The following is a 115343-nucleotide window of genomic DNA, read 5'->3' on the forward strand; positions in this document are numbered from 1 at the left end:
GACGCCGCTGCTTTCGGAGCGCTGCCTGCTCTGGTCGGTCGGCAGAGGATACCGGCGGCCAACAGCGCGCTGTGGACGTCCAGCACGCTGATCGATGTTGTCTTTCCGGCGATAGCCGGCGTGCTTGTGGCCTCGATCGGCCCGGCCTACGCATTGGGTGCTGATGCACTGGCTTACGTACTGGCCGGGCTGGCCATGGCCTCGATCGGAGCCTCGTTTTCGATTACTCCTGCGGCGCCGAAGAAGTCGGGAACCGGAATTGCGCGTGACATACGCGAGGGCCTCAGCTTCCTCTGGCGGTCGCCGCTTCTGCGGGCCTTGACCGGCGTCGGCTTCGTCAATTCCCTGACGCAGGGTGCGGTTACGGCGCTCCTGGTGGTGTACGCATCCGAGAGGCTTGGGATTTCGACGTCGAGTCCGATGATCGGCGCCGTGTGGACGGCCGTCTCCGTGGGTGGAGTGGTCGGGGCGCTCGTGCTTCCACGCCTACCGGCGCAGTGGCCGGTCGGGGCGATCACTGTCGGGGCGCTGACCATCGCCCCGGTGGTGCTGTTCGTCGTTGCGACAACCGGCAACACCGGCGCCGCGATCACGGCGCTCGTCGTCTACTCCGGCTGTGCGACCGTCACCATCCTCAATGGCATCGGTGCACGTCAGCGCCTGACTCCGGATCGTCTGCAGGGGCGCGTGAACACCACGGCGAGGATGGTCGCCTGGGGTGGTTCGCCGGTCGGCGCCTTGATTGCCGGGGCAATCGCAGGACGCTGGGACATCGGCACCGCCTACCTCGTTGCGTGCATCTTTGCGCTGGTCGGGGCGCTCTTCGCGTGGGCGAGCGCGCTGCGGACCGACCCTTATCCGCACAAATGAGCATGTGACTATTAATGAAAACGACTGTCGTTATGGTTAGATCCACCTGTTCATGACTGCGAACCCCACCGACTCAGGAGTGCGATGACGCTGACCAGCGAGGCAGCACCACGAGTGCCGTCGCGTCCACATCCCGTCGGCGAGCGCGGGTACGTCCCGTTTCTGTTGGCCACGGCGGTTGTGCTTGTCGCGGTCTCCACCGTCGCGGTGTGGTCGGGTGCCGCGTCGGTGTCCTTTGCCGACGTGTTCGCGGTGTTGTACGCACACGTCGGCGGTCCGCCGGTCGACCCGTTGCTCGATCGGATCGTGTGGGGATTGCGGGTACCGCGCATTCTGATTGCGGCATTGGCGGGCGCCGGGCTGTCGCTGGCCGGCGCCGTGCTGCAAGCGTTGGTGCGCAACCCGATTGCCGATCCGTACATTCTGGGCGTGGGTTCCGGAGCATCCTTCGGTGCAGTACTGATCATGACGACCGGCATCGGCACCGGCCTGTCGATCGGTGTTCCGGTGGCAGCCTTCCTGGGGGCCATGGTTTCCCTGATCGCGGTTCTCGTACTGGGTCGGCGAGAGGGAATGCTCGTCCCGCTGCGCATGGTCCTGGCCGGAGTTGCCATCGGCTATCTGCTCTCGGCTGCAACAAGTTTTGTGCAGTTGCGCGCCGATCCGAGTCAGCTTTCGGGAGTGCTCTTCTGGTTGCTGGGCTCGGTGAGCGGGGCCAGTTGGTCGGATCTCGGTGTGCCCGCCGCGGTGATCACCGTCTGCGCGGCAATTCTGTTGACACAATCGCGCCAACTCAACGCGTTGGCCATGGGAGACGAGAGCGCGCAATCGGTCGGCGTGGACGTGCGCCGTACCAGGTTGCTACTACTGGTGATCGCGTCGTTGCTGACCGCGGTTGTCGTATCCGTCGCCGGGGGAATCGGTTTCGTGGGGCTGCTCGTGCCGCACGCCGTACGACTTCTGGTCGGTTCCGATCACGGCAAGCTGCTCCCCGCGACCGCGTTGGTTGGTGCCACCTTCCTGGTGATCGTCGATCTTGCGGCTCGGATGTTGGATGCGCCCAACGAATTACCACTCGGGATCATCACCGCCGGATTGGGTGCACCGTTCTTCCTCTGGTTGCTTCGACGGGACGGCGGTGCGCAGTCATGAGATTGTCGGCCAGCGGAATTCACGTCGTTCGGGGCGGACGCCTCGTGGTTTCGGGTGTAGACCTCGAAGCGCCCGAGGGAAGCGTGGTCGGACTCGTCGGACCGAACGGCAGTGGAAAGTCCTCCCTCCTGCGCGCGTTGTATCGCTCGATGAAGCCTCGAAGCGGAATCGTGAAGGTGGACGAGGTGAATGTTTGGGACGATCTCTCGCCTCGATCGGCGGCACGCATCATCGGTGTTGTGGGGCAGGAGCATTCATCCGATTTCTCGTTCAGTGTCCGCGAGGTGGTTGCAACGGGTCGGACGCCGCATCACAGCGCGTTCTCTCGACTCGGTGAGATCGACCGAGACATCGTCAGCGCAGCACTGGTGCGAACCGGCATGCAGGGCTTTGGATCACGTCTCTTCGCCGAACTGTCCGGCGGAGAAAAGCAGCGTGTGATGTTGGCCCGGGCGATCGCTCAACAACCGTCGCTGCTGGTCCTGGACGAGCCCACCAACCACCTCGACATCCGTGCTCAACTCGAATTGATGGAATTGGTCGCCGAACTCGGTACCACGACGATTGTCGCGATCCATGAACTCGCCTTGGCCGCAGCGTATTGCGACTACGTCTGTCTGCTCTCCGGCGGGGTAGTTGTCGCGACAGGACCAACGGCCGAGGTCCTCACCGAGGACCTGCTGTCCGAAGTATTCGGGGTTCAGGTGCATCTCGGCACTCATCCGTTGACCGGGCGCCCCCTGCTTTCGTTCGCCCCTCCGCTCCTACACACGAAAGAAGCAGTGTCTTGAAATCCTCGATACGTACTGCCGCGCTGTTGTGCTCGGCCGTTACCGCCACCGCAGTACTGACCGCATGCGGAAACTCCACGGCGGATTCGGCGGCGTCGTCGTCCGAGAAGATCACCGTCACCAATTGTGATCGCGAGGTCACGGTGCCCAAGACGGTGGAGCGGATTGTCTCGCTGTATCCGTCGATGACGGAACTTCTCATTCAGCTCGGCGCCGCCGACCGCATTGTCGGACAATCGAATACCGACCTCTCTCCTCCCAGCCCCGAACTCGCTGATCAGTTCGCGGCCGTGCCGGTACTGAGCACCGGAGTTCCCGCGAAAGAAGCATTGCTCGACGCCCGTCCGGATCTGATCGTCTCCGACGGGGAATACTGGTTCGACGGTGACCGATTGCAGACCATGGACGAATTGCGTGACCTCGGCATCCCGATCTTCGTGAACAGCGGCTACTGCCACAAGGCCGTCACCGAGGGGCGGATCGACGACGTCTGGTCCGACCTCGACGGTCTCGGCGCCTTGACCGGAACTAGTGACGCGGCAGCAACCCTCCTGGCCGACGGCAAGAAGTCCCTCGCAGCAACCGAGGCATCTGTCGCCGGGCAGGAGCCGGTTCCCACTGTGATGGTTCAGGTTTCGGAGGGACAGTCCTATGCTCTGGCCAGGGGCCTCTACAGCAGTGTGCTCGAGGCCGCCGGGGGAAGCAATCTTTTCGAGAACGACCTTCCCGACGGAAAGTACTTCGGCCAGGTAGCCACGGAATCGGTGCTCGCGAAGTCGCCGAAGGCTGTCCTCGTCGTCTACTCCACCGAGTCGGCTCGGGAATCCACCCTGGATGCTGCGCGGACGGCATTTGCCGGAACCCCCGCCGCGGCGTCGAATGCGATCTTTGCCGTTCCGGAGGCGTGGTTCGCCGGCGAGTTGGTCTCGATCGACGGGGCCGGCGAGGTGTCTCGCCTGCTGCACCCGGGTTCGTGACCGCACTCGAGCGAATCGAGGCCGTCGTATCGCTGCATGCAGTGTTGGACCGGACGGTGAGTCCGTCGGAGCTACCGTTCGACGAGCACGCACTGCCGCCGGTGACGTGTGAATCCGTGGAACTGCCGGCCGCGACGCCACTGCCGGCCTGCGGGTTCGCGGACGTCTTGCAGGCACGACGGAGCCGCTACGACCCCGCACAGACGGTACTCCGAGCAGGCGAGCTGTCAAACGTGTTGCACCACAGCCTTGTCAGCAGCCCGACGGCGGGCGGGATGCGCGAACTGACGCTGTCGTTTGTTCTCAGCCGACCCGGAGACGAGCTCGGAGCCGGGGTATACCGATATGCCCGAGGCCGTGCCGAAGCTGTCCGGCCAGGCGACGTGCGAGAGCACCTTCGAGCGAGCCTGCTCCAACCCGAGTTCGTCGACGTGTTCCCGGTTCTTCTGTTTGTGGTCGCCGACGTCGAAGCGCCACTTGAGAAGTACGCGATGCGGCACTACCGCACGATGCACGTGGATGCCGGTGTGCTGGTTCAGAATCTGTACCTCGTGACCGAGGCGATGGGACTTGCGGGCTGCGCCATCGCAGGATTCACGGATGCGCGAGTGGCATCTCTGTTGAATCTCGCGACGACGCAGCTTCCCGTCATGGCTTTTGCACTCGGGAGGCGCAGCTAGGTCAGGCGAGAATACGTGCCTTCTGGGTCTCGAACTCGGCCTCGGTCAATACTCCCGCATTCTTGAGTTCGCCCAGCTTGGTGAGCTGTTCGAGCTTCAAGTCCATCGATGCTGCCGGAGCTGCCTGCGGTGGCAGGGGTGGTAGATCGGGAATCGGCGGCACCGGCTGGGCCTGCGCTGCGCGAGCCTGATCTTCGGCGGCCCAACGGGTCCGCTGACGGCGCTGAACATTGCCGTGAATGGAGCTTGCGACGGCTACCCGGCCGGCTCGCCTCAAGAAACTCATGCGTCCTTCTCCGTATTGCCTGGTGCGGTGTTGTCGAGTGCGGTGGCAAGTTCGTCCAAGCTCAGGTGACCTTCGGTGACAATCTTTGCGCCGCTGCGTGTCCACGCGTCGATCACCGGCAGTATGGCCAGTTCCTCGTAAACGAGCACGGCGGCAACACTACCGGTGGCCAACTCGTCACCAACGGCGGCGATGTCGCCGGCGTCGAGCAGTCCGGAGGCTGCGCCGTCGAACTGCGCCAGATCGAAATCTGCGAGTTCGAAGGTCGATGCCGGTACGACGGCCACTGATCCATCGGCGGCTTTGGTGACGAACTCGAGGTCGAGGATGCGGATCACGCCGGAGTCGACGAGAGTGAGCAGCTGCTCGAATCCTGCGGAGGTCGGTGCACCGCCGGGAAACTCGACGGCAACGTATTCGATCGGACCGAATTGGTCTTGGTTGGACATCGGTTACTTCTTGGCCTTCGTGGGTTGCGGTTCTTCCAGAGCAGGTACTTCGTCGGGCATGCGGCCGGCCGGAATGATGGCGAGCAGGGAGAGTCCGGCGAGGACGAGTAGCGAGGTTCGCAGGGCGCGCAAGCGCGCTTCGGTGTTGATCCGGATGGCTTCGTCGATCTGTGCTTGTGTCGCCGAGGTGTTTTCGAGCGTCACGACGAGTTGATCGTTGGGGACGAAGTTGACCTGGTCGAGATTGATCCCGGACTCGACCTTGAGTGATGCCGGGATGGTGGGGTTGTCGATCAGCTGCGAGCTGACGAGGGAACCAAGGATTCCGACGGCGAAGACGCTGGCCACCGCGATGCCGACGCTGCCGGACATGTTGTGTACCAGTCCCCGCCAGGCACCGACGTCGCCGGCCAGTTCCTTGGGAGCTGCGGTGAGGAGGGTGTTGAACACCAGCGCAACGATGGCGCCCTGCCCGAGGCCGAGGGTGATCAGTCCGATGACGACAAAGATCTGATGCCAGTCGCCACGAATGGTGAAGGCCAACAAGATGAGTCCAGCGGCAACGACGACGAACCCGGCTCGTGCGATCAGACGCGGGGAGTACGTCTTGTACAGACGCGCGACGACGGTGCTCGCGATGAAGATCGAAAGTGTGTACGGGATGATCGAGAACGACGTCTGCAAGCTGCTGCGGCCCTGGATGATCTGCATGTACAGCGGAATGAGGAAGTTGGCCGCGGTTCCCACGAACATCATCGTCGCCATGCAAATCGTGGTGGCGCGCTCGGCGCCGGCCTTGAGGACGTCGAGGTTGAAGAGCTGAGGCTTGTTCTGCGCCTTGCGGCTTCGCGTCCACTGGAAGAATCCCTGCGCGCAGATGGTGCCGAGGACGATCAGGATGGCCGCGGGTGAAACACCGATGACCGAGAACGGCGCAGCGTCGGTGGCCAGGATGACGCCCCACGAGTTCAGGCCGCTGAAACCGAAGCTGAGCAGGATGACGGCAACGGCAGCAATGGCGGCGCCGGCCCAGTCGATGGTGATGTCCTTCTGCGGGGGAACAGGTTTGACCCGGAAGCTCAGGATCAGGTTGACCACCGCGAGAGCCACGACGAGGGCGAACGAGTATCGCCACCCGATCGTCGTCGCGAAGGAACCGGCGATGAGCAGCGCCAGCACACCGGCCGCCGGGATTGCTGCTGCCAGGTAACCGATGGCCTTTGCCTGCTGATCGCCACTGAAGTTCGTGGCGATGAAGACCGTCAATGCGGGAGCGATGAGGGCGATCACGGCGCCGGATGCAGCTTGCGCCACGAACAGCATTGCCGGGCTCTGACTCAGGGCGACCGCGGCCATTGCTAGGCCGTGAATCGCGACGGCAATCTGGAAGACCAGACGCGTTCCGTAACGGGCGCCGATCTTGGCCCCCAACAGAATGAAGGCAGCCATGGCGAAGGTGCCCGCGGTGATCGCGGTGCCGACACTTGTTGCGGGCGTGTCGAGATCGGTGGTGATGCCGGCCATCGAGACGGTCAGGGCGTTGACGGCGAACGACGCCTGAATCTGGGTGAGGACCACCACGATGAGTGGTAGCCAGGAGGCGGTGCTCACGGCGGCCGTTGTGGCGGCCGCGCCAGGCTTTACGGACATGATGGGTCACGCCTTCCTCGACACTGCGTGTACTCGCGACGTGCCCGGATCAGCCACGCACGGCTACATTAGCCGGAATTGTGCTGAATGGTCGCCTGCAAGTGGTTGGTTTCTTCGCGGTAGACCACCATCTCCCGGTGCAAGGCGCGACGGAAGCGCGGTTGCTCGGCCAGGAGTACGGCCAGCACGGTCAGCAACAGCCACGTCGCGGCCGCGCTCGCGAGGAGCAGCAGGACCGGAATCCACGGACCGCCCATCTGCTCGAGCAGCGTCGTCTTTGCCCAGACGCGCCAGTAGAGCATCAGATTGACGATCAGTCCGACACCGTACGAGATGACGAAGGACAGCAGGAACTGCTTCCACGTGCCGTCGTGGCGCCGCGCCGTCATCGGTTCTGCCCGCAGCGGCAAGCTCACCGACATCACGTTCGCGACCCCCAACCAGAGCAGGATCATGGTCAGCACCTGGCCGCACGCCTTCACCAGGTCAGCACTGCTTCCGGAGCGCCACGCGAGGACGGCGCTGAGCAGGAACCCGGCGCTGCCGACGAGGAGCAGCATCACCGCGTTTTTCGCGACGAGCACGTGCCAGAGCCTGGTTCCACCTGACAACGCAGCGCGCACGCGGCCGGCGTCGAAGCTGAGCGCATTGGTGCACACGACGCTTCCGACCACACCCGAGAGTGCATACAGCGCAAGGTAAGGCAGTCGATCTTCCTTGGTGTCCCACTGGAAGAGGCGAATGAATGCCAGGTACGCCAAGCCCATTCCGAGGCTCAGCCCCAGCCGAAACGCGATCGACCGAGGCTTACCACTCACGACGTGCCGTGCTTCCTCACGGATCCGGGAGCCGAGATCCTGCACGTGGCGGACGACGGGGTTGCCAGAGTTCAGCGGGACGTAACCGCGGATCGCGGCGGCGACGGTATCGGTGTCACCGGCATCGAGCGCGGCGACGCGTGCTTCGAGAACCGCAAGGTGGGCGGCGCGCAAGGCTATCCGTGCGGTGGTCACCGCGGCGACGGCGTCGGCCTCGGCCTGCGCGGCGGTGCCGATGCCGGCGTCGGCGGGCAGTGGCGGCTCCAACGTCGTGATCAGTTCGAGTTGGCGCGCCATGTGCGGCGACGGTGACAACCCGCTGTACGACGGTCGGCTCAGCGCTGATCGTTCGTCGTCGAGCGAATCACGGACGGCCGCGGCAGCCTTGCGGACGGCTGCCGGGTTGTGCCAGCGCACCGACCGGGCGTCACGCTCGGCGGCGACGGCCCGGGAGGCAACCTCGGTCAGATCCTCGACCGCTGTCAATGTCTGCTCCACTCGGTTTAGGTTGGTTTCATGACCACCAACTCGGAAAAGGAAGATCTCCAGCGGTACCTGCAGGCAGCACGTGATGCGCTCGTCTGGAAGCTCGACGGGCTGTCGGAGTATGACATTCGGCGCCCGATGACCCGGACAGGGACCAACTTGTTGGGTCTGGTCAAACACATGATCGGCGTCGAGCTCGGGTATTTCGGTCCGACGTTCGGCCGTCGGGTTCCCGATCTACCCGCGTGGTTGCGTTCGGAGGAACTCAACGTCGACATGTGGGCCCGCCCCGACGAGTCCACTGCCGACATCGTCGAAACCTATCGCCGCACCTGGGCTTTCGCCGACGCCACGATCGAGGAGCACGATCTGGACGCCCCCGGCTTCGTGAAGCACTGGCCGGAGGATCGTCGCGACGTCACACTGCACCGGATACTCGTTCACGTTGTCACCGAGATCCATCGGCACGCCGGCCACGCGGACATCGTGCGGGAGCTGATCGACGGCGCCGCTGGGATGAAGGCGGGCGACAACAATCTGCCTCCCGGCGATGAGGCGTGGTGGGCCGAGTACACCGACCGTCTCGAGACGGCGGCACGCGAGGCCCACCACGCCTGAACTATTCGAATACTGCTGCCGCGCCGATCACCACGACAACGATCACGAAGTTGATCAGTAGCAGTGGCCAGACGAAGCGCAGGAACTTGTCGTAGCCGACCTTCGCCATGGCCAACCCGCCGACAACGACGACGTTGGTCGGGGCAACCATCAGCATCAGGCCGTGGCCCATCTGGAAGGCGGTGATGACGAGTGCTCGGCTGACTCCGGCGAAGTCGCCCAGCGGCGCGAGCAGCGGCATCGCCAGGGTGGCGTGACCGGAACTGGACGGGATCAGGAACGCCAGCGGGATGTTGACGAGCATCACCAGGATCGCGAAGACCCCCGCCGAAGCGCCGCTGACCAATTGCTCCATCGCGTTGAGGATGGTGTCGAGGGTTTCGGTGTTGGTCATGATCACCGAGACGCCGCGAGCGAGCAGGATGACGATCGCCGGTCCGACCATGTCGCCGGCTCCACGCGTGATCAGGGAGACGATCTTCTTCTCACCCATCTTCGCGACTATGCCGACGAGAACGGCGGCGAGGATGAACAACATCGCCAATTGCGGGAACCACCAGTTCAACTCGAACCAGTAGGGCTCGGTTGCCGTGACGTGGTACGCGTCGTACTCGGCCGGACCGGTGGCGGCGCCGAAGATGCTCGACCACGGGATGACGGAGAAGATCATCAGTCCGAAGGTGAGTCCGGTGATGAGCAGTACCAGCTTCTGAGTTCCGGTGAGCTTGCCGTCGATGTCCACCGGCTCGGCTGGCTCTTCGTCTTCGTCGTCCGCGATGTCGAAACCGACAAGCGACTTGGACGGATCCTTCTTCACCTTTGCGGCGTAGCGGAGAACGAATACCACTGCCACAGCGGTCAATACGATCCACAGGATCACGCGCAGCACGATGCCGTCACCGATGGAGACGCCTGCCTCACCGGAGGCGACGCCGATCGAGAACGGATTGACGGTCGACGCCATGTTTCCGACCAGAGCACCGAGGATGATCATGGTGGCCGCGACCATGCGGTCGTAACCCAGTGCCGTCATCAGTGGGATGAGCAGGGCGTAGAAGCCGAACGTCTCGACCGAGAAGCCCATTGTCGAACCGAGCAGCGAGAACAGCACCATGATGACGGTGATGAGCAACCAGCCCTTGTCGCTGAGCTTGGTAGCCAGCTGGGAGACAGCGGTTTCCAGGCTGCGGGTGGCAAAGCTGACCGAGATGAACGCACCGAGCGCCATGATGAAGAGGACTACGCCGACCGAACCGAAGAGCCGTCCGATGTTGTCGGTGTCGACGAACCCGGTGATCGAATCCTGGACGCCGTAGAGGCCGTTCACGGGGGAGAGGATCAGTTGCTGGATTCGTTCCCAGAACGAGAGCGGAGACGTGACGGTCTCGAAGCTGCCGGGAACGGGTGAGCCGTCCACGTCGATGCCGAAGCGTCCGGCCGGAATGAACAGTGCCGCAACCCAGACCAGAATGGTGACGATCGCGAGCATCGTGACCGCACCGGGAAACTCGAACTTCTTCTTGGCGGGCGTTTGCGCGGATCCCGTATCGGTCTCGGTGCTCATTTCTTCCCCTCGAAGGTGTGTGCGTACTCCTGGAAGAACAGTGCTTTGGCGACGACGGCCTTCTCGAGCTCGTCGAGCAGGACGCGTTCGTTGGGGCCGTGGATGTTCGCGTAACCGTCGGTGGCGCCGAACAACAGCTTCTCGGCGGTGGGCACTGCTGTATCCAAGGCCATCACGAGGGGGATCGAGCCGCCGCCTGCCATCAGCCCGGCCGGCTCACCCCACGACTGCGATAATGCAGACAATGCCGCGTCGAAGGCCGGTCCACCTTCGGCTGCCGCAAACCCGTCGCCGGTTTCTCCCGCGGTGACAGTCAGTTGTAAACCGAAGGGGCGCAGGGCTTCCAGGTGCCGGACCAGAGCAGCCTGCGCCTCGATGGCAGGTTGGCGCGGGTGTACGCGCAGATTGATCACGGCGCGGGCCGTGCTTGCGACGGCGTTGACCGCACCGTCCACAGGGGGAGCGTCGATTCCCGTCACGGTGATGGCCGGGCCCGACCAGATGCGTTCGCCGATGCCGCCGGTTCCGAGCAGCGGAAGCCCGTCACGGATCTCGGCGAGGGTGCGGAACTCGTCCTCGGTGTATGAACTGCCGGTCCACGGTTCGCGCATGAGGCCGTCGACCGCCACGTCACCGTTGTCGTCGTGCAGCGACGCCAGTGCGCGGATGAGCGCGAGGCGGGCGTCCGGTGCGGCGCCGCCGTAGAGGCCGTTGTGCTTGTCGGCTCCGAGAGTGGTGAGTTCGACGATCACCTGGGCCGATCCGCGCAGTGCGACGGTCAGGGTCGGTGATCCGGGTCGAACGCTCCCGACGTCGGCGATGACCATTGCGTCGGCCGCAAACAATTCGGGGGCTTCCGGCGGATAGTTGTCGAAGGGGCTGCCGAATTCTTCCTGGCCTTCGATGACGAGCTTGACCGTCACCGGCGGCTTTCCGTCGAAGACACGAAGCGCGCCGATCATACCGATGACGTTTGCCTTCGAATCTGCCGTACCGCGGCCGTAAATCGCGCCGTCACGCTTGCTCGGTTCGAAAGGCGGTGAATCCCAGAGTTCGACGTCGTCGGCGGGAACGACGTCGTAATGCGAATACATCAATACGGTCGGGGCTCCCTCTGGGCCGGGGACTGTCGCAATGATGACCGGCGCAGTTTTACCTGTTATTTCGAGTTTCTCTATCTTCGTGACTCCGGACCTCTCCAATAGAGAAACGATCAGGTCGTGAGCCTCGAACAGGGGCTCGCTGGGGAAACCTTCTGTTGCTATCGACGGAATACGAACAAGTTCGACGAGTTCCGACTCCAGTGCCGGCATCAAAGCTGCAACTGTTTCCTTGATTGTGGAATAGGAGGGCGAGGCGGATTCTTCCGGCACGGAATTGACTCCTTCTGGGAAAGGCGAAAAACATTAGAGGCAGAGTCTTACACCCGATATGCGGGGTGTGAAAGGGTGACCCGAACAAAAAGCCGAAGTGGGGCGCCGGGCTCGCGATTCTTGACATTGACGTCAACGTCAACACACACTGTGACGGTGACCACCAGTGAAACGCAGGAGCGAGCGCGGACAGCCCGCAAACTCGGCGACGGTCCACGCCGTGCCGGACTGCTCGACACCGCTGCCCTCTGCTTCGGCGAACTCGGATACGACGCCGTGACGGTCGAGACGATCACGACCAGGGCTGATGTTTCCCGGGCGACCTTCTACGCGTACTTCTCGTCGAAGGACGAGGTCTTCCGCGCCGTCGCCGAAATGATGTGCCGACGCTTCCTCGACGCTCAGCACATGGAGGGCCCGGCGGCCGAGGATCTACGCGAAGTTCTCCGAACGACCACGTCGGCGTTCATCACGGCCGTGTACACCTACGGTGACCTGCTCGCGGTGATCGAGCATCGGGCGCGGGTGGATTCCGAGGTCGAGCGCAGTTGGTCGGCGGTTCGCGAAAAGCTCGTGAGCCGCTACGTCCGCTTTGTCGAACGGATTCGACAGGTTCACGACGTAGATCCCTGTGTTTCGCCCCCGGTGCTCGTTCAGATGATCTCGGACGCACAGATGGCCGGTGGAGCACGACTGAGTAAGGCGAGTGTCGAAGAGCAGAACCAGTTCATTGCAGATATGACGACGATGTCCGAGCGGTTGATCGGGTTCGAAGAGTCGAAATAGATTTCTTTTACGAATGGAGTGATCGGTGGCAGAACAAGACGTGCTCGAAGCGGCTCTGGCGGAGATCTCTGCGCTGCAACAAGCGCATTGGCCCGCCGGCATTCCCCGCGCCGTCGAGTATCCGCTCGAAGGTGGGGGACTTGTCGATTACTTGCGGCATTGGGCGATCGAGCGGCCGGATACTCCTGCCATCGTCTTCTACGGCCGGGTCATCACGTATTCCGAATACGACGAGCTTTCGGATCGTTTTGCCGGATGGCTGCTGTCACTCGGAGTCGAACGCGGCGATCGCGTCGGCGTTCACCTGGTCAATTGCCCTCAGTTCCATATCGCGATGCTCGGCATTCTCAAGGTCGGTGCGGTTCACGTGCCGATCAATCCACTCTTCCGTGAACACGAATTGATTCACGAACTCAACGATGCCGGCGTCAAAGTCCTACTGACGCAGAACACCTTCTCGAAGTTGGTGAAGAAGGTTCGCTCACAGACTCCACTCGAACACGTCGCGAAGACTGCAGTGTCGGACATGCTGACGGCGATCCCGACCGTCGAACTGCCCTTCGAGGTCGACGATCCGCGCCTGAGCGACTGGCAGTCGATCATCACCAGTGAGCGGGCGACTCCTGTCGCCACCGAACTCGATTCCCTCGCCGCCCTGAACTACACGGGCGGAACGACGGGAATGCCCAAGGGCTGTGAGCACACTCAGCGCCACATGGTTTACACCGCGGCCACCGCGACGCTTGCGGGCGGTGACCAGGTGGGTGCCAATCCGCCGGTGTCCCTGGTGTTCTTGCCGATCTTCTGGATCGCAGGTGAGGACTTCGGCATCCTGGTTCCGCTCGTCAACGGCGGAACCGTGGTCCTGCTGAATCGTTGGGATGCGGAGACCACGCTCGACGCTGTCGAGGCTTACGGCGTGACCTCGCTGGTCGGAACTGTCGACAATTACGTCGAACTGATGGACACGCCAGGATTCGCGGAGCGAAATCTCTCGACACTCCAGAACGTCATGGCAGTTTCGTTCGTTCTCAAACTCGATCCGGCCACGCGCCAGCGGTGGCGCGAGGCTACCGGCGGCGTTCTGCGCGAAGCGAGCTACGGCATGACCGAAACCCACACCGCGGACACGATCACCCTCGGCTTCCAAGACGGCGACTACGACCTGAAAAGCGAGCCGGTGTTCTGCGGAATTCCGGTGCCCGGCACCGACGTTCTGATCGTCGATCACGACGGCAGGCCGGTTCCCGTCGGCGAGCACGGGCAGATCATCGTGCGCAGCCCGTCCATCCTTTCCGCGTACTACCGCAACGAGGTGGCCACCGCCGACGCCATCCGTGACGGCTGGCTGCAGACCGGTGACGTCGGAAAGTTCAGTGAGCGTGGCGGTTTGCACTATTTGGCGCGGAACAAGGAAATGATCAAGACCAACGGCATGAGTGTCTTTCCCTCCGAGGTGGAAGCGCTGCTCATGCTGCACCCGGCGATCGAAAAGGCTGCGGTGGTGCCGAAACCGGACCCGGACAAGGGGCAGGTGGCTTTTGCGTTTGTCCAACTGGTCGAGGGTTCCGACACTGCGGCCGACGAGATCGTCTCGTGGGCCAAGGAGAACATGGCCACGTACAAGGTGCCCGAAGTGGAAGTGCTCGAGGCGCTTCCGATGACAGCGACAGGAAAGGTGCGCAAGGGCGATCTGTTCGAGCGCACTCAGGGGGACAAGTGAGACTGCTGATTGCGAACCGCGGCGAAATTGCGCTGCGGATCATTCGAACTGCCCGTGAACTCGGGATCGAGACGGTGTCGGTGTACGCCGAGGACGACGCGTCCAGTCCGCACGTCGCGGCGGCCACGGAGTCGGTGCCGCTCGGAGCGTCGGGCGCATCCGCGTACCTGGATCAGAGCGCACTGCTGAAGATCGCGGCCGAAACGGGCGCCACGCACGTGCACCCGGGCTACGGATTCCTCAGTGAGAATGCCGAATTCGCGCAGGCGTGTACCGAGGCGGGCATCGTCTTCGTCGGCCCGGACGCCCAGGTTCTCCGGACTTTCGGCGACAAGGCCAGCGCCCGCACTGCGGCGGTCGACTCCGGCGTACCGGTCCTGCCGTCGACATCGGCGAACGCCGACCTCGACGAGGTGCGTGAATTCTTCGAGCGCAACTCCCGCGGCATCATGATCAAGGCGCTCAGCGGCGGCGGTGGCCGCGGCATGCGCGCGGTGCGCGACCTGAAAGCGCTCGACGACGCGTACCGTGTGTGTGCGGCCGAAGCCCAGTCGGGATTCGGCAGTTCGGCACTGTTCGCCGAGGTACTCAGTGAGCACGCTCGGCACATCGAAGTGCAGATCGTGGCGGCACCGGGGCAAGGTGGAACCCACGCGCTCGCTCTGGGTGACCGCGATTGCAGCGTCCAACGTCGCCATCAGAAGTTGATCGAGGTTGCGCCCGCGCAGGGGCTGTCGGGGGCCCTGCGCGAGCGTCTTCACGCTGCGGCGGCGAGGCTGTGCGCCGAGGTCGGCTATCGAGGCATCGCGACGGTCGAGTTCCTGGTCGAGGAACGCGGGTTCGTCTTCCTCGAAGTCAATCCCCGAATTCAGGTGGAGCACACGGTGACCGAAGAGGTCACCGGAATCGATCTCGTCGCCGTGCAGCTCGCGATCGCGGACGGAGTTCCGTTCGAGAACCTGGACCTGCCAACAGGGATCACCGCTGTCGAGAAGGCCTCGGAGACAGTCGGATCCGTGGCAAACGCTTCGGGGATTGCGATACAGGCCCGCGTCAACATGGAAACCATGACGCCGGACGGCAATGCGCTGCCGTCCTCCGGCACGCTCGACAACTTCACTCCTCCGGGCGGACCCGGCGTGCGAGTGGACACCTTCGGTACGGTCGGACTCTCGCCGAGTTCGCGTTACGATTCGCTGCTGGCGAAGGTCGTCACCCACACGCGGCGATCGGATTTTCCTGCCGCGGTGCGCAAGTCGATTGCTGCTCTGAGTGAGTTCACCATCGACGGCGTGGCGACCAACCTCGAATTCCTGCAGGCAATACTGTCGGACAAGGACTTCCGCGACGGCCTGGTCGACGTCGACTGGTTGGGTTCTCGATTGGCGGACCTCGTTCCCGAAGCGGACCCACAAACACCCTCCGCGAGTGTTGACATCGCGCCGGACGAGGACGTGGTCCGTGCACAGATGGCAGGAATCGTCGTCGAACTTGCCGCAGTCGGTGACGGCGTCCATGCGGGTGGCCAGGTCGCCGTCCTCGAAGCGATGAAAATGCAGCATGTTCTCTCGGCGCCCGGTGACCTGGAGGTGGTCCGGATCCTGTCGTCACCGGGGAGATCGGTGAGTGCGGGCGAACCGTTGCTCGTCGTCCGTAGTGCAAGCGCAGGATCGAAGCTCGCCGAGGTCGACGAGGTGGACCTCGACGACGTGCGTCCCGATCTCGCGGAGATCATCGCTCGCCACGAGGTGACCCTGGACCCGGCCCGGCCCGCAGCCGTGGCGAAGCGTCACAAGCTGGGACGTCGGACTGCTCGCGAGAACGTCTACGACCTGGTCGACGACGACAGCCTGGTCGAGTACGGCGCTCTCGCGCTGGCGGCGCAGCGCAGTCGGCGAAGCGAGGAAGACCTGATCGCCAACACTCCTGCCGACGGACTGATCGGCGGAGTAGCGACCATCAGCGGCGGCGAGAGCGTCGTGATCTCGTACGACTACTCGGTGCTCGCCGGTACCCAGGGCATGCGCAATCACGCCAAGACCGACCGCCTGCTCGAGATCGCCGATCGCAAGCGAGTTCCGGTGGTGCTGTTCGCGGAAGGTGGCGGCGGTCGCCCCGGTGACACCGACGCCGGCGCCGGGGCAGGCCTCGAGCTGGGAACCTTCCGCGCCATGGCGGCGCTGAGCGGGCGGGTGCCCATGGTCGCCGTCGTGTCCGGGCGCTGTTTCGCGGGCAACGCGGCCCTGGCCGGCGCGTGCGACGTCCTGATCGCGACACCGGACGCCAACATCGGGATGGGTGGTCCTGCCATGGTCGAGGGTGGCGGGCTCGGAAACTTTCGCCCCGAGGACATCGGCCCCATCGACGTGCAGCGCCGCAACGGCGTCGTACACCTGGTCGCTGACGACGACGCTCATGCGGTGGCGCTGGCCAAGCAGTACCTCGGCTACTTCCAGGGTGCGAGCGGAGAGTGGACGGCTCCGGATCCGCGGCTCTCGCGGCATGTGGTGCCGGAGAATCGCCTGCGCTCGTACGACGTTCGTGGAGCGATCGACGCAATCGCGGACGTCGACAGCGTCCTGGAACTGCGTCGAGACTACGGACGCGGTGTAGTCACCGCACTCGTTCGTGTCGAAGGAGTTCCGTACGGTGTGCTGGCGAACAGCAGCGCGCATCTCGGCGGCGCGATCGACGCGGAAGCCTCGGACAAGGCTTCGGATTTCCTGGAACTGCTCGAAGCGCACCGCATCCCTCTGGTGACGCTGTGCGACACACCGGGATTCATGGTGGGCCCGGATTCGGAGGAGGAGGCGACGGTTCGAAGGTTCGGCAGGTTCTTCGTTGCCGGTGCTCGCCTCACCGTGCCGTTCGGAACGATCATCCTGCGCAAGGGTTACGGGTTGGGCGCCATGGCAATGGCCGGTGGTTCCTTCCACGCCCCCGAGTTCACGGTCGCGTGGCCGACGGGCGAGATCGGGCCGATGGGTCTGGAAGGTGCTGTGCGTCTCGGTTTCCGCAAGGAACTCGAGTCCGTCGAAGATCCGGTGGCTCGGGAAACGCTGTTCGGTCAGTTCGTGGAACTGGCCTACGCACAGGGCAAGGCGCTGATGGCGGCGACCACGTTCGAACTGGACGACGTCATCGATCCGGCCGATACCCGCGGATGGATCAGACAACTCGGCAGAAACAGTTGAGATCCTGCTGATTCGAGCTGTTGCCGCACGTGGGCGGGGCAACTAGCCTTGCCCACGTGTCGGCTGCGCGAGATAACGTCCTGATCATTCATTGGCACGACCTGGGGCGGCACCTCGCGAGTTACGGTGTCGCCGGGGTCAACAGCCCCCATCTCGACCGGCTGGCGGCAGAAGGCATCCGGTTCACCGACGCACACGCGACGGCGCCGCTGTGCTCGCCTTCGCGCGGATCGCTCTTCTCGGGCAGGTATCCGCACAACAACGGTCTGATCGGGTTGGCGCACCACGGCTGGGAGTACCACGCTGAGGTGCAGACGCTCCCGCAGATCCTCTCCGACAACGGTTGGTACACCTCGCTCTTCGGCATGCAGCACGAGACTGCGTATCCGAAGCGACTGGGCTACCACGAGTACGACGTCACCAACTCGTTCTGCGACTACGTGGTTCCGCGTGCCCAGAACTGGCTACGACGCTTCCCGCCCGAGCCGTTCCTGCTCACCACGGGATTCTTCGAAACGCATCGCCCGTACCCCGCCGATCGCTATACCCCGGCGGACACCGCAGCCCTGGAGGTCCCCGGATACCTTCCGGACGTGCCACAGGTGCGCGAGGATCTGGCCGAATTCCACGGCAGCGTAGAGGTGGCCGACGCCGCGGTGGGGGAACTGCTCGCGACCCTCGAGGAAGAGGGGCTCGACGAGAACACCTGGGTCTTCTTCCTCACTGATCACGGCGCGGCGTTCCCGCGTGCCAAGTCGACGCTCTACGCCCCGGGTACCGGTATTGCCTTGATCGCTCGGCCTCCCGCGCGGTATCGCAGTGGCGGAAAGGAATACGAGACACTGTTCAGTGGTGTGGATCTTGTTCCGACCATTCTCGATCTGCTCGGAATCGACGTCCCCACCGAGGTGGAAGGGCGCTCGCACGCCGATGCCCTCGTCGACCGCGGAACTGAACCGTCCGAACCCGTTCGTACTTCCCTGTTCACGGAGAAGACCTTTCACGACAGCTTCGATCCCATTCGTGCGGTGCGCACCAAGGACTACAGCTACATCGAGAACTACGCCGTCCGCCCGGCTCTGGATCTACCGCTCGACATCGAGGACAGTCTTTCCGGAAAAGCGCTCGGCACCGAGCATCTTGCGGTACGCGCACCCCGGGAGCTGTACGACCTCCGTGCCGACCCGGACGAGAAGATCAATCTGATCGATCGACCGGAAGTCTCGGCAATACAGGCGGAATTGTCCTCGCAGCTTCACACGTGGCGCGCCGAAACCGACGATCGTCTCCCGGACGAGGCATTGGGAAGCGCGATGGCGGTGCACCGCATGGCGGCGTACCTCGAGAAGATCGGTGTCCGACCCAACGTGCGGTCCGCCTACAGTGCGGACCGCGGTTACCTCGAGTCGGACACCGAAAATCCCTAGGGCCTTGCGGCTTCGCGCTCTTCCAACAATGCGATGACCCGCTCGACCAGCTCGTTGATGTCAGCGCCGGTTGTGTCGAATGCCAGGTCCGGGTCCTCCGGCGTCTCGTAAGGCGCGTCGATTCCGGTGAGCCCCTTCAGTTCACCCGCCCGCGCACGAGCGTACAGGCCCTTGGGATCTCGACGTTCGCATTCTTCGACGGGAGTGGTGACGGCAACTTCGAGGAAGGTGAGTCCGGCAGCTTCGTTGAGAGCGCGCGCAATTGCTCGATCCGAACGCAGCGGCGAAACCATCGACGCGATCGCCACGACGCCGGCGTCGGCGAACAGTCGAGTGAGATGACCGACGCGTCGGATGTTCTCGGCTCGGTCTCCCGGCGAGAACCCGAGATCGTCGGAGATACCGTGGCGGACGTTGTCACCGTCCAGCAGATACGCGGTGCGTCCCGCGTCGACGAGCGCACGTTCGACAGCGACTGCGACGGTGGATTTTCCGGATGCAGGTAGGCCGGTCAACCAGATCGTCGCGCCCCTCTGGGTGGTAGACGCCCATCGCCGTTGACGTTCGAGTGAGGACGGATGCCACTTGATGTCGTTGCGGGTCTGCTCGCCGGGAACGACGACGCGTGGTTCGAGAATGGTGCCGGCGCCGACGGTGTCGTTGCTCTGCTCGTCGATCAGGATGAAGGCGCCAGAGTCCCGATTGTGGTCGTAGGTGTCGGCGACCACCACGGAACTGGTTCGGAGCGTGACCGTTCCGATGTCGTTGAGTCCCAATTCGACTGGGCTGTCCTGCTCGTCGAGCGTTTCAGGATCGAGACGGGTGTGCAGTTCTTGGACGGTCGCTCGCACGGTCCTGGACGTGTGTTTGAGCGCTATCCGATCGCCCGCGCGCAACGGTGTGTTGGACAACCAGCAGATCGTGGCTTCGAGTTCTCGGGCCAGAACCGGCAGATGAGCCTGCGCACCGCCACTGACCAGAACGTCGCCACGTCCGACGTCGATGTCGTCGGCCAGTTCCACCGAAACCGACAGTGGTGCAACGGCAGTACTGCGGTTGTCGTCGAGAGTATCCAGACTGATCACGGTGCTCTTCGATCCGGACGGCAGGACCACTACCTCGTCTCCGACGCTCAGTGTGCCTGCCGAAATTCGGCCGGTGTACCGGCGCCGATTCTGCGGATCGGGGCGCGAAACCCACTGCACGGGAAGCCGAAGTTCCTCGATGTGGGTCGCGGGCGCATGGAGTTCGACGCCTTCGAGGTACTCGAGGAGCGTCGGCCCCTCGTACCACTCGGTGTTCGCGGACCGCGTCACGACATTGTCGCCGGCTTTCGCGGAGACCGGTATGGCGAGTACGTCCTCGCGTCCGACTTGCCGCGCCAAGGCCCGCAATTCTTCCTGCACCTGAGCGAATCTCGCTTCGTCGAAGTCCACCAGATCGATCTTGTTCACCACGGCTACAAGGTTCGGAACACCGAGCAGTGCGGCGATTCTGGCGTGCCGACGCGTCTGACGCAACACGCCGGTCCTCGCGTCGACCAGCAGGACCGCTACGTGAGCGTTGGATGCTCCGGTGAACATGTTGCGCGTGTAGCGTTCGTGCCCCGGGGTGTCGGCGAGTACGTAACTTCTGGTCGGGGTGGAGAAGAATCGGTACGCGACGTCGATCGTGATGCCCTGTTCACGCTCGGCACGTAGTCCGTCGGAGAGTGCAGCCAGGTCGGCGACACCGTGCTCGTCGGTCACGGAATCGAGGTGATCGGTTGGCAGGCTGTCGGTGTCGTGCAACAGTCGTCCGATCAGCGTGCTCTTGCCGTCGTCGACGCTACCCGCCGTTGCCAGTCGCAGGAGTTGGCGAGTGATGGTGGTCGTCATCAGAAGTAGCCCTCACGCTTTCGGTCTTCCATCGCGGCGACCGACGTTCGGTCGTCTGCGCGAGTCTCGCCTCGTTCGGAAACCGTCGCGGCCGAGATTTCGGTGACGACGTCGTCGATGGTGGTGGCGTGCGATCGAACGGCGCCGGTGATGGTCAGATCGCCGACGGTTCGATATCGCACCCACTCGGTCGTTGCCGCGGCGTTCTCGGCGTCGGTGCTGAATTCGGAAGCAGCGAGGAGCATTCCGTCACGCTCGAATACCCTCCGCTGGTGCGCGAAATAGATGGACGGCAGTTCCAGTTCCTCCTGGGCTATGTAGCGCCAGATGTCGAGTTCGGTCCAGTTGCTCAGCGGAAAGACACGAACGGACTCGCCGCGTCTGATCCGACCGTTGTAGAGCGACCACGGTTCGGCCCGTTGCGCTCGCGGGTCCCACTGGCCGAACTCGTCCCGGAAGCTGAGGACTCTTTCCTTGGCGCGCGCACGTTCCTCGTCCCGGCGGGCGCCACCGAACGCGGCGTCGAACCTTCCAGCTTCGAGAGCGTCGAGCAGGGTTCTGGTCTGCAGGCGGTTTCGCGATCCGCTGGTCTCGGTCGACTCCTGCACTCTGCCCTGGTCGATCGAATCCTGAACGGAAGCAACCAGAAGTGTGTGCCCGCCCTCCTTGATTCGACGGTCGCGAAATTCGATGACTTCCTCGAAATTGTGACCGGTGTCGACGTGCAGGACCGGGAAAGGGAGTGGGGAGGGCCGAAACGCCTTCTCGGCCAGACGAAGCAGGACTATCGAGTCCTTGCCGGCCGAGAAGAGCAGTACCGGTCTCTCGAGTTCTGCCACCACTTCTCGAATGATGTGAACCGCTTCGGATTCGAGAACTCGGAGTTCGTCGACGACATCGGTGACGGTGCTCATGTGACGGGATATCCGTTCTGTTCGGCGTCGATGCGATAACGCTGCACCCATTCGCGGGATCGTCCGTCGCTCTGACGACGCAGCGGCGGTGGCGGGGCCAGCTGTCCGTCGAGGCCGAGGGAGATGAGGGTTTTTGCGACCACGGACTGCGGGTCTTCGGTGAGATCGCGGAACCCGACTTCGATGGGAGAGATGTCCTCTTCCTCGAACCAGCGCTTCCATTGGCGTTCCTGCTCACCGAGAATCGTCACCAGGTGCGCGATTCCGACTGCGTTGTACTGCGCACCGTCCGAGAGATTCGGTGGAGTCGCGTCGTCGCGCCAAACCTGTGTCTGCACGGCGCGCCACATCGACACAGCTTGAGCGACGACATCTTCTCGATAGACATGGATGAACTGCAGGTCGTGATCGAGGGTGTCGTGGAGTGCGGAACGTAGGTCCGTCCCACTGCGCCAGGGCAATCCGGCCGCGCGATCGAGTAGGAGCGGCGTCTGGTTCCACATCAGCTTGCCACCCCAGACTCCGTTGGGGGTTCGGCCGAGTTCGAGAAGTTGTGTGCGCCACTGTTCGGAGGTGCGAGTGTCCGGCGTGCCCGGGTGGAACGGGGCGAGCAGACCCAGGACGGACTCGTCCGTGACGTCTTCGAACCACTGCCTCGGTTGCGGCGATCGCGAGGTCTCGGGGAGGTACTGGAAGAACTCTTCCGGCTCACCCGCGACCCCGGTTGCTCGCAGGGATTCGACCAGCAAAGTACTGCCGCTGCGCTGCGAAGCGCAGACGAGAAACGAGCGTTGGGCCTCCGTCATGCGAGCAACGCTAAGGGGGGCCGGAAACCGCCGCAAGCTGGGAAAATAAACTCACGTAGAGGTTAAATCTCGACGTGAAACGTTAAATGTGCGGGTCACGAAATGTCGCGCCGAGGCACGTCTTACGCAGTTGTCGCAAGGGCCGCGGCAAGCCCGAATGCGATGGCCATGAAGACAACTTCACCGATGGCGCGACGCAGGGATCCGTCCGAACTCATGCGGTGTGCAGCGCTAGCGACCACCCATGTCCGGCGCCACCACCATCCCAGGGCGACGAGCAGTCCGATCGCCACGATCTTGGCGAGGATCACCCGGCCGTATGCGGTGTCGTAGAAGGCGGAGAGTGAGTCGAGTCGCACGACGGCGTTGACGATACCGGTGACGACCAGCGCGAGGACGCATCGCCAGGCGAGAGCGGAGTACTTGGGCAACCAGATCGCCCAGGCACCGCGCGACGGTACGGCAAGCGCGAGTGCGGCGAGCACGCCGAACCACAAGGCCGCAGCGAGGACGTGAACGGCGTCGAGGATCGATCCGAAGCTCTGCTGCGCCATGTGCCCGGTGATCGGGCGGGCAGCGAGCGCCAACGCGGAGACGACCAATGCCGGTGCGACGGGCACCGTCTCGGGATTGGTGAATCCGTAGATGCCGTAACAGACGACGGCAAACGCGCACGCGATGATCGCGACGCCGACGCGGCCGACGTTGACCTCGGAGACGAATGCGCCGAAGTGCCCGATGGTCAGCGAGGTGACCGGGGCGCCGTCGGCCGCTGCGGCATTGAGCACGAGGAGCGTGATCTCGGCGACGAGCCACACTGCTGCCACCGCGGTGAGCTGAGTCCACATGACGGCGGGGGTTGTTGCCGGGCGGCGTTCACTGCGGCCCATCCAGGCGAGCGTCGCGATGCCGAGCGTCAACGAACCACATCCGATCGCGAGAACGCGGACCGTGCTCGACGATTCGGGTCCCGATGGGCTGGCGAGGCCCCAGGCGATCAGGACTCCCAGCAGAGCTGTGGGTACGGCAAACAGCAACCACCACCTGTTTGCCGTACCCGTCACGCGATCAGCTCGACTTCGGCTTACGGAGCACGAAGAACAGCGCACCGCCGAACACGACGACGCCGGCGACGATGAAGATCCACACCGGCATGCTGCCGGACTCCGACTCACCCGTACTCGACGCGGCGGCAGCGCCGGGAGTGCCCGACCCCGCCTCGGTGAGGGTGAACGTCAGGGTTCCGTTGACGGGGTGACCGTCAGCGGAGGTGACGCGGTACGCGATGGTGTAGACGCCGGTCGGCCCGAGATCGCCGAGGTCTGCACTGACAGTGGGTCCTTCGACGGACGGATCGCTCTTGGTCCAGAGGTTGCCGTCGGGACCGGTGACGGTCAGCGCCGCGAACTGTGCCTGCAGAGCCTCGTTGAACGTGACCGAAACCGTGTCAGGCGCAACCTGAATGGACGCACCGTTTTCCGGGTTGGAGCCGACCACCGCGGAGTGTGCACTGGCCGTGCCCATTCCGAGCATCGTGGCCAGCATCGCGAGCATGCCGACGGCGATGACCTTGATCCGGGTACTCATCAGCGCTTGCTCCTGACCAGTGCGCCGAGGCCGAGTGCAGCGCCCAACGCGCCGAGCACCAGGCCGACGCCGCCGAGCCAGCGGGCGGTGTTGTCCGACGAAGAGTCAGCGGCTTCGGATGCGGCGGACGTCTCGGCAGTGTTATCGGCAGAGGGGGCTCCGTGGGCATCGCCGGTGGACGCGGCGAGAGTCAGCGTCGGCGCGGGCTTGTCCGGCTCGCTGCCGTCGGCAAGCTCTTCCTGATCCCAGTTGACGACGTTGCCGTCGCTGTACGTCTGCACGGCCTTGAACTCGACCTCGTCCTGCTCCGGCAGCGGGCCGGCAGAAAGGACGAACTGCTGGAACTGGCCGGGGGCGATTCCGACGCCGGGGTCGGCGGTCCACGTCACGGACTTGGCGACCAACGAGGTGGGGTCCTTCTCCACGACGGCGGTCCAGCCGGGCATCGGTTCGGTGCGTGCCGACTTGAGGTCGGGGAGCGCCACCGTCAGTTTGGTGGTCGAAGCGGTGTCGGATTCGGTGGGCACGCGGAACGTGAGAACGGAGTATCCGCCCTGCGCAGCTCCTGGTGCGACGACGCTGACGTGTGCTGAAGCAATTCCGGCGGCCAGCAGCACGGCGCTGCCGGTAGCGACGGTCGTGACAACCGCGCGCGAAATCAGGGTGTTCTTCATGTCGGGAAGTGTCCTCTTGGTCTGGTGAAGGGGGGCATTCTACGAATCTTCAGACCAGGGCAGGAGGACCGCGCCGCGAGATGCTGGCGCGAAGTAGAGCGTCGACAGGTCCGTGATGGATTCCGGTCGAGACGGTGTGGCCGCGGGAAGTGACAGCGGCGGGAGCCAGAGACGCCAGGACGACGTGGAGAGCGTGGGTGACAACGCGGTAGAGGCGCTCGGCGGCCAGGACCGCCACCGCACAAGCGACGGTGGCACCGGCGTGAGCACCGAGCATCACCAACCCCGGAGCGGGCGAATGAGCGTGCTCGGAGAGCGTCATGGTGGTGTGCGCGGCCAACTGACCCAGACCCAGAGCAACGATCAAGGCAGCGGGCCCCCGTGAGAGGGCGGGAAGGGTGGCCGTCACGGCGCCGACGGTTGCACAGACGGCGAGCAACAGGGTCAGCGACGACGACTGTGGCAGCTCGCCTCCGCCGATCCCGTGCGCGGCGACAGCGAGAGCAGCCGAAGCGGAACCGACAGCTGTCCCCCGGAGGGTCGCGGTCTGCTCGGCTGCTCTCACTGGCGTTCTCAGGTCTAGCGCACGCCGAGACGTGCGAGCAGATCTGCTTCGACGCCGTCGAGTTCGGAAGAAATCGCCTGGTGAGCTGCTTTACGGCGAGCCTGCGGCATCTGCTCGGCAGCGCGAACTGCCGTGCTGAGGTCGCCGAGGCGCTCACGGATGGCGGCGGCGAAACGCTGCGTCTCCGCGTCGTCGGGCTTGCGGCTGAGGATCTCGGTGACCGAGCTCTCGGCGCCGGCGATACGAGCGCTCAACTTCGCGCCGTGACCGGTGTAGTCACCGAGCTGGTCGACGGCGATGCCCATCTTCTGTGCACGCGTGGTGTCGAGCTGGGCGCGCACCGCCGTGGCTGCGCGGTAAGCGATCGGCAGGAGAACGGGGGCAAGCAGACGTGCCACTCCCAGGTACTTACGCACCTTGGCGACGGTCAGGCCCTGATTCGCAGCGGCCTTCTCCTGCGCCTTCAGGGTCGCGATCTGCGCCTTTTCGATCTTGTGCTGTGACTCGATCTCGGCTTTCTCCAGCTTCTTGAGCGACTTGGTCTCGACCTTGTCGCGCTTACGCTGGCTCTTGGCGTTGAGCTTCGCCTCGACCTCAGCCTTGTGCTTGAGAGCCTTTGCCTCCGCCTTGCGGGTGGCACGAGACTTTCGCTTCTTGAACAACCCCATCGAAAAGGACCCCGTTTCCAGGTGTTTGTGTGTTGCCAGGTACCTGCGCTTCGGCTTCAGCCTAGGGGAGCACATAATCTTCGTCATCGTGTGTTCCGTTAACAACCCCGCGCCCCAGCTCCCGATCATCGATTCGGGGGCGTTGACCCGATGCCGTCATCGGGTGCGTCTGGACGGGTTGTTTCCCGGGAAATCGGCTTCGGAACCCGTCGACACCGGCGTCAAGCAGCGCCAGGATGCCGCGATCGCGAAGCGCGCGGAGATCGCCGAACTCGTGATCGGTGCTGCTCCCGAGCGTTGGGTGAAGATCAACCCCGACCAATCGGCGTCGGCTCAGGCTCGCGACACCTTGGCTGCCTGTGAGGCCGGCGCGGACCGGATCTGGGGCGCGGTCTTGCCGGTCGAGCGCGACACCGGACGCAAGGGCCGCTGCGAAATGCTCATCCGTGACGACGAGGGTGGCGGGTACATCCCGTCATTGTCGTCAATCACAAGGTGACCGATCCGGGTCAGGGCGCGATCACCTCGGGGCTCTTCGAATGGGAGCCCGTGGTCGATCCCAAACGCAAGGTCCGCAGTCAGGTCCGCGATCAGATGCGCGTCGCGCAGGTCTATCGGATGCTCGAGCGTCGTGGGCTGGCGAGCCCGTCGCTCACGGCAGGCGCGATCGGATACAACGGAGACTGCATCCTCGTCCACGACCTCAGCGCGATTCTCGACGATTACGACGAGCGTTTCGCCGACCGTATCGCTGTGGCCCGCGGTGAGGTGCTGACGTCTCCGTCACAGGTGAGCGAGTGCAAGTCGTGCCCGTGGTGGACCGAATGCAAGCAGGAATTGGTCCGCAACCGCGACGTCAGCCTCGTCGCTGTCGGATCGCGGGCCGAGCTTCTGCGCGACGTGGGCTGCAACACGATCGATCAGCTGGCCGCCTGGGACGGTGAGCCGCTCGAGGATTGGCCGCACGGAAATTTCGACGACGCAGTAGTGATCGCCAAGGCGTGGTTGGCAGATGCTCCGTTGGTGCGGCGGTTCGAGAAGATCTCGGTGACTCGGGCGGACATCGAGATCGACGTCGACATGGAGAGCTATCAGGAGCACGGCGCCTACCTGTGGGGGACGTTGCTCAATGTCGGCGGCTTCTCGATGTATCGAGGATTTGCGACGTGGGATCCGTTGCCGACACGTGACGAGGCGCGGTCGTTCGCAGAGTTCTGGGGCTGGCTGATGGCGGAACGTGCCGCGGCCGCCGCTTCGGGTAAAACCTTTGCCGCGTACTGCTATTCGCGTTCGGCCGAGGACAAGTGGTTGTTGGACTCGGCGCGCAGGTTTGCCGGTGAACCCGGGATTCCGAGTAAGGACGAGATCCGCGAGTTCATCGACAGTCCGCAGTGGGTCGACATCTATCAAGCAGTGAGTGATCAGTTCATCTGCCCGAACGGAAAGGGGCTCAAGAAGATTGCGCCCGTCGCCGGCTTCAACTGGCGTGACGCCGAGGCCGGGGGTGAAGCGTCGATGGCGTGGTACCGCGAGGCGGTCGGCTACGACGGTGAGCCGGACGAGACGCAGCGGACACGCATCCTGCAGTACAACGAGGACGACGTCATTGCCACCAAGGTCCTCCGTGAGTGGATGACGGACCGCGCGGAGAAGGAAATTCCGCTGGCTTCCGAGTTGTAGCGCTGATCCGTTCTGTCGCGATTGTCTGAAACATCCTATTTAACAGTATGTTTCAACTCGTAGTTTCTCGTCATCGTGTGTCCGGAACCCGCATCCGCGCTACCTTCATCTGGTCGGCTCCACGATGGAGGGTGTTGCATGCTGAGCAGGCTGACTTCGAGTGCGAGCGACGCCGAACTGTCTGACGTCGAGCGGCGCGACCTCTTCGCACGCCAGATACTGCAGGTGACGACGGTCGCGCCACTGGCCAACATGGTCAATGTACTCAGCGTGTGCGCTTTGCTTGTGTATGTCGTACCCCCCGGTCACAACGAGTTTCGGGTGATCTGGGGTTCTGCGGCCTTCTTGGTCGTCCTCAATTCGGTGCGCGTCTGGATACCGCGAGTCGTCCTGAAGGGCCGGTACACGCCCAAACATACGACGAAGTACGACTACTGGGCGCTCATGCTCGAGGTGATCCTGCTCGGGCTTCTGCTTGTCGTTCTCGCCGCCGCGATGCTTCCCGTGACGGACAACTCGCGAAAGCTTGTGCTTCTAGCGACATTCGCCGGAGTCATGGGCGCCGGCGCCGTAGCATTGTCGACGGTTCGGTCGATAGCGGTAGCGTGGATTCTGGTGCACAGCATCGGATTGCTCGTCGTTATCCTGCCCAAGAGAACCACGGAATACGCTGTCCTCTCGTTCCAGTTGGTCGTGTACTCGGTGACACTGATTATCGGCGTCGTGTACCTCTGGGCGTCGTTCCGAAGTCGTTGTCTTGCCGAGTTCGAGGCTGCTGCCGAGCGCCAGACGGTCAGTTTGCTTCTCGACGATTTCGAGGGTGGGTCACGCGACTGGCTGTGGGAAGTCGACACCACCGGGACGTTGTCGCACACCTCCGCTCGGCTGTCGCAGATCTCGGGAGTTCCCGTCTCCGACTTGCGAACCCTGTCGCTGCGCGGATTGTTGGATCGGCTCGACGTGGGTTCGACGAAGAGTGGCCGAGCCGCGGTCCAGGTCATCGGAGATCACCTCGACCGCCTCATGCCGTTTCGAGAGGTCGTCATTCCCGTTCGTGTCGACGGCGTCGACCGATGGTGGTCTCTGTCGGGTCATCCCAGGCTATCCGAGGCCACGGAGTTCGTGGGTTGGCGAGGCGTGGGCTCGGACATCACCGAGAAGTACAACTACGAGCGGCGAATTCTGTGGCTTGCTGCAACCGACGGACTGACCGGGCTCCCGAATCGCCGGACGTTCGGCTCGGAGCTGTCCGACGCGCTCGGCACCGTCCGAACCGGCGAGGAAGTCCTTGTCGGAATCCTCGACCTGGACAATTTCAAGTCGGTGAACGACACGTTAGGGCACCCTGTCGGTGACAAATTGTTGATTTCCGTTGCTGCACGGCTCAATCGGGTGGTCGACGGCGCCATGTGTGCGCGAATCGGTGGTGACGAATTCGGCGTCGTCTTGCGGGGAACAGGGGACGGCGGAGAGGTGTTCGCTCGCTATCTGGATGCATTGCGTGAGCCGTTTTACGTGCGGGGGAATCGCATCGAGGTTCGTGCATCGATCGGCTATGCCGGCGCACCCGCAGATTCCGAAGATGCGGACACGCTTGTCATGTCCGCCGACCTGGCGCTGTATGCGGCAAAATCCGCCGGCAAGAACCGGGTAGGAAGATACTCGCCGGTGCTGCGGGCGCGGGCCAGGGAGCGAGCATCGGCCCTGCAAGAACTTGGGCTTGCGATCGAGTCTCGGCAGTTCGAGCTGTACTACCAACCGCAGGTTCGTGCGGACACCGGCCGCGTCGAGGGTTTCGAGGCACTGCTTCGCTGGAATCACCCGGTGCGGGGCGTGCTTGCACCGCACATTTTCATCGATGTCGCGGAGGAGACCGGCCTGATAGTCCCTCTGGGGCTTCAGGTACTGAACATGGCGTGCGCCGAAGCCGCGACGTGGCCCGACGACACTTACGTGACGGTGAACGTCTCTCCGGTGCAACTGATGTCGTCCGGCTTCGGATCGGCCGTGAACGATGCGCTGGAGGCAAGCGGTCTGTCCGGCAAACGGCTTCAGCTGGAAATCACAGAGACGGGAGCAGTGGAGGAGCTTGCCGTCGCCGAGTTGGATCGCCTGCGTGCCACCGGAATTGCGATTGCCCTGGACGACTTCGGAACCGGCTATTCGTCTTTCGAGAGTTTGAAGAAACTGCCGTTGGACATCCTCAAGATCGACCGGTCGTTCATCACCGAACTGAGCGAGGGTGATTCGGCAGTTGTCACTTCGGTGGTCGAGGTGGCGAAGGCGCTCGGTATGCAGTCATTGGCGGAAGGCGTGGAGACGGCCGACCAGCTGAGGCTCTTGCTTACCGCCGGTTGCGAATTGGTTCAGGGTTACTACATCAGCCGACCGATGCCGGCGAAGGAAGTGGCCGAGTACCTCAGCGCAACTGCCCACTCCAACGGTGGGTATTTTCATTCGTTCTGACAACTGTGCGCCTTTATTAACCGCGGGCGGTTAATAAAGGCGCACAGCAGGGAGGTTAGCGCGGCGCCATGCGCAGTGCGCCGTCCATGCGGATGGTCTCGCCGTTGAGGTAGTCGTGCTCGACGATCATCTGCGCGAGCTGCGCGTACTCGGACGGCTGGCCCAGGCGCGACGGGAACGGAACGCCGGCCTCGAGGCCCTCGCGGTACTCGTCGGTGACGCCTGCGAGCATCGGGGTGTCGATGATGCCGGGAGCGATCGTGTTGACGCGGATGCCGAACTGCGCAAGGTCACGGGCAGCCGGAACCGTCATGCCGTGCACGCCGCCCTTGGAGGCGGAGTACGCGATCTGGCCGATTTGGCCTTCGAAGGCAGCAACGGAAGCGGTGTTGATGACGACGCCGCGCTGGCCCGACTCGTCGACGGCCTCGGTCTTGGCGATGGCGTCGGCGGCCAGGCGCATGACGTTGAAGGTGCCGAGCAGGTTGACGGTGATGACCGTGCGGAACAGCTCGAGGTCGTGCGGACCCTTCTTGGACAGGATGCGTCCGGCCCAGCCGACACCGGCACAGTTGACGACGATGCGCAGCGGGGAGCCCGACTCGACGATCTGGTTGATCGCTGCTTCGACCTCTTCGCCGCTGGTCACGTCGGTGGGGATGAGGGTGACGCCGGCGGGGACGTTGTCGCCTGCGCGCTCGATCGACGCGGGCAGATCCAGGCCGAAGACGGTAGCGCCGGCGTCGGCGAGGCGCTTGGCTGTTGCGGCGCCGAGGCCTGATGCCGCTCCGGTGACCAGTGCTGCGGTTCCCTTGATTTCCACTTCGTGTGCTCCTCGAGTTAGCGATCGGTAAGGCGGTGGTACGTGTCGAGAACCATAACGCGAGGGTGTATGTGAGGGCGAACGCGCGAGACCCGCGTAGGGCTGGGTACCTTGGACGCGAGGTCTGAGAGCAAAGCACCGGACGAGAGGGGACCTGCGTGAGCAAGGCGCCTGTGCGTCCCGCCGCTTCTGTCGAGAATTTCGAGCGGTTGCAGCGCGACCCTCTCTTCGAAGATCTTGCCGAACTGATTGCCGAGGTTCTCTCCTACGCGTTCGACGCTCCGGCCGCCGTCGAGATCGAACAGTGGACGATCAGTTGCCTGCCGTCGACCAACCGATCGGCGGAGCGCCATCGCTTGTTCACGCTCAATATCGGTCCGATGGAGATTCTGAGCGTCGAGTGCCATCTGGTCGGCGGTAAGGCGATCGAGCACGTCATGTCCGTGTACGTATCCAGTTCGGCACTGGAATCGCGAACCGGATGCAGCATCGAAGAACTCGACGCCAAGCACGATCTGGTCGCCATCAGACGCACCGAGTTGGCGTCCGCCGACGGCGACGGGACCGTGATCGACTGCAGTCTCGAGGACTCGGATGCGTTGGAACAGTTTGCTCAACTGCCCGTCGACATGACGACGGTTCGTCCGCTCGCGGAGCATCTTGTTGCCAAGGGCAAGGGCCCATTTCGGCAGTATCACAACGCCGGGTTCGCCAAATATGTACTGGAAAGGTCGCTCGACCATGCTTGATCAGTTGCCCATCCGACTCCCGCGTGTGCTGCGAGACGGGGACGATGACGGCGCGGTCGACGTGCTGCAGGAATATTTCACGAGGCCGCTCCGAAAGACCGGTTATCTCCGAACCGGTGCGTTGTGGGATTCCTGGGATCCCAGTGGCAATCGCGATCGTGATGCGAACATCTTCACCGCGGAAGATCTTGTTGCGGTGACGCTTCTGTCGGTTCAGGTTCCGGCGCAAGGAGCCTTCTTCCTGCTCGGGGAGAACAATGCCGAACTGAACCGACTCCTGGCGGACGTGGGCCCGGATCGCGATCTGTCGAACGAAGCCGATCCCTTCACTCCGGAATTCCCGGTGTGGCGGTTGGAGACGGCGCTTCGAGAGATTCACGGCGTCGGGCGAACCATGGCGTCCAAACTGATCGCGCGCAAGCGTCCGCGACTCTTCCCGATCTACGACGACGTCATCGGGCGGGAGTTGGGAACGAAGTCGGCCCACCTGGAACCCGTTCGCGTAGCCATGCGGGAAGACGAGTTGCAGAGTCGACTCCTCGATCTACGTGCACGAGCAGGTCTCGACGAATCCGTTCCGGTCATCAGGGTGTTGGACGTGCTGGCGTGGATGCAGGGTAAGGGATACAAACCGGCACTCTAGCTTTCTTGTCGGTGGGTGGGTCTATTATCGAATGTATGTTCGATAACGGATCGACGGGCGGTGTGGGGGCAGTCGTCGATGACGGCCGTCCTGTCGTCGACCCACTCGTGTTGCCGGACATGCTCTTTGCGACGGCGCAGAGCGAGAACATGCTAGCCGCGCAAAAGGTGCTCGGTGCATCCATGTTGTCGGAGTCGAGATTCAACGCCGAACTCGACGTGTCCGGTGATGTCGACAAGGCGTGGCGGATCGCATGCAACGAGATCGCGGTCATGCTCACGTGCTCGCGTCGTACTGCCGAAGTCCACATCGAGATCGGTGATGCCCTACGGGAGTTCCTTCCGCTCACCAAGGCCGCCTTCGCTGCCGGCGAGCTGGACTATGCGCGTGTGCGCAAGATTGTCGACGGACTCACCGGGGCCGACCCCGAGGCGATCGCAGCACTCGAGCGCCGGGTACTTGCCTCGGCGCACCATCTTCCGCCCGGGCAACTGGAGCGCGACATCGAGCGCCAGCTCTTTGCCTACGATCCGGATGCTGCCGCCGAACGTCGCCGGAAGATGCTGGAACACCGCGATGTTCGCACGCGAGCAGACCGTCACGGACTCGCCCAGTTGCAGGCAACACTCAGCGCGACCGAGGCCGTCGAAGCGCTTGGCCTGATCAACGAGGCCGCCGGAAGCGTCTGCAACCACGATCCACGAAATGTCTCGACCCGTAGGGCCGACGCACTGGTCGCTCTGCTGCACGGCGAACAGGGGCTGACGTGCCAGTGTGGCAGCGAAACGTGCGAGGCAGCATTCACAGCAGCTCGATCGACTGCGCCCTCACGTCGGAAGCCGTTGTTGCACATCGTGTGTGATCTGGCGACGCTCCTCGGATTGACGTCAGATCCCGCGAGCATCGACGGATACGGGCCGATCGATCCTGATTTTGCTCGCGAGCTCGCCGCTGATTCCACCTGGCAGGCCTTGTTCGTCGATTTCCGCGCCCAGGCCGCGGGGAACCGACCGCGTCGGCAGCATGCTCCGACTGTCCTGCCGCTTGTCACCCGACGTGATCGCCCAAGTCGCGAACCGAACGGCTGCGGGGATCGGATTCGGGCAATGCAACGGTTGGTCGCGCGATCCCCGGACATCGTTCGAAGATCGGATGGGCATGGCACCCAACCCGATCCGCCTCCCGGCGCGCTGACCTATGCTCCGGGAGCGGCTCTGGCCGCATTGGTGCGGGCCGTCGACGGTCACTGCCGGTTCCCTGGTTGTTCGGTGCCCGCGAACAGGTGCCAACTCGACCACATCACCGAGTTCGATCCTTCCGATCCGAGACGTGGTGGGTGGACCATTGCGAGCAACCTCCAATGCCTGTGTCGTCATCACCATCAGGTGAAGACATACAGGTTGTGGACGCCGGTGATGCTGGAGGACCGTGCCATTCACTGGACCGATAAAACCAGCGGGTTGACGGCGGTCACGGTTCCGGAGAGGCACTGACTTCGAAGATGGTTTCCAGACCGTCTTCTTCGTCCCACTGCTCACCGACTTCGTTGAAACGGTACTGGCTGATCAGATTTCGTGATGCGATGTTGTCCGGACTGATGGTCGCTCGAACGGTGTGTACTTCGGATTCGCGACTTGCGACGTCGAGAAGTATCTCGAGGGCGGCCCGAGCGTAGCCCTGGCGCCGGAACGCCGGGTCGATGCGATATCCGACCTCCACCATCCCGCGCGCATCGGGGCGACCGTGGAATCCGGCCAACCCCACCGGCGTCGAGGTGCGGGCATCGACTGCGATGCGGGTGATCCACGAGCTGTCGAGGGGATTCTCTGCTATCTGCTTGCTACGGTAGCGCCACAAGCCCTGGCATTCTTCGCCGAGGAGATACGGGGTCAGGAGGTCGGGTGCGAGTTCCATTGCAAGAGTGGCGTTGTCTTCACCAAGTGCGTGGAGGGCGAGTGATGGAACCTGGACCAGTTGAAGTCCACGTCCGCCGAGTGTCCAGGGTAGTTCGGTGACTGTCACAGGTCGGCGATCGGCGTCGACAGCGTTATGTCGACGCCGATGCTCCGGAGGTTGCCGTCGAGAACCTGCCAGATGGAGCGTTCGAGGAACTCGGCCAATTCTGCGCTGGTCACATCGGAACCCGGCTGGCTGAGCCAACGGTTGACGCTGACGTCGACCAATCCGATGACGCCGAAAGCCAAGGGCTCAGCCATCTTCGACGGTTTGCCACGGCTGGTGAGGATCGTGCCCAACAAATTTCCCAATTGGACGGCGATTGCCGTCTTGGTTCCGGTCACCACTTTCGAACCGGTGGCCCGCGTACTCGGCGAGCCCTTGCCTAAAAAGTGGTGCAGTCGTGGATATTTCACAATCCACTGGAGGTAGGTCTCGACGGCCCGTGAGATGGCCTCGCCGACGGTGCCTTGTGGCGTGAGGGTGGGGGTCAGGTCGGTCATCATCATCTCGAGGATGCGGACTCGCAGCTGCTCGTCGAGGTCGGCTCGATCCTTGAAGATCCGGTAGACAACGGAACGGGGGACGTCGGCGCGCTCGGCGATCTGCTGGACGCCGACGTCGGCGCCACCTTCGTTGACTGCATCGAGTGCTGCGTCGAGGATCCGCGCTTTGCGCTGCTCCTTGTGATCGTTCCAGCGAGTGCTGCGCCCGTCGGGCTGCGCCGACTCGGCTGTTTTTGTCATAAATCGAACGATACTCACCCCGCCATTGACTGGACAAGATGTCTCACATACTTTGGTGGGACAGCGTGTCACACACAGATACCGTTCTCTTCAGGAGTGGCAATGAGTAACAGGGTTTTTGTCGTCGGCGTCGGCATGACGAAGTTCGAGAAGCCGGGAGCCCGCGAGTGGGACTACCCCGACATGGCACGCGAGTCGGGTACCAAGGCGCTCGAAGACGCGGGTATCGACTACACCGAGGTCGAGCAGGCATACGTCGGCTACGTCTACGGCGAGTCCACCGCAGGTCAGCGCGCTGTCTACGAGCTCGGTCTGACGGGTATCCCCATCGTCAACGTCAACAACAACTGTTCGACGGGATCGACCGCGCTCTACCTCGCCACGCAGGCGGTCAAGAGTGGTCAGGCCGACTGCGCACTCGCGCTGGGCTTCGAGAAGATGCAGTCCGGGTCCCTCGGATCCACCTACGACGACCGAGAACAGCCCCTCATGCGGCACCTCCTCGCTCTCGCCGAGCTGCAGGAGTTCGCGATGCCGCCCGCTCCGTACATGTTCGGCGCCGCGGGCGTCGAGCACATGGAACGCTTCGGAACCACTGCCGAGCAGTTCGCGAAGATCGCCGTCAAGAACCACAAGCACTCGCTGAATAACCCGTACGCCCAGTTCCAGGACGAGTACACCCTCGAGCAGATCCTCGAAGCGCGCCAGATTCACGGGCCGCTCACCAAGCTCCAGTGCTCGCCCACCTCGGACGGATCCGGCGCGGCGATCATCGCCAGCGAAGCATTCGTCGAAAAGCACGGGCTCGCTGCTCAGGCGATCGAGATCGTCGGGCAGGCCATGGTCACCGACATGAACAGCACTTTCGAGGACAAGAGCGCCATCAGCCTCGTCGGCGCAGACATGACCCGCAAGGCCGCCGAGAAGGTATACGCCCAGGCCGGGATCACCGCCGACGACGTCGACGTCATCGAACTCCACGACTGCTTCTCCACCAACGAGTTGCTGACCTACGAGGCGCTCGGACTGTGCGCCGAAGGTGACGGCGGCAAGCTCGTCGACGCCGACGACACCACCTACGGCGGACGCTGGGTGGTCAACCCGTCCGGCGGCCTTATCTCGAAGGGCCACCCCCTCGGAGCAACAGGCCTCGCGCAGTGCGCCGAACTCACCTGGCAGCTCCGCGGAACCGCGGACAAGCGTCAGGTCGACGGCGCGAAGGTCGCCCTCCAGCACAACATCGGACTCGGCGGTGCAGTTGTCGTGACCGCATACAAGCCCTACGCACGCTGAATCACACCCTCAACCCGCCAGCTACCCACTAGGAGTTTCATCATGGCTTCCGTTTCCGTCTCCGCCGTACTGCCCGCATCCCCCGAGAAGACCTGGGATGCGCTCTCCGATCTGTCTCGCTGGGAAGAGTGGCTCACCATTCACCAGGGCTGGAAGAGTGAACTCCCCACCGAGGTCGCGTTGGGCGCCAAGTTCACCGAGGTCGTCTCCGTGATGGGTATGGCCAACAAGATCGAGTGGACCGTCGAAGAGGTCGAGGTTCCGAAGATGGTCAAGATTGCCGGTACCGGAATGGCCGGCGTCACCGTCGAATTCATCCTCTCGGTCGAGGCCGACGGTGCGGGTTCGAAGGCAACCGTCGACGCCAGCTTCAAGGGCACCATGATCGTCGGGCCGATCGGCAAGGCAGTTGCCAAGAACGCCAAGGCTGATCTCGAGGCCTCGCTGGCCAAGTTCGCCGAGCTGGTCGGGTAACGGCTCGATGACGACACCGAAGACCAACGCGGTCGAATTCGATACGTCCGGGCTGGACGTATGGACCGATCCGGAGCACTTCGAGGTGACAGCCGAGCGCATCGCCGAATATGCCGCTGCCACAAACGACCCCATCGAGCGACACCTGAAAGGCGAGATCGCTCCGCCGGTCTTCGCGGTGGTACCCGTCTTCATGTCGATGGCACCCGCTGCGCTGTCGGTGGCGCCGGTCGAACTGCTGATGAAGCTCGTTCACGGTGAGCAGGACTTCCTGTTCCACCGTCCGATCTACCCTGGCGACCATCTGGTCGCTCGCGCCAAGCCCATCGGATTCGAGGGCCGGGACAACGGGTCCACCGTCGTCATCTACGTCGAAACCAAAACCGACAAGGGTGAATTGGTCAACGAGCAATGGATGACAGCGTTCTTCCGCAAGGTCGACGCGGGCCCCGGACTGGGCGAGAAGGCTCCCGAACACCGATTCGACGACGCTCTTCGCGCTGGTAGTCCCGCAGCGGTGGTGAATCAGCACATCGACGAGGACCAGACGTTCCGGTACTCACCGGCTTCCGGCGATCCGATGCCGATCCACCTTGACGAGGAGATCGCTCGGATGTCCGGGCTCCCCGGAATCATCAACCACGGACTGTGCACGATGGCGTTCACGTCGTGGGGAGCCCTGACCGAACTGGCAGGCGGCGAGACCGAGCGGTTGCGCCGTCTCGCAGTGCGATTCGCGAAGCCTGTGCTCCCGACCCAGGGCATCGAGACGGTGTTCTACAAGTCGGGTTCGGCAGACGGAGCCACGTCGTACTCGTACGAAACCAGCGCGGTCGGTGACCTGGTCATCAAGGACGGCCTCGCGGTCATCGCCGACAAATGAGTCTTCATGTCCGACAACTGAACTGATGGGAATCTGAACTGATGGGAAGTCTCGACGGTCGCGTAGCGATCATCACCGGAGCAGGACGCGGCATCGGCCGTGAGCATGCGCTGCTCTTCGCTCGTGAGGGTGCGAGCGTCGTGGTCAACGACCTCGGCGGCGCAAACGACGGTTCCGGTGCAGATGCCGGCCCCGCGCAGCAGGTAGTCGACGAGATCGTTGCCGCAGGCGGCAAGGCCGTTGCCAACACCGACAACATCGCCACCTGGGACGGTGCCGAGGGCCTCGTCAAGCAGGCCGTCAGTGAGTTCGGCCGACTCGACGTCCTGGTCAACAACGCCGGCATTCTTCGTGACGCCTTCATCGCGGGTATGGACGAGAGCCAGTGGGACGCAGTCATTGCCGTGCACCTCAAAGGGCATGCCGCGACACTGCACCACGCTGCCGCATACTGGAAGGACCAGAGCAAGGCAGGCGAGACCGTCAACGCTTCGGTCATCAACACTGCTTCGGCTTCGGGTACCTTCATGCCCAATGCGGGCCAGGGCAACTACGGTGCCGCCAAGGCGGGCATCGCAGCTCTGACTTTGGTGGCCGCTGACGAGCTCGATCGATACGGCGTGCGCGTCAACGCAATTGCGCCGATCGCGCGTACTCGACTGACGCTGGCGACACCCGGTATGGGTGCGCTCTTCGCGGCCGAGGTCCCCGAGGGTGAGTTCGATGCGTTTGCGCCGTCAAACATCTCGCCGCTCGTGGCTTATCTCGCGGCGGCGGACTGCAAGCTCACCGGCAAGGTGTATGCCGTTCAGGGTGGGGCCATCACGGAACTCGCCGGCTGGCACGGTGTGAACACCATCGAGAGCGAGGGTCCCTGGACCACCGCTGACCTCGCAGAACGACTGTAAGCGCATGGCACGCAACGCATACGAACTCGGTCTCGGGCTGAGTGAGGAGCACACCGCGCTTGCAGATTCGGTGCGCTCCTTCGCCGAGCGCACCATCACCACCGAGCAGGTGCGCGCGGCCGTGGAGTCGCGGACCGAGGACAAGTTCCCCCAGTTCTGGACGGCGCTCGTCGGGCAGGACCTTCTCGGGCTCGCGGTTCCGGAAGAGCAGGGTGGCCACGGCGCCGGCCTGCTGACCTTGGCGGTGGCACTGGAAGCATTGGGCCGCACAGTCTCTCCCGGCCCGTTCGTTCCGACGGTATTGGCAAGCGCCGTTCTCGGCGCCGCCGATTCCAAGGCGGGACCCGAGTTCCTGCCCGGTCTGATCGACGGAAGTCGTACGGCAGCAGTCGCCTTGGGTGCACCGTTGGCGGCCGAGTCGTCGGACGGTGGGTACAAGATCACGGGCGCACTCGACGGTGTGCTCGGTGGTGAGCACGCCGACGTACTGCTGGTTCCGATCCAGTTGCCCGAGGGCGTTCGCTACGCGGTGCTCGAGAGCAGCGCAGTCGCGATCACCGTTCAGGACAGCATCGACGTGCTGCGCGGTAGTGCGCGGATCGAAGCTGACAATGCTCAGATCAGCGCCGAACGGATACTCGACGGTCTCACCGAGGCGCGGGTACGGTCCATTGCCGCAGTCGTTCTCGGTGCCGAAGACGTCGGTGTCATGTCCTGGTGCGTCTCCACTGCATCGGAGTATGCCAAGACGCGCGTGCAGTTCGGGCGACCCATCGGTCAGTTCCAGGGCGTCAAGCACAAGTGCGCGCAGATGGGCATTGCGCTCGAGCAGGCACGCGCCGTTGTGTGGGATGCGGCAAGTGCATTGGACAAGGGCGACGACACGGCAGATTTTGCCGCCGACATCGCAGCAGTCATCGTGCCGGACGCCGCAGTGCAGGTAGCGCAGGACTGCGTGCAGGTTCACGGCGGAATCGGATTCACGTGGGAGCACGACGCACACCTGTACTACCGCCGCGCGCTCTCGATCCGCGGCATTCTCGGCACCCGCGAGGATCGAGCCAATCATGTTGCGCAGCAAGCACTTGACGGTGTCAGCCGGGCTTCGGTTCTCGAACTGCCGCCGGAGGCAGAGGAGATCCGCGGCGGCATCGCGGCCGAGCTTGCCAAGTTGGTCGAGCTCGACGAGGACGACCAGCTGATCGCGCTCGGCGACGGCGGCTGGGTTCAGCCTCACCTGCCGAAGCCGTACGGGCGCGGCGCCGCTCCGCTCGAGCAGATCGTCATCTCCCAGGAAATCAAGGCTGCCGGTATCTCGATGCCGCAGCTTCTGATGGGAACGTGGGCAGTGCAGGCCGTCGTGGCACATGGTTCGGACAAGCAGAAGCAAGAGCTGGCCGTGCCTACCCTGCAGGGTGAGCTGGTGTGGTGCCAGCTCTTCAGCGAGCCCGGTGCTGGTTCCGACCTTGCGTCATTGTCCACGAAGGCCGAAAAGGTCGACGGCGGTTGGAAGATCACCGGTCAGAAGATCTGGACCACGGTTGCGCAGTTCTCCGACTGGGCAATGCTGATCGCCCGCACGGACGCCACCAAGCCGAAGCATCAGGGCATCACCTACTTCGTGCTCGATATGTCGACACCGGGCATCACCGTCCGCCCGCTGCGTGAGATGACGGGCTCGGCGTTGTTCAACGAGGTGTTCCTCGACGACGTGTTCATCCCCGACGAGAACGTGGTCGGTGAGGTCAACGACGGGTGGAACGTCGCCCGGACGACGCTGGCCGGCGAGCGCGTCGCGCTCAGCCAGAAGATGGAGGCGTACGCCTCGGACTCCGATCTGCTGAAGTTCGCGAAGTCGGCAGACCTGAGCCCGATCGGACGCTACTGTGTCGGCGAGCTGGTTGCGGAGAGTCAGGCGATCGATCTCATCGGTTCCCGCGTTGTGCTCAAGCAACTTTCGGGAATCGACGTGAGTACGACGTCGAGCGTCGGCAAGCTGTTGGCGATGAAGATCAGCCAGTCGATCGCCGAGTTCGTCGTCGCCGAACTGGGTGCTGCCGGAGCGGTCAGCATCCCAGGTCAGCCAAGCGACAAGGCGATGGAGCAACTCATTTCGGGTCGTGCCACCACCATCTACGGTGGCACAACCGAGGTGCAGCTCAACGTGATCGGTGAGCGCATGCTCGGATTACCGCGAGACTGAGGGTATTTATCGGGTGGGGCTCAGTCCTGGATTCTTCTCCAGGGCTGAGCCTCTTCCAGTTCGAAGGCCAATTCGAGGAGTGTGCGCTCGTCGCCGAGATCGGCGGAGAAATGCGAAGCCAACGGCAAACCGTTGCTGGTCTGATGCATCGGTAGCGAAATCGCGGGACCACCGGAAATGTTGTTGAGCGGTGTGAACGACGTGTACGCGATCAACTTGTCGAAAAGCTCCTCGAAAGGCTGAGCGGGAGAGAGGTATCCCAGCTCGGGGGTGGTGTGCCCCAGGGCCGGCGAGAGCACGACGTCGTACTTCAAGAACATGGCGCTGTATTGCTGCTGGAGCCGTCGCAGACGATAGAGCACGCGCGGCGTCTTCACCAGGTTCTTCCGGTACAGCGTGTAGAGGCCCTTGGTGAGATTGTCGGTGCCGGACTTGTCGAAGTCGGGTCCGAGCATTTGTTTGCCACCGGTGGAGATGGCAAACGACAGAAAGCCCCAGTAAATGCTGAAGTCGTCGATGAATTCGGGGCCGACGGGCAGTGCCGCGTCCTCGACATGATGGCCAAGGCTTGCAAGGAGTTCGGCCGTAGCTTCGACGGACTTGCGCGTCTCGTCGTCCGTCTTGGTGACGGTGACGGAATCGGCGATCACGCCGACGCGCAGGCGGGTTGAGCTGGGTCCTTCGATCAAGCGAACCGGTGCGAGTCGCGGATTGCGGTAGTAGTTCTCAGCCGCAGACATCCATCGTGCAGTGTCGCGAACAGTGCGAGTAACGGCGCCCTGGGCGATCAACCGGATCGGCATCGACTTGTCGGCCGGATCGGCGATGGTGCGTCCGCGAGTGGGTTTGAGTCCGACGAGTCCGCAGGCAGCGGCGGGAATGCGAATCGATCCACCGCCGTCGTTGGCGTGCGCGATCGGGAGTACGCCGGCAGCAACAAGCGCGGCTGCGCCTCCCGAGGAAGCGCCCGACGAGTACGCCGGATTCCACGGGTTGTGCACGGGTTCTTCCGTCATGTATTCGGTGGACGCACTGAATCCGAACTCGGGCAGTCGGGTCTTGCCGATCGAAATGGCCCCGGTGGAGAGGAACTGCTTCGCGAAATCGCTGTCGGTTTTGGCGGGGATCGCGGTGAAGGCGGTACTGCCCTGCTGGGTGGGAAGGCCGGCGCTGTCGGTGTTGTCCTTGATCGCGGTGGGGACACCGGCAAAGACGCCCTTGGCGGGCCGGTTGCTCCTGGCGAGGGCACGATCGAAATCAGTGCAGGCCAGACCGTTCAATTGCCCCTGCACTGCCTCGGCGCGGGCGATTGATGCCTCCATGACTTCCCGTGCGGTCACCTCGCCTGATTCGATCCGGGCGGCGACGCCGGTGGCGTCGAGGTCGCCCAGGGCGTCGTCGGTGAAAGCGTGGATGGGGGTGTTCGCGGTCATGGGGATCCTTGTCAGGCGGAGGCACTCAGGTCGTCCGTCCAGCATATTGGACGGACGACCCCTGAGTGGCGCTATCTGTGGATTGCGGTATCAGCTACTGAAGATCGTCACTGCCTGCTCTGCTGCCTGCGGCGCCTGCTGGAACACTCCCTGTGGGATGAACTGCTGCGGAATGAACTGCTGGGGGCCCAACTGCTGGAAGTTCGTGACCATCGGGTGGATGACGTTGTTGAATACATCGTTGAACATGTGTTGTGTCCTTCGGTTACAGCGTTTTTCGAACTTCTGACTCCATCGACACTAAGCACGGTTCTGACGAGTTTCAACGAAAATTGCTGATACACAGGCAAGTTCAAGTTCATTGCCAGCTGGGGGCCAGGAATCGGTCTTCCTTCACAGCTTGGACGCTGCGCCGTGCAGGTTCTTGGCTGTCGGGGAGGTCTCGACGGATTTGGGATCGGGGTACGTGCCCAGTACTCGATCGGCAGTTCCCGCGGTGGTGACGGTGAACCAGTAGTGCTCGTTCTTGAAGTGGTGGTTGCGGTGGTTGCGCCAAACTGACCGGTAGAGAGCAGTTTTCGGCTTGTAGTCACTGTGGATGAGGAAATGTGTCCACTCGTAACCGAGGCCGAGCACGGAAATGCAGGTCAGGAACGTCAGACCGAGTTCGACGCGGGGAAATGCCAGGAGGGCGACGGCTGTCAGAACGGGAATCACGATCAGGAGCGTCTGCCACGGGATGAAGATGAGTGAGACGGTTCGCGGCGCAAAGTGGTGTTCCCGATGGCTGCGCGCCAGCCGTGAATCGAGTGTGACGCCGGCAATGGTTCGTGGCTTCCAATGAAGAACGAAGACGTGAATGATCCACTCCACGAAGGGGAATGCGGCAAGCATCACGAGCGGAACGAGGGCGTCGGTGATCTGCCAGTTGCCCACTGCGATGCGCGCCGCCGCGGCGGCCAGCAGCATGGTGCCGATCATCCACGGCGTCGGTGACTTGCGGAACGTCCGTGCCGCATCGGCGAGAGTAAGAGGCTTGCTCATGGTTTCAGTCCTTCCAGGAAGGTGAGAGCGTTGCCGATTGCCGTCGTGCCGGTGTGAAGGAGCTGTGCGGCTGACGCCTCGGCAGTTGGCTCGTCGTGTGAAGTGATGGCGGAGGCCAGTTTTCGATACAGGTCGGTCTGGCCGACTTCGGCGACCATGACGGATGCAAGTGCAGTCATAGCCGGCTCGTATGCAGCCCGAAGGCTGTTGAAGATCAAACGGAAGGCAATGGAATCTGCGCTGTCGACGACGACGTCCCAGAACGCCAGAGCGCGGTCTTGCAACTCCACTGGATCTTCGGTGGCGCCTAGTTGATCAACGGCCGTGTCGAGTTCTCGGGCGGATTCCGCGGAGATGCGACGGGCGGCCAGCACAGCGATCTGCGGTCCCATCAACTCGCGAGTTTCCAGGACGCTGCGCACCACGCTCAGGTCGGGGACGCCGTCGCGCACCAGCAGCTGGGGGAGAAGTTCGGGTCCGGCCTGGCGTCGAAAATCGCGCACCGACGTGGACTCGCCCTGGCGGACCTCGACGAGTCCGGCCTGGGCGAGCTTCTGAATTGCCTCGCGGACTGCGGGCCGCGAGACGCCGAATGCCTCGGCGAGCTTGCGCTCGCTGGGTAGTGCCTCACCCGCAGCCAGCTCTCCGGCCAGCACTTTCACCGAAATCTGGTCGAAGACTGCGCCGGAGGCCGAGGTACGTGCAACGGGTTGAAACATGTACCGACCGTAACCCGCTTCTCGGTAAGAGGTCAAGTGGTAATACCAGTTCAACGATTGGAGGCTTGGCGCGAAAGAGATATGTCTTGGCCAAGAGGCTTCACCGTAACGGCGCAGGTGAGAGTAATTTTAGGTAGCCCTAATTCGGATAACCGTCAGGAAACCCATGACATCGCTCCTGTTACCGACTCCAGATACCGATGCAGAGTTCGCTCGCATCACCGCTGCCCTGACTCGACGCGGCTTTCTCGGCGGAAGTGCCGCCGCGCTGTCCACACTTGCTCTCGTCGGATGCAGTAGTGGGGAGGGCGGGGACGGTGCGGACGGCGCAACTCGTACTGTGCAGACGCACTACGGATCCGTGGATGTTCCCGTCGATCCGCAGCGCATCGTCGCCGTCTCATACAACACCCCGTGGCAGTTGCAAGCCGTCGGCGCCCGACCCGTCGCGACGCTCGACTACAGCGCGTACATCGACCAGTTCACCCCGACACAGCAGAAGTTCATCGACGGCTTGTCCACGGTGGGGGTTTTCCTCGAGGTCAACCGCGAAGCCGTCGTGGCTGCCGCGCCTGATCTCATCGTCGGCGATGCGTACGAGATCGACGAGGACATGTTCCGCGAGCTCTCGAAAATTGCTCCGACAGCGGTGTATTCGGGCACGAACCGATCGGATTGGCGCGCTGTCGCCGAGGGTGTCGCAGACGCGGTCAACAAGGGTTCGGCATTGACGTCGAATCGCGAGAAGTATCAGGCGATGCAAGAGCGAATCCGCACCGAATACGCCGCGCAGCTTGGCGAGAATCGGTGGGCCCAGGTTGCTATCGGTGGTTCGGAAGGGCACTTCTCCATCTTGTATCCAACCGGAGTGACCGGCGCGATGCTCGCCGACCTGAACGTGACCCGCGGCGAATTCATCCCGGACCTGCGCCCAGCCACCGGCTTCGAAGCCTTCCCGCTCGAACAACTCGAAATGCTGCGGGACGTCACCGTCGTCATCTACCCGAAGCAGCCGAACGGAACTGATTCTGCAGGAATGAAATCCGTCTTCGCCAGCCCGCTGTGGAGCCGCATTCCGGCAGCAGCTTCGGGCCGGGTATTCGGAATCAGCACTCAGGTCACCGACTACGGCACTGCAATCAATTGGCTCAACGAACTCGAAACCGGCGCTTTGGAGGCACTTTCATGACATCACTTCTATTGCCCAGCGCTGACACCGATGCCGAATTCGCTCGCATCACCGCAGCACTTACCCGACGCGGTTTCCTCGGAGCCGGTGCCTTGGCGGGGATCGGATTGCTCACGGCCTGCGGAACCAGCTCCGGTGAATCGGCCGAGGGTTCGATGCGCACCATCAACACGGCTCTGGGGCAGGTGGAAGTGCCCACCAACCCGCAACGGGTGGTCAGCGCCGATTACTACACGGGCCCCGCGATGTTCGACGCCGGGTTCACACCGGTCGGATTGCCGGTCGACTACGAGAACGCCGACGGCGTCCCGGAACCCTATGCGTCCGCTCTGCGGTCTCTCCCGAAGGTGGGACGCTGGTACGAGCCCAACGCCGAGGCGATAGCGGCTTTGTCTCCCGACCTGATCGTGATGACCAACCTGCTGTCGGAGAACAACCCGGATCTTTACGAGCAGATCCGGTCGATCGCACCGACCGCGGTTTTTGCCGAGGACGGGCAGTACGCATGGAAGGAGCGCGCCTTCGGAGTCGCGGACGCGCTGAACCAGAGCGCGAAGGTTCAAGAGTTGGCAGATCGGTACGAGGCGCGGATCGCCAAGTTCCGCAGCGACAACGCTGATGTGCTGAGCAAGGTGAAGGTCGTCTACACCACGTACTTCGATGAGAGTGGTTTCTCGCTGTACTCGCCGACCAAGTATCAGACGACGGTCATCAGCGAGGCCGGGTTCCAGTTCAACGACCGTTCGCTCGCAATTCCCGCCGGCAGCAACGAGTGGTTCCCGAAGGAGCAGTTGGAGCTACTCGACGAGGCCGACGTCATCATCACCAACAGTGGCAAGGGCCCCATCAACGAGAAGTTGGCGAACGACACCATCTTCCAGCGTCTGCGCGCCGTCAAGAATGATCAGGTGTACTCGTTCGACTACGAGGGCGTCGCGTCCTTCGGTTGGGCCCTGACATTCCTCGAGCAGTTCCAGCCGATCGCTGAGGAGATCAGGGCCAAGCTCTGATCTCCTCAGCGATCACGAGGAAGCCGGCGCCACCACATTCAGCTTCGGTTGATGCTGGTCGGTGTATGCCCACGGGAGGATCTTCTCCAGTGCTTTGCCGATCCGGAACACGGTCGGTTCGTCGTACGTATGGCCGACGATCTGGACGCCCGTGGGAACGCCGTTGTGTGCGTGTCCACTCGGCACCGCCAATACGGGGCACCGATTGGCGACGTTGAACGGCAATGTGAGAAGTGCTTCGGCGGTGGTATTCACGTGCTGACCCGCCACAGTGAGGCCGTCGAGCAAAGACTCGCCTGCCGGGAAGGCGATGGTGCCCGAAGTCGGGCAGATCAGCGCATCGAAGGGAGCCATCGCCTCGGCGAGCTCTCGTTGCATTTGGGTTTCCTTGCGAAGGCCGTCCAGAAATGACATTTCCGCAGCGCCCTTCGACGTGATCGCGACGTTGTCGAGCGTGTAGTCGGCAAGAAGATCACCGTGGACGCGAGCAACTTCCGCGACGGATGCACCCATGATCGTTCCGAAATGGACTTTCACCGCTGCTGCCATCGAATCACGAGTCCACGGCAACTCGATCTCCTCGACGATCGCGCCGGCATCGACCAACGACTGTGCGAGAGCACGGGTGTTCGCCTCGATGTCAGGCTCGATGGGGAAGTCACCGAGCCGCAGGCACAGGGCAATTCGCATTCCCTCGACCGACGGGTAATCGCGGGGCAGTGTGATCGCCGGCCTCAGGGAAGAATGGTCACGCGGGTCCGGCCCGATCAGAACGTTGGCCAAGAGAATTGCGTCGTCAACAGTTCGGGCCATCGGACCGTCGCCACGGTAGGAATCCATGGACAGCGGGGCGACCCCGGCGATACGCCCGTACGATGCCTTGAGGCCGACGGTGCCGGTAAAGCCTGCCGGGCCTCGTGTCGACCCGCCGATGTCGGATGCTGTTGCCAGAGTGGTAGTTCCGGCGGCGAGTGCGGCGCCCGCACCTCCGGATGAACCGCCGGGGCTGTAATCGAGGTTCCAGGGATTGCGGGTCACGCCCCACAAAGGAGAGTGTGTGAACGCCGCGACGCAGAATTCCGGTGTCGTCGTGCGTGCGTGAATCAGGCCGCCTGCTGCCAGAACTCGGTCGATCACGGGTGCGTTCTCGCGGGCGATGTTGCCGCGCCCCGCCAGCGAACCTTCGGTCAGAGACTTTCCGGCAATAGCGTGTTTTTCCTTGGCAGCTACCGGAATTCCCTCGAGCGGCCGCGGATCGGGTCCGTGGCCGAGATATCGGCTCTCCGCTTCCCGAGCGCCGGTGAGTGCCTCGTCGAACATCTCTTCGGTGAAGGCATTGATGTGAGGTTCGAACTTCTGAGTTCGGTCGATGATTGCCTGTAGCAGTTCGACCGGAGACAATTCCCGCGCGCGAAAGTGAGCAATGGCTTCGGTGGCGCTGAGGTAGTGCAGTTCGTCTGACATGACGTTATCTCCCTGGGTAAGTCTGTGTGGGAATCACGCGCTCCGCGCAAGGGCTCCCAGCGCGGCCGCGGTCATGGCTGTAACACCTTCGGGTAGGGCCGCGGCGGGATCTGGGGCGAAGCGCGGTGAATGATTCGACGGCGTGCCGGGTGGTATCCGTCCCTCAGCGAGCGCGGCAAGGGCGGTTCCGTCGAAACTGTGAAGTGCCGTTCCGCCGAAATGCCAGAATACGGAGGGGCATTGGGCGGCGGTGCCGAAGATGCCGAAGTCCTCGCTACCCGAAAGTGGTTGTGACAGAGTATGCAGTCCCAAGCCGGCCTGTCGCAGGTCGGACATCACCGTGGACGTGGCGTCCGGAGTGTTGACCGTGGCCGGAAAGCCGTTGTACGCATGAACGTCCGGCGCGTCGGCGGCGCCTGCCCCGTCAGCTTCTGCGCGAGCGATCCTGCCCACCGATTCGAGCATGTGATCTCGCGACGACGCACTGAAAGTTCGCAGGCTGAGTAGCAGTTCGGCGTCGTCGGCAATGATGTTCGCAGCTGTGCCGGCGTGCAAGGCTCCCACCGTGAGCACAGGTGCTGTCGGGGTTGCCGCTTCATGAGCCACCAGACTTTGAATGCGCAGCGCGAAAGACGCTGCCATCAACAAAGGGTCGATGCATGCGTACGGTGAGGACGCGTGTCCACCACGGCCGTGAAAGACCACTCGTATCGTGTCGGATGCTGCCATCAAGATGTCGGGTTTGCTGACCAACATCCCCGCAGGAGTCGGGCCCACGTGCTGTCCCAGGCAGAGGTCCGGTCGTGGGAAGCGGTCGAAGATTCCGTCGTCGACCATCGCACGAGCGCCGGAGCCGGTCTCCTCAGCAGGCTGGAAGACCGCGACAACAGTCCCGGTGATCGATGTCGGATCCGCGGAAAGTGCTGCGCACGTGGCAAGTAGCGCGGTTACGTGGACATCGTGGCCACACGCATGCATGACTCCATCAGTTCTGGAGGCGTAGGACAGCCCGGTGTCTTCTGCCACCGGCAACGCGTCCATGTCGGCGCGTAGCAGGATCACCGGACCGCTGCTCCCTTCGAGAACACCGACGACACCCGTACCGCCGACCCCGACCGTGACGTCCCAGCCACCGATTCGCCGAAGTTCCTCGGCAACAATTGCGGCGGTGCGAGTTTCGTCGCCGGACAACTCGGGGTGTGCGTGTAGGTCCCGGTAGAGCTCGAACCAGTGCGGCTCGACGGTTCGCAACCGCGACGGGTCTCCGAACTCGAGATTCGAAAGCAGTTGATTCATGGTTGATCTTCTTTCAGTTGGCGGTTTTCAGTTGCACCAGGTTCAGCATCTTTTCCCGGGTTTGTGGTGCTGCCATGACCGCGACGATCGCCACGACAGGCCCGAGCGCGAGAGATACGAACGCCGCTGACCAGGAGAGGTGGTCCACGATGAATCCGAATACCAACGGCGCGACTATTCCGGCGACCATGCCGCCGAAAATGATCATCGACGAGGCTGCTCCGACCACCGACGAAGGCAGGCTACGAAGCGGAAGTGCAAAACACGGCATGAAAGCGAAAGAGGCAGCGGCAGATCCGAGGGTGACGAGAACGACGAACAAGGCCGTGTTGGAGACGAAAGGAATCGAAACGAGCATCACGATGCACGCGAGCATGGACGGCACCACGACGACACGACTGTTGCCAGCCAGCCGATCGGAGATTCGCCCGCCGATGACGGTGGTCACGGCGGCCACCACGGTAGCCGGAATCAGAAGGAGGCTTGCGCTCGAGAGGGCGATTCCACGTTCGTCATGGAGGTACGACGGAACCCACGACGACATCCCCCAGATCACGAAGTCGTATCCGAAGAACATCAAGGCGAAGAGCCACATCGCGCGGGAGCGAAGTACGGTGCGCATGTTGTCCCAGGAGGAATCCGGACCGTGGTCGTTCTCCGCCGGAAGTGCCGGCGGGAGCCACAACTTGATGCTGACGAGCGAGAGTACGCCGAGCGCCGCGACGGCCAGAAACATTCCACGCCAGCCGATCAACGGGAGAAGTGCTGCCGCAACAACGATGGCAAGAAGCGTACCGACGGCGTTGGAACTGTTCATCCATCCTGTGGCAGTGGCACGTTGCTCCGGGATGCTCCGCTCGGCAACGAGCTTTACTGCAGCTGCCGGAAACACGCCCTGCGCGAGACCGAAGAGAAAGCGAACAACCAGAAGCGTCCCGAACGACCAGGCAAGGGCAGTGAGGCCGGTGAAGACACTCCACGCCACCAACCCGATCAGAGCCATCCGGACTGCGCCGTATCGATCGGCGAGCAGTCCACCAGGCAGTTGGGCCAGCGTGTATGCAATGAAGAACGTGGAGATGATCAATCCACGCTGGGAGTAGTCGAGATCGAACTCCTCACCGAGCAAGGGGAGAGCGAGGTTGATCGCCAGCCGATCTATGTAGTCGATCGCGTACGCGACGAACAGCAACGCGACCGTGACTTTGGTGGAGCGAAGCACTGGGCCTCCAAGTGGTGAACCTGTGAAGTGATTCACATATCTTTGGCAAACAGGCAGGGATCACCGACCAGAATGCAGTAATCCGGCAATACTGGGCCGATGAAGCCGGAATCCGACGCATTTGTCATCGCGGAATCTGATCTGGAGATCATCAATGCACTTCAGCTCAACCCCCGCGCGTCGTGGACGCAGTTGTCGTCAGTGCTCGACATGGATTCGACGACGATCGCCCGCCGGTGGCGTCGCCTCGTCTCGAACGGTCATTCGTGGGTCAACGCGGTCGCAATCGGTCGAACCCACATATTCGGCTATCTCCTGATCAGGACCACACAGGATTCCGTTGCCGACGTGGGGGAGCTGTTACGTCAACTCTCCTGTGCCTATCTGTTGGCCAGGACGGAAGGCGAGTACGAATATTTCGTCGGAGTCGTGGCCGCCGACCACAAGAGTCTGGACGCCCTGGTGTGTGAGCACCTTGCCGCCGATCCTGGAATTCTGTCGATCAGAAGCCGGGTCGGGGTGAAGGTGTACCGGGACGGGTTCAGCTGGGAGCCGGGCGCTCTGGGGCAAGCGGGTCGGGCTCAGCTGGCAACGGCATCGACAAAGGGCGCTGCGGTGCCGGCAGATCCGACAGAGTTCCGCGAGTCCGACGGTGCCCTGTTGGAGGCGCTCGGCCGTGACGGACGTGCCAGCTATGCGCGTCTCGCCGCGATTTGTGGAACGAACGAGACTGCGATTCGACGGCGCTTGGCCCAGCTGACTGCATCGCGACAGTTGATTTTCCGCTGCGATGTCTCGCAACAGGCTGTCGGTTCACCGTTCGAAGTGATCTTCGATGTCGCTGTGGACGGTTCCACCGACGAACTCGGCAATCTTGTGTCGAGTTGGCCGGAGATCAGATTGTTGGTGGCGACTACCGGAACAGCGAACATGTTGATCAGCGTGTGGCTGAGCAGCCTCGCGCAGAGTCTTGTCGTCGAGGATCGACTCCGCCGAATCGGTAGTGTGCGGATCCTCGATCGACGTGTCTCGCTGTACCCGATGAAGCGGTTCGGGCAGCTACTCGGACCGAGCGGAGTGGCGGAAGGTCATGTCCCGGTCGCAATTTGGGGCGCCGGCGACGTTATTCGTTGAGCGTCAGTCGATCGGCGTCCGATTGTCGTCGACGAGGTGTGTATCGGAGTCGGTCGCACGGGAGCGCTTCCAGATCATCCGTGCCAGCGCACCCAGTACGGACACTGCCAGGACAACGCCACCGCCGATGATGCCGGCCGACGAGTCGGGGAAGATGCCCTCGAGCAGCAGCCAGACACCGAAGACGAAGAACAGCACCGCGGCGCCGATCTTGATGAATCCGTCCGGAAGGTGCTTGCCCAGCACCGAGCCGACGATGATGGCGAGAGCGTCGGCCGCCACCATGCCTACCGTCGACCCGATCCAGACGCCGATCCAGTCGTTGTCAGTCGCAAGGGTGATGGTGGCGAGCATGGTCTTGTCGCCGAGTTCTGCCAGGAAGAAGGCCGAGGCGACGGCGATGAAGGCGGATCGCGTGACGCGACCGGCCTTGTTCTGCTCGTCGTCGGTGAGATCGTCACCGCGCAAGGTCCAGAGGCCGAAGATCAGGAAAGCGATACCGCCGACGATGGAAATCGCCGCGGTGGGGAGGGCGACGCCCAGGTAGTGGCCGACGGCGACCGAGACGAGGTGAACAAGGGTGGTGGCGACGGTGATTCCGCCGAGGACGACCCACCAGCGATAGCGCAAGGCAAACGTCATTGCCATCAGTTGGGACTTGTCACCGAGTTCTGCGACAAAAATGACGCCGAAACTCAAAAGTATTGCGGCAAGCAAGATTTACTCCTCCGGTCGGTGTAGGTCGGAGGAAAAATGCGAGCCTCCGGCCTGGGCAGGCGCAGTGGGTGCGCTTGTCCGGCCGAAGGTCTCGCCCACCGAGGCCACAGGACCTTCGGTTCGCCAGGCCGGGTGCTTCGCGATCCGCACCAGACGGAGCGCGTCGAACCAGTATGTCGACACGGGCGATTGGGGGCTACTCCCCTTCGTTGCTGCCCACGTTAGCGCGCCTGAAACGAATTGGCAAAGCGCACAGCAAGTTTGGGAGTCCGAACTTATCGCTTACCGGGGCCGTCACGAGGCGAGGAGCATGGCCAAAACAGCGGTGTCGGGATCGCTGATCGGATCGATGCCGACACGACTGATCATGGAGACGACTGTGCCGTCCGGCTCAGCCTCGACCCACGCCGCACGATGCTCCAAACCCAGATAGGGAAGGCCTGGCAGCAGTACGCACCCCGACGCGCTGCCCTCGCATTCCGGCAGGCTGGGCGTGGTTTCCGACGGTGGGTGCAGCATGATCAGCGCCGGTGGCTGATGGTCGGAGAAACGGCCGGGTGTCAAGGCGAAATCGCCGAGTACCGGACCTTCGGCAACCACCAGACCGACGGTGCCCGGCTGCGGATCTTCGGGAACGTCTTCACGGACCCCGAAGACCGTCGTGGTCGGCAACAAACCTGGCATCGAGGCCACGCGGACAGCCAATGCGAGAAGCTGCGCCCACTCCTGGGTGGTGTCCGGCCAACGACCGGAAATGACGAACCCCTGCAAAGACCCAGCGGCTTGGAACGGAGAAATGCCTATTGCTTCGTTTCTGTTCATTTCTGTTCCTCCCTCGGTGCTGGGGCAAATCTCGGGCAGACGCGCATGCGTCGGTCCGGCACACCTCGTTGGGTAATCGAAATATGCACCCATTCGGTACTGGCACACAAGAGAGGGAGAGTGCCAGCCAGGTTTGCGCTGGTGAGGGCGGTGGTATGCGCAGGCATGACTCTGTCGAAGAACCGTTCTCGGCTGGAAGACCTGGCAACGCAGGCGTGGATCTTCGGATATCCCCTGTTGATTGCTGCGGTATCGCGGGACGTCATGACGGCGGTGCCTACGCCGGTGGCGATGAAAGCCCCGCTCAACCAGTTCGCCTACGCGCGTACGACGCCGGATGCGACCTTCACCGATGTCGTCTCACCCAACGCGGACACTCTCTACTCGTCGGGGTGGCTGGACGTCTCGACGGAACCGCAGGTGCTCTCACTGCCGGACTTCGGCACGCGGTACTGGCTGGTCCCCATCCTCGACGCGTGGAGCGACGTGTTCACGGTTCCGGGATCTCGGACAGTCGGGCGGACCGGGGGACCGTACCTGGTGGCCGGGCCGAATTGGAAAGGCAACGTGCCCAAGGGTTTGACGCTGCTGCGGTCTCCGACGGCGATGAACTGGATAGTCGCCCGCTACGCGACGTCGGGGGGAACAGACCTGGCAGAAGTGCACAGCCTGCAGGACCGGACGCGACTCACTCCTCTGTCGGAGTGGACGGGTGACCCGCAGGACTACACGCCTGGTGAAATGCCGGTGAACCCTGCCGTCGACACGCGGACGCCGCCGGTGGACCAGGTGGCCGCCATGGACGGCGAGGCATTCTTCACCAGACTCGACGCACTTCTCGACGACAATCCTCCGCGTCCGGAGGACACCGAGATGATGAAACAACTGTCCGACATAGGAATCGGCTCCTCCTTGCCCTGGAGGTCGCGTCCGCAGGAGGTACGTGATGCCCTCGATAGAGCTGCGCGAACCGGTATGGACGTGCTGAGCGAGATCGCCGAAGAGGCCGAGGGCAGTCCGAAGAACGGCTGGACGATGCACCGCGGCTTGGGACACTACGGAACCCATTACGCTCAGCGGGCTCTGATCGTCTGGCTCGGTTTCGGGGCCAATCTCGACGCTGATGCCGTGTACCCGCATGCCACGACGGACGTCGACGGGAAGCCGCTGACCGGGGCGAAGAAGTACGTCCTGCACTTCGAGAAGGACGAGCTGCCACCGGTCGAGGGCTTCTGGTCGCTCACGATGATGAACGAGCGGCAGTTCTTCGTGGACAACCCGATCGACCGATACGCGATTGGCGATCGAAGCGATCTGGTGTTTGCCGACGACGGTTCCCTCGACATCTATCTTCAGCACGAATCCCCTGGTGGTGAGAAGGAGCGGAACTGGCTGCCGGCTCCGTCCGGCGACTTCAACGTCTTTCTGCGCCTGTACTGGCCGAAGGCTGCAGTGCTGTCGGGATCGTGGACTGCGCCCGGTATTCGAGAAGCAAGTATTCGAGAAGCAGGCTGAAAGTCCCCTCGCTTCGTACCCGAAGAGCACAACTCGGTATCAGCCGCGCGTTTCGATGGGCGGAAAGGTCACAAGAGTCATACGATCTGTCGGTACTGCCCTGTTTGAAGAGCTGTTGAATCGGTCAGAGACACCCGCTTGTTTCGGAGGCTACTGATGGTCACGCAGAATCCGTTCGTGCAGTACGGCAAAGAGATCTGGTGGATGATCCTGATCCGCGGAATCTTCGGCGTGATCTTCGGAATCATCGCGCTCGTGTGGCCGGGAATTACCGTGGTGGCCTTGGTTTTCCTGTTCGGTATCTACTCCATCGCCGACGGTTTGATCACGATAGTTCGCGCCATCCGGGACCGCGAGCATCTGAGCTCGTGGGGTTGGTGGGTGTTCACGGGCGTCGTCTCGGTCGGAGCCGGCATCGTCGCGCTGGTCTGGCCGGGCATCACTGCGCTGGTGCTGCTGTACATAATTGCCTTCTACGCCATCATGTTCGGAATCTTCGGAATTGTCGGCGCCTTCAAGATGAAGGCGCTGCCCGGATCCAGTTGGGGATGGTTGCTCGCCGCATCGGTGCTTGCTGTCATCTTCGGCATCATTCTTCTCATCGCGCCCGGCGAAGGCATCATCAGCCTCATCTGGTTGTTGGGTTGGTACGCAATCCTGTTCGGCCTCTTCATGATCGTGGGAGCATTCCAGATCAGGAGCCGGGCAAAGGAAGCCGGTGTTCTCTAAGAAGGGAAAGCCGGCCGTCGAGGCTCCCACTCCGATCCCCACGCTGTCCGGTAGCGAGAACTGGTCGATCCCGCGCGGTTTGATCGTCCTGCTCGGTATTGCCGCCACCGTGGTCGCCGTCGGCGGAATGAAGGTGTTCGGCGGCATCCTCGGACCGGTATTCCTGGCCCTGGTGCTGACGATTGCCGTTCAGCCCATTCAGGATTGGTCACAGCGCCGAGGGTGGCCCAAGTGGGTCGGGATGCTCGGCTCACTGGTCACCGTGTACTTGATCCTGCTCGGGTTGGCGGCGTCGTTGATCGTGTCGACGGCTCAGTTGGCGACGATCCTGCCGCAGTACTCCGAGGAGATGACCAACCTCCTCAACGAGGGCCGCGACAAGTTGGCCGACTTCGGAGTGAGTACCGAACAGATCCAAAGCACGCTCAGCAGTGTCGATCTCACGAAGGTTGTGGGCGTACTCGAAAGCGGGCTGGAGGGCCTGCTCGGCATCCTGTCGGATCTGGTGTTCATTCTCGCGTTGTTGCTGTTCATGGCCTTCGACGGCATGAGCATCCGCTCGCGGTTGCATGTGCTGTCCGAGCAACGTCCCGAAATCTCCTACGCGCTCTCCACCTTTGCCGCCGGAACTCGCAAATACCTGGTGGTCTCGACGGTCTTCGGCCTCATCGTGGCGGTACTCGACGGTGGCGCGCTGTGGCTCATGGGCATTCAGCTGCCCGTCCTGTGGGCGTTGCTGTCCTTCATCACCAACTACATCCCCAACATCGGGTTCGTCATCGGCGTGATTCCACCGGCGCTCCTGGGACTGTTGCAGGGCGGGCCGTGGCTGATGCTGTGGGTGATCGTCGTCTACTCCGTCATCAACTTCGTGATCCAGTCCATCATCCAACCCAAGTTCGTCGGCGACGCCGTCGGACTGTCGGTGACGATGACGTTCCTCTCACTTGTCTTCTGGTCGTGGGTTCTCGGGGCGCTCGGAGCGCTGCTGGCGATCCCGCTCTCGTTGTTGGTGAAGGCCGTCCTGCTCGACATCGACCCAGCCACGCGCTGGGCCGACATCCTGATCAGTGGGCCTCGGGACATGCCGAAGGAGGAACCCGAGGAGTCTGAGAAGCCGGCCACGCCCGCAGACTAGGGCTCTCAGTGTTTCTACAAGTTGTTGCTTTATCGTCTCGCCCATGAGCGCCGAGAACACCACAGAAAACTCCCATCGCCGGCCGTCACGACTCGGTCGACGGCTGGCAGTCGGTGGTGTGGCCGCGATCGTCGCGGCTGCGGTGGCGGGGATCGGGTTCGTGATCTTCGCGGGCGGTGCCGACACCTCGAACACCGTCGCGATCGTGAACGCCGACGCGGGAACCACGCTCGACGGCAAGGAACTTCGGGCCGGCGACACGCTGGTGGACACGTTGGGCAAGAACGAAGACTTCGACTTCCAGGTGGTCGACAACCCCGGCGGGAACTACTTCGCGACGTTGACCGTGCCGGAGGACTTCAGCGAAACCGTCGCGTCGATGTTCGGCATGGATCCACGGCAGGCGAGCGTCGACCTCGAGGTGAAGGGCTCGGATTCGGAGAAGGCGGCCGAGTTGACTCGGGCCGTGTCGGCGCAGGTCGGCGCGGACGGCATCAAGGGCCTGCTGGCTCAGACGTCGGCCGCCAGACGCTCGATCGATCAAAACCTCACCACCGCACAGATTCTGGTCGCCGGAACCAACGAGGCCGGAAAGTCCATCGATCAGGTGAAAGCAGGCGCAGGCACTCTGCTGCCGTACCTCGAGACCGCACGGTCCGGGGCGTTGGAGCTGATGAGCGTCGCGGATCAGGTGTCCGGTGTTGTCGATCAGGCGTCGGGGTCGGCGGAAGAGCTGGCCACGCGCGCGGACTCACTGGGCCTGACGCTGGGGGAGGCGTCTTCCTCGACCGCGGAACTGAAGACACGAATCGACACGCTGCAGACTGCGCTGAACGGCCTTCCGATCCCGCCTGACGTGACAGCGCAACTGGCCGGTGTGAGTTCGGATCTCGGTGCGCTGAATGCGCAATTGGGCACCGTCCCGGCGCTGTTGGGTGGCTCGGTCGGGCCCGATACGGAGCTCGGTGATCTAGTCCGCACCGCTGTCGGGCAGCTGCAAGGCGCGAGCGATCAACTGAGCAGTGCTGCCGGACAATTGAACGACGGCCTCATTCCCATCGCTGATCAGGCGCCGCAGATGCTCGGTGACGTGACCGATCAGATCACCCAGGGATTCACGACGCTGCAAGGAATCGCCAAGTCACTGGTCACGGGCCTCGACGGCGCAAAATCCGGTATTCCCGCGATGACCACCCCGCAGCAGGTTCAGCTGACCTCGGTGCTGTCGGATCCGGTGGCCGTGAATCAGACCACCGCGAGCAGCGGTGACTCCGGAACTCGCACACTGGCATTGGTCTTCGGAGCCACGACGGTCCTGCTCGGTGGTGCTCTGCTGACACGAACGGCGGCGCCCCTGGTGAGGCGCCGCCGTTCGCAAGAAGAGCGTGACTAGACGATCAGACCTGCGGTCTGGGTACGTGCACGGTCGAAGCGAGCCGAAACGTCGTTCCAGTTGACGATGTTCCAGAATGCCTTGACGTAGTCGCCCTTGACGTTCTGGTAGTCGAGGTAGAAAGCGTGCTCCCACATGTCGAGGAGCAGCAGCGGCGTGAGGCCGATGGAGATGTTGCCCTGCTGATCGTAGAGCTGGACGATGATCAGACGCTGTCCGATCGAGTCCCACGCGAGGATGGACCAGCCGGAGCCCTGGATGGCGTTGGCGTTCGCGGAGAAGTGAGCGCGGAAGAGATCGAACGAACCGAAGTTGTCGTCGATCGCTGCGGCGAGTTCACCTTCGGGCTTGTCGCCACCGTCAGCGCTGAGGTTGTTCCAGAAAACGGTGTGGTTGGTGTGGCCACCGAGGTGGAACGCCAGGTTCTTCTCGAGCAGGTTGGCCTGCGCTGCGATGGTGTCGTTCTCACGAGCCTCGGCCAGCTTCTCGAGTGCAGCGTTGGCACCGGCAACGTAAGCCGCGTGGTGCTTGTCGTGATGCAGCTCCATGATCTTGCCCGAGATGTGCGGCTCGAGGGCTGCGTAGTCGTAGGGGAGTTCCGGCAGCGTGTAAACAGACACGAGGGTCCCTTCTTTGCGGGCTGGTGAGCCCTGGTGCTTTAGAGTGCGTCGATCACCGGTCACGGCGTGACGTCACTCGCGTATGTGCAAATCATTCTTCGGGTTTCCACCCAATAACATTCGTACACCGTCCGCAACAGTCCGGCTCAGGTAGTAATCACCAAAGAATAAAGTTTGGGAAACCGAACTTGCCCCGATCTAAGGGTAAGCTAATATGCGCAAATTCGTCGTAAAGGTGAACGGAACCTTAAACTTGCGCGATGCCCGCACCAGTTTTCCTCCCGGAATCACCAGAGGCGGCCGCGCCTCGGGTGAATCTTCCGGGCGCTGACCTGCTGCGAGCCCTGGCGGTTGCCGCCGTGATCTACTCCCACATCTCTTTCTACGTCATCGACGATCTCGGCTCGGGTTGGTGGGTGATCGACGTCGTCTACGGCGTTTTGATCGAGCCTGCCGAACTCAACCAGCACCTCTCTTTTGTCGGCGTCGCAGTATTCATGATGCTTACCGGCGCTCTGGTGACGCGATCCGCGATTCGCGACGGCCCCGGAAAGTTCTTGACCAACCGATTCAGTCGACTGCTGCCCGCATTCTGGGTGGCGACCGCGATTGCCATTCTTCTGGTCCGCCTCGGAATCAACGGAATGTTCAGCGGTCAGGAAGGTATTTCCGATACCGAAGCGTTGATGAGCTTTTTTCTCGGCGGATTCTTTCTCAAGCCCGAGGTGGCAGTTCTGGGAGTGACCTGGACACTCACCGTCCAATTCCTCTTTTATCTCGCATGCGTAGCGGCTCGCCCGATACTGCGGCTGCGACCGATCGTCATGCCGCTCGCCGGTGGTGCGCTGTGCTCGCTGGTGCTGCTCTACAACGTCTACGCGCCGCTGCCGTACACCGTGCCGATGCTGTCCAAGATCGCCGCGACGCTGCCGGCCGTCTTCCTCGGCCAGATCATGTACCTCGCGTGGGCGAAGCTCGCTCCCGGCCGCTGGCTGATCGCGGCCGTCCTCGTCCAGATGCACGTCATCATCGTGGCGACCCAGTTCCGCGTCTACTGGGCCGGTGAGCACTATCTGTGGACCATTTCGGTAGTCGCCGCAGCGGTAGTTCTCATCGGCCGCTACGACGGCGTCCCGACGCGCTGGCCGGTCGTGAAGTGGCTCTCGACGCGTAGTTACGTCATCTATCTCGTGCACACCCTGATCCTGTACCGCGTCGTCGAGAACACTGTTTTGTACGTCGGACCGACGCTGGCGTTTGCGCTCTTCCTTCTGGCCACGGCCGCGGTAGCAGAAATCGGCTACCGGTGGGTGGAGCTGCCCGGCGCCCGCGCGATCACGGCGTGGCGAAACAGTCGCTCGCGCGTAGCATCGAAGCATGAGCTGGTACGACGACATTCTGGGACGAGCGTCCGCAAAATCCACGCTGATCGCGCCTGAGGACGCACTCCCGGGCCGAGAGCAGAAAATGCCGGTTCCGACCGCGCACTACGTCAACGGGCATCCGTTGACGCCGCCGTTTCCGGCCGAACTGCAGACCGTCGTCGTAGGGATGGGTTGTTTCTGGGGCGCCGAGAAGGAGTTCTGGCAGCTTCCCGGCGTGTACACGACCGCTGCGGGTTATGCGGGCGGCTTCACGCCCAACCCGACGTACGAAGAGACGTGCTCCGGACGTACGGGTCACACCGAAGTCGTGCTGGTGGTCTTCGATCCCGCAGTGATCTCCTACGAGCAGATCCTGGCGCACTTCTGGGAGAACCACGATCCGACGCAGGGGATGCGTCAGGGTAACGACCAGGGCTCGCAGTACCGTTCGGCGATCTTCACGACGTCCGCGGAGCAGGAAGAAATCGCTCATGCGTCGGCCGTCGCTTTCGGTGAACGGCTTGCCGAAGCCGGATATGGAGCGATCACCACCGAAATCGGTCCGCTGCGCGACTTCTTCTACGCGGAGGATTACCACCAGCAGTATCTGGCGAAGAATCCCGGCGGTTACTGCCCGGTGCATGCCACGGGCGTCAGTTGCCCGGTCGGATTGCTCCGTCAGGATCAGGTTCCGGCGCAGACGGACATCCTTCCGCCGAGCGAATAACTGGACAGGTGTTGGAGGACACATGTGATTCAGCTCGTTAACACTTGCAACTAGATCGAAACAAAGGGAATCTCGATGTAAGAGTGTGTCGTCGAGAGAACTGAGCTCACAATGTCAGGTAGTACGCGAGGAACTGCGTCGCTGCTCCGACGCACAATTCATGTAGGCCACGATCCGATGGTTCGCCGCAGTGATCGGATCGAAGGGTTCATGTCCTTCGGTCTGATCATTTTCGCGATTCTTCTGCTGCCTCTCGCGGTATGGGCAGGGGCTGCGACTGCTTCGAGCCAGAACGCACTGATCGCCAAACAATCCGCCGAATTACACAGTATTTCGGCGACGACGACAGCAGATTCGACGCAGACCACCGCCTCGACAGCCGATTACATTGCGCCGACCACCGAAATGGCCAGCGCGCAGTGGAACTGGAACGGCCAGGTTCATACGGGTGATGTCACTGTCGACTCGGCGACGCCCGCGGGCACCGAGGTCCCCATCTACGTCAATGATCAGGGCGACAAGACCGTAGCTCCGATCACTCAGAGCGCTGCCGACGTCGCAGCCGTGGTGACCGGGGTTTTCACCTGGTTCAGCGTGATGTCGTTGCTGGTCATCGCTTTCATGCTGGTGCGCGTCTTTCTCGACCGTTCCCGCTCGGCCCAGTGGGACCGAGACCTACGCGCGTTCCTCGACGCGAACGCGCTGTAGATCCCGGCCCATTCTTTACTGCAGTTGGGGCATGACCTCGCTTGCGACGAGTTCGAGATGATCCAGATCGGCGAGATCGAGAGTCTGCAGATACACGCGCTGTGAACCGGCGTCGGCGAAAGTGCCGATCTTGTCGACCAGCTCCGAAGGTGTTCCGGCCAGACCGTTCTCACGTAGCTCGTCGACGTCGCGTCCGATAGCCTCGGCGCGCTTCTTGATCTCCGCCTCGTCGCGGCCGCAGCACAGGACGAGAGCGTTGGAGTACACCAATTCGTTCGGATCGCGCTCGTGCTCGACGCAAGCCTGACGAACCCGCGCAAAGATGTCCTTCGTTTCCTCGAGGGACTTGAACGGGATGTTGAACTCGTTTGCGAACCGAGCGGCGAGCGCTGGAGTCTTCTTCTTGCCCGTGCCACCGATCAGGATCGGCGGACCGTCGACCTGGTGCGGTTTGGGAAGCGCGGGAGAGTTCTTGATCTGCACGTGCTTACCGTCGTAGTCGAACGTGTCGCCGACCGTCGTACGCCACAGACCGGTCACGACGTCGAGAGTTTCCTCGAGCAATTCGAAGCGATCCTTGAGCGCCGGAAACGGGATGCCGTACGCCTGGTGCTCTTCCTCGTACCAGCCGGCACCGATGCCGAGGTCTACGCGGCCACCACTCATCTGATCGACCTGTGCGACCGAGATGGCCAGCGGTCCGGCGTGACGGAACGTAGCCGACGTCACCAGAGTGCCGAGGCGGATGGTGGATGTTTCGCGGGCGATTCCGGCGAGCGTGATCCATGCGTCGGTGGGTCCGGGAAGGCCGTCGGAATTCATGGCGAGATAGTGGTCCGAGCGGAAAAATGCGCCGTAGCCAAGTTTTTCGGCGGTCTGGGCAACAGTCAGTAGTTGTTCGTAGGTAGCGCCCTGCTGGGGTTCGGTGAATATACGCAGCTCCATGACTTCCACTCTGCCACTATTTTGCGGAGGTCGGGACGACGGCACCGACTTGTCCGGCGCCGAAACACAGGGTCGGTCCCGGTGTTGTCGGCGTGATCTTCACACTGTTTCCGTGGCCGACCAGGCGCACGAACACCGAGTGCAAACCTTGGGTGACGGGTACGGATACTGCGTCGCCGGACTCCAACGCAACATCGATCGTTCCGTCGGCGCTGGCGAGGTAATTGAGCTGAACCGTCCATTCCCAGCCGGCCAGGGGCCGTCGAGGGGGAGCTCGGTCGGGCCTTCGGCACGGGTGCCGCAGTTCGGCGCCGTTCCTTCGGGAATCCTTCTCGTCCAGGTCACTTCGGCATCGACGATCTGACCGCTGTCGTCGATGGTGCGCACAATCGGAGTGCTGGAAGAGAATTCGGGGCGATCAGGCAGCGGCGCGAGAACGTTGCTTGCCAAATTGTTCGGAAAGGCGACGGGAAGGAGCACTTCGATCGCGACGGGTTGCTCGAGCAGTGGAGCATCCTGATTCTGTGACAACGACATTCGCGCGTTCGCGAGGTAGTCGCGGGTCGGGTTCTCGCGCCAGATGTCGACGAACGTGACGGTCGAGACGAGCGAACTGATCACGAAGAGCACTGACAGGCCGGCGGCGACTGCGATGGGCAAACGGGCCGGACGTCGCCGAGGCGCAGCGAGAATAAGAGCGGCGGCGAGGGCGAACACCGTCGCCGAATCCGTGAAGTAACGCAAGGTCTGCGCCAACTCGTAAGTGGTGTCGGCGTCGGATCGGGTAGCGGTCATCGCCACCACGGAGGCCAGGAAGTACAGCGCCGCGGCAGCCCAGATCCAGGCAGCGCCGCGTCGGGCACGCACTGTCATCACGGCCGTCGTCAGCAGCGCGACCCAGGCTGCGACCACCAAAAGCGTCGGCGGATCGGCCCAGGCGGGGCTGGGGATCCACCGCTCCCAGCGCCAGGGGCCGCCGAGAAGAGTGGGAAGCATCCCCAAAGACGTTCCGTGATGCAGCAGTTCGGTGGACATCGAACGGCCGTATCCGGTGATCGGAGATTCGACAGTTGTCAGATACACCGGAATCCAGATCGCGAGCACGGCGGCGCAGGCCGTCCACAGGAGTCGGCACTTCGTGATCGCACTTCGTATCGGCGTTCCTTCACCTTGTGTGCGCAAGTACAGCACCAGAAAAGCGAGTGCCACGAACGGAACGAGCACTGCTTTCTCGAAGAACAGCAAGGAGACGACAAAAACCGCGGTGCCCGAGAACACGTAGCGCACCTGCCCGGTGCGGTACAGCTTGATCGCGTCGCCGCATGCCCAGGCCAGCGCGATCTGGAGCGGCAATGCATTGAGCGCGGCTGCCCACCACGAGAACGCCGGAAGTGTCAGCGGGACGAACAGATACAGGATCAACGGAATCAACAGTGCCGGTCGCCGGCCGAGGACCAACCGAAGAGTGCGCAGAAGCGCCAACGACGCGGCGGCCTGACCGATGACGAGCAGCGTTGCCGACAGCGCCCAGTTGTACGGCGCGATACGGGCGATCAACCCGGTGAAGAAGAAGGCCGCGGGCATGAAGTGACCGTCGTGGTCGTAGAGCAGGAGTTCGCTCGAGAAGAGTGGGAAGCGTCCTCCACGGCCCATCAGGATGAGGTCGTCCCAGTAGAAGTAATTGCTCGCGGCAACCCAGACGCGAATGACGAGCTGACATCCGATCAACACGAACGCGAGCTGCGTGACCCGTCTCGGGGTGAACGTCAGAGTTGGCTCGGGCTGTGGAGAAGTCATCGACGGTCATGCTTCCAGGTGTGTCAAAAACCGACTTCTCATAAAAAGGGGATACCGGTCTTTTCTGTCTTTTCGGGAGCATTTTCTGAATGGATTGTGAACTTTGCCGGGATAAATGACGTCGACGCCCGAAAGTTCACTGACCTGCGGTGTCAAATTCATCCTCGAGCCTGTGCATCGTTCGCTAACACCTGTCAGCAAATTCTCAGGGTCTTGCCCGTGACCTGTGGATAAAGCCCGATTCATTCATCCAGAACTGTGGATGAACCTGTGGAAACTGTGGATAACTCGAGTTTTTAAGTGGCGGAGGTCACATTATTCGAACAATGCAGGTGAACGCGGTGGAGGTTCGATCACAAATCGGGAGTGAATCCATTTGCTGCCGTTACCGATACGGCGTGACAGAATCGAAGTTGTGAGTGTCGTTCAGGTCTGCGCCCGGTGCGCCGCACGCTGGCCTGTCGTCGGCGGCCCGACGCAGTGGTGCCCGCGCTGCAGCGGCGTCCTGCTGATCCCCACCCGCACCGAGATCTACCAACCGCCCAACCGCCGTGGCTTCCGCTGGATCGCGCGCTCCCCGTCCGACCCCCGCGGCGTGGGGGACGCACCAGTGCGTCGTAGCTTCTCCACTCCGCGCTACGACGCTGTCCCGCAGTGGGGACTCCAGGACGTCGTCGACACCTCACCGGTGCCGCCCTCGCGAGCGGACCGGATGGCCGACCGAGTCGGGCCGTTGCTGACGCTCGCAACGATCCTCTACGGACTGGCGGTGTTCGCCGAACTGGGCAGATACGCGATCCTGGTCCGCAACCGCACCAGGCTGATCCCGCAGCCGCTGCTCACGGTCTCCGACGCCGCCGTGTACTTCACTCAGTTGGGTGGACTGCTGATCTCGGTCTTCGCGGCAATCGCCGCTGTGTGCTGGCTGCTTCGTCGGCGTCGTGAACACTTCGCAGGTGTCCGGGAATCCGATCCACGCACAGCGTCGGAAGTTGTCGTCGGCTGCGCTGTGCCGATCCTCAACCTGGTGATGCCGGCCGTTTATCTCTTCGAGTTGGTCCGCCGCGATCCGCGCGGAACCCTGTTGGTCAAGATCTGGTGGGGCTTCTGGGCATTCAGCGCTCTGCTGCTGGTGGTCAACGCGTACTGGCGATCACGCCCGGGGATTCAGGCAATGGCCGACGGGGTTCTGCTGAACGCTTTCATCGCACTGATCGCTGCCGTCACCGCGGCGTTGACACTCGTCGTGATCCGCCGGATCGAGCGCAAGAGCTGGCGCGGTGAACCGGAATCGGAAACCCGGTGGGTGCCAGTGCCGCGCTCGGTGCTGGAAGAGAAGACGGTGCTGGAAGAGAAGACGGTGCTGGACGAGAAGGAGACCGCTGCCCTGTGAGCCCAGATCGTCGAGGTCCACTCGTCGTTGCGCACCGAGGTGCGTCGGCTGCGCGGCCGGAGCACACCCTCGCTGCCTACGAACTGGCCCTCGAGGAGGGTGCGGACGGGCTCGAATGCGACGTCCGGCTTACCCGCGACGGACACCTGGTCTGCGTTCACGACCGCAAGGTCGACCGCACCTCCAGCGGGACGGGGATCGTCAGCGAGATGACGCTCGATTCGCTGACCGCTCTGGACTACGGGTCGACGAGCGAACCGGCCGAACTGCTGACTCTCTCCGATCTCATCACCCTCGCTCTGGATTTTGCGCGCCCGGTGAAGCTGTTCATCGAGACCAAGCACCCCGTGAGGTTCGGCGGATTGGTCGAAGCCAAACTCCTGGCGGAACTGCACCGCTTCGGGATCGCGTCGCCGCCGTCGGCCGATCACTCGCGGGCAGTGGTCATGTCTTTCTCGGCGAGTGCGGTCTGGCGAGTGCGTCGTTCGGCACCGCTGCTGCCGACGGTCCTGCTCGGTGACGCGTCGCGGTACCTCGGCGGCGGTGCGTCGACGGCTGTGGGCGCTACGGCGATCGGGCCGTCGATCAAGGCTCTGCGCGAACATCCCGATCTGGTCGATCGGGCCGCTGCTGCGGGTCGCGCGACGTACTGCTGGACCGTCGACGACAAGGCGGATGTGGACCTGTGTCGTGAGCTCGGGGTCAGTTGGGTTGCCACCAACCATCCCGGGCGCACGAAGCAATGGCTGGGCAGCGTGTAGATTTTGCCCTCGTGGCCAAGAAGAGCAAAAGAAACAGTGGACCGAAGCAGGGCAGCGCACGCGCAGAGAAGCTGGCGGCACGCCAAGCAGAGCGTGAAGCCGCTGCCGGCGTAGTCAGCCGCCCGTTCGAGGGCCTTGCCGCCGAGTGCGATCTGGTTGCGCTGCGCGAATTCGTTCCGTCCGCCACGGCTCCGTTGCCGGTCATCGGCTCCGACCGTCCCGTCACGTTGGCAACGGTCCTCCCCGGCGCTGTTGCCGCACTCGTCCGCGACGAGGGCGAGACGGCCACAGGATTTGTCGGTGTCCAGGTTCAGGCGCACTCGGCCGACCTCGGCGCAGACCTCGCCGCTTCGGTGAACTGGATCAAGGACGCGGCCCCCGGCGACGCGCTTTCTGCCGCGAACCCCGATTCCGAGACCCCCGCAGTCACCGCTGTCGTCGATCCCTCGGCACTGCTCGACATCACCGTGCACCAGAACTTCAACTGGTGGATCCCCGAGGGCGTCGAAACCGATCCCGAGGTTGCCGCCACCGTGCAGCACGCCAACTCGGCGATCATGCCCTCTGCACGCCTCGATGGCGACGGCCTCGTTGCCGCGTGGTGGGTCGACGCCGGCGAGAAGGCGCACCTGCGTTGGGTTCGTCCCGAGACCGAAGACGACCTGATGCTCGCGCTGGCGCGCGTGCACGCGACCGGTGGACTGCATCTGGGTGAGGGCTCGCGCTACGCAGGCTCGTTCCGCACCCACGGCCTGTTGGTTCCCGTCTTCGACCTCGACCGCGAAAAGCATGCAAACGAGTGGGTAGCGGCAACCGTCGAGCTCGGTGAGCGTCTTGCCGAGGCTCTGGCCGTCGATGCTCCGCTGACCTCGGCCGAGCTTCGCTCGCGCGACGGACTTCGTGGTCGTCAGGTCACGCTGCGCTGATTTTTTCGCCCGAACTATAGGCGTTACGCGAAGTTACGGTTAATGTTGGTGACATGACCTTGTCGCATGACATCTCCGGTAGTGGTCCCACGCTTGTGCTCGTCCATGGCATCGTCCATCGACGGCAGGCGTGGGATTCGCTTTTGGACCAGCTGACGCCGTACCGCCGCGTCGTCACCGTCGACCTGCCGGGTCACGGAGAGTCGCTGCTGCCCGAACTCGGTCCGGACGTCATGGGACAGCTGATCGACGATGTCAGTGAGTTCGTCAAGGAAGTGACGCCGGCGGGGGAGCGTGCCCACGTCGCGGGAAACTCCCTCGGCGGCTGGATTGCCCTCTCGCTGGCAGCGCGCGGAGATGTCGCGTCGGCGACAGCTCTTTCGCCGGCCGGGTTCTTTGTCAATCACCTCGATCAGGTGCGAGCGATCAACACGTTCCGTGCACTGCGCGGCACGGCCAAGCTCATGGGTGACGGATTGCCACGCGCATTGCGGTACAAGCTGATTCGCTATCCGGCGCTCGCCGCGTTCTTCGCTCATCCGAGTCATGTCGGTTATGCAGCGGCGTTGGCCGACTGCCGTTCGCTCGTGTCGAACGAACTCGTCGATCTCGGTCTCGAGATGGACTTCGTGCTGCCGCCCATCGTGGATCCCACTGTGCCGGTGACGGTTGCGTGGGGTCGACGCGATCTCATCCTGCCCGTGTATCAGGCGCAGCGCGTGAAAAAGCCGTTCCCGCAGGCAAAGTTGATGGTTCTGCCCGGCCTGGGGCACGTACCGATGACAGATGCCCCCGAGCTGATCAGTTCGATCCTGCTGGCAGGAAGCGAACCGTTCGGCTCGAGGGCAAAATCCGTGAGTGCTGCAGGCTAGATGGTTCCGCCGGCTGCGCTCGGTGCACCGGTGGTGTCACCGACGGTGCTCATCTCGCGGGACACGAAGTCTTCGAGGTCGAACAGGTTGGCGCCTGCGCGGTCCGCGATGGTGAGAAGTGTTGTCATGCTTGCAACTTCCTCGACCTGCTCCTTGAGGAACCACTGCATGAACTGCTCGCCGAGGTAGTCGCCTTCTTCGCGGGCAGTGCTCGCGAGCTGGACGATTTGCTCGGTGACCGTCTTCTCCTGCGTCAGCGCGAGAGCGATGGGCTCGCGGGCATCCTTGAAGTCGGCCTTCGCGGCGTCGACGCCGGTGAGTTCGACATTGATGTCGCGATCGAGGAAATACTGAACGATCATCATGGCGTGGTTACGCTCTTCCACAGCCTGCTTGTAGAAGTGCTTTGCCAGCTGTGGCAGATCCGCATTGTCGAAGTAAACCGCTGTCGCGATGTACTGATGCGAAGCGTTGAACTCGTTGCGAATCTGGTCTCGGAGTAGTGCGTGGAATTTGGTCATGTGAGTCTCCCCAGAAGTCATGAATTCCAAGATAGTGCAGGTCAGAGGCCCTGTCATCCCAGTATGACCTTATTGTGGTAAGCGTTCCCAAACTAAAGAAGACCTAATTTTTCTTCGAATTCGGTGAGGTTATCGAGCCCGGTGAATTCGAATGTTTCATTTAGGAATGTCCATTTCACCAGGCGAGTTCCGCGCATTTACCGTCGCTTCCCTGTAGTTCCACCTGTACGGTGGCGTGCCCCAGTTCGAATACCTCGGCAAGCAAGGTTCGGGTTGCTGCGAGCACCGTTGTGGGATCGGCGTCACTGACCGCGGTGACGTGAACGGAAGCAACTTCCATCCCCGAGGTGAGTGTCCAGACGTGCAGATCGTGCGCGTCGACGACGCCCGGGAGTGCGTTGATCTTCTCGATGATCGAGGTGATGTCGATGCGATCGGGAGCCTGCTGGAGCAAGATGCGGACGGCGTGGCGGCCCAGGTTGAAGGCACGTGGCAAGACGAAGAGGCCGATCGCGACGCCGATGACGGGGTCGGCGTAGCGCCAACCGAACGCAAGCGTGACCAAGCCGCTGACAAGGACGCCGATGGACCCGACCATGTCTGCCATGACTTCGAGGTAGGCGCCGCGGATGTTGATGCTTTCCTTCGCGCCGCTGCGCAGCATGAGGAAGGCGATGACGTTCATCGCCAGACCGACGACGGCGACTGTCGCGACGGGAAGGCCGGGAACCTCGGGCGGATCCGTGAAGCGGCTGGCGGCCTCGTAGAGCACCCACCCGGCGACTGCGAAGAGCAGGATCGCATTGGCCAGTGCCGCAAACACTTCCGTGCGGTACATGCCGAAAGTACGGTCGGGGCGCCGGGCGGCACGCTGTGCGACGAGGATCGCGGCGAGCGCCATGAAGATGCCGAAGATGTCTGTGAACACGTGCGCCGAGTCCGAGAGCAGGGCCAGTGACGAGGTGAAGAGGCCGACCGTCACCTGCAGCACGAAGGTCACCAACCCGAGGCCGGCGGCGATCCACAGTTTGTTGACATGCTTGCCGCTGTTGCTGGTCGCAGCCTCGGCGGGGGAGATTCCGTGCCCGTGTCCGTGTGACATCGAAGGTCCTTTCGTCGACGCCAGCCTAGACACATATGCATATATGCGCAATAGTGCATGTCTTAAAAACTATGCAACATAGTTGTAAGGTGGCGGCGTAGACCTTCATTTGTCATCGACGCGAGGACCGAGAAGTGGGAAGACATCGAAAATCCGAGCCGATCAGACCCGGCGGGCGCATGGCCGCGGTTTCCGTGGCGACGGGTGCAATCCTCGCGTCCGGCACTTCCATCGGGCACGCGTCGCCGCCGCCGATTGCAGTCGAGGATGCATCTGCGGTGTCGGCGCCGGAGATCCTCGACCTTGTCCGGCCGACGGATCTTGCTGGAATAGCCGAACAACTCGGCAAGACGCGACAACTCGAATCCGAGCGAGCGGCGCTGGCGTTCGAGGCCGAAAAGCCACAGGTGATGGCCCCCGTCAGCGGGACGATGACGTCCAACTTCGGTCCACGGTGGGGAACCACCCACTACGGTCTCGACATCGCGAACGCGATCGGAACGCCCATCGTGTCGGCGACCGACGGTGTTGTGCTCGAATCCGGTCCCGCCGCGGGATTCGGGCTCTGGGTCCGCATCCAGCAGGACGACGGGACCGTCGGCGTCTACGGACACATCAACGAGGCGCTCGTGGTTGCGGGTCAGAAGGTGCGGGCGGGTGAGTTGATCGCGACCGTGGGCAATCGTGGACAATCGACAGGACCACACCTGCACTACGAGGTGTGGCAATCTGACGGACAGAAGACCGATCCGCTCGCGTACCTGAATTCCCGGGGCGTGTCGTTCGGGGAGAAGACCACGGGCGACTGAAGTTCTGTCACGACGCGATGGAGGAGCAATGCAGGGGCTTGGCGGACTCGAAGCCGAGGTCATGGATGTGCTCTGGCAGTCCGACGACGCGCTCTCGGTCAAGGATCTGGTCGAGACCCTGGGTGAGCGTCGACAACTTGCGTACACCACCATCCTGACCGTCGTGACGCATCTCTACGACAAGGGCTGGGTGAGTCGTGAGAAGAAGAGTCGCGCCTACTTCTATCGGCCGAGTCGCAGCCGTGAAGAGGCCACATCCAGAGCACTGCGCGAATTGTTGGACAGCAGTTCCGATTCCGCTGCCGTGCTGTTGCACTTCGCCAAGACCATGACAGATGCCGAGAACGAGGCCCTGCGCCGGGGTCTTTCCGGGGAAGGTGTGCAATGACGTTGGCGTTGCCGATGTTTCTCGGTGCGATGCTCGTGGGATTCCTGGTTCCGAGAGTGTTGCGAGCCGTTTCCTCGGCGTTGTCACCGGCGGTGCTGCTCGCGGCGTGGCTCGGCAGCATGGCGTCGGCTCTGTATCTCGCTCTCTCCGCGGTCTTGGTTCTGGTGTGGCCGAGCCACGCGCCGGTCGAGGGGCTGGTCGACGGTATCGCTCGGTGTTTCAGCGCCTTCGCGCACGGCACGAGTTCATGGGTGGGTGAACTGATCACCGGCACAGCCGTTGCTGTGGTGGGTGTGATCGCCGTTCGGATCGCGCTGGCCGGCCGCAAGCAGGCACGTGAGCATGCGAGGGTCCGAGATTTCCATCGTGATGTTCTCTCGATCGTCGCGCGCCGCGACAACTCGGAGTCCGACGTGTTGTGGTTGGATCATCCGCTGCCTATGGCGTACAGCGTCGCCGGAAAGCCTGGATTTGTTGTTGCGACGCAAGGCTTGTCATCCGCTCTCAGTGGAGGCGAGCGTGATGCTGTCCTCGCGCACGAGCGTGCACACCTGAGCGGCGGTCATCACCGAATTGTCGGTGCGTGCGAAGTCTTGGCCGCTGTTCTTCCGCGAGTGCCGTTGTTCGCGGCGGCACCCGCTGCCGTCGGCGCGATCGTCGAACTGTCGGCGGACAGACATGCCGCTCGCGTCACCAGCCCGGCTGCGGTGCGTTCCGCCCTTGCCGTGGTGTCGAAATCGCCGCTTCCTCAGCCGGACTGGAGCTTGAGCGATCGCGGCGGCGCGACCGCGGTGCGATTGAGTTCCCTGGTCGACGGCGACGTGGCGTCGCCTCGGCGACTGACCTGCGCGGTGGCGGCCTGTGCGCCGGCCGCTGTCACGACGGCCGTTGCCGCAGCCGTGACGGTGGCCGTCTCCGCGGGGATCTGCGCTGTTCTGACCTGATCATTCTCCCAAGGCCGAATCGATCTGGGCTTTCAACTGCTCGTAGCTCGGCATCTGGTCCAGCTTCACGTCGTTGAGGAACAGCGTCGGAGTACCTTGGACGCCGAGGCGTCGGCCTTCTTCGAAGTCGCGCTCGACCCGCTCGCGGACGCCGCGGCTGCCGAGGTCGGATTCGAATCGGGCCATGTCAAGTCCGAGATCTTGTGCGTAGGAACGGAACAGCGCCTCCTGTGATTCGGCGGATTCACCCCATTGCGACTGCGTCTCGTACATTCGCTTGTACATCTCGACGAATTTGCCCTGGCGAGATGCGGATTCGACGACCTGCGCCGCGAGAGTGCTGTTGGTGTGACTCGGAATCGGAAAGTATCTGATGCCGAACGTGATTCGATCCTCGTACTCCGCTCTGATCCGCTCCATCGTCGGGTACAGCGCGAGGCAGGCTTCGCATTCGAAGTCGAGGAACTCGACCAGGTTCACCTTGCCGTCGGCGGCCGAGGTCAATCGGTACGCGTCGTCGGTGAGGACGGCGGTGGATTGTGCTGCCCGATCGGCGTTCTCGTTGTCTGCCCGAATCGGATCGACGGTGATGAACGTGATCAGTGCTACCGCGAACACCGCGATCAGGGCGGCGGATATCTTCATGCTTCTGGACACTGCTGTGCACCTGTACCTTCCGTCGAATTCCTAAATACTATCCAACATAGTAGTTAGGTGTAGAGTCGACGGTACCCGCATGGAGACGAAGGAGGACCCGCCGGTGAAGCGTTCGTGAATGACACGCCGCCGCCGTCGATCGGGCAGATGCTGGAGTGGGATACCTCATCCCTCCCGCTTCTTCCTGCCCTGGGAGTTGTTCTTGCACTCTGGTATTGGACTGGCGCTCAGCGAGTTCGCGCGAGTGGGCGACCAGGGCCGTGGCATCGGACAGCGTGTTTCCTCGGTGGGTGCCTGCTGCTGATCGCGGTGACCGGACTGAAGGTCGAGAGCTACGGCTACGAACTCTTCAGCGTCTGGATGTTCCAACACCTGACGCTCTCGATGGCGATCCCGCCGCTCTGGGTACTGGGCTCGCCGGGACTGCTGCTACTACGTTCGACGCCGCACCGAGGAATAGGAAAAGGCATTCTCGCGCTTGCCCTCTCGGCATTGCGCAGCCGTCCGGCGCGGTGGATGCTGCACCCCGGGTTCACGATCCCGGTATTTCTGTTCAGCTACTACGGGATCTACCTGTCGCCGATCTTCGACACCGTCTCGGCGTTACCGGCTGGACACGTCTTTCTCGAGATCTTCTTTCTCGCCAGCGGTCTGCTATTCATCATGCCGGTGCTCGCCACCGGCCCACTGCCGGTGCGACAGAGCTACCTCGGCCGGTGTTTCGACCTGTTCGTGGAGATGCCGCTGCACGTGTTCATCGGCGTCGTACTCATGATGGCGACAAAGCCGCTGCTGACCACGTTCGTGGATCCGCCTCCGGAGTGGGGCGTGGACGTGATGCAGGATCAGCAGCTGGCGGGCGCCCTCGCGTGGTCGTACGGAGAGCCCGTCGCGCTGGTGGTGGTCGTGATCTTCGCGATGCGCTGGAACCGCGACGACAAACGGATGAATGCCGACCTGGACCGCCGCGCCGAGATCGACGGCGACAGTGATCTTGAGGCGTACAACAATTTCCTCAGATCACTGAACGCCGCCGAGCGGCCTGAGACTCGGTAGGCCGGTGGCCCTCAGACGCCGCCGCCGGCGGGCGTCGGCGCCATTGCGTCGGCAGCGGCCGGGGTGTTCATCTCGCGTGCGACAAACGTTTCGAGGTGGAACAGGTTGTCGCCGGCGCGGTCGACGATGGTGAGAAGTGTTGTCATGCTTGCCACTTCCTCGACCTGTTCCTTGAGGAACCACTGCATGAACTGCTCGCCCAGGTAGTCGCCGGTATCGCGCGCGGTGCGTGCCAGCTGCGTGATCTGCTCCGTGACCGTCTTCTCCTGCTCGAGTGCCAACTCGACCGGAGCCCGGACACTGTCGAACTTCGTCACGACGTCGTCGATGCCCGGAACGTCCACGTCGAGGTCGTTGTCGAGCAGGTACTGGATCATCATCATCGCGTGACCGCGTTCCTCGGTGGCCTGGCTGTAGAAGCGCGCGGCCATCTGCGGAAGATCGTGTGCATCGAAGTACACCGCTACCGCGATGTACTGCTGCGATGCAGTGAACTCGTTACGGATCTGCTGACGCAGCAGAGTGGTGAATTCGCTCGAGTTCTTCGCCTGTGTCATCCCAACAGGTTACTGGGTCGTCGCCGCTGAGAGGGAGCTACTTCTTGTCGAGCTGATCGATGACGAAGCCCACAGTTTCCGGTCGGTACCCGTAGACGAACGAGTCCTTTTCGCCGACGTACCAATCGCCGCACTGAAAAGAACTGCCCTTCTCGACCCCCGTCGGCCACCACTGTGCGGACAACGATGCGGGACGAGTTTCGACGGTGGGTCGTGCGATGCAGCTGTTGTGATCTATCTCCGCGATGTTCGCAGTCATTCGCAGGATGCGTTCGTTGCCGGTGGTGCGGATGACCTCGTCGATACCCGTTGCGCCGGCGGGAACCCAACTCGGCAGTGTGTCGATTCCGTTGGATGCTTGTGCAAAAGAGAAGGTTTCGGTTTTCTTGTACGCCTTGGATTCGTCGAACTTCTCGAAGGTTCCGGAGCAGGACGTCACGAGTGCAGCAGCTCCGACGGCGGCGGCAACGACGGCGAGAGTGCGGAATCGGCGGTGTGTTGTGTTCATACCTTCACGGTATTTTTCGGCGGGCCGTTCCGCGTCCTGCCGGAAAGCGATTTGTTCGCCGGGCCTGTCCTCCCGCGGTACTACCGGAACTCAGGGCAATTACCCCGTCGTGATCAGATCCTGTGGAATCTGCTGATCGTTGGCCAGGGCGTCGAAGAACTGCGAAGCGCGCGCCTTGTCCCACAACAACACGTTGCCCGACCCGTCCACGTCCTCGAAACCGGCGACCGGAACCGTCGTGGTGGTCATCCCGCCGCGAAGCGCCCAGGCGAGTGAGGCCAGATTCCAGATGTGATCGCCTTCGTCGACCTGTAGAGACTTGGCGGTATCCGAGACGAGTGGCCACAACCGGAACGGATTGAGGAACGTGGTCGGACTCGTCGCCTTCGACAGCAACGCCGACATGAACTGGCGCTGGTTGTTCATGCGGTCGAGGTCGGCGAGCGCCGTCGCGCGAGTTCGCACGAACCCGAGTGCGTCCGAACCCTTCAAGTCCTGGCATCCGGCGGGGAGGTTGATCCCGGCCAGCGGATCGTCGATCGGCTGTGCCAGGCACACGTTGACGCCACCGACGGCGTCGACGATGCCGGCGAACCCGCTGAATCCGATCTCGGCGTAGTGGTCGATGCGAAGCCCCGTTGCCTCTTCGACGGTCTGCACGAGCAATGGAGCGCCACCGAAGGCGAAGGCGGCGTTGATCTTGTCGGAGCCGTAGCCGGGAATCGGAACGTACGAATCGCGAGGGATGCTGACCATGGTCGTCTTCCCACTTTTGGGGACGTGGACCAAGATGACCGTGTCAGTGCGCTTGGGACCGGTGTCGCCGCCCGTCGCAAGGGCTTGCTCCTGCTCTGGGGTGAGCCCCTCACGACTGTCGGACCCGACGATCAGCCAGTTCGTGCCCGGAGTATCGGCGACGCGTCCCGCGTAGTCGGGCAGCGCGTCGATTCGATTGAGCGAACTGTCGACGTAGTAGATCGCGCCGGCCAGCGCGAGCAGCAAGACCAACAACGTGATGCCGATACGTCTACCCCAGCTACGACGCTTGCGGGGGCGGCGCTGCTTCGGAGGTTCTGGAGGGCGCGGCGGGGCGTTCGGCGGGGTTCGGCGCGGCGGTGCGGGCGCGTACTTCGCCTGGCGCTGCGGATCCTGACGCGGCGGCCCCTGCCTGCGCGGGTCGTCCTGAAACGGTTGCGGGCGCTGGGTCGGCGCCCAGTCCTCACGCCTGGGCTGCTGCGGCGCTTGTGGTGGGACCTGTGACCAGGCCTGATTGGCCGGATTCTGCTGCTGCGGGCGTCCGTCGCGGCGAATGACCGTCGGCCCTTCCGGCGGCATCGGTGGACGCCGCTGCGGGGGTGGGCCCTGACGGGGTGGATTCTGGCGTGGAGGGTTCTGCCTCGGAGGCATCGGTCCACGCGGAGGTGGCCCTGGCGGCTGGCGCCGCGGAGGGCGCTGAGGATATTCGGAGTCGCCGGTCACCAGTTCACGGTACCGGTCACGGCAGCCAGGAGACGTGATCGCGCAGGAGGGCGTAACCGATGAACGCCACCATGTCGATGAGAGCGTGGGCGATGACCAGCGGCCAGAGTTTCCCGGTGCGCTGCCAGTACCGGCCGAACACGAGCCCCATGATCACGTTTCCGACGCCGCCACCGAACCCCTGATAGAGGTGGTAACTGCCGCGCAGGAGTGACGACGCGAGCAGTGATTTGTTCTCGCTCCAACCCAGCGTTCGGAGGCGAGTGATCAGGTAGGCGACGACCAGCACCTCTTCGGCACCGGAGTTCGCGATCGCGGACAGTACGAGGATCGGCACCCGCCACCAGTGATCGTCGAGCGCACTGGCCTGGACGGTGAGGTTGATGCTCAGTGCCTGAGCCACGAGATAGAACAGCAGACCGGGGAGACCGATCACAGCGGCGAGGCCGAATCCCGGTGCTATGTCGCGCCCGAATCGAGGCTTGGGGGTCAGTCCCGCAGCACGTGGACCGATCCCCGAACGCCACAGTAGATAGAGTCCCAGCGCTGCCCACGCGAGAAGCTTTGCGACGCCCAGCAATTGGCGTGCCAGGTCGATCCAGTCGATGGCGGCCCGCGACGGGTTGAGTGCAACCGTCTGATCCGAGAGCGCAACCGGCGTCGCCAGGGATTCGGCGAGCGAGAGGATCCCGGACAATCCGCTGAGTCCGAACGTGACCAGCAGAACGATGGTGATCTCGATCCAGACTCCGCGTCTGGCGGTCGGATCGAGGGCCGGGCCGGCCGGGACGGGAGTCGGCGGCCGTAACCACGTGCGGACGGTTTCGCGGGCATTCACCCGCGCAACGCTAGCCGTTTGATGCGCCGCCTGATCGGAGGCCGTTGAGGAAAGGGCACCCGACCAGCATGCGGATGGCGCGGCTCAGCGCGGGAGCGTCGTCGACGGGGTTGGCGAACGGCATCCACACGTCGCGGTCACCGGTGTGATCCTCGACCCGCAGGCGAAGTCCGTAGCGGTCGATGCCGAGTGGGCGAACGCGTCCGGTGCGCATGTACGGGGGAAGCTTGCGCACGAGCAGGTCCACGAGGTCGCGGTGGTCTTCGTCGAGATGCTGCAGCCATGCGGTCTCCATTTCCCAGAAGGGATCGGGGCTGGCGTTCAGCAGTTCGTCCACGGCGACGGGTTCTGCCCCCGTTGAATCAGCGACTACAGCCGAGGCCAGGCTCAAGCGAAGGAGGACCGAGGTGTGGCCGATGTCGAGGAGCCCCGGGTGTGGATGTTCGGATGCGACGTCGTCGGCGAGAACGCGTGCCTCGTAGTCGGGCACGGCGTGCAACGAGCCGCGAAGCCACACGAGGGAGCGCACGGGCTCACGCAGCCGCAGTGGTGCGTGATCGGTGATCTCGAGGACGGCAGGCAGGCCGCCGCCGCCGGAGTTCCAGGCCAGAGCCGCAGCAGCGGAGGCATGTGGGACTGCAACGACGACGTCACCGTTCGAACGCAGGTGATGCACCGACGTGACGGTGGGATCGCTGCCTTCGATGGCGAGAACTGCGTCTTGTGCGCGCACACAGGCGCTGCGGACGCGTTCGGCGGTGGACGGGCCGGTGCTGGTCTTCGTTGCCATGCTGCCCCCTTGGCGGGTGTTCTCTCGAACTCCATCGGATGATGAGGTAACCCTAACCTAAGGCGCTTCGGTGTGAATCGCAAGACTTTTGCGCAACTCGCGTGGAATCCGCCGCCTGCGCCGGGGTTACGGTTTGTCTGTGGCCATTCCTCTCTCACTCGGGCTGCCCGCCCCGAGAAACTCGCGCGGACTCCTCGAAGCACTCTTTCTCCCGGTTGTTCCGGCGTCGGTTCTGATCGGTGGCGAAGCAGCAGGCCGGGTTGTCGTCCGTCTCGATATCGATCCGGAAGAACTGCGTGCGGACACGGAAGCGTCGTACGAGGCCGTCCGTTTCGACGTCGACGTCACCACCGACCAGATCGACGACGCGATCGCGCTGCGCCTGCCCGCTCCGCTCGCTGTGTATGTCGACGGCGGCGAAGAGGATCTGACACCCGCCGAAGCGGCGCTGCGTCTGTGCGAAGGTGGCCGGATCCCCGGACTCGCCGCCGGTCTTACGCCCACCGAAGTGGCTGATTTCCTGGCGGTACTCGCGCACGAGTCCGTCGGTTTCGTAGCCCGCGCGGCCGACGGCGACGAGGTGATCGCCCTGCTGTGTGGCACCGTCGCTGCACTGCGCGGCGACGACGTGCGCGCCGCGATGGTCGATCCGAAGCCGGAAAAACTTGCCGCGCTGATCCCCGAAGCCGCGTCGGCCATGCGTGAGGTGCTGCTCACGATCGAGGTCGCGGATCTGCCTGCAGTGGAAACGGCTTTGCGTGCCGCGGGTTTGCAGTGACCGGCGTGGGTCGGTGCGTAATCTTTTAGGCGTGCCAAGAATCGCGTATTTCGGTCCGTCGGGAACCTTCACGGAGATAGCTCTCGCCCAGTTGGAGGCTGAGGGCGCGTTCGGCGAAACCGTCGAGCGAGTACCGGCCGGCAGTCCGCCGGCGACTCTCGACATGGTTCGCGACGGTTCCGTGGACGGAGCCGTGGTTCCCTTCGAGAACTCGGTGGAAGGCGGCGTAGCTCCGACGCTCGATTCACTCGCTCTCGGTTCGCCGCTGCAGATCGTCGCCGAAACCGATCTGGACGTGAGTTTCTCCATCCTGGTTCGGGCCGGGACCACCGCCGATCAGGTCCGAACGATCGGCGCGTACCCGCATGCGGGCGCGCAGGTCCGCGGATGGATCGCCGAGAACCTGCCCCAGGCCGAGGTGGTGTTGGCCTCGTCCAACGCCGGTGCGGCCCTGGATGTGCAGGCCGGAACCGTCGACGCCGGTGTGTCCACGGCTTTGGCCGGTCAGATGCTCGGACTCGAGAGCCTGGCGGACAACGTCGCCGATGTAGGCGGCGCCCGCACACGTTTCGTGTTGGTCACCAAGCCGGCCCCGGTTCCGGCGCGGACCGGTGCCGATCGCACCGCGCTGGTGCTTCACCTCGACAACGCTCCCGGCTCCCTGGTGCGTGCACTCTCCGAATTCGCCGCTCGCGGTATCGATCTGACTCGGATCGAATCACGGCCGATGCGAACGGAATTGGGCACGTACCGGTTCTTCGTGGACTGCGTCGGACACGTCGAGGACTCGCTGGTGGCCGAGGCGATGCGTGCGCTGCATCGTAAATCCGGAGTCCGCTTCCTGGGGTCGTGGGCGACAGCGAATTCGACCGGGCCACAACCTCCTTCGGACGAAGAAGCGATTCGGTGGATCGACGAACTCAAGCATGGAGGGGGAGAACGATGACCGGAAGGCTCATCCTCGTTCGGCACGGTCAGACGGAGGCGAATGTCGCCAAACGTCTCGACACCGCACTACCCGGAGCAAAGCTCACGCCGGAAGGGTTGGCACAGGCCGAGACTTTGGGCATCGGCCTGGCTTCGGCGCCGCCGCTGGCACTCGTATCGTCGTTGGCTTTGCGTGCCCGGCAGACAGCAGGTTTCGTGGAGCAGGCCGCCGGTGTCTCTCTGGACGTGCGGGACGGATTGCACGAGGTGCAGGCCGGTGACCTCGAAGATCGTACCGACGAGGCCGCGCACCGACTGTTCATGGAGACGTTCCATCACTGGCACACCGGCAACCTCGGCGCTCGCATCCCCGGTGGTGAAACGGGATACGACGTCCTGGAGCGGTACGTCCCCGTCGTCAATTCGTTGCGCGAAGAATTTCTCGAAGGCTCACGAGACGGCGGCGACATCGTCGTGGTCAGTCATGGTGCGGCGATCCGTCTTGTCGCAGCCCAGCTTGCCGGTGTCCCCGGTCTGTTCGCAGCCAACAACCACTTGGCCAACACCGAGACCGTCGAACTGTTGCCTTCGGTCGACGGCGGTTGGGAGTGCCTGCGCTGGGGAACCGTCAACCCGCCGTTCGAGCACCGACTCATCCCCGGTGCCGACGACGTGATGGGCTGACGGCCGGCTTCACCACCAACCGGTCTGGACGCTCAGTTGGCGCCCGAGTTCAGCGGACAGCGTGCTCACGTAGCTGGCTGTCAGGTGGTGGGAATCGTGATACACCAACACATTTCCCTCCACGACGCGGCACAACTCCGGTCCGCAGACGCCGTCGCTGAGGTCGAGTAGACGGACGTTGGTCAGATCGCCGATCGCCGACGGCGCCGGATTGACGTCGCTGAGCATTTCGGACCGTGGCATCGCGCAGTGATCGGGTGACGTGGTTGTCGCCAGACAGTCGATCGCGCGGTAGGCGACGCCGTCGTGGTGCAACCACGGGGTATCGCGGATGGCGAGCACGTCGATACCGTCGCGCCCCAGTTCCTCCCACACGTGTACGTAAGACTCGGGCGTCACGTCGCCAGGGCCGTCGGAACTCGGCCTGGTTGCCGTCGTGAACACGAAATCGGGTGAGGCGTCGGCCAACTCGGTCAGCACTCCACGCGACCAGTCGACGCAATCCGGATAGTCGTTGTCCGACAACGTCTGCATGGAGTCGATGGTGAGCGGGCAGCCCATCTTCAGATACGTGTCGACGCGGAACCCGTGACTCTTGCCGAGTTCGTCGAGCGCAGTGAGCCAGTGCTCGGAGTGCGAACCACCCGCGAGCGCGATGGTTCTGTCTGCGTCGGCGTCGCCGTAGGTGCAGTGGACGACGTCCCGCTCGAGAAAATCGGCGATACAGCCGTCGAGCGTACTGGCCGGAAGGTCCAGTGGCGCATCGAAGATCGAGGGAACCATCGACGCCTTGGGTACTTCGGCACCGTCGGTGAGCGCGAGTGCGCCGGGATGGGTCGGGAGGTCGAGGGTGTCGACTGCCCGCTGGCCCGTCGTCTGGCTGCTCGCGTACGACTGCCAGGCGACCGAAGCGGCGAGGACCACGGCAGCGGTGACGACGCATGCCAGGACGGTGTACCGGCGCGAGCGGCCTCCACGTTCCACCGGAACCTCGATCAGGCGCCGGAGTGCAAGCGCCCCCGCGACGGAGAGGGCGATGATCAGTGCCCCGCCGAGCAGGCCGGCTTCGGGGCGTCCGGTGATGACGAGTGCAAACACCAGAATCGGCCAGTGAATCAGATACAGCGCGAATGCGAACGAGCCGAGCCACGTCAGTGCCGGATGGGCAAGAGTCTTCGACGTCCAAGGCGTGTCGTCGCCGACTCCGGACAGGATCAGCGCAAGAGTGGCCAGCACCGGCACCAGCGCCCACGGGCCGGGGAACTGCTGGGCGCCGTCGAGCACTATGCCGCACAACAGGATCGACGAAAGCCCCGCCCAGCCGATCGTTGCTCTGACCGAGAACGGCAGGGATGCGATCTGCCGACTGCGTGTGCTGGTCATCAGAACGGCCAGCAGACCACCGAGGGCCAATTCCCACAACCTGGCGCCGGAGTCGTAGTACGCCCAGGCTTGGTGACGCGAAGATTTGGCGAGTGCGTAGAGAAAAGATCCTGCGGTCAGAACCAGAAGGGTGACCGCGAGTGACGGGCGGAAATAGTTGGGATTCACGCGTGAAGCGACATAAGCGATCAGGGAGACCAGTGCGATGGCCAGGAGATAGAACTGACCTTGTACGGCCATCGACCACAGGTGCTGCAGGGGAGTGACCGAGCCGTCGGCGGCCAGGTAGTCGCTTGCGGTGCTGGCGAGCTGCCAGTTCTGGAAGAACCCGAGCACCGCGATCAGTTGATCGCCCAGATCGGCCCAGCGTGTGCGTGGCAGCAGCAACGCGGTCCCCAGTGCGGTCAAAATGCTGACCACCGCGATCAGGGGGAACAGCCGCAGAAACACCCGCCGCAGTGCCGGGACCGGGTTGAGTGAACCCCCGGCTTCGGCGCGTCGAACCAGTGAGCCGACGAAGAAGTATCCGGACAGAACCAGGAAGACGTCCACCCCGCCCGATACCCGTCCGAACCAGACGTGGAATACGACCACCAAACCGATGGCGAGGCCACGCAGTCCGTTCAGGTCTTGTCGGTGCGGTGTTGTTGCCCGTTCTTCGTTCGGCCGGTCGATCGTGGCGACCGAGCCTTGTTCGCCCGGTGACGACGGTTGACGCGAGAACTGCATGCTGAAGTAAGGCTCCGGGCGTTGAAGGGACGCCCCGAGGTTACCCGGAAGTCTCCGGCGCCGATTCCTCGAGTTCCGTTACCAGAGCGTTCACGGCTTGTCGGAGGCGATGGGGTGTTCCGGAACTGATGGACGTCCACTCGGTGCCGTCGGCAGCCCGAGTAGTCGAACCCACGAGCCGGCCGGCCAAGGTGTCGTACACAGTCACTGCGCCGGTCATGAGCGTCGTCGCTCCCAAACTGTGTGGTATTCCAACCAATTCGGCGAAGGCGGTGCATGAGACGATTGCGCTACCCAGTTGGCGCGCGTCGTCTTCGGGTATTCCGGCGTTGATCAAGGCCGAGGTTACGCTGCCTGCATCCGGGCCGGCGCCGAATGCCAGGCTGAGCATCTCGGTCGGTGCGTTGATCACGGCAATCGGCATTGCTTCGGCGCTGCCGAGCGCGGTGACAACGGGTGCAGCTGGTTCGGTTGTGACACTGCGTAATGCGAACGAAGAATCGGTTGAAGTTGCTTCGACACAAAGGAACTCGCCCTGCGCGACGCAGAGGCGTGAAATGCTTCCGCCGACATGCCGACGCAGCGCCAACTCCCACTTGGGGTGGGTCAGGACGCGCAGGCGGGCACTGAGGTCGTGATGGATCTCCCCACCGGGGAGGAGATCGCGCTCGGAGAGTGAATCTGCCGCGGACTGCATCGCCGTACGGTGAGCGCTCGCACTGCCGTGAACCGTCGCGCCACCGAGAACCACGGGAAGCCCATCGAGTCCGAGTCGCTCACGTACATAGTCGATTTCGTCCTGTGACAGGGCGACGACAGGTAAATTCCACCCCTCAGGTGAGGTGCCGAGATCCACCATCAATGCTCTGCAGTTTCGAGTGCGCCACCGATCACGGACGGGATGACTGTTCGGCCGTCGGCGAAGTGCTCGAAGTGCTTCAGGTAATCGGGTGTGTCGTGCTCGGTCTCGTCTTCAGATTGGGCCGCATGACGGCTGCCGGCGATCGGCGCAGATCCGCCTGCGGTTCGGGCCGGATCCACCTTGACGGTATCCGCGGTGCCCTGAACCGGCGAGGTCACGGGGTTCTGGCGTGTGGCGCTCTGGCCGGTGGAGGGATCAGGAAGAGCGTGCCGACCGGTGCTGCTGCTCGACGACGAGCCCGCGATTGCTCCGGCTCCTGTAGTCGCGGAAGCTGCGCTGACCTGTGCCGGTGCCCGGCTTGCCGACGGGGTGCCGAACAGTGATGGTGTGGAAGCGCCGAGTCTTGCGCCGCCGAGTCCCGCGCCGCCCAGTCCGGTGAGTCCTGCTCCTGCCGTCGCGAGAGCTGATGCGGCAGTGGTGGCGCCTGTGACTGCGGTGGTGGTGGCGCTGGCTGCGGTGGCAACTCCACCGGAGACGGCACCGGCCTGTGAGGCAGCGGCGGCAAATACCGGGTTGGAAACTACGGATGCGACAGCAGCGGTGGCGGCGCGCACGGGATCCGCGATTGCGTCAGCGAGCGTGGATGCCGCTTGCACGACGGACTGTCGTGCGGCGCTGCCTGGGCTTTCGGCCGAAGCGGATGCCCCAGCTGTGGGTTCCGCGATGGACGGTGGTGAGTCGAAGTTCTGCTGCACGGCCAGATGGGCCGTTGCGGCGTCGTACGTTTCCATTGTCACCGCCGCTCGAATTTTGAGAGCTTCTTCGGCAGCCTCGGCGGCGGCGGCACCGCCGACCAGGGCACCGCCGATGGAGTACGCGGCGACCTTTGCCGCTTGAACTGCCGCGATCTCCGCCAGCGACGGCATGGCCAGGGTGGCGAAGGTGTAGGAACCGGACTGTACTTGGGCTTTACCTGCGGTTTCTCCCGCGAGCAACGCGGCCGCTGCAGCCCATTCCTGGAACGGTGCGAATTTGCTCAATGCGGCATCCGCTGCTTCTCCGGACCACCCGGTGCGAAGATCCGCCATCACGCGAGAGATGGACGCAGCTGTGTCGGTGAGTCCGGACGACACGGTGGACCAGGCTCCGGCCGCCACGCCGAGAGGGACCGGCCCGGCTCCGGCGACCAGTGCTGCGGAGTTGGGTGCTGCGCCCCGTGGATACCAGATGACGCCGGTGATGCCGACCATTGTTCTTCCCCCAGGAAGTGTGACTGTGTTGCCGAGTTACCGAGTTCGATTTCTGTCGATCAGATCGGTGCGGCTGCCAGGCTGGACTTGGTGAGCTGGTCTTCGAGCTCGTAGGCAGCTGCATTCTTGCGCAGAGCTGCCGCAGCCGCGGTGAGCTCCTCGATTGCCCGATCGGTGGACGAGGCAAGGCTGCCCGAAATGGTGTTGAAGTAATTTGCCGCGCTACCGGACACTTCTTCGGATCCCGCTGGGAGAACGCGTAGCGTCGGCTGCGCAGTAGAGGCGATTCCGCGCAATCGCGTCGCCGCAGACTCGAGTTCCATTGCGGCGGCAACTAGGGCTTGAGGGTCGACGTGCATAGTGCCGAACTCCTTCCTGACCAGGGCGGATAAGTGGTCGGGAGGCCGTGCGCACAGCCGTCGATATCCCCCCGCACATACTTTGATGCCTACCGCCCGCTTTTGGTTCCCCCCGAAATCGGACGACTTTGCCCTCAGCCCCAGCCGAGTTCGTGCAATCTGTCTTCTTCGATGCCGAAATAGTGCGCGATCTCGTGGATGACGGTCACGGCAACCTCGTGAACAACCTCGTCCTCGGATGCGCAGATGTCGAGTATCGAATCGCGGAAAATAGTGACCGTGTCCGGCAGGTACCCACCGTAATGAGAATCCCGCTCGGTCAGAGCGACGCCCTGATACAAACCGAGCAGCCCCGGCTCTTCCTCGTCACGTGCTTCGACAAGCACCACGACATTGTCGATTGCCTTGGCAAGTTCGGGCGGAATCAGATCGAGCGCCTCGCCGACCAGTTCCTCGAACCGGTCGGGCGTCATAGTTACCGTCATGGCTTACGACGGCGGAGCTGCGCCGGGCAACGGCGTCGGCAACGACCGACCTTCCGGTGCAGCGGGTGGCGGGACCGGAGCGGCGCCGTTGATCAGGATGTCGCCCTTGGCGCTTCCGGTGATCGCGGCAAACCCGCCGGTTTCGACCTCTTTGCCGATCGAACAATTGACTCGGCGGCTGCCGGCCAACCAGCTTTCCAGTGAAATGTTGTCCCAGAACAGTGTCAGCGTCTTGTCGCGAAGCGCGTCTGCGGAACCAAGGTACTCGTTGGACGCCTGAGTGCAGACGCCCTCGAGATAGCGGTCCTGATCTTCGACCGACGGCATTGCGCCCGGGAATTGAGTGCCGAGGTCTATCACCGAAATAACCTCGTATGCATGCGGTTTCGCGCAATCGACCGGATCGGTCGGGAGGTTCTGGTTGATGCCGATGCAAGTGCCGACGTCCCACACGTTCGACTGGTCCTGGTCCGCCACGCGGCCAACGAACGGTTGTAGCTCGCCGGTCGTGGTCGAGAACTGCAACCCGCAACGCAGTGCGCGCTCGCCCGAAGCCCAACCCGATTCGCTCGGGAACATCAAGCCGACGCTGAACTTGCCCTTGGGATCGAATTTCGAACCGAGGTAGGACATGACGATGGGTGTGCAGTGCTCGTCGCGGAGTTCGGCGAATCGAAGGGCGCCCGGGTACCGGGAACCGGGGCCGAACTCGGCGCCGGGGAACACCGACAGGTCGAGTGGACCGGCGACCTCGAAGCGATGCTCACTTCCGCACTGAACCTTCGACATGTCCGTGCGGTCCCCGCCCGACTCGGTCGCAGGCGTCCAGTTGAGGCAGTCTCCGGCCGCAGCCGCGGTGAAAGCGTCGTCGCGAGCAGAGCCCGTCGCTGCTGGACCGCCGCCACTGACACTGACCGAGGACGAGTCGTCCTTGTTCAATCCACCGGAAATCGCGATCGTTGCGATCGCGGCGACCACCGCACCCACCGCGACGGCGGCCAGGACCCGACGGGTGCGACTCGCGGAGACAGTTTTCTTCGCCGGCGCCCCCTGGGGATCTGCCGGATCTGGCGACTTCTCGATCTTGTCTTCGGACATCGATTCCATCATGCCTGTTGCCGTGGCGATATCGAACCTTCACTACAAAACTCACAATCGCGTCTGTGAGTATTTTGTAGTCATGAGCGAAAACACCCCACTCGATCCCGAGGCTGTCGAGCTGGCGGGCCGGCTCTTCGACATGGCACGAACCGGTGATGCAGCCGGGCTGGCGTCGTACGTCGATGCCGGAGTTCCCGTCAATCTGACCAACGAGAGTGGCGACACGCTCGTCATGTTGGCGGCGTACCACGGTCACGCTGACGCCGTCGTTGCCCTGATCGAGCGCGGCGCCGACGTCAACCGGCCCAACGACAAGAACCAGACGCCCCTTGCCGGGGCGGTCTTCAAGGGCGAGGATGCGGTGGTGAAAGCGCTGGTGAGCGGGGGAGCCGACCCGAAAGGTGGACACCCGACGGCGGTCGACGCGGCTCGGATGTTCGGACGCGAGGACTACCTGAGTCTGCTCGAATCGTGATCTCTCCCTCTCCGACGTGGACGTGACCGTCGGAGAGCTGCAGTGAGTGGGTAAAGTTCGAAGTCGTGATTGACCTCAAGTTTCTCCGTGAGAACCCCGAAATCGTCCGCGAGTCGCAGCGCACCCGTGGAGAAGATCCAGGACTGGTCGACGCTCTGCTCGAAGCCGACGCGTCCCGACGCGCTGCCGTTCTGACCGGAGACAACCTCCGTGCAGAGCAGAAGGCCTTCGGCAAGAAGGTCGGACAGGCATCTCCGGAGGAGCGTCCCGCACTGCTCGAAGGTTCCAAGGAACTGGCGGCAAAGGTCAAGGAAGCCGAGGCCGCGCAGCACGAGGCGCAGGCCGCGCTCGACGCCGCACACCGCGCGATTTCCAACGTCGTACAAGAAGGTGCGCCGGCGGGCGGCGAGGACGATTACATCGTTCTCGAACACGTCGGTGAGATTCCGAAGTTCGACTTCGAGCCGAAGGATCACCTCGAGCTGGGCGAGTCGCTCGGCCTGATCGACATGGAACGCGGCGCCAAGGTTTCGGGTTCGCGCTTCTACTTCATGACCGGCTACGGGGCCATGCTCCAGCTCGGACTGCTGCAGTTGGCTGCGCAGAAGGCGATCGCCAACGGATTCACGATGATGATTCCGCCGGTGCTCGTACGCCCGGAAATCATGGCCGGTACCGGCTTCCTCGGTGCTCACTCGGACGAGATCTACCACTTGCAGGATGACGACCTGTACCTCGTCGGAACTTCCGAGGTACCCATGGCCGGCTACCACTCGGGCGAGATCCTCGAACTGAACGAAGGCCCGAAGCGCTACGCCGGTTGGTCCTCGTGCTTCCGCCGCGAGGCCGGAAGCTACGGCAAGGACACCCGCGGCATCATCCGTGTCCATCAGTTCGACAAGGTCGAGATGTTCACGTACTGCCGTCCCGAGGACGCCGACGCCGAACACCAGCGTCTCCTAGGGTGGGAGCGAGACATGTTGGCGGCCATCGACGTTCCGTACCGCGTGATCGACGTCGCCGGCGGAGACCTCGGTTCTTCGGCTGCGCGTAAGTTCGACTGCGAGGCATGGGTCCCGACGCAGGGCACCTACCGCGAGCTGACATCGACGTCCAACTGCACGACGTTCCAGGCCCGCCGCCTCGGAGTTCGGTACCGCGACGAGAACGGCAAGCCGCAGACGGCCGCCACTCTCAACGGCACCTTGGCTACGACGCGCTGGATCGTGTCGATTCTCGAGAACCATCAGCAGGCCGACGGCTCGGTGCGAGTGCCCGAGGCATTGGTGCCGTTTGTCGGCACGGATGTGCTTCGCTGACACGCTGAACCAACACAATCAGGGCCGCGACGGACTCCGTCGCGGCCCTTTTCGTACTTTCGTACTGGTAGGTTTGGAACTTTTTCTGAACTGACGAAATATCAACTTTTTCCCGCCGATTGGCGCGGTGACCACCAAAAGCGTTGTCGATGGGCCGCTTTGGCGATAGTTTTGCGTTCAATCGAGTTTCCATACCCTGCTTTTCCATCCCGCGTCTGGTGATACGAGGGTGAGTCCGGGGTGAATTGGACAAGTGTCTTGCCAAAAGTAGTACACGTACTAGTTTTTTCGTTATGTTGTGACGGCGCGCACACGTTTTGTCCGAATCCACTGCTCATGTTTGCCCTTCCGAAGGAAGTGCCCATGCCCCAAATCTCTCAGTTGCGGCGATTCGCCGTGCCCATAACCGGAACCGCCATGGTCGCCGGAATGCTGCTGGTCGGCACGCCCGCGTCAGCTGCTATCTCGACCACCGGTTTCAAAACAGCGTGCGTTGCCGGATCGATTATCGGAGACGTCCACAAGGTCACCGACAACCTCATCACGGTCGACGCCCCGGCTTCTGTCCAGCCCGGCGAGACTTTCACCTACCGAATTCAGCCGAGCGGAACGTCATATCCGGACAAGGACTCCGGAGCGACTACTACGAACTTGTCACGTCTGAAAATCGACTATGCCATCCCGAGCAATGCGACGTACGTTTCCGCTACCGTCGTCGCAGGTACCTCCATCGGACTCGACAATGTCGCACCGAATGTTCTCAGAGTCAACGATTCTGGCAATGTCGACGGCAGCGGCGGGATCCTGCGGTTGTCAGGAAACAACCAGGTGATCGGCAACAGTCCGACGACGAGCACGAACTCGGAGGGTGGAATTCGAGTACCGAAGTCCAAGAAGAACCTCGATGGCTCGACAAACGGCAACGGAGACACGTGGTTCCGACTTCCCGCAGTCGACGTAACAATGGTCGCTGGTGCGACGGGAGTGATCCAGCCGAAGGTGAGGACCGCGGGTGCGGCCGGCAACCTCGGTGCCAGCGAAAACTTCAGCACTCAGCTCGCAAAGGCGAGTTTCCTTGGTACACAGTGGGCTCCGACCCGGTGCTCGCCTCGCGAGAACAAGGACACCACGCCTCTCAACGCTGGTGCAGGTCCACTCGCGACGATCAGCATTGCTTCGGCTCCGGTGGATGTCGAGACCACGACGTCACTCTCGGTTCCGGCTACGGCAATCACGGGTACGGCGGTTGACCTGACCGCGACGGTTGCTCCGAACAATGCTGTGGGTACGGTGCAGTTCAAGTCGAACGGCACTGCAATCGGTTCCCCGGTCACGGTGAGTGGCGGTGTTGCGACTCTGTCGCACGCGTTCGATGCTGCTGGTGCACAGAGTGTTACGGCTGACTTCACTGCTGGTGCAGGGTTTGTGAGTTCGTCGGCGCCTGCTCAGACGGTGACCGTTTCTGATCCGGCTCCGGTGGATGTCGAGACCACGACGTCGCTCTCGGTTCCGGCGACTGCGATCACGGGTACGGCGGTTGATCTGACGGCGACCGTGGCTCCGAATACTGCTGTCGGTACGGTGCAGTTCAAGTCGAACGGCACTGCAATCGGCACTCCGGTCACGGTGAGTGGTGGTGTTGCGACTCTGTCGCATTCGTTCGATGTTGCTGGTGCTCAGAGTGTTACGGCTGACTTCACTGCTGGTGCAGGGTTTGTGAGTTCGTCGGCGCCTGCTCAGACGGTGACCGTTTCTGATCCGGCTCCGGTGGATGTGGAGACCACGACGGCGCTCTCGGTTCCGGCGACGGCAATCACGGGTACGGCGGTTGATCTGACCGCTACCGTGGCTCCGAATACTGCTGTCGGTACGGTGCAGTTCAAGTCGAACGGCACTGCAATCGGCACTCCGGTCACGGTGAGTGGCGGTGTTGCGACTCTGTCGCACGCGTTCGATACTGCTGGTGCTCAGAGTGTTACGGCTGACTTCACTGCTGGTGCAGGGTTTGTGAGTTCGTCGGCGTCGGCTCAGACGGTGACCGTTTCTGATCCGGCTCCGGTCGATGTCGAGACCACGACGTCGCTCTCGGTTCCGGCGACGGCAATCACGGGTACGGCGGTTGATCTGACCGCTACCGTGGCTCCGAATACTGCTGTCGGTACGGTGCAGTTCAAGTCGAACGGCACTGCAATCGGTTCCCCGGTCACGGTGACTGGTGGTGTTGCGACGCTCTCGCATTCGTTCGATGTTGCTGGTGCTCAGAGTGTTACGGCTGACTTCACTGCTGGTGCAGGGTTTGTGAGTTCGTCGGCGCCTGCTCAGACGGTGACCGTTTCTGATCCGGCTCCGGTCGATGTCGAGACCACGACGTCGCTCTCGGTTCCGGCGACGGCAATCACGGGTACGGCGGTTGATCTGACCGCTACCGTGGCTCCGAATACTGCTGTCGGTACGGTGCAGTTCAAGTCGAACGGCACTTCGATCGGTTCCCCGGTCACGGTGAGTGGCGGTGTTGCGACTCTGTCGCACGCGTTCGATACTGCTGGTGCTCAGAGTGTTACGGCTGACTTCACTGCTGGTGCAGGGTTTGTGAGTTCGTCGGCGTCGGCTCAGACGGTGACCGTTTCTGATCCGGCTCCGGTCGATGTCGAGACCACGACGTCGCTCTCGGTTCCGGCGACGGCAATCACGGGTACGGCGGTTGATCTGACCGCTACCGTGACTCCGAATACTGCTGTCGGTACGGTGCAGTTCAAGTCGAACGGCACTGCAATCGGTTCCCCGGTCACGGTGACTGGTGGTGTTGCGACGCTCTCGCATTCGTTCGATGTTGCTGGTGCTCAGAGTGTTACGGCTGACTTCACTGCTGGTGCAGGGTTTGTGAGTTCGTCGGCGCCTGCTCAGACGGTGACCGTTTCTGATCCGGCTCCGGTCGATGTCGAGACCACGACGTCGCTCTCGGTTCCGGCGACGGCAATCACGGGTACGGCGGTTGATCTGACCGCTACCGTGGCTCCGAATACTGCTGTCGGTACGGTGCAGTTCAAGTCGAACGGCACTGCAATCGGTTCCCCGGTCACGGTGAGTGGCGGTGTTGCGACTCTGTCGCATTCGTTCGATGTTGCTGGTGCTCAGAGTGTTACGGCTGACTTCACTGCTGGTGCAGGGTTTGTGAGTTCGTCGGCGCCTGCTCAGACGGTGACGGTGTCGGATCCGGCTCCGGTCGACAAGGCGACAAAGACGGTGCTGAGTGTTCAGGGTGAAGCCAAGGTCGGACTGCCTGTTGATCTCTTCGCGACAGTGTCCGAAGATCCCTCGGACGCCCTGGTGCCGTCCGGCGGAACGGTTCAGTTCAAGATCGGTGGAGTCGATCAGGGTGCCCCGGTCGCGGTTGTTGACGGAGTTGCCAAGCTACCGCACGTGTTCGGAGCAGAAGGCACCTTTGTAGTCTCGGCTGTATTCAGTGGCTCTGGCGTGTTCACGTCGTCCACCGCGGAATCCGTCGACGTCAATGTCACGGTTCCGACCCCGTCGGATGTCGAAAGCTCTACGTCGTTGACGGCTCCGTCTTCGGCAAAGGTCGGCACTTCGGTGCAGCTGAAGGCTGTGGTCAGTTCTTCCGGCGCGACGTCGGGAACCGTCCAGTTCTTCGATGGAACGACTCCGATCGGAACGGCCGTCGATGTTGTCGGTGGGCAGGCTGTGTTGAGCCACACCTTCACCACGACCGGCAACCATTCGATCACCGCGGTCTACAGCGGAGCCCAGGGCGTCACGGGTTCCACGTCGACTGCATCGGTTGTGAACGTCGGTAACGGGGGTGGTGGCTCCGGTTCGCTCGGTTCGCTGTCGCTGCCGTTCGGTTCATGATTCTCCGATGATGTGATGCCCCCTTGCGCCCATAGGTGCAAGGGGGCATTGCTCTTCGGGAATCGCGGACTGGTCGTTAGCTGAACTATTGGCAATTCGTGATTGTTTGTCTGAAATAACTGATACAAGTACTACTTTTGACGGGTACTGTACGAGCGTCCAGCTCCATTCCGATTTCCGCTCTGTTCGAGTGACCTCCTTCCGTGCGGTTCCCGATCCACGTCTGTTGCTAGCTGAGGAGAGTTCGTGTTGGTGAGAAGAAGTTCCGCGGTCGTGGTGGCGGCGTTGGTCGGTGGCGTGCTGGTGGCAGGTGGCGTTGCTTCGGCAGCTCCGACGTCATCTCCCGCGGTGGAGAACTCGATCGGGTTCAAGCTGGGTTGCGATGGTTATGAACATCTGGCTGTTGATATCGCGGATGTGTTTCATTCGACGGGTGTGACGGTGTCTGCGCCGGAGAAGGTGGTGGCGGGGTCGACGTTCACCTATCGGGTTCAGCCGAACGTGATGTCGGTGCCGACGGGTGGGCATGCAGGCCGCAGTGTCGGTAAGTGGACGCGGCTCAAGTACGACTTCGATATACCTGCAGGGGTGTCGTTGGTGGATGCTCAGGTCGTGGCAGGTACTTCGTCGAATTTGTCCGGTGTGACTCCGTCGGTGATTCGGATCAACGACGGCGGTTCGCCGGATGGCGCGGGTACGCATCTGCGTATTTCGGGGAACAATCAGACTGCTGACTCGAACAACAAGGGCGGTAACGGCCCGAGCACGAGCAAGAACAGTGACGGTGGAATCGAGGTAGGGGCAGGGAAGACCTTCCGGTTGCCCGCGATCGACGTGACGGTGGTTGCCGGTGCCGCGGGTAGTACGGTGCAGCCGAAGTTGCGTGCCACAGACGGTGATTCGGGTGCGTTCAATTCGCCGAAGAATGCGTTCACGTTCTTGCAGTACGAGACCCTTTGGCCGGGGTACTGGGAGCGCTACAACTGCTCTCCGCGCGATTCGAGTGGTGGTGGGTTGAATGCGGGTGGTCAGGCATTGGCCACCGTCAACGTCGTCTCGCAGGCGGGGACCGCGACTGCAGTGACATCCGGCGCGGCTGCAACGGTCGGTCAGTCGACCGATTTGGTTGCGCAGGTCTCCCCGGCACCGACAGGCGGCACCGTTCAGTTCAAGGATGGCGGAACTGACATCGGCGCCCCGGTGGCCGTCGTCAATGGCGTTGCCACACTGCCACATACATTCACGGCAACGGGAGATCACTCCATCACCGCTGTATACGACGGTGTTCTCGAGTTTCTGACATCCACGTCACCGGCACGCACAGTGAGCGTGGCCGCTGCCGTTGTACAGACGACTGCGTCGTTGACAGTCCCGAGTAGTGCCGTCGAGCAGACCTCGGTCGCGCTGACCGCAAACATCTCACCGGCAGCTAACGGCGGAACGGTCCAGTTCAAGGACGGTGGCATCGACATCGGCGGACCCATCGCGGTGACTGGCGGAGCGGCGACCCTGGATCACACGTTCACCACGACGGGATCACACTCGATCACTGCGGTCTACTCAGGTACTGCAGGTTTTGGTGGTTCGACCGCGCAAGCTCAGACCATCGAGATCTCGAGCTCAGCGCTGAGTACGACTACAACGCTTCAAGTTCCGGCTACGGCGGTCACGGGTACTGCGGTTGATTTGACCGCTACCGTGGCTCCGAACAATGCGGTGGGTTCGGTGCAGTTCAAGTCGAACGGCACTGCAATCGGCACTCCGGTTGCAGTTGCGTCAGGTGTTGCGACGCTGTCGCATGCATTCGATACTGCTGGTGCACAAAGTGTTACGGCTGACTTCACTGCCGGTGCAGGGTTCGTGAGTTCGTCGGCGCCTGCTCAGACGGTGACGGTGTCTGATCCGGCTCCGGTGGATGTGGAGACGACGACGTCACTCTCGGTTCCCGCGACGGCCATCACGGGTACGGCTGTTGATCTGACCGCGACGGTTGCTCCGAACAACGCTGTCGGTACGGTGCAGTTCAAGTCGAACGGCACTGCGATCGGCACTCCGGTGACAGTCTCCGCGGGTGTTGCGACGCTGTCGCATGCATTCGATACTGCTGGTGCACAAAGTGTTACGGCTGACTTCACTGCCGGTGCAGGCTTCGTCAGCTCCTCGGCGTCGGCTCAGGCGGTGACGGTGTCGGATCCGGCTCCGGTGGATGTCCAGACCACGACCTCACTCTCGGTTCCCGCGACTGCCATCACGGGCACGGCTGTTGATCTGACCGCGACGGTCGCTCCGAACAATGCTGTCGGTACGGTGCAGTTCAAGTCGAACGGCACTGCGATCGGCACTCCGGTTGCAGTCACGTCGGGTGTTGCGACGCTGTCGCATGCGTTCGATGCTGCTGGTGCACAAAGTGTTACGGCCGATTTCACCGCCGGTGCTGGCTTTGTGAGTTCGTCGGCATCTGCTCAGACGGTGACCGTTTCTGATCCGGCTCCGGTGGATGTCGAGACGACGACGTCGCTGTCGGTTCCGGCTACGGCGGTTACGGGTACTGCTGTTGATCTCACCGCGACGGTCGCTCCGAACAACGCTGTGGGTTCGGTGCAGTTCAAGTCAAATGGCACTGCGATCGGTTCCCCGGTGACGGTGTCCGGTGGCACCGCGACCCTCTCACATTCTTTCGATGCTGCTGGTGCACAGAGCATTACCGCGGATTTCACCGCTGGTGCCGGATTCAAGAACTCGGTTGCAAGTGCGAAGTCAGTTCAGGTCAGTGTTGCCGACCAGGAATCCGTCGTCGAACTGAATATCCCGACCGACGCCAAAACTGGTGTGGCGACCGACTTGTGGGCAACCGTCCGAACGTCGTCGGATGATGCTGTCGGCGTCGGAACCGTGCAGTTCTACGACGGTGGCGTCGCGATCGGCGGTCCTGAAGCGGTTACGGCCGGCGCTGCCGGCCTGACGCATTCGTTTACCTCTGCGGGTGCGCACAGCATCACTGCGGTCTATTCGGGAGGAGCCGGTGTAGTCGGATCCTCGGCCCAGGCGCGGACGGTGAATGTAACGGACCCTGCGCCTTCGGATGTCACCACGGAGACTGTGGTGACGGTGCCTGGTGATGCCGTGGTGAACAAGTCGGTGACCCTGTCGGCGACTGTCAGTTCGGTGCAGAACGGTGGAACGGTGCAGTTCATGGATGGGGATACTCCGATCGGTGACGCTGTGGCAGTGGTCAACGGGATCGCGGCGCTGAACCACACCTTCACCACAACTGGCACGCATTCGATTTCGGCAATCTACAGTGGCGCAGCCGGATTCACAGGCTCCACCTCGGCGGCCCACGCAATTCAGGTCAAGGCTGCAACCGGCGGTGGCACGGGCAGCCTCGGTTCAGGAAGCGCTGGCTCGAGCGATTTCCTTCCGTTCGGTTCCTGACCGGAACAGTTCAGGTCGCGGCCCCGAGGCAATATCCCTCGGGGCCGATCGACAGGGTGAACTGCATCGAGCGTGAGTTACCCGTTCCGTCGCGGACGGGCAGGGTGACACGGACGTAGTCGCCGCGAACCGGAGTGACTGTTGCAGCGTCGGCGTCGAAAGACTTGATACCGGCCAGCTGATTCGGATCGAGCTTGAGTGGCGGCTGGCCGGTTGCGCCGGTGCCGTCGGGATCCCACGGGCTGTTGCCGGGGCAGATCAGTGGATAGAACGTCTCGACGTCGCGGGTATTGACCGGCCGTCCCGTGGCGCGTGAGAGAAACCTGACGACGGCATGGGAAGCGTCGGCCGCGGTGTAGAAGTTTGATTGCCCCGCAGGGAAGACGAACGGGCACGCATAGCCGGAAGCGATCTCCGAGCGCTTGGCGGCGACGGAGAGTCCGCCGCCGCTCCAGGTGACCGCGTACTGGCCGTCGACGCCTGGTGCAGCGATGGCCGTCAAGATGGCGGGAACATCCGAATATCGGTCGGCGATCGTTGTGGGCGGCATCGTCCAGCATGCGTTCGTGAGCGCAGCCACGTCCAAGGACACCAGGTCCGTTGCCCAAGCTGCCAAGGCCGGCGCAGCAGCCGGATTGCCGGGCACGTCACCAACCGGAGGTGGCGCGACCGGCGCAGTGGGCGCAATTGTCGTCGTGGGTGCGAGAGTGGTTGTTGTCGTGGTTTCAGTCGTCGGCGGAGACGGTTCGTCCGTCAGGATTCCCGTCCGTCCGTCGTCCTCACATGCGGTTATCGCCAACGTCATGGCGAGTGCGACTGCCCCCACTGCCGCTCGTCCTGCCGACTTCATTCGTTCGTACGCCCCTTTTGCGACATTCTGACCAACATCCACCCCAGAACTGCTGCGGGTCAGATCACGGATTCCCGTCTACGCTAGCGAACTGTGGATCCCGTTTACAGAACAGTCATCGGCATCGCCCGTACCGTCTTCGCTTTCGAGGGCCTGAAGTTCTCCGTCAAGGGAGAGCAGAACATCCCGGCGTCCGGTGGCGCCGTGATCGCGATCAACCACACCGGGTACATGGACTTCACGTATGCGGGACTGCCGGCACGGACCCCGAAGCGCTACATCCGGTTCATGGCCAAGAAAGAGGTCTTCGACAACAAGATCTCCGGACCGATCATGCGGGCCCTCAAGCACATCCCGGTCGACCGCGGCGCGGGCGCCGACTCCTACAAGGCGGCCGTAGATTTCCTGAAGCGCGGCGAATTGGTGGGCGTGTACCCCGAAGCCACGATCAGTCGGAGCTTCGAGATCAAGGAATTCAAGTCCGGCGCCGCTCGGATGGCGATCGAGGCGGGCGTCCCGATCGTTCCCGTCGTCATCTGGGGCGCTCAGCGCGTGTGGACGAAGGGTTATCCGAAGCGTTTGGGCCGCACCAACACTCCCATCTCCATTGCCGTCGGCGAGCCGATTGCACCTTTCGAGCCGGCGAGTGAGCTGACGGCGAAGCTGCGGTCGACGATGCAGGAGTTGCTGCTCGATCTGCAGAAGAACTACGACCATCCCGCCGGCGAGTACTGGGTGCCGGCTCGCCTCGGTGGCAGCGCGCCGACGCTCGAGCAGGCCGACAAGATGGATGCCGATGAGGCCGAGGCGAAAGCCAAGGCTCGCGAGGCGCGGAAGTCCGAAGGCTGACCGATGTCCTTCGAGCCCGTTTACACCGCCGTCGAGGTAGTCGCGCGTGGTCTGAGCGGTTTCCAGGGTGTGAAGGTCACCCGCACCGGGACTGAGAACGTCCCGGTGTCCGGCGGTGCCGTCATCGCGATCAACCACACGAGCTACCTCGATTTCATACCGGCGGCCCTGGCGGTCGGTACCGCGAAACGCAAGCTCAGGGTGATGGCAAAGGCCGAGTTGGCGGACAACAAGGTACTCGGCTTCCTCATGCGTGGATGCGGAGTCATCGAAGTCGATCGCTCTGCCGGAGCGCAGGCGTATCGAGCCGGAGTCGACGCCCTGAAACGGGGCGAACTGGTGGGCGTCTACCCGGAGGCGACGATCAGCCGGAGCTTCGAGATCAAGGAAATGAAATCCGGAGCAGCTCGGATGGCCATCGACGCCGGCGTTCCGATAATTCCGCTGATCGTCTGGGGCGCCCAGCGGATCGTCACCAAGGGCGGACCGAAAAATCTGGGCCGCAATCATTTCCCGATCTCGGTGGAGGTGGGTGCACCGATCGATCCGGTAGAACCCGCCGAAGCGTTGAGCGAGATTCTGCGCATCGAGATGGATGCGATCCTGCGCCACGTTCAGGACGGGTTCGTGCACGAGCCCGGGGCGTACTGGGTGCCTCGCCGACTCGGCGGTGGCGCACCGACGCCGGAGGAAGCCGCGGCCATGGACGCACAGGAACGCGCGAAGCGGGCGCGCTGAATAGACGGCGCTTGCGCTGATGCGGTCAGTACACGGCGTTGGCTCCGTACTCGGCCTGCGCACTCGTGAAGCCCTCGTACTCGAGCTGCTCGATCAGTCCTGACCTGGAGAACGACGTCATCTCGAGGTACTGCTCGGCACTCAGCGCAGCCTGCTTGTTCCAATCGGCGTTCAAATTGTCTACCGCGTACGTCGCATCCTCCGTGGAGAAACCTTCGTACTCGAGCTGTTCGATCAGTCCGCTGCGGGAGAAGGCAGTCATGTCGATGTACTGCTGGGCGGATCGGACGGCGTTCCGCTGACCGGAGCTGACCTGCGGCCTGGCCGGGGCAGGCGCAACTGTCGTAGTGACCACAGGTGCGGGCGCCTGGTATGTGGTCGTCGTGGGCGCCGCCACCTTGCTGGACGACGGGGCAGGAGCAGCGGGCGGCGCACTGACGATCGGTGCGACAGCTGCAGGCGTCGTAGAAGCAGTGGTAGTCGGTGCAGCGGTGGTGGTCGGTGCAGCGGTGGACTTCGAGTCGTCCTTATCTCGTCCACCGAGGAGGCCTGCGACGACAAGCAACACGACGACTCCACCGGCAATCCACGGCCACTTCTTCGACTTCTTCTCAGGTTGCGGTTGCGGCGAAGGCACCTGGAATTGGGGCTGTGAGTTGCCATAGGGCTGGGAATTCCCGTAAGGCTGGGAGTTTCCATAGGGCGGCGGGGGCAGATCGGGCGGCACGGACATGGGTGTTTCTCCCTTTGTGAAAGTCTTGTTCTCCCGCAATAGATACCAGACCGGTCGGACTGAAATGCGTTTTGCGCGAATCTCTCGCGGTTTCGCGATGTCCGAAGCGGGCGCGCTGAGCGAGACCGTCGTACCGGGCAGGCACAATGGCGGTGTGAGCCCAGACCGTCGTATCAGCCCTGACCGCCCAACCTTGGTTGCGACCGATGTCGACGGCACCCTCATCGATCACGACGAGTTGGTCAGTGCCCGCACCCGCGCCGCCGTGCATGCCGTCGTCGAATCCGGCACGCCGTTCCTGCTGGCAACCGGGCGTCCTCCGCGATGGATTTCGCCCGTCGTCGAGGGCTTGGGATACGCGCCACTCGCCGTCTGCGCCAATGGAGCCGTTGTCTACGACAGCTACGCCGACCGCGTCCTCAGCGCCGCGACCTTGTCGGTCGACGCACTCACCGAACTCTCCGAGCTGGCACTGGTTGCACTCCCGGGCGCAGGTTTGGCCGCGGAACGAGTGGGGGAGAGCGCACATGACGCCGCCACCCCACAGTTCGTCAGCTCACCGGACTACGAACATGCCTGGCTCAACCCGGACAACACCGAGATGTCCGAGGACGAAGTGCTTGCGGCGCCGGCCGTCAAACTCCTGATTCGCCGTCCAGGCATGACCAGCACGGCGATGTACGACACGCTCGCTCCGCACGTCGGTGCGCTCGCCGACATGACGTACTCCACCGAGAACGGACTGATCGAACTCTCGGCGCCGGGAATCACGAAGGCGTCGGGCCTGGTTGCCGCCGCGGAGAGGTTCGGCTTCGACCTGTCGGGTCTGGTTGCCTTCGGGGACATGCCCAACGACATCCCGATGCTGGGGATGGCACGCCTCGGCGTTGCCATGGGCAACGCTCACCCCGAAGCCAAAGCCGCAGCCGACGAGGTCACCGACACCAATTCGGCATACGGGGTCGCAAAAGTCCTCGAGCGCTGGTGGTCGTAGAACCCACCAGCGCCCGAGGACGTGTACTGCTCGAGTGTCAGCCGACAGGCGCGCTGTTGGCCATTTCCTGGGCAAAGGTCTCGTTGTAGGTCTTGAGGACCTTCGTGACCATGCCGGTGATCTGGTTGAAGATCAGCGAACCGTTCTCGAAGTCGCTTCGCAGGCCGTCCGGGATCGAGTACTCGTCCGAGATCGGCAATCCCAGTTCACCCGCGTCGGAACCGAAACTCTGCCACGACTTGAAGATCTCGCCGAGCACGGTGAACACTCCGCCGTTCGGCGAGGTGTAGACAGCGCCGTTCTGGAACAGCGCACCCTGGTTGCCGAGCTTCGCCTGCAGAATTCCGGACAGTGCCTGGCCGAGGCGTCCGATCTCGCCACCTTCGGCGATCCACTTCTGCGCGAGCGGTGAATTGTCGGTGATCTGCAGAATCTGGGTGACCAGATCCGGGATCGACGAACCGGTGCCACCGGTGACCGTGTCGACCGGAGTGGTCGGCTTGGGCGCGGGTGTCGACGGATTGGAGGGGTTCGAGGGGTTCAACGTTCCCCCGATGTTCGCGGCCGCGATGTTCCGGATGTCGTTCATGTGTGCGTATGCGGCATCACCCGGGCACGCGGTGTTTCCGACGTCGCGGTGGGCGAAGATGATCGGCAGATCGACTGCTGCGCCCTGCGGGTACGGCGTGAACTCGGTGCCCTCGGAGTACATCGTCGTTCGGCCCTTGGGATCGAGTCCGGCCATGCCGAGCTTCCAACCGAGGAACTTGCCGACGGCGTTGAGCGTCGCCTGCGAAGGCTCGACGGTGGAGTAGTCGCCCATCATCGCGATACCGGTGGTGTTCTCGTTGAATCCACCCGCGTGTGCACCCTGAACTGCCTTGTCGAGTCCGCCTGCGCGGCCTTCGAAGGTCTGACCGTACTTGTCGACGAGGACGTTGTATCCGACGTCGCACCAGCCGAGCGTCTGTGCGTGGTAGGCATAGATCGAGCGGACGATGCCGGCCGATTCGGCCTTCGTGTAGTTGTTGCTACCTGCGGTGTGGTGAACGGTCGCGCCACCGATGAAGTCGTCGTAGGTGGGGGAGTCGCAGCGAAGTGACTCGTCTGCTCCCCACTGAGCACGGGTGATGACGGACGGTCCGCTGCCGCCGAGCGGCGCTGCGACGGCCTGCAGATTGCTGTCTGCCTCGCTGGCACCCGGGTCGATCAACACGGCGGTGACGGCATCTGCTGCCGTCGTCACCTGGCGAAGCGGCTTGGACACCGAAGCGGGTGTGTACCCGAGTTCGCCGGTGGCTGCGGGTGCTTCAGCGGGGGCAGCTTCCGGAGCGGGCGCGGGGGCAGCTTCCGGAGCGGGCGCGGGGGCAGCTTCCGGAGTCGGGGCCGGCACAACCTCGGCTGCGGGAGCAGCGGCACCCTGCGGCGTGAGGATCTGGATGGACTTGGTGGCGCCGACGAAGACAGGTTCGGTGGCGGTACCGGCGTTGGTTGCCTGATCCGAGCTGGCGGAGTCGATGGCGTCAGGGGTGAACCACGGGCCCCAGGTGCCGTCTTCGGCCAGGGCGCGGACCTTGGACTGCGCCGAGGCGATGGTGTCCGAGGTCAACGCGACCATGCTGAACGGAGTGTCGCGGGTGACTTCCTTGACCACGGCACCTGGCTCTTCCTCGGAAGGAACCGGAGCGGTTTCGGTCGGGGCGCCGGGAGCAGCGGGTGCCGGGAACAGCTCGGTCGGCAGCGTGATCCCGGGAGGTAGCGGGATTTCGGTCGGGAGCTTGAGGTTTCTCAGATCACCGAGGTTGATGTCGGGGAGATCGAGACCGGTCAGCTCCTTGACCGGAATGATGATGTCGGGCACCGACGCGAGGAGCACCTCTGCGATCTGGGTCGGCACTGCTACTGACGTCGTCTCGTTCGCGGAACGTACATCGGACGTAGTGCTCGTGAAGCCGTAGACCGCAAAAGGACTTGCGACAGCCACTGCGGCTACAGCCCCGAGTACGAGCGAGGGCTTCGGTCGACGGTGTGGCAAGGGATTACTCCTCGGTTGTAGTTACTTGCGAGCGAACTTCAGGGCCGATGACGGCCGTGAACGGAATCCTTCAAAACCGGATCCGAGCAGGTCGGATGCCATGTTCTGGGGTTGAACTCCAGTTTTCGGACGCGTACGTCTGCAACTCGTGATGCTGATGTGACTCGTGTGACTGGTGTTGCTAACTCCAAACACTCTTGCCACACTAGTCACAAAAGTCCATAACGCTCAACCTTAGGGTGAGACTTTAGTTAAATCGTTGTGGACTGGCCTGCGCGCGAAGTACCGACTTCGCGGACTCGTGAGGCCGGTAGCGATGAGGAGAGCATTGATGGCGAGAAGCGGAAGAAGCGGAACTGCAGGTAAGAAGCCTGTGTCCGGTCGCGCAGGTCGCTTTCTGGTGGGCGGACCCGGGAGGCGAACCTCGCTGATGCGGATCTCGGTCCTCGGTCTCGTTCCGGCTCTTGCGCTCGGCGTCGCGATCGGAGGTTTCACGCAAATCCGCGCTGACGAGCCGTCGATCCTGCACGCCGTCGCTGCCGACACGCAATTCACGCTCTCCGGGCACGGCAACGGACATGGCCGTGGAATGGGCCAGTGGGGCGCTTACGGCTACGCCAAGAACGACGGCTGGTCCGGCGAGCGAATCCTCAGTCACTACTACGGGGGAACCGTCCTGGACTCGATGCCGCCTGCCCAGATGAGTGTGCGGCTCACGGCCCAGGACAACTCGACGCTCGACGTCTACTCCGACGCCGGCCTCGTGGTCAACGGTCAGCGCACCGCGCCCGGCGAGGCTGCCCATCTCACTGCACTGCCCGGTGGCGGTGCGCAGGTAGTGGTCACCAGCGGGTGTGGTGGCGGGGTTGTCTGGGAAGCGGTCACCGACCATCCGTGGGTGGACCCGGTGGACCTCGGTCCTGATCGACCCGCCGACCAGTTCCTGAAGCTGTGCAACAACGACGCGCCCTATCGAGGCGCCCTCGGCGTAGTGCTCGACAACGGCTCGGCTCGGACAGTCAATCTCCTCGACATGGAGGACTACCTGCTCGGCGTGGTGCCGGTCGAAGCGAAGGCCGAATGGGCCGATTCCGGTGGGGCCGAAGCGCTACGGGCGCAAGCCGTGGCAGCACGCTCGTACGCTGCGACCGAGCATCGCAGCTCGTACGCCGACACCTGCGACACTCAGGACTGCCAGGTCTACGGCGGAGCGGGCAAGGAAGATCCCCGCACCACCGAAGCCGTCCGGTCCACCGCCGGCGCCGTTCTGTCGCGTGACGGCAAGATCGTTGCCACCGAATTCTCCTCGTCCACAGGAGGTTACAGCTCCGGCGGTGAATTCCCGGCCGTCGAGGATCTCGGTGACGCCCTTTCTCCGAATCATGACTGGACAGTGAATCTGACCGCAGGGCAGATTGCGGACGCCTTCGATGTGGGTGAGCTGCAATCGCTCAAGATTCTCTCGCGCAACGGATTCGGTACCGACGGCGGGCGAGTGACGGCAGTCGAGGTAGTCGGAACAGATGCAACTGTTGGCGCCACCGGAATTCAGTTCCGTCAGAAACTCGGCCTGAAATCCGACTGGTTCACCATCGGTGACGGTGCGGGTGTGGTAGTGGCACCGAATTCGGAATCGACAGTGCCGGAATCCAATTCGCCATCCGACGATCCATCGGGTACGGTTACGGAGACGCAGATCGAGAAGAAGTATCGGGAGCTCGGCGGTGAAAGCGGCTCTCTCGGTGCTCCTGCCGGCCCGGAGATGCAGTTGCCCTCCGAAGCAGGCACTTTCCGTGTCTACGAAAACGGAACCATCATCTGGACAAAGGTTTTGGGCGCGCAGGTAGTTGATGCCAACGTGCTCCGCGAGTGGATACCGACGGGCGGAAGCTAGGGGAAGGTCGGTCGGTAGCGACTCGCACGTATCGACTCTGAAGGGTCTCTGCCGTAACCCGGCGGAGGCCCTTCAGGTCGTTCAGGGTTCGTTGGTTGTCGGTCAGATGGTCGGGGCGTCGCCGAGCAGGCGGTACTCGAGCCACAACTCCGCACGTTCCGTGGGGGAGCCGAGGTCGAGCTGGAGAAGGCTCTCGATCCGAGCGAGTCTGCTGCGCAACGTATGCCGATGAATATTCAGCGCTGTGGCTGCGGCGTCGCCCACCCCGTTGTGTGCCAACCACATGGCCAAGGTCCGGTAGAGATCGCTACCGCCCTTCGCTTCCAGAAGCGGGCGCAAGTGTGCCGCCGCGAATGCCGTCGAGCGATCCTGGTCGAGAAATGCGGACAATCCGCTCTCCGAGAGTTCGGCGAACCGCATCGAAGGCAGGTTGCGGGCACCCGCCTCGGCTGCTGCTTGCGCGGCTTGGCGTCTGGCGCGCGAGAGATCGTCCCACCACAGCATGTCCGACACGCCGACGGTGACGTCGATTTCGTTGACACGGGCGAGGATTCGCCCGCTGTCGGTAGCCGAGACGACGGCAATCAGTGCACCGTCGGTGATGCCGAACGCCAGATCGCGGCTGAGACCATCGAGCAGTGAGACGGACACGCTCTCGAGCAGGCCACTCGGGCCCGCTACGTGGAAGACCTGGAAAGGCTCGACCGGAAATCCTCCCCACAGTTCCCCGGAGATGTTGCGGGCGAGCGCATTCTGTCCCTCGAACAGCTGATGCATCGCAACGGTACGAAGGTGGTTCATCGTCAGCTGTGCGTCTCGGGTTCGAGCCGTCATCAACGTGAGCAGAGACGCGGCTGCGATGACGATGCCCTGATTCAGTGAACCGACGGCGCCGGGGCAGCCGGCGACGAGGTACCCCATCAGCTTTCCCCTCGACGTCAGCAGAGGATGGGAGATGACGTCCTCGTTCTCACTCGTGAGGAAACTGACTTCCATCGGGCGGGCGTCGCGCTCGGGGGCAGTTCGCTCGATTCCTGCGGCCGCGGCGGTGTGTGAGATCTCGACGGTATGTCCGGCCGAGTCCAGCAGAGCCGCCCATCCGCCGATCAATTCCGCCACCCGTCGTACGACTGCCCGGGTGCCGTTGACCGTCACCGCAGCTTGAAGCAGTCGCCGCAGGCTCTGGTAATTGCTGCGCAGCGCTTTCATGTCGTCGTCGGATTGCGCCTTCGACACCGCTTTGGTCAGGGCGATGAAAGGTGTTCGCAATGGGACGTCGAGAAGGGGCACACTGAAACGGGTGGCCGCATCCACCAGAGTCTGTGGCGCCTGCTCGTATCCGAGGCCGGTTCCGAAACCGATTCCGGCAATTCCGGCCGCCACCAGGGTCCGTACGAATCGGGTCGTTTCCGCGGCCGTCGTCGGTAGTGACACCCCGGTGATGAGTAGTAGTTCACCGCCGTCGAGGAAGGGCGTCGGGTCGGGAAGTTCGGAGACGTGTGCCCAGGTCAGGGTGCGATCGAGCTGGTCGTGCCCAGCCAGGACGCGAAGGCCGAACTGTTCGGTCGCACAAAGCTGGCGGAGCGTGATGGGCATGAGTCCAGTCTGACACCTCGAACTCGCCACTTTGTAGTGCCTGCGGTCACGTTTGTACAAAGTGGAGCCTGACGCGAGCTTGCCGAAGGTCCGACACTGGCGCTATCGAAAATGCGCTCCGGATAGAGCGCCACCGAGATCCACGTCCCGAACAGCCCACAAGGAGTACTGATGTCCAGTACAGACCAGCCGGCACTTCAGCACACGCTGAAGAAGCGGCATCTGTCGATGATTGCGATCGCAGGCGTCATCGGCGCCGGACTGTTCGTCGGCTCCGGTGTGGCGATCCAGGAGACGGGACCCGGTGTCCTGATTTCCTACGCGCTTGCCGGCGTCGTCGTCATCCTCGTGATGCGCATGCTCGGTGAGATGTCGGCAGCGTCGCCGGAAACCGGCTCGTTCTCCTCGTACGCCGACAAGGCCATCGGCCGCTGGGCGGGCTTCTCGATCGGCTGGCTGTACGCCTGGTTCTGGATCATCGTGCTCGGCATCGAGGCCACCGCCGGTGCCCTCATCATGAATCGCTGGGTTCCGGGGGTTCCCCAGTGGACCTGGGCATTGATTCTGATGATCGTGCTGACGCTGACCAACATCATCTCGGTCAAGTCGTTCGGCGAGTTCGAGTTCTGGTTCGCCTCCATCAAGGTCGTCGCCATCATCGCGTTCCTCGGCATGGGCATCGTGGCGATCTGCGGATGGATGCCCGGCGTCGAAGCACCCGGAATGACAAACCTGACCGGTCACGGCGGCTTCCTGCCGAACGGAACAGGAGCGATGCTCGCCGCAGTCCTTGTGGTCGTGTTCTCGTTCTTCGGGGCCGAAATCGCCACGATCGCCGCCGGTGAATCGGCCAACCCGCTCGAAGCTGTTCGCGCAGCCGTCAAATCCGTCGTCTGGCGAATTCTCATCTTCTACATCGGCTCGATCGCGGTGGTCGTCACTCTGCTTCCCTGGGACAGCGCGTCGGTTGCACTCAGCCCGTACGTCGCCGTCATGGACTCCTACGGCATTCCGGCCGCGGGCAACATCATGGACGTCGTCGTCCTCACGTCGGTTCTGTCCTGCCTCAACTCGGGTCTCTACACCGCGAGCCGCATGATCTTCTCCCTCGCCGGCCGCGGCGACGCCCCCAAGTCGCTCTCACGTATCGAGAAGACCGGCGTCCCGATGCGCGCTGTCCTGGTCTCGACGATCGTCGGCTTCCTCACCGTCGGCATGAACTACCTCTCCCCGGACAAGGTCTTCCTGTTCCTGGTCAACTCCTCCGGTGCGATCGCGCTGTTCGTCTGGCTGGTCATCTCGGTGTCCCAGCTGCGCACCCGCCGCAAGCTCGAAGCTTCGGGCCAGGAGCTGGAACTCAAGATGTGGTTCTTCCCGTACCTGACCTACGCCACGATCGCCGCCATCATCGCGCTCTGCATCGGAATGCTCACCCTGGACTCGACGCGCAGCCAGATGATCGTGTCCCTGGGACTTGCAGCGATCCTCGTGGGTATCGGGCTCTACCGCTACCGGAACCACAAAGACACCGACGCCGACGCCGAGGTCGTGCCCGTCGCCGAGAGCGCTCCCACACCCTGACACCAACGTCCCCATCTGCGAGATACTTCGATGTCCTAGTATCGGCCACGGACAGAGAAATCGACGTGAGCACAGCAGATGGGGACAATCATGACCACACCCGAACCGATCGTCATCGTCGACGGGGCCAGGACCCCCGTCGGTAGCTTCGGCGGCGTCTTCAAGGACGTACCCGCACACGAGCTGGGCGCCGCAGCAGCCAAGGCCGCGCTGAGCCGCGCCGGCGTTGCGCCCGAAGACATCGACGAGGTCGTCATGGGCTGCATCGGCCAGGTCGGCCCGGACGCCTACAACGCACGCCGCGTCGGCATCGCCGCCGGACTGCCCGAGAACGTCCCCGCCTACACCGTCAACCGCCTCTGTGGCAGCGGTCTGCAGGCTGTGTGGTCTGCGGCGATGCAGATGCGATGGGGCGCAGCTGCCATCACGCTCGCCGGCGGTGACGAGAGCATGTCTCGCATGCCCTTCTACGACTTCGCCGCCCGCTCGGGCTACAAGCTCGGCGATCGCAGCCTCGTCGACGGCACCGTCGCGATGCTCACCGACCCGTTCAGCAAGGCTCACATGGGCCGCACTGCCGAAGCCGTCGCCCGTAAGTACGGCGTCAGTCGCGAGCAGCAGGACGAGTTCGCCGTCGAATCTCAGCGCCGCGCCGCTACCGACGCAGCGAAGGCGGCATTCGCCGAGGAAATCACTCCCGTCGAGACCGGTGGTCGGCGCTCCGTCACCGTCACCGAGGACGAGCATCCCAAGCCCGGAACCACCGTCGAAACCCTCGCCAAGCTGCGCCCCGCATTCGAAGAGGGCGGATCCGTCACCGCCGGTAACGCGTCGGGGATCAACGACGGCGCCGGCGCACTCGTCCTCGCGACGGGCACCGAGGCAGCCAAGCGCGGTCTCACCGGACTGGTCACGCTCGAAACCGTCACGACGGCAGCCATGGAGCCCGGTCTGATGGGCTACGCTCCCGTGCTCGCTCTCGAAAAGCTCTTTGCACAAACAGGATTGAAGCCGTCCGACATCGGCACCGCCGAGGTCAACGAGGCGTTCGCTTCGCAGGCCATCGCCGTCATCCGTGACAGTGGCCTGGATCCGGAGAAGACCAACCCGTACGGCGGAGCGATCGCCCTCGGACACCCGGTCGGCGCCACCGGAGCCATCCTGACCCTGCGTGCCGCGCGCGACATGGTTCGCCGCGACCTCGAATTCGGCATCGTCACCATGTGCATCGGCGGCGGTCAGGCACTCGCTGCCCTGCTGAAGCGGGTCTGATCATGGCGACCAAGCGCAAGCCGTCGTGGCACGACGACGAGATCACCGCAGTAGCCGAACTGGCCCGTGGTTTCTTCGATCGTGAACTGATCGCCAAGCGTGAGCAGTGGGACGCTCAGCATCGCGTCGACCGGTCCGTGTGGCTCGAAGCCGGCAAGCTCGGCCTGCTGTGCTGCTCGATTCCCGAGGAATACGGCGGGGGCGGTGGAACTTTCGCGCACGATCTCGCTGTCTTCGAGGCGCAGGGCTACTGCGGTGACTATGCGCTCGGTAACTCCGTGCACAGTGGCATCGTCGCCCACTACGTGCTCGAGTACGGAAGCGAAGAGCAGAAGAAGGCCTGGCTGCCAGGTATGGCGACGGGCGAAATCCTCGGCGCCATCGGAATGACCGAGCCAGGAACAGGTTCCGACCTCAAGGCAATCACCACGTCCGCGATCCGTGACGGTGACCACTACGTCGTGAACGGGTCGAAGACCTTCATCACCAATGGTGGCAGCGCAGACATGATCGTGCTTGCCGTCAAGACCGACCCCAAGGCGGGCGCCAAGGGTGTCTCGCTCCTGATCGTGGATCTTCGTGACTGCGAAGGCTTTGCGGTCGGCCGCGTGCTCGACAAGGTCGGTCAGCACGGCGCCGATACGTCGGAGCTGTCCTTCACCGACGTTCGCGTTCCCGTCTCGAACCTCCTCGGTGAGTCCGAGGGGCTCGGCTTCGGTCAGTTGATGGCGCAGCTGGTGCAGGAACGCCTCATCATCGGCGCGCAGGCCATCGGCACCATCGAGCGTGCAGTCGAGGAGACCGTTGCATACACCAAGGCGCGTCAAGCGTTCGGGCACAGCCTCTTCGAGTTCCAGAACACCGCCTTCGAGCTGGCCGAGTGCCAGACGATCGCACGCACCTGCCGTGTCTTCCTCGACAACTGCATCGAGGATCACCTCAACGGCGAGCTGGACGGCGCAGACGCCGCGATGGTCAAGTACTGGCTCACCGAGCAGCAATGCGCCGTCGTCGACCGGTGCGTGCAGCTCTACGGCGGATACGGCTACATGCGTGAATACCCGATCGCGCGCATGTACGAGGACTCCCGCGTCCAGAAGATCTACGCCGGCGCCAACGAAGTGATGAAGGGCATCATCGCGAAGAGTCTTTGATCACCGGCGTCGAAAACCATTGACACCGACCAGGCACCCACCGAGCATTTCGGTGGGTGCCTTTGTGTGTGCCCACAAGCGGTATCGAGCTGTTCGGAAGGCAAACACTGATGAGCTTCACCATCGACGTCGGGTCGGCACGCGTCACCCAACTGACAGAGCTGGCGCACTGGCCGTTTCCGCCGCGAGAGCTCTTTCCCCAGGCGAGTGAGGCGGAGATAGAGGAAGCGTCGGCGCGGCTGACACCGGAGTTCTTCGACGCGGGTAGCGGTGACCTTCTACTTGCCATCCACACCTACCTGGTGGAAATCGGCGGCAAGGCCATCGTGGTCGACACCGGCAACGGCAACAGCAAGCACCGGCCGAACCTCTTGCCGCATCACATGTTCGGCACCGACTACCTCTCACGCTTCGCAGCCACCGGTGTGTCCGTCGACGACGTCGATCTGGTGGTCAGCACACATCTGCACCCCGACCACTGTGGCTGGAACACCGCCCTCGACGCCGAAACCTGGCGGCCTACCTTCCCCCGCGCGACCTACATTTTCGATCGCACCGAACTGGCCGCGCTCCAACAACTCGCCGCCGACGGTCCACACGAAGGAGTGGTCTCGGATCTGGCGCAGACCTTCGAGGACAGCGTCCGTCCCGTTCTGGACGGGGCGAAGTGGGAGGCGGTCGACGGCGGCCACGTCCTGGTCGAGTCCGAAGGCACACGCGTCGTCGTTCGCAGCGCGCCCGGCCACACGCCGGGCCATATCGTGATCGAGATTCGCACTGCCGACGGCGGCGCCGTCATCTCCGGCGATGTGGTCCACCATCCGATCCAGTTTCTGTACCCGGACCTCAGTCAGGGCGGCGACGCGGATCCCGAGATCGCGAGGGTCACCCGCCGCGAACTTCTCGAACGCTGCGCGTCGGAGGGACTGCTTCTACTTCCCGCACACTTCCCCGTCGACGAACCGATCGTGATCGAATTCGATTCGAGCGGTGCACCTCGTGCTTCCGGTCTGATCGGTCTTGCAACGTCCTGACTTGCCGCATCGTCCCTGGTGACGCATCCAACCCTCGGCGTCCGAACAGGTCCGATACCCTGGTTCATCGTGACCGCTGCAAATTCAGAGACCGCCCGTGCCCAGTACGACCTGATCGTCGTCGGTTCGGGATTCTTCGGGCTGACCATCGCCGAGCGTGCCGCTACCCAGCTGGGTAAGCGCGTGCTGGTGTTGGATCGCCGTCACCACCTGGGGGGGAACGCATACTCGGAGGCAGAGCCGGAGACCGGCATCGAGGTCCACAAGTACGGTGCCCACCTGTTCCACACCTCCAACAAGAAGGTCTGGGACTACGTCACCCAGTTCACGGAGTTCACGAACTACCAGCACCGCGTCTTCGCGCTGCACAAGGGACAGGCGTACCAGTTCCCGCTGGGACTCGGTCTCGTGTCGCAGTTCTTCGGTCGGTACTTCACTCCCGAAGAGGCGCGCGCCCTCATCGCCGAGCAGTCCAGCGAGATCGATTCGAAAGACGCCTCCAATCTCGAAGAGAAGGCGATCTCCCTGATCGGGCGCCCGCTCTACGAAGCATTTGTGCGTGACTACACGGCTAAGCAGTGGCAGACCGACCCCACCGAGCTGCCCGCGGCGAATATCGCCCGCCTGCCGGTCCGCTACAACTTCGACAACCGCTACTTCAACGACACGTACGAGGGCCTGCCCGTCGACGGCTACACGGCGTGGCTCGAGAACATGGCGAAGGATCCGAAGATCGAGGTCCGCCTCGACACCGATTACTTCGACGTCCGCGACGAACTGCGCACCGCCAGCCCCGACGCACCCGTCATCTACACGGGCCCGCTCGACCGCTACTTCGACTACTCCGAAGGTGCACTGGGATGGCGCACCCTCGATTTCGAGACCGAGGTTCTGCCCACCGGAGACTTCCAGGGCACCCCGGTCATGAACTACAACGACGCCGACGTGCCGTTCACCCGTATCCACGAGTTCCGTCACTTCCATCCGGAGCGCGAGTACCCGACCGACAAGACCGTCATCATGCGTGAGTTCTCACGTGCCGCGGAGGCGAAGGACGAGCCGTACTACCCGATCAACACTCCGGAGGATCGTGAGAAGCTCTCCGCGTACCGCTCACGCGCCAAGAAGGAGACCGCGGAGAACAAGGTCCTCTTCGGTGGGCGTCTCGGCACCTACCAGTACCTGGACATGCACATGGCGATCGCCAGCGCGCTGACGATGTTCGAGAACACCCTGCGCCCGCATCTCGAAACGGGTGCGGAATTGGCAGGGGAGAGCGAATGAACGCACGTCATCTACTCGAAGGCGAAGATGCCGTCAGCGGCGACGAGGTGACCTACCTCGGCAAGTCCCTGCTTCAGCGGATCATCCTGCCCCGGGCCGGTGAGCCGCTCGACGTCCGCACGTTGTACTTGGAAGAGTCCTGGTCCAACAGTCGGCGGGCGCACTCGACCTCGCGCACGTCGGTAGCGCTCGGCGCCGAGACCGAGGTCTCGTTCGCCACGTACTTCAACGCGTTCCCCGCCAGCTACTGGCGTCGATGGTCCATCCTGAAATCGGTGGTCCTTCGTCTCGAGCTGTCCGGCCACGGCCGCGTCGACATCTACCGTTCCAAGGCCGATTCCTCGCGAATTCACGTGGAAGGCAAGGAATTTGCCGACGGCGATGCCGCGGTCGAGTTCGAGGTGGAACTGGCGCCGTTCGAGGACGGTGGCTGGATCTGGTTCGACATCACCACCGATACGGCAGTGGTCGTCGAGAGCGGCGGCTGGTACGCGCCCGTCGAGGCTCCCGGCGAAGCGACTGTCGCCGTTGGTATTCCGACGTTCAACCGTCCGACCGACGCGGTCAAGGCGCTTGCTGCACTGGCTTCGGATCCGCTGGTGTCGGACGTGATCAAGGCCGTCATCATGCCGGATCAGGGCACCCGCAAGGTGCGTGACGAACCCGGATTCGCCGAAGCTGCTGCAGCGCTCGGTGATCGGCTCGCCATTCACGATCAGGGCAACCTCGGCGGCTCGGGCGGATACAGCCGAATCATGTACGAGGCACTCAAGACGACGCAGTGCCAGCACATCCTGTTCATGGACGACGACATCGAGATCGAACCGGACTCGATTCTGCGCGCGCTTTCGTTCTCGCGTTTCGCGAAGTCGCCGATGCTGGTGGGTGGGCAGATGCTCAACCTGCAGGAACGAAGCCACCTCCACGTGATGGGTGAAGTGGTCGACCGCGGCATCTTCATGTGGACCGCGGCACCGAACGTCGAATACGACCACGATTTCTCGAAGAAGCCGCTGCGCGAATCGAAACTCCTGCACCGCCGCATCGACGTCGACTTCAACGGCTGGTGGATGTGCATGATCCCGCGCCAGGTCGCCGAAGAAATCAAGCAGCCGCTACCGCTTTTCATCAAGTGGGACGACTGCGAATACGGTTTGCGCGCAAAGAAAGCCGGATACCCGACCGTCACACTTCCGGGTGCCGCGATCTGGCACATGGCGTGGAGCGACAAGGACGACGCCATCGACTGGCAGGCGTACTTCCACCTCCGTAACCGTCTGGTGGTGGCCGCGCTCCACATGCCGGGCAACGGCCGTGGCCTCGTGGTCAACACGGTGAAGGCAACGCTCAAGCACCTGCTGTGCCTCGAGTACTCCACCGTCGCGATCCAGAACAAGGCCATCGCGGACTTCCTCGCCGGACCCGAGCACGTCGCGAACATGCTGCCGACGGCACTCGGTGAGGTCCACGCCCAGCGCAAGGAATTCTCCGACGCCGTCGTACTGCCGTCGTCGACTGCGTTGCCGCTGCCCTCCGGTGCGGATGTCGGAGACGTGAGCCTGCCGCTGTCGACCGTCGCGAAGATCACCCGGGTCCTCAGGGCCGGAGTGCACAACGTGAAGCCGGCCAAGCCGGAACACCTCGAGCGCCCTCAGCTCAATGTTCCGACCATCGACGCCCGTTGGTTCCTGCTCTCGCAGGTCGACGGCGTCACCGTCACCACGGCCGACGGTCGCGGCGTCGTCTACCGCAAGCGAAACCCGAAACTCGCGCTCGAACTGCTCAAGGAAGCAACACGGTTGCGCCGCGAACTCGCCGCCCGTTTCCCCGAGCTCAAGAAGCAGTACCAGGACGCCGTTCCTTCACTGACCAGCACGGAAAGGTGGGAACGTGTCTTCGGCATCTCCTGAAGTACAGATTCTGGCCGGGATTCAGTCGACCGTCGGGCAGCTGCCGGGAGCCGTCAAGGTCGCCCGCGGTATGTCTCACTTCGGTGAGCACTCCCTCGGATGGATCGCGATCGCTGCCGTCGGAGCTGCTGTGGACAAGCCGCGTCGACGGGAATGGGCCGGAGCGGCCGTCGGAGCATTCGGTGCACACGCCGCCTCCGTGGTGATCAAACGAGTGGTCAGGCGCAAGCGACCTTCCGATCCTTCGGTGCAGGTCAACGTCTCGACACCGAGCAAGCTCAGCTTCCCGTCATCACACGCGACGTCGACGACGGCGGCGGCTGTGCTGATCGGTCGGCTCACCGGGCTACCCTTACCGGCGTTGCTGGTGCCCCCGATGATGCTCTCGCGTCTGGTCCTGGGAGTTCACTACCCGACCGACGTACTCGCCGGAGCGGCACTGGGAGCCGCATCCGCGGCGGTAGTTCGCCGGGTCGAAGAAGCCAGAGCCGAACAGAAATGTGGAGATAAATGAGCGAGGAACCGGCTACGGTCAGCGGACCCCCGAAGTCCCTGCCCGCCGGCATCGTCAAGGCGCTTCGCCCACGTCAGTGGGTCAAGAACGTCCTTGTGCTGGCAGCGCCCATCGCGGCCGGAACCGCCACCGAAGCCGACGTGCTGTTGCCCGTCGCGCTGGCGTTCGTCGTGTTCTGTATGGCGGCATCAGGCATCTATCTCGTCAACGACGCGATGGATGTCGAAGCCGACCGTGCTCACCCCACGAAGCGATTCCGTCCCATCGCGGCCGGCGTTCTACCCGTCAACATCGCCTACGGCATGGCAGTCGTGCTGCTTGCCGGTGCGATCGGGCTGTCCTTCCTGGCCAACTGGCAACTCGCCGTGGTCATGGGCGTGTACATCGTCATCCAGCTCGCCTACTGCTTCGGTCTCAAGCATCAGGCCGTCATCGACATCTGCATCGTCTCGTCCGGCTTCCTGCTTCGAGCGATCGCCGGTGGCGTTGCCGCCGAGATCGATCTCTCGCAGTGGTTCCTGCTGATGATGGCGTTCGGCTCACTCTTCATGGCGGCAGGCAAGCGCTACGCCGAACTGCAGTTGGCCGAGAAGACCGGCGCCAAGATCCGTAAGTCCCTCGAGAGCTACACGATGACGTACCTGCGTTTCGTGTGGACGATGGCAGCGACGACGCTGGTCCTCTGCTACGGACTGTGGGCGTTCCAACAGGATGCCATCAAGGGCACCAACTGGTACGCCATCTCGATGGTGCCGTTCACCATCGCGGTGCTGCGATACGCGGTGGACGTCGACGGCGGCGAAGCCGGAGAGCCTGAGGAGATCGCGCTCGGTGACCGGGTGCTGCAACTCCTCGCGATTGCGTGGATCGGAGTAGTGGGTGTCGCTGTCTACCTCGTCTGAGCCACGCACCGAGGCCGACCCGCACGTCGACACTGCGGCGAATCGCACCACCCTCAGTCGAGGAGTTTTTCTCGGCGGGGTGGTGCTTGCTGCTGCCCTCATGTTCTGGGGTGCGTGGGAGCGTCGCTGGATCGCCGACGACGGACTCATCGTCTTGCGAACCGTCCGCAACCTGCTCGCGGGGAACGGCCCGGTCTTCAACGCGGGTGAGCGTGTCGAGGCGAACACGAGTACCGCGTGGACGTACATCGTCTACGCGTTCAGTTGGCTCACCCAGGTCCGTCTCGAATACGTTGTTCTGACGATCGCGCTCGTACTCTCGACTGCTGCCGTCGTGTTGGCGATGCTCGGCACCGGTCGTCTGTACCGCGGCGTTCGGCCGTCGGCGGGCGGAACGATCCTGCTGGTACCGGCGGGTGTTCTCGTCTACATCGCGGTTCCGCCTGCGCGAGATTTCGCCACTTCCGGGCTCGAGACATGCTTGGTGATCTTCTGGATCGCGCTCCTGTGGGTACTGCTCGTTCGGTGGGCGCAGGCGTCGACGCCGTCCACGGCGTCGATCCTCACTCTCTCGTTCGTGGCCGGACTCGGACCACTGGTTCGACCCGAGATGGCGATTCCCGGTGCTGCCGCGTTGATGATGATCGTTCTCTCCGCAGGCCTGACCTGGAAGATTCGCACACTGATCGTCGTCGTCGCCGGACTTGTCCCGGTGGCCTATCAGATCTGGCGAATGGGCTACTACGCCTTGCCGTACCCGAACACCGCGGTGTCGAAGGACGCCGGTGGCGCGAAGTGGGCGCAGGGTTTTGCTTACCTGTGGAACCTGGTCGGGCCGTACCTGCTCTGGTTGCCGTTGCTGTTCCTGCTCATCGGTGCGCTGCTGCTCGTGTGGCGAAGCCGAGCGGACACACCTACCGCTACCGCAGATCAACCCGCACGCCCGCTGTGGCAGCGCTTTCAGCAGTTTCTGCGCACGCCGCGGGCGATTGTCACCTTC

At 63.2% G+C, this 115343-nt stretch carries 103 protein-coding genes and 2 pseudogenes (2 of these 105 running past the window's edge); 58 read left to right on the forward strand and 47 right to left on the reverse strand.

Features of this window, described 5'->3' with window-relative positions:
• The 5 genes from EHW12_RS00520 to EHW12_RS00540 all read left to right on the forward strand — a co-directional run.
• A protein-coding gene (locus EHW12_RS00520; protein ID WP_125050156.1) for an MFS transporter crosses the window boundary here: on the forward strand, nt 1–870 show its 3' portion. Its footprint begins 390 nt before the window's first position; only the last 870 of its 1260 coding nucleotides appear in the window; the start codon falls outside the window, past its left edge; it ends in the stop codon at nt 868–870.
• Nucleotides 871–954: 84 nt separating this feature from the next.
• Complete coding sequence (locus EHW12_RS00525) at nt 955–2022, forward strand: iron ABC transporter permease (protein ID WP_042920630.1); 1068 nt, start codon at nt 955–957, stop codon at nt 2020–2022.
• Nucleotides 2019–2813, forward strand: coding sequence for an ABC transporter ATP-binding protein (locus EHW12_RS00530; RefSeq protein WP_042920629.1), 795 nt, complete (start codon nt 2019–2021; stop codon nt 2811–2813). Before EHW12_RS00525 ends, EHW12_RS00530 begins: the two co-directional genes overlap by 4 nt.
• Complete coding sequence (locus EHW12_RS00535; protein WP_064113842.1) at nt 2810–3790, forward strand: ABC transporter substrate-binding protein; 981 nt, start codon at nt 2810–2812, stop codon at nt 3788–3790. The genes EHW12_RS00530 and EHW12_RS00535 overlap by 4 nt, the downstream gene beginning before the upstream one ends.
• Entirely contained in the window at nt 3787–4470 is a 684-nt protein-coding gene (locus tag EHW12_RS00540; RefSeq protein WP_042920627.1) for a SagB family peptide dehydrogenase, read from the forward strand. Before EHW12_RS00535 ends, EHW12_RS00540 begins: the two co-directional genes overlap by 4 nt.
• A 1-nt stretch (nt 4471) precedes the next feature.
• On the opposite strand, the gene EHW12_RS00545 is transcribed toward EHW12_RS00540, so the two are convergent.
• The 4 genes from EHW12_RS00545 to EHW12_RS00560 all read right to left on the reverse strand — a co-directional run bounded on the left by EHW12_RS00545 (nt 4472) and on the right by EHW12_RS00560 (nt 8171).
• Nucleotides 4472–4756 carry an SHOCT domain-containing protein gene (locus tag EHW12_RS00545; protein ID WP_007735909.1) on the reverse strand — a complete coding sequence of 95 codons (285 nt, stop codon included), beginning with the start codon at nt 4754–4756 and terminating at the stop codon, nt 4472–4474.
• Nucleotides 4753–5205, reverse strand: a complete 453-nt coding sequence (locus EHW12_RS00550; protein WP_007735911.1) for a DUF6325 family protein — start codon at nt 5203–5205, stop codon at nt 4753–4755. Before EHW12_RS00550 ends, EHW12_RS00545 begins: the two co-directional genes overlap by 4 nt.
• Before the next feature lie 3 nt (nt 5206–5208).
• On the reverse strand, nt 5209–6855 hold the full coding sequence (locus tag EHW12_RS00555) for an MFS transporter (RefSeq protein ID WP_125050157.1): 1647 nt from the start codon (nt 6853–6855) through the stop codon (nt 5209–5211).
• A gap of 68 nt (nt 6856–6923) precedes the next feature.
• Complete coding sequence (locus EHW12_RS00560; protein ID WP_125050158.1) at nt 6924–8171, reverse strand: hypothetical protein; 1248 nt, start codon at nt 8169–8171, stop codon at nt 6924–6926.
• 18 nt (nt 8172–8189) lie between these two features.
• Here EHW12_RS00560 and EHW12_RS00565 point away from each other — a divergent pair, with 18 nt between their 5' ends.
• On the forward strand, nt 8190–8777 hold the full coding sequence (locus tag EHW12_RS00565) for a DinB family protein (protein WP_125050159.1): 588 nt from the start codon (nt 8190–8192) through the stop codon (nt 8775–8777).
• Between the two features lies 1 nt (nt 8778).
• On the opposite strand, the gene EHW12_RS00570 is transcribed toward EHW12_RS00565, so the two are convergent.
• A complete protein-coding gene (locus EHW12_RS00570) occupies nt 8779–10341 on the reverse strand; it encodes a TRAP transporter large permease subunit (protein ID WP_125050160.1) in 1563 nt (520 codons plus the stop codon).
• Nucleotides 10338–11714: a M20/M25/M40 family metallo-hydrolase gene (locus EHW12_RS00575; RefSeq protein ID WP_125050161.1), complete on the reverse strand. Its 1377-nt coding sequence runs from the start codon at nt 11712–11714 to the stop codon at nt 10338–10340. Before EHW12_RS00575 ends, EHW12_RS00570 begins: the two co-directional genes overlap by 4 nt.
• A 150-nt stretch (nt 11715–11864) precedes the next feature.
• On the opposite strand from EHW12_RS00575, the gene EHW12_RS00580 reads away from it, so the two are divergent.
• Genes EHW12_RS00580 through EHW12_RS00595 form a run of 4 tightly spaced genes read left to right on the forward strand, consistent with a single transcriptional unit; the run spans nt 11865 to nt 18844 of the window.
• Complete coding sequence (locus EHW12_RS00580; protein ID WP_019746323.1) at nt 11865–12500, forward strand: TetR/AcrR family transcriptional regulator; 636 nt, start codon at nt 11865–11867, stop codon at nt 12498–12500.
• Nucleotides 12501–12525: 25 nt separating this feature from the next.
• Nucleotides 12526–14223, forward strand: coding sequence for an AMP-binding protein (locus tag EHW12_RS00585; RefSeq protein WP_125050162.1), 1698 nt, complete (start codon nt 12526–12528; stop codon nt 14221–14223).
• Entirely contained in the window at nt 14220–17417 is a 3198-nt protein-coding gene (locus EHW12_RS00590; RefSeq protein ID WP_125050163.1) for a carboxyl transferase domain-containing protein, read from the forward strand. Before EHW12_RS00585 ends, EHW12_RS00590 begins: the two co-directional genes overlap by 4 nt.
• A 56-nt stretch (nt 17418–17473) precedes the next feature.
• The gene (locus tag EHW12_RS00595; protein ID WP_003944134.1) at nt 17474–18844 is read left to right on the forward strand and encodes a sulfatase; all 1371 of its coding nucleotides are present in this window, start codon (nt 17474–17476) and stop codon (nt 18842–18844) included.
• Here the strand turns inward: EHW12_RS00595 and cysC are convergent.
• The 8 genes from cysC to EHW12_RS00635 form a co-directional block, all read right to left on the reverse strand.
• A complete protein-coding gene (gene cysC / locus EHW12_RS00600; RefSeq protein WP_125050164.1) occupies nt 18841–20721 on the reverse strand; it encodes an adenylyl-sulfate kinase in 1881 nt (626 codons plus the stop codon). The genes EHW12_RS00595 and cysC overlap by 4 nt on opposite strands.
• Nucleotides 20721–21635: a sulfate adenylyltransferase subunit CysD gene (gene cysD / locus EHW12_RS00605; protein ID WP_047272728.1), complete on the reverse strand. Its 915-nt coding sequence runs from the start codon at nt 21633–21635 to the stop codon at nt 20721–20723. The genes cysC and cysD overlap by 1 nt, the downstream gene beginning before the upstream one ends.
• Nucleotides 21632–22441 carry a Stf0 family sulfotransferase gene (locus EHW12_RS00610; RefSeq protein ID WP_007735934.1) on the reverse strand — a complete coding sequence of 270 codons (810 nt, stop codon included), beginning with the start codon at nt 22439–22441 and terminating at the stop codon, nt 21632–21634. Before EHW12_RS00610 ends, cysD begins: the two co-directional genes overlap by 4 nt.
• Before the next feature lie 122 nt (nt 22442–22563).
• Nucleotides 22564–23505: a CopD family protein gene (locus EHW12_RS00615; protein WP_003944164.1), complete on the reverse strand. Its 942-nt coding sequence runs from the start codon at nt 23503–23505 to the stop codon at nt 22564–22566.
• 4 nt (nt 23506–23509) lie between these two features.
• Nucleotides 23510–24028 (reverse strand): copper resistance CopC family protein, encoded by a 519-nt coding sequence (locus EHW12_RS00620; protein WP_003944137.1) that lies wholly within the window; start codon nt 24026–24028, stop codon nt 23510–23512.
• On the reverse strand, nt 24028–24702 hold the full coding sequence (locus EHW12_RS00625) for a YcnI family protein (RefSeq protein ID WP_064688015.1): 675 nt from the start codon (nt 24700–24702) through the stop codon (nt 24028–24030). The genes EHW12_RS00620 and EHW12_RS00625 overlap by 1 nt, the downstream gene beginning before the upstream one ends.
• Before the next feature lie 49 nt (nt 24703–24751).
• A complete protein-coding gene (locus EHW12_RS00630; RefSeq protein WP_003944165.1) occupies nt 24752–25267 on the reverse strand; it encodes a hypothetical protein in 516 nt (171 codons plus the stop codon).
• A gap of 14 nt (nt 25268–25281) precedes the next feature.
• Nucleotides 25282–25935 carry a DUF6474 family protein gene (locus tag EHW12_RS00635; protein WP_003944178.1) on the reverse strand — a complete coding sequence of 218 codons (654 nt, stop codon included), beginning with the start codon at nt 25933–25935 and terminating at the stop codon, nt 25282–25284.
• A gap of 124 nt (nt 25936–26059) precedes the next feature.
• On the opposite strand from EHW12_RS00635, the pseudogene EHW12_RS00640 reads away from it, so the two are divergent.
• Nucleotides 26060–27615: pseudogene (locus tag EHW12_RS00640) on the forward strand (TM0106 family RecB-like putative nuclease).
• A 138-nt stretch (nt 27616–27753) separates the two neighbouring features.
• Complete coding sequence (locus tag EHW12_RS00645) at nt 27754–30081, forward strand: bifunctional diguanylate cyclase/phosphodiesterase (protein ID WP_064442941.1); 2328 nt, start codon at nt 27754–27756, stop codon at nt 30079–30081.
• Between the two features lie 55 nt (nt 30082–30136).
• On the opposite strand, the gene EHW12_RS00650 is transcribed toward EHW12_RS00645, so the two are convergent.
• On the reverse strand, nt 30137–30904 hold the full coding sequence (locus EHW12_RS00650; protein WP_125050165.1) for an SDR family NAD(P)-dependent oxidoreductase: 768 nt from the start codon (nt 30902–30904) through the stop codon (nt 30137–30139).
• Nucleotides 30905–31062: 158 nt separating this feature from the next.
• Here EHW12_RS00650 and EHW12_RS00655 point away from each other — a divergent pair, with 158 nt between their 5' ends.
• Genes EHW12_RS00655 through EHW12_RS00665 form a run of 3 tightly spaced genes read left to right on the forward strand, consistent with a single transcriptional unit; the run spans nt 31063 to nt 33789 of the window.
• Nucleotides 31063–31653, forward strand: coding sequence for a hypothetical protein (locus EHW12_RS00655; protein ID WP_050655957.1), 591 nt, complete (start codon nt 31063–31065; stop codon nt 31651–31653).
• Entirely contained in the window at nt 31646–32296 is a 651-nt protein-coding gene (locus EHW12_RS00660) for a DUF6308 family protein (protein WP_125050166.1), read from the forward strand. Before EHW12_RS00655 ends, EHW12_RS00660 begins: the two co-directional genes overlap by 8 nt.
• 35 nt (nt 32297–32331) lie before the next feature.
• Nucleotides 32332–33789 carry an HNH endonuclease signature motif containing protein gene (locus EHW12_RS00665; RefSeq protein ID WP_125050167.1) on the forward strand — a complete coding sequence of 486 codons (1458 nt, stop codon included), beginning with the start codon at nt 32332–32334 and terminating at the stop codon, nt 33787–33789.
• Here the strand turns inward: EHW12_RS00665 and EHW12_RS00670 are convergent.
• Nucleotides 33767–34318: a GNAT family N-acetyltransferase gene (locus EHW12_RS00670; RefSeq protein WP_125050168.1), complete on the reverse strand. Its 552-nt coding sequence runs from the start codon at nt 34316–34318 to the stop codon at nt 33767–33769. The genes EHW12_RS00665 and EHW12_RS00670 overlap by 23 nt on opposite strands.
• Nucleotides 34315–34998, reverse strand: coding sequence for a TetR/AcrR family transcriptional regulator (locus EHW12_RS00675; RefSeq protein ID WP_007735953.1), 684 nt, complete (start codon nt 34996–34998; stop codon nt 34315–34317). The genes EHW12_RS00670 and EHW12_RS00675 overlap by 4 nt, the downstream gene beginning before the upstream one ends.
• 102 nt (nt 34999–35100) lie before the next feature.
• On the opposite strand from EHW12_RS00675, the gene EHW12_RS00680 reads away from it, so the two are divergent.
• Genes EHW12_RS00680 through EHW12_RS00700 form a run of 5 tightly spaced genes read left to right on the forward strand, consistent with a single transcriptional unit; the run spans nt 35101 to nt 40759 of the window.
• Nucleotides 35101–36291, forward strand: coding sequence for a lipid-transfer protein (locus EHW12_RS00680; RefSeq protein WP_007735955.1), 1191 nt, complete (start codon nt 35101–35103; stop codon nt 36289–36291).
• A 42-nt stretch (nt 36292–36333) separates the two neighbouring features.
• Complete coding sequence (locus EHW12_RS00685) at nt 36334–36765, forward strand: SRPBCC family protein (RefSeq protein ID WP_030535858.1); 432 nt, start codon at nt 36334–36336, stop codon at nt 36763–36765.
• A gap of 7 nt (nt 36766–36772) precedes the next feature.
• Nucleotides 36773–37648 (forward strand): MaoC/PaaZ C-terminal domain-containing protein, encoded by an 876-nt coding sequence (locus tag EHW12_RS00690; protein ID WP_125050169.1) that lies wholly within the window; start codon nt 36773–36775, stop codon nt 37646–37648.
• 41 nt (nt 37649–37689) lie between these two features.
• Nucleotides 37690–38556 carry an SDR family oxidoreductase gene (locus tag EHW12_RS00695; RefSeq protein ID WP_007735961.1) on the forward strand — a complete coding sequence of 289 codons (867 nt, stop codon included), beginning with the start codon at nt 37690–37692 and terminating at the stop codon, nt 38554–38556.
• A gap of 4 nt (nt 38557–38560) precedes the next feature.
• A complete protein-coding gene (locus EHW12_RS00700; protein ID WP_125050170.1) occupies nt 38561–40759 on the forward strand; it encodes an acyl-CoA dehydrogenase in 2199 nt (732 codons plus the stop codon).
• Between the two features lie 20 nt (nt 40760–40779).
• Here EHW12_RS00700 and EHW12_RS00705 read toward each other — a convergent pair whose 3' ends face one another.
• From EHW12_RS00705 to EHW12_RS00715, 4 genes are all read right to left on the reverse strand, one after another.
• Entirely contained in the window at nt 40780–42192 is a 1413-nt protein-coding gene (locus EHW12_RS00705) for an amidase (protein ID WP_065351757.1), read from the reverse strand.
• A 90-nt stretch (nt 42193–42282) separates the two neighbouring features.
• Complete coding sequence (locus tag EHW12_RS34500; RefSeq protein WP_164490543.1) at nt 42283–42441, reverse strand: hypothetical protein; 159 nt, start codon at nt 42439–42441, stop codon at nt 42283–42285.
• A gap of 144 nt (nt 42442–42585) precedes the next feature.
• Nucleotides 42586–43236, reverse strand: a complete 651-nt coding sequence (locus EHW12_RS00710; protein ID WP_020968076.1) for a sterol desaturase family protein — start codon at nt 43234–43236, stop codon at nt 42586–42588.
• Nucleotides 43233–43955 (reverse strand): GntR family transcriptional regulator, encoded by a 723-nt coding sequence (locus tag EHW12_RS00715; RefSeq protein ID WP_125050171.1) that lies wholly within the window; start codon nt 43953–43955, stop codon nt 43233–43235. Before EHW12_RS00715 ends, EHW12_RS00710 begins: the two co-directional genes overlap by 4 nt.
• A 166-nt stretch (nt 43956–44121) precedes the next feature.
• Here EHW12_RS00715 and EHW12_RS00720 point away from each other — a divergent pair, with 166 nt between their 5' ends.
• The gene (locus EHW12_RS00720; protein ID WP_125050172.1) at nt 44122–45144 is read left to right on the forward strand and encodes an ABC transporter substrate-binding protein; all 1023 of its coding nucleotides are present in this window, start codon (nt 44122–44124) and stop codon (nt 45142–45144) included.
• On the forward strand, nt 45141–46154 hold the full coding sequence (locus tag EHW12_RS00725) for an ABC transporter substrate-binding protein (protein WP_007735974.1): 1014 nt from the start codon (nt 45141–45143) through the stop codon (nt 46152–46154). The genes EHW12_RS00720 and EHW12_RS00725 overlap by 4 nt, the downstream gene beginning before the upstream one ends.
• Nucleotides 46155–46166: 12 nt before the next feature.
• Here EHW12_RS00725 and EHW12_RS00730 read toward each other — a convergent pair whose 3' ends face one another.
• From EHW12_RS00730 to EHW12_RS00740, 3 genes are read right to left on the reverse strand one after another with little or no spacing between them, the layout of a single operon-like run.
• Nucleotides 46167–47618, reverse strand: a complete 1452-nt coding sequence (locus tag EHW12_RS00730; protein ID WP_065456360.1) for an amidase — start codon at nt 47616–47618, stop codon at nt 46167–46169.
• 33 nt (nt 47619–47651) lie between these two features.
• Nucleotides 47652–48914 carry an amidohydrolase gene (locus tag EHW12_RS00735; protein ID WP_065456359.1) on the reverse strand — a complete coding sequence of 421 codons (1263 nt, stop codon included), beginning with the start codon at nt 48912–48914 and terminating at the stop codon, nt 47652–47654.
• Nucleotides 48915–48927: 13 nt separating this feature from the next.
• Nucleotides 48928–50136 carry an MFS transporter gene (locus EHW12_RS00740; protein ID WP_030535848.1) on the reverse strand — a complete coding sequence of 403 codons (1209 nt, stop codon included), beginning with the start codon at nt 50134–50136 and terminating at the stop codon, nt 48928–48930.
• A 99-nt stretch (nt 50137–50235) separates the two neighbouring features.
• On the opposite strand from EHW12_RS00740, the gene EHW12_RS00745 reads away from it, so the two are divergent.
• Entirely contained in the window at nt 50236–51270 is a 1035-nt protein-coding gene (locus tag EHW12_RS00745) for an Lrp/AsnC family transcriptional regulator (protein ID WP_083057979.1), read from the forward strand.
• 3 nt (nt 51271–51273) lie between these two features.
• On the opposite strand, the gene EHW12_RS00750 is transcribed toward EHW12_RS00745, so the two are convergent.
• A complete protein-coding gene (locus tag EHW12_RS00750) occupies nt 51274–51987 on the reverse strand; it encodes a TMEM165/GDT1 family protein (protein WP_019746358.1) in 714 nt (237 codons plus the stop codon).
• A 294-nt stretch (nt 51988–52281) separates the two neighbouring features.
• Nucleotides 52282–52809 (reverse strand): hypothetical protein, encoded by a 528-nt coding sequence (locus tag EHW12_RS00755; protein ID WP_003944138.1) that lies wholly within the window; start codon nt 52807–52809, stop codon nt 52282–52284.
• Nucleotides 52810–52974: 165 nt separating this feature from the next.
• Between EHW12_RS00755 and EHW12_RS00760 the strand changes: the two genes are divergently transcribed.
• The 4 genes from EHW12_RS00760 to EHW12_RS00775 all read left to right on the forward strand — a co-directional run bounded on the left by EHW12_RS00760 (nt 52975) and on the right by EHW12_RS00775 (nt 57584).
• Nucleotides 52975–54324, forward strand: coding sequence for a DUF1254 domain-containing protein (locus EHW12_RS00760; RefSeq protein ID WP_054831751.1), 1350 nt, complete (start codon nt 52975–52977; stop codon nt 54322–54324).
• Between the two features lie 156 nt (nt 54325–54480).
• The gene (locus EHW12_RS00765) at nt 54481–55053 is read left to right on the forward strand and encodes an HdeD family acid-resistance protein (RefSeq protein ID WP_003944155.1); all 573 of its coding nucleotides are present in this window, start codon (nt 54481–54483) and stop codon (nt 55051–55053) included.
• The gene (locus EHW12_RS00770; protein WP_042920602.1) at nt 55043–56191 is read left to right on the forward strand and encodes an AI-2E family transporter; all 1149 of its coding nucleotides are present in this window, start codon (nt 55043–55045) and stop codon (nt 56189–56191) included. Before EHW12_RS00765 ends, EHW12_RS00770 begins: the two co-directional genes overlap by 11 nt.
• 43 nt (nt 56192–56234) lie before the next feature.
• Nucleotides 56235–57584: a hypothetical protein gene (locus tag EHW12_RS00775; protein WP_058038068.1), complete on the forward strand. Its 1350-nt coding sequence runs from the start codon at nt 56235–56237 to the stop codon at nt 57582–57584.
• Here the strand turns inward: EHW12_RS00775 and EHW12_RS00780 are convergent.
• Nucleotides 57581–58204 carry a superoxide dismutase gene (locus EHW12_RS00780; protein WP_003944189.1) on the reverse strand — a complete coding sequence of 208 codons (624 nt, stop codon included), beginning with the start codon at nt 58202–58204 and terminating at the stop codon, nt 57581–57583. The two genes, EHW12_RS00775 and EHW12_RS00780, sit on opposite strands and share 4 nt — an antisense overlap.
• A 260-nt stretch (nt 58205–58464) precedes the next feature.
• Here EHW12_RS00780 and EHW12_RS00785 point away from each other — a divergent pair, with 260 nt between their 5' ends.
• The 3 genes from EHW12_RS00785 to EHW12_RS00795 all read left to right on the forward strand — a co-directional run bounded on the left by EHW12_RS00785 (nt 58465) and on the right by EHW12_RS00795 (nt 61003).
• The gene (locus tag EHW12_RS00785) at nt 58465–59643 is read left to right on the forward strand and encodes an acyltransferase (protein ID WP_047272742.1); all 1179 of its coding nucleotides are present in this window, start codon (nt 58465–58467) and stop codon (nt 59641–59643) included.
• Nucleotides 59582–60295 (forward strand): peptide-methionine (S)-S-oxide reductase MsrA, encoded by a 714-nt coding sequence (gene msrA / locus EHW12_RS00790; RefSeq protein WP_020905733.1) that lies wholly within the window; start codon nt 59582–59584, stop codon nt 60293–60295. Before EHW12_RS00785 ends, msrA begins: the two co-directional genes overlap by 62 nt.
• Before the next feature lie 177 nt (nt 60296–60472).
• Nucleotides 60473–61003, forward strand: coding sequence for a hypothetical protein (locus EHW12_RS00795; RefSeq protein ID WP_003944143.1), 531 nt, complete (start codon nt 60473–60475; stop codon nt 61001–61003).
• A gap of 15 nt (nt 61004–61018) precedes the next feature.
• Here EHW12_RS00795 and EHW12_RS00800 read toward each other — a convergent pair whose 3' ends face one another.
• Together EHW12_RS00800 and EHW12_RS00805 are read right to left on the reverse strand one after the other, a co-directional pair.
• Entirely contained in the window at nt 61019–61948 is a 930-nt protein-coding gene (locus EHW12_RS00800; RefSeq protein WP_003944174.1) for an LLM class F420-dependent oxidoreductase, read from the reverse strand.
• 16 nt (nt 61949–61964) lie between these two features.
• A pseudogene (locus EHW12_RS00805) lies at nt 61965–63745 on the reverse strand (hypothetical protein).
• Between the two features lie 415 nt (nt 63746–64160).
• Between EHW12_RS00805 and EHW12_RS00810 the strand changes: the two are divergent.
• The 4 genes from EHW12_RS00810 to EHW12_RS00825 are packed head-to-tail and all read left to right on the forward strand — an operon-like array spanning nt 64161 to nt 67697.
• A complete protein-coding gene (locus tag EHW12_RS00810; RefSeq protein ID WP_125050173.1) occupies nt 64161–65138 on the forward strand; it encodes a DUF4328 domain-containing protein in 978 nt (325 codons plus the stop codon).
• Entirely contained in the window at nt 65135–65899 is a 765-nt protein-coding gene (locus EHW12_RS00815) for a glycerophosphodiester phosphodiesterase (RefSeq protein WP_042920594.1), read from the forward strand. The genes EHW12_RS00810 and EHW12_RS00815 overlap by 4 nt, the downstream gene beginning before the upstream one ends.
• A gap of 11 nt (nt 65900–65910) precedes the next feature.
• Nucleotides 65911–66825, forward strand: a complete 915-nt coding sequence (locus EHW12_RS00820) for a DUF5926 family protein (RefSeq protein WP_125050174.1) — start codon at nt 65911–65913, stop codon at nt 66823–66825.
• A gap of 53 nt (nt 66826–66878) precedes the next feature.
• Complete coding sequence (locus EHW12_RS00825; RefSeq protein ID WP_003944129.1) at nt 66879–67697, forward strand: alpha/beta fold hydrolase; 819 nt, start codon at nt 66879–66881, stop codon at nt 67695–67697.
• On the opposite strand, the gene EHW12_RS00830 is transcribed toward EHW12_RS00825, so the two are convergent.
• A complete protein-coding gene (locus tag EHW12_RS00830; RefSeq protein WP_030535839.1) occupies nt 67694–68239 on the reverse strand; it encodes a ferritin in 546 nt (181 codons plus the stop codon). The two genes, EHW12_RS00825 and EHW12_RS00830, sit on opposite strands and share 4 nt — an antisense overlap.
• 154 nt (nt 68240–68393) lie before the next feature.
• The gene (locus tag EHW12_RS00835) at nt 68394–69320 is read right to left on the reverse strand and encodes a cation diffusion facilitator family transporter (RefSeq protein WP_003944149.1); all 927 of its coding nucleotides are present in this window, start codon (nt 69318–69320) and stop codon (nt 68394–68396) included.
• 179 nt (nt 69321–69499) lie between these two features.
• Here EHW12_RS00835 and EHW12_RS00840 point away from each other — a divergent pair, with 179 nt between their 5' ends.
• The 3 genes from EHW12_RS00840 to EHW12_RS00850 are packed head-to-tail and all read left to right on the forward strand — an operon-like array spanning nt 69500 to nt 71461.
• Nucleotides 69500–70129: a M23 family metallopeptidase gene (locus tag EHW12_RS00840; RefSeq protein ID WP_042453198.1), complete on the forward strand. Its 630-nt coding sequence runs from the start codon at nt 69500–69502 to the stop codon at nt 70127–70129.
• A 28-nt stretch (nt 70130–70157) separates the two neighbouring features.
• A complete protein-coding gene (locus EHW12_RS00845; RefSeq protein ID WP_003944179.1) occupies nt 70158–70517 on the forward strand; it encodes a BlaI/MecI/CopY family transcriptional regulator in 360 nt (119 codons plus the stop codon).
• Nucleotides 70514–71461: a M56 family metallopeptidase gene (locus EHW12_RS00850; protein WP_125050175.1), complete on the forward strand. Its 948-nt coding sequence runs from the start codon at nt 70514–70516 to the stop codon at nt 71459–71461. Before EHW12_RS00845 ends, EHW12_RS00850 begins: the two co-directional genes overlap by 4 nt.
• On the opposite strand, the gene EHW12_RS00855 is transcribed toward EHW12_RS00850, so the two are convergent.
• Entirely contained in the window at nt 71462–72106 is a 645-nt protein-coding gene (locus EHW12_RS00855; protein ID WP_030535837.1) for a thioredoxin domain-containing protein, read from the reverse strand.
• A gap of 126 nt (nt 72107–72232) precedes the next feature.
• Here EHW12_RS00855 and EHW12_RS00860 point away from each other — a divergent pair, with 126 nt between their 5' ends.
• A complete protein-coding gene (locus EHW12_RS00860) occupies nt 72233–73174 on the forward strand; it encodes a cytochrome c oxidase assembly protein (RefSeq protein ID WP_125050176.1) in 942 nt (313 codons plus the stop codon).
• 11 nt (nt 73175–73185) lie between these two features.
• Here EHW12_RS00860 and EHW12_RS00865 read toward each other — a convergent pair whose 3' ends face one another.
• From EHW12_RS00865 to EHW12_RS00885, 5 genes are all read right to left on the reverse strand, one after another.
• Entirely contained in the window at nt 73186–73731 is a 546-nt protein-coding gene (locus EHW12_RS00865; protein ID WP_003944176.1) for a ferritin, read from the reverse strand.
• 37 nt (nt 73732–73768) lie between these two features.
• A complete protein-coding gene (locus EHW12_RS00870; protein WP_125050177.1) occupies nt 73769–74239 on the reverse strand; it encodes a hypothetical protein in 471 nt (156 codons plus the stop codon).
• 99 nt (nt 74240–74338) lie between these two features.
• Nucleotides 74339–75574 carry an LCP family protein gene (locus EHW12_RS00875; RefSeq protein WP_174519508.1) on the reverse strand — a complete coding sequence of 412 codons (1236 nt, stop codon included), beginning with the start codon at nt 75572–75574 and terminating at the stop codon, nt 74339–74341.
• Between the two features lie 160 nt (nt 75575–75734).
• The gene (locus EHW12_RS00880) at nt 75735–76556 is read right to left on the reverse strand and encodes a type II CAAX endopeptidase family protein (RefSeq protein WP_058227346.1); all 822 of its coding nucleotides are present in this window, start codon (nt 76554–76556) and stop codon (nt 75735–75737) included.
• Nucleotides 76557–76566: 10 nt separating this feature from the next.
• On the reverse strand, nt 76567–77346 hold the full coding sequence (locus EHW12_RS00885; protein WP_003945406.1) for a DUF2470 domain-containing protein: 780 nt from the start codon (nt 77344–77346) through the stop codon (nt 76567–76569).
• Nucleotides 77347–77485: 139 nt separating this feature from the next.
• Here EHW12_RS00885 and EHW12_RS00890 point away from each other — a divergent pair, with 139 nt between their 5' ends.
• Genes EHW12_RS00890 through EHW12_RS00900 form a run of 3 tightly spaced genes read left to right on the forward strand, consistent with a single transcriptional unit; the run spans nt 77486 to nt 79735 of the window.
• Nucleotides 77486–78124, forward strand: a complete 639-nt coding sequence (locus EHW12_RS00890; protein ID WP_007736015.1) for a hypothetical protein — start codon at nt 77486–77488, stop codon at nt 78122–78124.
• Between the two features lie 31 nt (nt 78125–78155).
• On the forward strand, nt 78156–79070 hold the full coding sequence (gene pheA / locus EHW12_RS00895; RefSeq protein WP_007736017.1) for a prephenate dehydratase: 915 nt from the start codon (nt 78156–78158) through the stop codon (nt 79068–79070).
• The gene (locus EHW12_RS00900; RefSeq protein ID WP_007736019.1) at nt 79067–79735 is read left to right on the forward strand and encodes a histidine phosphatase family protein; all 669 of its coding nucleotides are present in this window, start codon (nt 79067–79069) and stop codon (nt 79733–79735) included. Before pheA ends, EHW12_RS00900 begins: the two co-directional genes overlap by 4 nt.
• A 9-nt stretch (nt 79736–79744) precedes the next feature.
• Here EHW12_RS00900 and EHW12_RS00905 read toward each other — a convergent pair whose 3' ends face one another.
• The 6 genes from EHW12_RS00905 to EHW12_RS00930 all read right to left on the reverse strand — a co-directional run bounded on the left by EHW12_RS00905 (nt 79745) and on the right by EHW12_RS00930 (nt 85901).
• Entirely contained in the window at nt 79745–81847 is a 2103-nt protein-coding gene (locus EHW12_RS00905; RefSeq protein WP_125050178.1) for an acyltransferase family protein, read from the reverse strand.
• 40 nt (nt 81848–81887) lie between these two features.
• The gene (locus tag EHW12_RS00910) at nt 81888–82706 is read right to left on the reverse strand and encodes an ESX secretion-associated protein EspG (protein ID WP_050657020.1); all 819 of its coding nucleotides are present in this window, start codon (nt 82704–82706) and stop codon (nt 81888–81890) included.
• On the reverse strand, nt 82706–83959 hold the full coding sequence (locus EHW12_RS00915) for a PPE domain-containing protein (RefSeq protein ID WP_125050179.1): 1254 nt from the start codon (nt 83957–83959) through the stop codon (nt 82706–82708). Before EHW12_RS00915 ends, EHW12_RS00910 begins: the two co-directional genes overlap by 1 nt.
• A gap of 59 nt (nt 83960–84018) precedes the next feature.
• Complete coding sequence (locus EHW12_RS00920; RefSeq protein WP_125050180.1) at nt 84019–84318, reverse strand: PE family protein; 300 nt, start codon at nt 84316–84318, stop codon at nt 84019–84021.
• Between the two features lie 134 nt (nt 84319–84452).
• A complete protein-coding gene (locus EHW12_RS00925; protein ID WP_007736028.1) occupies nt 84453–84803 on the reverse strand; it encodes a metallopeptidase family protein in 351 nt (116 codons plus the stop codon).
• 3 nt (nt 84804–84806) lie between these two features.
• Nucleotides 84807–85901, reverse strand: coding sequence for a septum formation family protein (locus EHW12_RS00930; RefSeq protein WP_164490544.1), 1095 nt, complete (start codon nt 85899–85901; stop codon nt 84807–84809).
• Nucleotides 85902–85983: 82 nt separating this feature from the next.
• On the opposite strand from EHW12_RS00930, the gene EHW12_RS00935 reads away from it, so the two are divergent.
• From EHW12_RS00935 to EHW12_RS00950, 4 genes are all read left to right on the forward strand, one after another.
• A complete protein-coding gene (locus EHW12_RS00935; RefSeq protein ID WP_003945404.1) occupies nt 85984–86379 on the forward strand; it encodes an ankyrin repeat domain-containing protein in 396 nt (131 codons plus the stop codon).
• A gap of 65 nt (nt 86380–86444) precedes the next feature.
• Entirely contained in the window at nt 86445–87698 is a 1254-nt protein-coding gene (serS, locus tag EHW12_RS00940) for a serine--tRNA ligase (protein WP_007736032.1), read from the forward strand.
• A gap of 363 nt (nt 87699–88061) precedes the next feature.
• Nucleotides 88062–91568, forward strand: coding sequence for an Ig-like domain-containing protein (locus tag EHW12_RS00945; RefSeq protein ID WP_241199084.1), 3507 nt, complete (start codon nt 88062–88064; stop codon nt 91566–91568).
• Between the two features lie 252 nt (nt 91569–91820).
• Nucleotides 91821–95003, forward strand: a complete 3183-nt coding sequence (locus EHW12_RS00950) for an Ig-like domain-containing protein (RefSeq protein ID WP_125050183.1) — start codon at nt 91821–91823, stop codon at nt 95001–95003.
• 10 nt (nt 95004–95013) lie between these two features.
• Here the strand turns inward: EHW12_RS00950 and EHW12_RS00955 are convergent, their stop codons facing one another.
• Nucleotides 95014–95853 (reverse strand): hypothetical protein, encoded by an 840-nt coding sequence (locus tag EHW12_RS00955; RefSeq protein ID WP_125050184.1) that lies wholly within the window; start codon nt 95851–95853, stop codon nt 95014–95016.
• 93 nt (nt 95854–95946) lie between these two features.
• On the opposite strand from EHW12_RS00955, the gene EHW12_RS00960 reads away from it, so the two are divergent.
• Together EHW12_RS00960 and EHW12_RS00965 are read left to right on the forward strand one after the other, a co-directional pair.
• Nucleotides 95947–96702: a lysophospholipid acyltransferase family protein gene (locus EHW12_RS00960; protein ID WP_003943903.1), complete on the forward strand. Its 756-nt coding sequence runs from the start codon at nt 95947–95949 to the stop codon at nt 96700–96702.
• A gap of 3 nt (nt 96703–96705) precedes the next feature.
• On the forward strand, nt 96706–97440 hold the full coding sequence (locus EHW12_RS00965) for a lysophospholipid acyltransferase family protein (RefSeq protein ID WP_007731829.1): 735 nt from the start codon (nt 96706–96708) through the stop codon (nt 97438–97440).
• Between the two features lie 25 nt (nt 97441–97465).
• On the opposite strand, the gene EHW12_RS00970 is transcribed toward EHW12_RS00965, so the two are convergent.
• Nucleotides 97466–98173 (reverse strand): Ltp family lipoprotein, encoded by a 708-nt coding sequence (locus EHW12_RS00970; protein ID WP_081305320.1) that lies wholly within the window; start codon nt 98171–98173, stop codon nt 97466–97468.
• Between the two features lie 172 nt (nt 98174–98345).
• On the opposite strand from EHW12_RS00970, the gene EHW12_RS00975 reads away from it, so the two are divergent.
• Nucleotides 98346–99167: an HAD family hydrolase gene (locus EHW12_RS00975; protein WP_125052500.1), complete on the forward strand. Its 822-nt coding sequence runs from the start codon at nt 98346–98348 to the stop codon at nt 99165–99167.
• A gap of 37 nt (nt 99168–99204) precedes the next feature.
• Here EHW12_RS00975 and EHW12_RS00980 read toward each other — a convergent pair whose 3' ends face one another.
• Nucleotides 99205–101202, reverse strand: a complete 1998-nt coding sequence (locus tag EHW12_RS00980) for an N-acetylmuramoyl-L-alanine amidase (RefSeq protein WP_125050185.1) — start codon at nt 101200–101202, stop codon at nt 99205–99207.
• A gap of 331 nt (nt 101203–101533) precedes the next feature.
• Between EHW12_RS00980 and EHW12_RS00985 the strand changes: the two genes are divergently transcribed.
• Nucleotides 101534–103096, forward strand: a complete 1563-nt coding sequence (locus tag EHW12_RS00985) for a SpoIID/LytB domain-containing protein (RefSeq protein ID WP_047272751.1) — start codon at nt 101534–101536, stop codon at nt 103094–103096.
• A gap of 102 nt (nt 103097–103198) precedes the next feature.
• Here EHW12_RS00985 and EHW12_RS00990 read toward each other — a convergent pair whose 3' ends face one another.
• Nucleotides 103199–104692, reverse strand: coding sequence for a PucR family transcriptional regulator (locus EHW12_RS00990; protein WP_003943944.1), 1494 nt, complete (start codon nt 104690–104692; stop codon nt 103199–103201).
• 171 nt (nt 104693–104863) lie between these two features.
• On the opposite strand from EHW12_RS00990, the gene EHW12_RS00995 reads away from it, so the two are divergent.
• From EHW12_RS00995 to zomB, 9 genes are all read left to right on the forward strand, one after another.
• Nucleotides 104864–106273, forward strand: coding sequence for an amino acid permease (locus EHW12_RS00995; RefSeq protein ID WP_064442963.1), 1410 nt, complete (start codon nt 104864–104866; stop codon nt 106271–106273).
• Nucleotides 106274–106363: 90 nt separating this feature from the next.
• Entirely contained in the window at nt 106364–107545 is a 1182-nt protein-coding gene (locus tag EHW12_RS01000; protein WP_007731825.1) for a thiolase family protein, read from the forward strand.
• Between the two features lie 2 nt (nt 107546–107547).
• Nucleotides 107548–108699: an acyl-CoA dehydrogenase family protein gene (locus EHW12_RS01005; RefSeq protein ID WP_007731824.1), complete on the forward strand. Its 1152-nt coding sequence runs from the start codon at nt 107548–107550 to the stop codon at nt 108697–108699.
• 110 nt (nt 108700–108809) lie between these two features.
• The gene (locus EHW12_RS01010; RefSeq protein ID WP_125050186.1) at nt 108810–109733 is read left to right on the forward strand and encodes an MBL fold metallo-hydrolase; all 924 of its coding nucleotides are present in this window, start codon (nt 108810–108812) and stop codon (nt 109731–109733) included.
• 69 nt (nt 109734–109802) lie between these two features.
• Nucleotides 109803–111017: a UDP-galactopyranose mutase gene (gene glf / locus EHW12_RS01015; protein WP_064113799.1), complete on the forward strand. Its 1215-nt coding sequence runs from the start codon at nt 109803–109805 to the stop codon at nt 111015–111017.
• Complete coding sequence (locus EHW12_RS01020; RefSeq protein WP_007731821.1) at nt 111014–112927, forward strand: glycosyltransferase; 1914 nt, start codon at nt 111014–111016, stop codon at nt 112925–112927. The genes glf and EHW12_RS01020 overlap by 4 nt, the downstream gene beginning before the upstream one ends.
• Complete coding sequence (locus EHW12_RS01025) at nt 112908–113441, forward strand: phosphatase PAP2 family protein (protein WP_003943893.1); 534 nt, start codon at nt 112908–112910, stop codon at nt 113439–113441. Before EHW12_RS01020 ends, EHW12_RS01025 begins: the two co-directional genes overlap by 20 nt.
• Nucleotides 113438–114343 carry a decaprenyl-phosphate phosphoribosyltransferase gene (locus EHW12_RS01030; RefSeq protein WP_003943808.1) on the forward strand — a complete coding sequence of 302 codons (906 nt, stop codon included), beginning with the start codon at nt 113438–113440 and terminating at the stop codon, nt 114341–114343. Before EHW12_RS01025 ends, EHW12_RS01030 begins: the two co-directional genes overlap by 4 nt.
• Nucleotides 114321–115343, forward strand: partial view of a flagellar motor control protein ZomB gene (gene zomB / locus EHW12_RS01035; RefSeq protein ID WP_125050187.1) — the 5' portion only. 897 nt of this gene lie beyond the right edge of the window; 1023 of the gene's 1920 nt are visible here — the first part of the coding sequence; it begins with the start codon at nt 114321–114323; its stop codon lies off the right edge, out of view. Before EHW12_RS01030 ends, zomB begins: the two co-directional genes overlap by 23 nt.

It is taken from the genome of Rhodococcus sp. NJ-530 (genome assembly GCF_003860625.1).
Lineage (GTDB): Bacteria > Actinomycetota > Actinomycetes > Mycobacteriales > Mycobacteriaceae > Rhodococcus_F > Rhodococcus_F qingshengii.

Excerpts from the sequence above, each read along its gene's own strand:
- EHW12_RS00875 (WP_174519508.1), bottom strand. The coding sequence starts at position 75,574 with ATGCCGCCGGAAGGGCCGACGGTCATTCGCCGCGACGGACGCCCGCAG.
- EHW12_RS00850 (WP_125050175.1), top strand. The coding sequence starts at position 70,514 with ATGACGTTGGCGTTGCCGATGTTTCTCGGTGCGATGCTCGTGGGATTC.
- EHW12_RS00665 (WP_125050167.1), top strand. The coding sequence starts at position 32,332 with ATGTTCGATAACGGATCGACGGGCGGTGTGGGGGCAGTCGTCGATGAC.
- EHW12_RS00990 (WP_003943944.1), bottom strand. The coding sequence starts at position 104,692 with ATGCCCATCACGCTCCGCCAGCTTTGTGCGACCGAACAGTTCGGCCTT.
- EHW12_RS00915 (WP_125050179.1), bottom strand. The coding sequence starts at position 83,959 with ATGGTCGGCATCACCGGCGTCATCTGGTATCCACGGGGCGCAGCACCC.
- EHW12_RS01030 (WP_003943808.1), top strand. The coding sequence starts at position 113,438 with ATGAGCGAGGAACCGGCTACGGTCAGCGGACCCCCGAAGTCCCTGCCC.
- EHW12_RS00645 (WP_064442941.1), top strand. The coding sequence starts at position 27,754 with ATGCTGAGCAGGCTGACTTCGAGTGCGAGCGACGCCGAACTGTCTGAC.
- EHW12_RS00800 (WP_003944174.1), bottom strand. The coding sequence starts at position 61,948 with ATGGAGCTGCGTATATTCACCGAACCCCAGCAGGGCGCTACCTACGAA.
- EHW12_RS01005 (WP_007731824.1), top strand. The coding sequence starts at position 107,548 with ATGGCGACCAAGCGCAAGCCGTCGTGGCACGACGACGAGATCACCGCA.
- EHW12_RS01000 (WP_007731825.1), top strand. The coding sequence starts at position 106,364 with ATGACCACACCCGAACCGATCGTCATCGTCGACGGGGCCAGGACCCCC.
- EHW12_RS00555 (WP_125050157.1), bottom strand. The coding sequence starts at position 6,855 with ATGTCCGTAAAGCCTGGCGCGGCCGCCACAACGGCCGCCGTGAGCACC.
- EHW12_RS00920 (WP_125050180.1), bottom strand. The coding sequence starts at position 84,318 with ATGCACGTCGACCCTCAAGCCCTAGTTGCCGCCGCAATGGAACTCGAG.
- EHW12_RS00625 (WP_064688015.1), bottom strand. The coding sequence starts at position 24,702 with ATGAAGAACACCCTGATTTCGCGCGCGGTTGTCACGACCGTCGCTACC.
- EHW12_RS00720 (WP_125050172.1), top strand. The coding sequence starts at position 44,122 with ATGACATCGCTCCTGTTACCGACTCCAGATACCGATGCAGAGTTCGCT.
- EHW12_RS00635 (WP_003944178.1), bottom strand. The coding sequence starts at position 25,935 with ATGGGGTTGTTCAAGAAGCGAAAGTCTCGTGCCACCCGCAAGGCGGAG.
- EHW12_RS00955 (WP_125050184.1), bottom strand. The coding sequence starts at position 95,853 with ATGAAGTCGGCAGGACGAGCGGCAGTGGGGGCAGTCGCACTCGCCATG.
- EHW12_RS00995 (WP_064442963.1), top strand. The coding sequence starts at position 104,864 with ATGTCCAGTACAGACCAGCCGGCACTTCAGCACACGCTGAAGAAGCGG.
- EHW12_RS00760 (WP_054831751.1), top strand. The coding sequence starts at position 52,975 with ATGACTCTGTCGAAGAACCGTTCTCGGCTGGAAGACCTGGCAACGCAG.
- EHW12_RS34500 (WP_164490543.1), bottom strand. The coding sequence starts at position 42,441 with ATGTTCAACGATGTATTCAACAACGTCATCCACCCGATGGTCACGAAC.
- EHW12_RS00660 (WP_125050166.1), top strand. The coding sequence starts at position 31,646 with ATGCTTGATCAGTTGCCCATCCGACTCCCGCGTGTGCTGCGAGACGGG.
- EHW12_RS00945 (WP_241199084.1), top strand. The coding sequence starts at position 88,062 with ATGCCCCAAATCTCTCAGTTGCGGCGATTCGCCGTGCCCATAACCGGA.
- EHW12_RS00935 (WP_003945404.1), top strand. The coding sequence starts at position 85,984 with ATGAGCGAAAACACCCCACTCGATCCCGAGGCTGTCGAGCTGGCGGGC.
- EHW12_RS01020 (WP_007731821.1), top strand. The coding sequence starts at position 111,014 with ATGAACGCACGTCATCTACTCGAAGGCGAAGATGCCGTCAGCGGCGAC.
- EHW12_RS00925 (WP_007736028.1), bottom strand. The coding sequence starts at position 84,803 with ATGACGGTAACTATGACGCCCGACCGGTTCGAGGAACTGGTCGGCGAG.
- EHW12_RS00885 (WP_003945406.1), bottom strand. The coding sequence starts at position 77,346 with ATGGCAACGAAGACCAGCACCGGCCCGTCCACCGCCGAACGCGTCCGC.
- EHW12_RS00550 (WP_007735911.1), bottom strand. The coding sequence starts at position 5,205 with ATGTCCAACCAAGACCAATTCGGTCCGATCGAATACGTTGCCGTCGAG.
- EHW12_RS00910 (WP_050657020.1), bottom strand. The coding sequence starts at position 82,706 with ATGGTGGATCTCGGCACCTCACCTGAGGGGTGGAATTTACCTGTCGTC.
- EHW12_RS00775 (WP_058038068.1), top strand. The coding sequence starts at position 56,235 with ATGAGCGCCGAGAACACCACAGAAAACTCCCATCGCCGGCCGTCACGA.
- cysD (WP_047272728.1), bottom strand. The coding sequence starts at position 21,635 with ATGAGCACCGTCACCGATGTCGTCGACGAACTCCGAGTTCTCGAATCC.
- EHW12_RS00745 (WP_083057979.1), top strand. The coding sequence starts at position 50,236 with ATGAAGCCGGAATCCGACGCATTTGTCATCGCGGAATCTGATCTGGAG.
- EHW12_RS00565 (WP_125050159.1), top strand. The coding sequence starts at position 8,190 with ATGACCACCAACTCGGAAAAGGAAGATCTCCAGCGGTACCTGCAGGCA.
- EHW12_RS00870 (WP_125050177.1), bottom strand. The coding sequence starts at position 74,239 with ATGAACACAACACACCGCCGATTCCGCACTCTCGCCGTCGTTGCCGCC.
- EHW12_RS00830 (WP_030535839.1), bottom strand. The coding sequence starts at position 68,239 with ATGACTTCTGGGGAGACTCACATGACCAAATTCCACGCACTACTCCGA.
- EHW12_RS00855 (WP_030535837.1), bottom strand. The coding sequence starts at position 72,106 with ATGAAGATATCCGCCGCCCTGATCGCGGTGTTCGCGGTAGCACTGATC.
- EHW12_RS00525 (WP_042920630.1), top strand. The coding sequence starts at position 955 with ATGACGCTGACCAGCGAGGCAGCACCACGAGTGCCGTCGCGTCCACAT.
- EHW12_RS00905 (WP_125050178.1), bottom strand. The coding sequence starts at position 81,847 with ATGCAGTTCTCGCGTCAACCGTCGTCACCGGGCGAACAAGGCTCGGTC.
- EHW12_RS00785 (WP_047272742.1), top strand. The coding sequence starts at position 58,465 with ATGCCCGCACCAGTTTTCCTCCCGGAATCACCAGAGGCGGCCGCGCCT.
- cysC (WP_125050164.1), bottom strand. The coding sequence starts at position 20,721 with ATGACGACCACCATCACTCGCCAACTCCTGCGACTGGCAACGGCGGGT.
- EHW12_RS00675 (WP_007735953.1), bottom strand. The coding sequence starts at position 34,998 with ATGACAAAAACAGCCGAGTCGGCGCAGCCCGACGGGCGCAGCACTCGC.
- EHW12_RS00620 (WP_003944137.1), bottom strand. The coding sequence starts at position 24,028 with ATGAGTACCCGGATCAAGGTCATCGCCGTCGGCATGCTCGCGATGCTG.
- EHW12_RS01010 (WP_125050186.1), top strand. The coding sequence starts at position 108,810 with ATGAGCTTCACCATCGACGTCGGGTCGGCACGCGTCACCCAACTGACA.
- EHW12_RS00685 (WP_030535858.1), top strand. The coding sequence starts at position 36,334 with ATGGCTTCCGTTTCCGTCTCCGCCGTACTGCCCGCATCCCCCGAGAAG.
- EHW12_RS00835 (WP_003944149.1), bottom strand. The coding sequence starts at position 69,320 with ATGTCACACGGACACGGGCACGGAATCTCCCCCGCCGAGGCTGCGACC.
- EHW12_RS00845 (WP_003944179.1), top strand. The coding sequence starts at position 70,158 with ATGCAGGGGCTTGGCGGACTCGAAGCCGAGGTCATGGATGTGCTCTGG.
- EHW12_RS00985 (WP_047272751.1), top strand. The coding sequence starts at position 101,534 with ATGGCGAGAAGCGGAAGAAGCGGAACTGCAGGTAAGAAGCCTGTGTCC.
- EHW12_RS00970 (WP_081305320.1), bottom strand. The coding sequence starts at position 98,173 with ATGTCCGTGCCGCCCGATCTGCCCCCGCCGCCCTATGGAAACTCCCAG.
- EHW12_RS00530 (WP_042920629.1), top strand. The coding sequence starts at position 2,019 with ATGAGATTGTCGGCCAGCGGAATTCACGTCGTTCGGGGCGGACGCCTC.
- EHW12_RS00930 (WP_164490544.1), bottom strand. The coding sequence starts at position 85,901 with ATGTCCGAAGACAAGATCGAGAAGTCGCCAGATCCGGCAGATCCCCAG.
- EHW12_RS00680 (WP_007735955.1), top strand. The coding sequence starts at position 35,101 with ATGAGTAACAGGGTTTTTGTCGTCGGCGTCGGCATGACGAAGTTCGAG.
- EHW12_RS00965 (WP_007731829.1), top strand. The coding sequence starts at position 96,706 with ATGTCCTTCGAGCCCGTTTACACCGCCGTCGAGGTAGTCGCGCGTGGT.
- EHW12_RS00765 (WP_003944155.1), top strand. The coding sequence starts at position 54,481 with ATGGTCACGCAGAATCCGTTCGTGCAGTACGGCAAAGAGATCTGGTGG.
- EHW12_RS00825 (WP_003944129.1), top strand. The coding sequence starts at position 66,879 with ATGACCTTGTCGCATGACATCTCCGGTAGTGGTCCCACGCTTGTGCTC.
- EHW12_RS00705 (WP_065351757.1), bottom strand. The coding sequence starts at position 42,192 with ATGACCGCGAACACCCCCATCCACGCTTTCACCGACGACGCCCTGGGC.
- EHW12_RS00695 (WP_007735961.1), top strand. The coding sequence starts at position 37,690 with ATGGGAAGTCTCGACGGTCGCGTAGCGATCATCACCGGAGCAGGACGC.
- EHW12_RS00690 (WP_125050169.1), top strand. The coding sequence starts at position 36,773 with ATGACGACACCGAAGACCAACGCGGTCGAATTCGATACGTCCGGGCTG.
- EHW12_RS00715 (WP_125050171.1), bottom strand. The coding sequence starts at position 43,955 with ATGTTTCAACCCGTTGCACGTACCTCGGCCTCCGGCGCAGTCTTCGAC.
- EHW12_RS00725 (WP_007735974.1), top strand. The coding sequence starts at position 45,141 with ATGACATCACTTCTATTGCCCAGCGCTGACACCGATGCCGAATTCGCT.
- EHW12_RS00570 (WP_125050160.1), bottom strand. The coding sequence starts at position 10,341 with ATGAGCACCGAGACCGATACGGGATCCGCGCAAACGCCCGCCAAGAAG.
- EHW12_RS00755 (WP_003944138.1), bottom strand. The coding sequence starts at position 52,809 with ATGAACAGAAACGAAGCAATAGGCATTTCTCCGTTCCAAGCCGCTGGG.
- EHW12_RS00700 (WP_125050170.1), top strand. The coding sequence starts at position 38,561 with ATGGCACGCAACGCATACGAACTCGGTCTCGGGCTGAGTGAGGAGCAC.
- EHW12_RS00865 (WP_003944176.1), bottom strand. The coding sequence starts at position 73,731 with ATGACACAGGCGAAGAACTCGAGCGAATTCACCACTCTGCTGCGTCAG.
- EHW12_RS00840 (WP_042453198.1), top strand. The coding sequence starts at position 69,500 with ATGGCCGCGGTTTCCGTGGCGACGGGTGCAATCCTCGCGTCCGGCACT.
- EHW12_RS00710 (WP_020968076.1), bottom strand. The coding sequence starts at position 43,236 with ATGAGCAAGCCTCTTACTCTCGCCGATGCGGCACGGACGTTCCGCAAG.
- msrA (WP_020905733.1), top strand. The coding sequence starts at position 59,582 with ATGAGCTGGTACGACGACATTCTGGGACGAGCGTCCGCAAAATCCACG.
- EHW12_RS00730 (WP_065456360.1), bottom strand. The coding sequence starts at position 47,618 with ATGTCAGACGAACTGCACTACCTCAGCGCCACCGAAGCCATTGCTCAC.
- EHW12_RS00900 (WP_007736019.1), top strand. The coding sequence starts at position 79,067 with ATGACCGGAAGGCTCATCCTCGTTCGGCACGGTCAGACGGAGGCGAAT.
- EHW12_RS00545 (WP_007735909.1), bottom strand. The coding sequence starts at position 4,756 with ATGAGTTTCTTGAGGCGAGCCGGCCGGGTAGCCGTCGCAAGCTCCATT.
- EHW12_RS00735 (WP_065456359.1), bottom strand. The coding sequence starts at position 48,914 with ATGAATCAACTGCTTTCGAATCTCGAGTTCGGAGACCCGTCGCGGTTG.
- EHW12_RS00795 (WP_003944143.1), top strand. The coding sequence starts at position 60,473 with ATGGTTCGCCGCAGTGATCGGATCGAAGGGTTCATGTCCTTCGGTCTG.
- EHW12_RS00610 (WP_007735934.1), bottom strand. The coding sequence starts at position 22,441 with ATGACGGAGGCCCAACGCTCGTTTCTCGTCTGCGCTTCGCAGCGCAGC.